105 protein-coding genes, 3 tRNA genes and 2 pseudogenes are annotated in these 93,573 nt (G+C 56.6%); 62 read left to right on the top strand and 48 right to left on the bottom strand.

The genetic code is table 11. The annotated features are described in order from the left end of the window. Positions 1 to 192: 192 nt before the first annotated feature. Positions 193 to 627, bottom strand: coding sequence for a DUF1841 family protein (locus tag RMS95_RS04315; protein ID WP_104798850.1), 435 nt, complete (start codon positions 625 to 627; stop codon positions 193 to 195). A gap of 93 nt (positions 628 to 720) precedes the next feature. On the opposite strand from RMS95_RS04315, the gene pcaF reads away from it, so the two are divergent. The 3 genes from pcaF to RMS95_RS04300 are packed head-to-tail and all read left to right on the top strand — an operon-like array spanning position 721 to position 3,301. Next, positions 721 to 1,923, top strand: a complete 1,203-nt coding sequence (pcaF, locus tag RMS95_RS04310) for a 3-oxoadipyl-CoA thiolase (RefSeq protein ID WP_310643891.1) — start codon at positions 721 to 723, stop codon at positions 1,921 to 1,923. A gap of 5 nt (positions 1,924 to 1,928) precedes the next feature. Continuing rightward, complete coding sequence (locus RMS95_RS04305) at positions 1,929 to 2,657, top strand: 3-oxoacid CoA-transferase subunit A (RefSeq protein WP_310643889.1); 729 nt, start codon at positions 1,929 to 1,931, stop codon at positions 2,655 to 2,657. Between the two features lie 2 nt (positions 2,658 to 2,659). Next, on the top strand, positions 2,660 to 3,301 hold the full coding sequence (locus RMS95_RS04300) for a 3-oxoacid CoA-transferase subunit B (protein ID WP_310643887.1): 642 nt from the start codon (positions 2,660 to 2,662) through the stop codon (positions 3,299 to 3,301). Between the two features lie 50 nt (positions 3,302 to 3,351). Here RMS95_RS04300 and RMS95_RS04295 read toward each other — a convergent pair whose 3' ends face one another. Further along, positions 3,352 to 4,128 (bottom strand): ferredoxin--NADP reductase, encoded by a 777-nt coding sequence (locus RMS95_RS04295; RefSeq protein ID WP_310643885.1) that lies wholly within the window; start codon positions 4,126 to 4,128, stop codon positions 3,352 to 3,354. A 162-nt stretch (positions 4,129 to 4,290) separates the two neighbouring features. Here RMS95_RS04295 and RMS95_RS04290 point away from each other — a divergent pair, with 162 nt between their 5' ends. Further along, positions 4,291 to 4,761, top strand: a complete 471-nt coding sequence (locus RMS95_RS04290) for a MarR family transcriptional regulator (protein WP_310643883.1) — start codon at positions 4,291 to 4,293, stop codon at positions 4,759 to 4,761. 78 nt (positions 4,762 to 4,839) lie between these two features. Continuing rightward, entirely contained in the window at positions 4,840 to 5,295 is a 456-nt protein-coding gene (locus RMS95_RS04285) for a MaoC family dehydratase (protein WP_310643882.1), read from the top strand. Here the strand turns inward: RMS95_RS04285 and trmL are convergent. Both trmL and RMS95_RS04275 read right to left on the bottom strand, forming a co-directional pair. Next, entirely contained in the window at positions 5,279 to 5,749 is a 471-nt protein-coding gene (gene trmL / locus RMS95_RS04280; protein ID WP_310643880.1) for a tRNA (uridine(34)/cytosine(34)/5-carboxymethylaminomethyluridine(34)-2'-O)-methyltransferase TrmL, read from the bottom strand. The two genes, RMS95_RS04285 and trmL, sit on opposite strands and share 17 nt — an antisense overlap. A gap of 21 nt (positions 5,750 to 5,770) precedes the next feature. Beyond that, positions 5,771 to 6,520, bottom strand: a complete 750-nt coding sequence (locus RMS95_RS04275) for a ComF family protein (RefSeq protein ID WP_310643878.1) — start codon at positions 6,518 to 6,520, stop codon at positions 5,771 to 5,773. A gap of 21 nt (positions 6,521 to 6,541) precedes the next feature. On the opposite strand from RMS95_RS04275, the gene RMS95_RS04270 reads away from it, so the two are divergent. From RMS95_RS04270 to RMS95_RS04240, 7 genes are all read left to right on the top strand, one after another. Continuing rightward, positions 6,542 to 7,444, top strand: a complete 903-nt coding sequence (locus RMS95_RS04270; protein ID WP_310643876.1) for a methyltransferase domain-containing protein — start codon at positions 6,542 to 6,544, stop codon at positions 7,442 to 7,444. 119 nt (positions 7,445 to 7,563) lie between these two features. Then, complete coding sequence (gene coxB / locus RMS95_RS04265) at positions 7,564 to 8,730, top strand: cytochrome c oxidase subunit II (protein WP_310643874.1); 1,167 nt, start codon at positions 7,564 to 7,566, stop codon at positions 8,728 to 8,730. 27 nt (positions 8,731 to 8,757) lie between these two features. Continuing rightward, positions 8,758 to 10,386, top strand: a complete 1,629-nt coding sequence (ctaD, locus tag RMS95_RS04260; RefSeq protein WP_310643872.1) for a cytochrome c oxidase subunit I — start codon at positions 8,758 to 8,760, stop codon at positions 10,384 to 10,386. A gap of 5 nt (positions 10,387 to 10,391) precedes the next feature. Next, complete coding sequence (locus RMS95_RS04255) at positions 10,392 to 10,502, top strand: cytochrome oxidase small assembly protein (protein ID WP_310643901.1); 111 nt, start codon at positions 10,392 to 10,394, stop codon at positions 10,500 to 10,502. 4 nt (positions 10,503 to 10,506) lie between these two features. Next, positions 10,507 to 11,112, top strand: coding sequence for a cytochrome c oxidase assembly protein (locus RMS95_RS04250; protein ID WP_310643870.1), 606 nt, complete (start codon positions 10,507 to 10,509; stop codon positions 11,110 to 11,112). Further along, positions 11,109 to 11,303, top strand: a complete 195-nt coding sequence (locus tag RMS95_RS04245) for a DUF2970 domain-containing protein (RefSeq protein WP_104798861.1) — start codon at positions 11,109 to 11,111, stop codon at positions 11,301 to 11,303. Before RMS95_RS04250 ends, RMS95_RS04245 begins: the two co-directional genes overlap by 4 nt. 17 nt (positions 11,304 to 11,320) lie before the next feature. Beyond that, entirely contained in the window at positions 11,321 to 12,202 is an 882-nt protein-coding gene (locus RMS95_RS04240) for a cytochrome c oxidase subunit 3 (RefSeq protein ID WP_310643868.1), read from the top strand. Between the two features lie 76 nt (positions 12,203 to 12,278). Here RMS95_RS04240 and RMS95_RS04235 read toward each other — a convergent pair whose 3' ends face one another. Next, a complete protein-coding gene (locus tag RMS95_RS04235) occupies positions 12,279 to 12,557 on the bottom strand; it encodes a twin transmembrane helix small protein (protein WP_405023356.1) in 279 nt (92 codons plus the stop codon). On the opposite strand from RMS95_RS04235, the gene RMS95_RS04230 reads away from it, so the two are divergent. The 5 genes from RMS95_RS04230 to RMS95_RS04210 are packed head-to-tail and all read left to right on the top strand — an operon-like array spanning position 12,556 to position 16,551. Continuing rightward, positions 12,556 to 13,263: an SURF1 family protein gene (locus RMS95_RS04230; protein WP_310643866.1), complete on the top strand. Its 708-nt coding sequence runs from the start codon at positions 12,556 to 12,558 to the stop codon at positions 13,261 to 13,263. The genes RMS95_RS04235 and RMS95_RS04230 overlap by 2 nt on opposite strands. Beyond that, on the top strand, positions 13,241 to 13,933 hold the full coding sequence (locus tag RMS95_RS04225; protein WP_310643864.1) for a hypothetical protein: 693 nt from the start codon (positions 13,241 to 13,243) through the stop codon (positions 13,931 to 13,933). Before RMS95_RS04230 ends, RMS95_RS04225 begins: the two co-directional genes overlap by 23 nt. Then, positions 13,933 to 15,042 carry a COX15/CtaA family protein gene (locus RMS95_RS04220; RefSeq protein WP_310643863.1) on the top strand — a complete coding sequence of 370 codons (1,110 nt, stop codon included), beginning with the start codon at positions 13,933 to 13,935 and terminating at the stop codon, positions 15,040 to 15,042. The genes RMS95_RS04225 and RMS95_RS04220 overlap by 1 nt, the downstream gene beginning before the upstream one ends. Positions 15,043 to 15,061: 19 nt before the next feature. Then, complete coding sequence (gene cyoE, locus RMS95_RS04215; RefSeq protein ID WP_310643861.1) at positions 15,062 to 15,949, top strand: heme o synthase; 888 nt, start codon at positions 15,062 to 15,064, stop codon at positions 15,947 to 15,949. Positions 15,950 to 15,999: 50 nt separating this feature from the next. Further along, on the top strand, positions 16,000 to 16,551 hold the full coding sequence (locus tag RMS95_RS04210; protein WP_405023358.1) for an SCO family protein: 552 nt from the start codon (positions 16,000 to 16,002) through the stop codon (positions 16,549 to 16,551). A gap of 76 nt (positions 16,552 to 16,627) precedes the next feature. Here the strand turns inward: RMS95_RS04210 and rpoH are convergent, their stop codons facing one another. Next, entirely contained in the window at positions 16,628 to 17,563 is a 936-nt protein-coding gene (gene rpoH, locus RMS95_RS04205) for an RNA polymerase sigma factor RpoH (protein WP_310643857.1), read from the bottom strand. Beyond that, a complete protein-coding gene (locus RMS95_RS04200; protein WP_310643855.1) occupies positions 17,560 to 18,660 on the bottom strand; it encodes a Stealth CR1 domain-containing protein in 1,101 nt (366 codons plus the stop codon). Before RMS95_RS04200 ends, rpoH begins: the two co-directional genes overlap by 4 nt. A gap of 45 nt (positions 18,661 to 18,705) precedes the next feature. On the opposite strand from RMS95_RS04200, the gene RMS95_RS04195 reads away from it, so the two are divergent. Next, positions 18,706 to 19,470, top strand: coding sequence for a 2OG-Fe dioxygenase family protein (locus tag RMS95_RS04195; RefSeq protein WP_310643853.1), 765 nt, complete (start codon positions 18,706 to 18,708; stop codon positions 19,468 to 19,470). Positions 19,471 to 19,484: 14 nt separating this feature from the next. Here the strand turns inward: RMS95_RS04195 and RMS95_RS04190 are convergent, their stop codons facing one another. Beyond that, positions 19,485 to 19,982, bottom strand: coding sequence for an Rrf2 family transcriptional regulator (locus RMS95_RS04190; RefSeq protein WP_310643851.1), 498 nt, complete (start codon positions 19,980 to 19,982; stop codon positions 19,485 to 19,487). A 262-nt stretch (positions 19,983 to 20,244) separates the two neighbouring features. On the opposite strand from RMS95_RS04190, the gene RMS95_RS04185 reads away from it, so the two are divergent. Then, on the top strand, positions 20,245 to 20,574 hold the full coding sequence (locus RMS95_RS04185) for a polymer-forming cytoskeletal protein (protein ID WP_104798874.1): 330 nt from the start codon (positions 20,245 to 20,247) through the stop codon (positions 20,572 to 20,574). 76 nt (positions 20,575 to 20,650) lie between these two features. Here RMS95_RS04185 and RMS95_RS04180 read toward each other — a convergent pair whose 3' ends face one another. After that, positions 20,651 to 21,124, bottom strand: a complete 474-nt coding sequence (locus RMS95_RS04180) for an Mpo1-like protein (RefSeq protein ID WP_310643849.1) — start codon at positions 21,122 to 21,124, stop codon at positions 20,651 to 20,653. 28 nt (positions 21,125 to 21,152) lie between these two features. Next, on the bottom strand, positions 21,153 to 22,190 hold the full coding sequence (gene ftsY, locus RMS95_RS04175) for a signal recognition particle-docking protein FtsY (RefSeq protein ID WP_310643847.1): 1,038 nt from the start codon (positions 22,188 to 22,190) through the stop codon (positions 21,153 to 21,155). 39 nt (positions 22,191 to 22,229) lie between these two features. Here ftsY and rsmD point away from each other — a divergent pair, with 39 nt between their 5' ends. The 4 genes from rsmD (at position 22,230) to RMS95_RS04155 (ending at position 24,391) form a co-directional block, all read left to right on the top strand. Then, complete coding sequence (gene rsmD / locus RMS95_RS04170) at positions 22,230 to 22,823, top strand: 16S rRNA (guanine(966)-N(2))-methyltransferase RsmD (RefSeq protein WP_310643845.1); 594 nt, start codon at positions 22,230 to 22,232, stop codon at positions 22,821 to 22,823. A 32-nt stretch (positions 22,824 to 22,855) separates the two neighbouring features. After that, a complete protein-coding gene (coaD, locus tag RMS95_RS04165; protein ID WP_310643843.1) occupies positions 22,856 to 23,356 on the top strand; it encodes a pantetheine-phosphate adenylyltransferase in 501 nt (166 codons plus the stop codon). A gap of 7 nt (positions 23,357 to 23,363) precedes the next feature. Further along, a complete protein-coding gene (locus RMS95_RS04160; protein ID WP_310643841.1) occupies positions 23,364 to 24,062 on the top strand; it encodes a histidine phosphatase family protein in 699 nt (232 codons plus the stop codon). A gap of 74 nt (positions 24,063 to 24,136) precedes the next feature. After that, positions 24,137 to 24,391, top strand: coding sequence for a YfhL family 4Fe-4S dicluster ferredoxin (locus RMS95_RS04155; protein WP_310643839.1), 255 nt, complete (start codon positions 24,137 to 24,139; stop codon positions 24,389 to 24,391). Between the two features lie 16 nt (positions 24,392 to 24,407). Here the strand turns inward: RMS95_RS04155 and RMS95_RS04150 are convergent, their stop codons facing one another. From RMS95_RS04150 to RMS95_RS04115, 8 genes are all read right to left on the bottom strand, one after another. Beyond that, positions 24,408 to 24,812: a hypothetical protein gene (locus tag RMS95_RS04150; protein ID WP_310643838.1), complete on the bottom strand. Its 405-nt coding sequence runs from the start codon at positions 24,810 to 24,812 to the stop codon at positions 24,408 to 24,410. 37 nt (positions 24,813 to 24,849) lie between these two features. Next, positions 24,850 to 25,533 carry an aminoacyl-tRNA hydrolase gene (gene pth / locus RMS95_RS04145; RefSeq protein WP_310643836.1) on the bottom strand — a complete coding sequence of 228 codons (684 nt, stop codon included), beginning with the start codon at positions 25,531 to 25,533 and terminating at the stop codon, positions 24,850 to 24,852. 102 nt (positions 25,534 to 25,635) lie between these two features. Continuing rightward, entirely contained in the window at positions 25,636 to 26,256 is a 621-nt protein-coding gene (locus tag RMS95_RS04140; RefSeq protein ID WP_104798883.1) for a 50S ribosomal protein L25/general stress protein Ctc, read from the bottom strand. A 100-nt stretch (positions 26,257 to 26,356) separates the two neighbouring features. Continuing rightward, positions 26,357 to 27,331 carry a ribose-phosphate pyrophosphokinase gene (locus RMS95_RS04135; protein ID WP_104798884.1) on the bottom strand — a complete coding sequence of 325 codons (975 nt, stop codon included), beginning with the start codon at positions 27,329 to 27,331 and terminating at the stop codon, positions 26,357 to 26,359. Between the two features lie 67 nt (positions 27,332 to 27,398). After that, positions 27,399 to 27,475 (bottom strand) — tRNA-Gln (locus tag RMS95_RS04130). Between the two features lie 32 nt (positions 27,476 to 27,507). Continuing rightward, positions 27,508 to 28,353: a 4-(cytidine 5'-diphospho)-2-C-methyl-D-erythritol kinase gene (ispE, locus tag RMS95_RS04125; protein ID WP_310643834.1), complete on the bottom strand. Its 846-nt coding sequence runs from the start codon at positions 28,351 to 28,353 to the stop codon at positions 27,508 to 27,510. Between the two features lie 13 nt (positions 28,354 to 28,366). Further along, a complete protein-coding gene (locus RMS95_RS04120) occupies positions 28,367 to 28,894 on the bottom strand; it encodes a lipoprotein insertase outer membrane protein LolB (protein WP_310643832.1) in 528 nt (175 codons plus the stop codon). A gap of 3 nt (positions 28,895 to 28,897) precedes the next feature. Further along, entirely contained in the window at positions 28,898 to 30,541 is a 1,644-nt protein-coding gene (locus RMS95_RS04115; protein WP_310643831.1) for a tetratricopeptide repeat protein, read from the bottom strand. 39 nt (positions 30,542 to 30,580) lie between these two features. Between RMS95_RS04115 and mutM the strand changes: the two genes are divergently transcribed. Both mutM and mutY read left to right on the top strand, forming a co-directional pair. Beyond that, entirely contained in the window at positions 30,581 to 31,396 is an 816-nt protein-coding gene (mutM, locus tag RMS95_RS04110) for a bifunctional DNA-formamidopyrimidine glycosylase/DNA-(apurinic or apyrimidinic site) lyase (RefSeq protein WP_310643829.1), read from the top strand. Then, complete coding sequence (mutY, locus tag RMS95_RS04105) at positions 31,381 to 32,481, top strand: A/G-specific adenine glycosylase (protein ID WP_310643827.1); 1,101 nt, start codon at positions 31,381 to 31,383, stop codon at positions 32,479 to 32,481. The genes mutM and mutY overlap by 16 nt, the downstream gene beginning before the upstream one ends. Here mutY and rapZ read toward each other — a convergent pair. The 3 genes from rapZ to RMS95_RS04090 are packed head-to-tail and all read right to left on the bottom strand — an operon-like array spanning position 32,471 to position 35,912. After that, a complete protein-coding gene (gene rapZ, locus RMS95_RS04100) occupies positions 32,471 to 33,346 on the bottom strand; it encodes an RNase adapter RapZ (protein WP_310643825.1) in 876 nt (291 codons plus the stop codon). The genes mutY and rapZ overlap by 11 nt on opposite strands. Then, complete coding sequence (gene recN / locus RMS95_RS04095) at positions 33,343 to 35,019, bottom strand: DNA repair protein RecN (RefSeq protein ID WP_310643822.1); 1,677 nt, start codon at positions 35,017 to 35,019, stop codon at positions 33,343 to 33,345. Before recN ends, rapZ begins: the two co-directional genes overlap by 4 nt. Beyond that, a complete protein-coding gene (locus tag RMS95_RS04090; protein WP_310643821.1) occupies positions 35,016 to 35,912 on the bottom strand; it encodes an NAD kinase in 897 nt (298 codons plus the stop codon). The genes recN and RMS95_RS04090 overlap by 4 nt, the downstream gene beginning before the upstream one ends. A 38-nt stretch (positions 35,913 to 35,950) precedes the next feature. Here RMS95_RS04090 and hrcA point away from each other — a divergent pair, with 38 nt between their 5' ends. After that, positions 35,951 to 36,952: a heat-inducible transcriptional repressor HrcA gene (hrcA, locus tag RMS95_RS04085; protein WP_310643897.1), complete on the top strand. Its 1,002-nt coding sequence runs from the start codon at positions 35,951 to 35,953 to the stop codon at positions 36,950 to 36,952. A gap of 148 nt (positions 36,953 to 37,100) precedes the next feature. Further along, positions 37,101 to 37,958, top strand: coding sequence for a metal-dependent hydrolase (locus RMS95_RS04080; protein ID WP_310643819.1), 858 nt, complete (start codon positions 37,101 to 37,103; stop codon positions 37,956 to 37,958). Positions 37,959 to 37,966: 8 nt separating this feature from the next. Here the strand turns inward: RMS95_RS04080 and RMS95_RS04075 are convergent, their stop codons facing one another. Both RMS95_RS04075 and RMS95_RS04070 read right to left on the bottom strand, forming a co-directional pair. Beyond that, a complete protein-coding gene (locus tag RMS95_RS04075) occupies positions 37,967 to 38,902 on the bottom strand; it encodes a DMT family transporter (protein ID WP_310643818.1) in 936 nt (311 codons plus the stop codon). A gap of 31 nt (positions 38,903 to 38,933) precedes the next feature. Further along, on the bottom strand, positions 38,934 to 39,125 hold the full coding sequence (locus RMS95_RS04070; RefSeq protein WP_310643816.1) for a hypothetical protein: 192 nt from the start codon (positions 39,123 to 39,125) through the stop codon (positions 38,934 to 38,936). A gap of 774 nt (positions 39,126 to 39,899) precedes the next feature. Between RMS95_RS04070 and katG the strand changes: the two genes are divergently transcribed. The 8 genes from katG (at position 39,900) to greB (ending at position 47,703) form a co-directional block, all read left to right on the top strand. After that, a complete protein-coding gene (gene katG, locus RMS95_RS04065) occupies positions 39,900 to 42,059 on the top strand; it encodes a catalase/peroxidase HPI (RefSeq protein ID WP_405023357.1) in 2,160 nt (719 codons plus the stop codon). A gap of 29 nt (positions 42,060 to 42,088) precedes the next feature. Continuing rightward, positions 42,089 to 42,165 (top strand) — tRNA-Arg (locus RMS95_RS04060). 153 nt (positions 42,166 to 42,318) lie between these two features. Further along, a complete protein-coding gene (locus RMS95_RS04055) occupies positions 42,319 to 43,284 on the top strand; it encodes a tripartite tricarboxylate transporter substrate binding protein (protein ID WP_310643812.1) in 966 nt (321 codons plus the stop codon). A gap of 5 nt (positions 43,285 to 43,289) precedes the next feature. Then, positions 43,290 to 43,760 carry a 2Fe-2S iron-sulfur cluster-binding protein gene (locus tag RMS95_RS04050; RefSeq protein ID WP_310643811.1) on the top strand — a complete coding sequence of 157 codons (471 nt, stop codon included), beginning with the start codon at positions 43,290 to 43,292 and terminating at the stop codon, positions 43,758 to 43,760. Then, the gene (locus tag RMS95_RS04045) at positions 43,757 to 45,973 is read left to right on the top strand and encodes a molybdopterin cofactor-binding domain-containing protein (protein WP_310643809.1); all 2,217 of its coding nucleotides are present in this window, start codon (positions 43,757 to 43,759) and stop codon (positions 45,971 to 45,973) included. Before RMS95_RS04050 ends, RMS95_RS04045 begins: the two co-directional genes overlap by 4 nt. A gap of 14 nt (positions 45,974 to 45,987) precedes the next feature. Further along, a complete protein-coding gene (locus tag RMS95_RS04040) occupies positions 45,988 to 46,689 on the top strand; it encodes a substrate-binding domain-containing protein (RefSeq protein WP_310643808.1) in 702 nt (233 codons plus the stop codon). A 10-nt stretch (positions 46,690 to 46,699) separates the two neighbouring features. Next, on the top strand, positions 46,700 to 47,146 hold the full coding sequence (locus RMS95_RS04035; protein WP_310643807.1) for a glycine zipper family protein: 447 nt from the start codon (positions 46,700 to 46,702) through the stop codon (positions 47,144 to 47,146). A 14-nt stretch (positions 47,147 to 47,160) separates the two neighbouring features. Continuing rightward, on the top strand, positions 47,161 to 47,703 hold the full coding sequence (gene greB / locus RMS95_RS04030; protein ID WP_310643805.1) for a transcription elongation factor GreB: 543 nt from the start codon (positions 47,161 to 47,163) through the stop codon (positions 47,701 to 47,703). Positions 47,704 to 47,710: 7 nt separating this feature from the next. Here the strand turns inward: greB and RMS95_RS04025 are convergent, their stop codons facing one another. The 4 genes from RMS95_RS04025 to RMS95_RS04010 form a co-directional block, all read right to left on the bottom strand. Further along, on the bottom strand, positions 47,711 to 49,987 hold the full coding sequence (locus tag RMS95_RS04025; RefSeq protein WP_310643803.1) for a bifunctional (p)ppGpp synthetase/guanosine-3',5'-bis(diphosphate) 3'-pyrophosphohydrolase: 2,277 nt from the start codon (positions 49,985 to 49,987) through the stop codon (positions 47,711 to 47,713). Between the two features lie 78 nt (positions 49,988 to 50,065). After that, positions 50,066 to 50,269, bottom strand: coding sequence for a DNA-directed RNA polymerase subunit omega (gene rpoZ, locus RMS95_RS04020; protein WP_104798901.1), 204 nt, complete (start codon positions 50,267 to 50,269; stop codon positions 50,066 to 50,068). A 16-nt stretch (positions 50,270 to 50,285) separates the two neighbouring features. Then, entirely contained in the window at positions 50,286 to 50,909 is a 624-nt protein-coding gene (gene gmk, locus RMS95_RS04015) for a guanylate kinase (protein WP_310643800.1), read from the bottom strand. After that, the gene (locus RMS95_RS04010) at positions 50,909 to 51,832 is read right to left on the bottom strand and encodes a YicC/YloC family endoribonuclease (protein WP_310643798.1); all 924 of its coding nucleotides are present in this window, start codon (positions 51,830 to 51,832) and stop codon (positions 50,909 to 50,911) included. Before RMS95_RS04010 ends, gmk begins: the two co-directional genes overlap by 1 nt. Before the next feature lie 114 nt (positions 51,833 to 51,946). Here RMS95_RS04010 and rph point away from each other — a divergent pair, with 114 nt between their 5' ends. The 4 genes from rph to RMS95_RS03990 all read left to right on the top strand — a co-directional run bounded on the left by rph (position 51,947) and on the right by RMS95_RS03990 (position 54,669). Continuing rightward, complete coding sequence (gene rph / locus RMS95_RS04005) at positions 51,947 to 52,681, top strand: ribonuclease PH (RefSeq protein WP_310643795.1); 735 nt, start codon at positions 51,947 to 51,949, stop codon at positions 52,679 to 52,681. Positions 52,682 to 52,697: 16 nt separating this feature from the next. Next, complete coding sequence (gene rdgB, locus RMS95_RS04000; protein ID WP_310643793.1) at positions 52,698 to 53,303, top strand: RdgB/HAM1 family non-canonical purine NTP pyrophosphatase; 606 nt, start codon at positions 52,698 to 52,700, stop codon at positions 53,301 to 53,303. Positions 53,304 to 53,313: 10 nt separating this feature from the next. Beyond that, positions 53,314 to 54,528: a radical SAM family heme chaperone HemW gene (hemW, locus tag RMS95_RS03995; RefSeq protein WP_310643791.1), complete on the top strand. Its 1,215-nt coding sequence runs from the start codon at positions 53,314 to 53,316 to the stop codon at positions 54,526 to 54,528. A 51-nt stretch (positions 54,529 to 54,579) separates the two neighbouring features. Then, positions 54,580 to 54,669, top strand: a tRNA-Ser gene (locus RMS95_RS03990). Between the two features lie 47 nt (positions 54,670 to 54,716). On the opposite strand, the gene RMS95_RS03985 is transcribed toward RMS95_RS03990, so the two are convergent. Genes RMS95_RS03985 through RMS95_RS03970 form a run of 4 tightly spaced genes read right to left on the bottom strand, consistent with a single transcriptional unit; the run spans position 54,717 to position 58,349 of the window. After that, positions 54,717 to 55,214, bottom strand: a complete 498-nt coding sequence (locus RMS95_RS03985; RefSeq protein ID WP_310643790.1) for a hypothetical protein — start codon at positions 55,212 to 55,214, stop codon at positions 54,717 to 54,719. A gap of 19 nt (positions 55,215 to 55,233) precedes the next feature. After that, complete coding sequence (locus tag RMS95_RS03980) at positions 55,234 to 56,409, bottom strand: alpha-hydroxy acid oxidase (protein WP_310643788.1); 1,176 nt, start codon at positions 56,407 to 56,409, stop codon at positions 55,234 to 55,236. Beyond that, positions 56,406 to 57,245: a DUF2520 domain-containing protein gene (locus RMS95_RS03975; RefSeq protein WP_310643786.1), complete on the bottom strand. Its 840-nt coding sequence runs from the start codon at positions 57,243 to 57,245 to the stop codon at positions 56,406 to 56,408. Before RMS95_RS03975 ends, RMS95_RS03980 begins: the two co-directional genes overlap by 4 nt. Positions 57,246 to 57,260: 15 nt before the next feature. Next, the gene (locus RMS95_RS03970) at positions 57,261 to 58,349 is read right to left on the bottom strand and encodes a TRAP transporter substrate-binding protein DctP (protein WP_310643784.1); all 1,089 of its coding nucleotides are present in this window, start codon (positions 58,347 to 58,349) and stop codon (positions 57,261 to 57,263) included. A 217-nt stretch (positions 58,350 to 58,566) separates the two neighbouring features. Here RMS95_RS03970 and RMS95_RS03965 point away from each other — a divergent pair, with 217 nt between their 5' ends. Both RMS95_RS03965 and RMS95_RS03960 read left to right on the top strand, forming a co-directional pair. Next, positions 58,567 to 59,463, top strand: a complete 897-nt coding sequence (locus tag RMS95_RS03965; protein ID WP_310643782.1) for a recombination-associated protein RdgC — start codon at positions 58,567 to 58,569, stop codon at positions 59,461 to 59,463. A gap of 18 nt (positions 59,464 to 59,481) precedes the next feature. Continuing rightward, positions 59,482 to 59,802: a DUF5710 domain-containing protein gene (locus RMS95_RS03960; RefSeq protein ID WP_310643781.1), complete on the top strand. Its 321-nt coding sequence runs from the start codon at positions 59,482 to 59,484 to the stop codon at positions 59,800 to 59,802. A gap of 24 nt (positions 59,803 to 59,826) precedes the next feature. On the opposite strand, the gene RMS95_RS03955 is transcribed toward RMS95_RS03960, so the two are convergent. From RMS95_RS03955 to RMS95_RS03920, 8 genes are all read right to left on the bottom strand, one after another. Continuing rightward, complete coding sequence (locus RMS95_RS03955; RefSeq protein WP_310643780.1) at positions 59,827 to 60,210, bottom strand: hypothetical protein; 384 nt, start codon at positions 60,208 to 60,210, stop codon at positions 59,827 to 59,829. Positions 60,211 to 60,343: 133 nt separating this feature from the next. After that, positions 60,344 to 61,657: a citrate synthase gene (gene gltA / locus RMS95_RS03950; protein WP_310643779.1), complete on the bottom strand. Its 1,314-nt coding sequence runs from the start codon at positions 61,655 to 61,657 to the stop codon at positions 60,344 to 60,346. Positions 61,658 to 61,707: 50 nt separating this feature from the next. Beyond that, positions 61,708 to 62,031, bottom strand: a complete 324-nt coding sequence (locus RMS95_RS03945) for a succinate dehydrogenase assembly factor 2 (protein ID WP_310643777.1) — start codon at positions 62,029 to 62,031, stop codon at positions 61,708 to 61,710. A 31-nt stretch (positions 62,032 to 62,062) separates the two neighbouring features. Beyond that, a complete protein-coding gene (locus tag RMS95_RS03940) occupies positions 62,063 to 62,767 on the bottom strand; it encodes a succinate dehydrogenase iron-sulfur subunit (RefSeq protein WP_310643776.1) in 705 nt (234 codons plus the stop codon). 13 nt (positions 62,768 to 62,780) lie between these two features. Further along, the gene (sdhA, locus tag RMS95_RS03935; protein ID WP_310643774.1) at positions 62,781 to 64,577 is read right to left on the bottom strand and encodes a succinate dehydrogenase flavoprotein subunit; all 1,797 of its coding nucleotides are present in this window, start codon (positions 64,575 to 64,577) and stop codon (positions 62,781 to 62,783) included. A gap of 3 nt (positions 64,578 to 64,580) precedes the next feature. Beyond that, positions 64,581 to 64,946 carry a succinate dehydrogenase, hydrophobic membrane anchor protein gene (gene sdhD, locus RMS95_RS03930; protein ID WP_310643772.1) on the bottom strand — a complete coding sequence of 122 codons (366 nt, stop codon included), beginning with the start codon at positions 64,944 to 64,946 and terminating at the stop codon, positions 64,581 to 64,583. A 17-nt stretch (positions 64,947 to 64,963) separates the two neighbouring features. Further along, a complete protein-coding gene (gene sdhC / locus RMS95_RS03925) occupies positions 64,964 to 65,395 on the bottom strand; it encodes a succinate dehydrogenase, cytochrome b556 subunit (protein WP_310643770.1) in 432 nt (143 codons plus the stop codon). 96 nt (positions 65,396 to 65,491) lie between these two features. Continuing rightward, positions 65,492 to 66,229, bottom strand: a complete 738-nt coding sequence (locus tag RMS95_RS03920) for a GntR family transcriptional regulator (protein WP_310643895.1) — start codon at positions 66,227 to 66,229, stop codon at positions 65,492 to 65,494. A gap of 219 nt (positions 66,230 to 66,448) precedes the next feature. On the opposite strand from RMS95_RS03920, the gene RMS95_RS03915 reads away from it, so the two are divergent. From RMS95_RS03915 to acnB, 4 genes are read left to right on the top strand one after another with little or no spacing between them, the layout of a single operon-like run. Continuing rightward, a complete protein-coding gene (locus tag RMS95_RS03915) occupies positions 66,449 to 67,435 on the top strand; it encodes a malate dehydrogenase (RefSeq protein ID WP_310643768.1) in 987 nt (328 codons plus the stop codon). Between the two features lie 19 nt (positions 67,436 to 67,454). Beyond that, positions 67,455 to 68,435, top strand: a complete 981-nt coding sequence (locus tag RMS95_RS03910) for an aldolase/citrate lyase family protein (protein WP_310643766.1) — start codon at positions 67,455 to 67,457, stop codon at positions 68,433 to 68,435. Positions 68,436 to 68,448: 13 nt separating this feature from the next. Further along, positions 68,449 to 69,168 (top strand): hypothetical protein, encoded by a 720-nt coding sequence (locus RMS95_RS03905; protein ID WP_310643764.1) that lies wholly within the window; start codon positions 68,449 to 68,451, stop codon positions 69,166 to 69,168. Between the two features lie 43 nt (positions 69,169 to 69,211). Further along, positions 69,212 to 71,803, top strand: a complete 2,592-nt coding sequence (gene acnB / locus RMS95_RS03900) for a bifunctional aconitate hydratase 2/2-methylisocitrate dehydratase (protein ID WP_310643763.1) — start codon at positions 69,212 to 69,214, stop codon at positions 71,801 to 71,803. Between the two features lie 99 nt (positions 71,804 to 71,902). Here acnB and yegQ read toward each other — a convergent pair whose 3' ends face one another. Together yegQ and RMS95_RS03890 are read right to left on the bottom strand one after the other, a co-directional pair. Next, positions 71,903 to 73,270 carry a tRNA 5-hydroxyuridine modification protein YegQ gene (yegQ, locus tag RMS95_RS03895; protein WP_310643761.1) on the bottom strand — a complete coding sequence of 456 codons (1,368 nt, stop codon included), beginning with the start codon at positions 73,268 to 73,270 and terminating at the stop codon, positions 71,903 to 71,905. Positions 73,271 to 73,302: 32 nt separating this feature from the next. Then, positions 73,303 to 74,283: a tripartite tricarboxylate transporter substrate binding protein gene (locus RMS95_RS03890; RefSeq protein ID WP_310643759.1), complete on the bottom strand. Its 981-nt coding sequence runs from the start codon at positions 74,281 to 74,283 to the stop codon at positions 73,303 to 73,305. A gap of 66 nt (positions 74,284 to 74,349) precedes the next feature. Between RMS95_RS03890 and RMS95_RS03885 the strand changes: the two genes are divergently transcribed. After that, positions 74,350 to 75,570, top strand: a complete 1,221-nt coding sequence (locus RMS95_RS03885; RefSeq protein WP_310643757.1) for an FAD-dependent monooxygenase — start codon at positions 74,350 to 74,352, stop codon at positions 75,568 to 75,570. 59 nt (positions 75,571 to 75,629) lie between these two features. Beyond that, complete coding sequence (acpA, locus tag RMS95_RS03880; protein ID WP_310643755.1) at positions 75,630 to 77,150, top strand: acid phosphatase; 1,521 nt, start codon at positions 75,630 to 75,632, stop codon at positions 77,148 to 77,150. On the opposite strand, the gene RMS95_RS03875 is transcribed toward acpA, so the two are convergent. From RMS95_RS03875 to RMS95_RS03865, 3 genes are read right to left on the bottom strand one after another with little or no spacing between them, the layout of a single operon-like run. Then, complete coding sequence (locus RMS95_RS03875; RefSeq protein WP_310643753.1) at positions 77,131 to 77,451, bottom strand: YkgJ family cysteine cluster protein; 321 nt, start codon at positions 77,449 to 77,451, stop codon at positions 77,131 to 77,133. The two genes, acpA and RMS95_RS03875, sit on opposite strands and share 20 nt — an antisense overlap. After that, complete coding sequence (argF, locus tag RMS95_RS03870; RefSeq protein WP_310643751.1) at positions 77,451 to 78,386, bottom strand: ornithine carbamoyltransferase; 936 nt, start codon at positions 78,384 to 78,386, stop codon at positions 77,451 to 77,453. Before argF ends, RMS95_RS03875 begins: the two co-directional genes overlap by 1 nt. After that, complete coding sequence (locus RMS95_RS03865; protein ID WP_310643750.1) at positions 78,383 to 79,591, bottom strand: aspartate aminotransferase family protein; 1,209 nt, start codon at positions 79,589 to 79,591, stop codon at positions 78,383 to 78,385. The genes argF and RMS95_RS03865 overlap by 4 nt, the downstream gene beginning before the upstream one ends. Positions 79,592 to 79,812: 221 nt before the next feature. Here RMS95_RS03865 and RMS95_RS03860 point away from each other — a divergent pair, with 221 nt between their 5' ends. Next, positions 79,813 to 80,130, top strand: coding sequence for a DUF3579 domain-containing protein (locus tag RMS95_RS03860; protein ID WP_310643749.1), 318 nt, complete (start codon positions 79,813 to 79,815; stop codon positions 80,128 to 80,130). Positions 80,131 to 80,272: 142 nt separating this feature from the next. Here RMS95_RS03860 and rpsT read toward each other — a convergent pair whose 3' ends face one another. Next, positions 80,273 to 80,572, bottom strand: a complete 300-nt coding sequence (rpsT, locus tag RMS95_RS03855) for a 30S ribosomal protein S20 (protein ID WP_104798932.1) — start codon at positions 80,570 to 80,572, stop codon at positions 80,273 to 80,275. Between the two features lie 84 nt (positions 80,573 to 80,656). On the opposite strand from rpsT, the gene murJ reads away from it, so the two are divergent. Both murJ and RMS95_RS03845 read left to right on the top strand, forming a co-directional pair. After that, on the top strand, positions 80,657 to 82,222 hold the full coding sequence (gene murJ, locus RMS95_RS03850) for a murein biosynthesis integral membrane protein MurJ (protein ID WP_310643746.1): 1,566 nt from the start codon (positions 80,657 to 80,659) through the stop codon (positions 82,220 to 82,222). A 12-nt stretch (positions 82,223 to 82,234) separates the two neighbouring features. Further along, positions 82,235 to 82,945 (top strand): annotated as a pseudogene (locus RMS95_RS03845) (SirB1 family protein); the annotation flags it as partial. Positions 82,946 to 82,987: 42 nt separating this feature from the next. Here RMS95_RS03845 and purM read toward each other — a convergent pair. Continuing rightward, positions 82,988 to 84,016, bottom strand: coding sequence for a phosphoribosylformylglycinamidine cyclo-ligase (gene purM, locus RMS95_RS03840; RefSeq protein WP_310643743.1), 1,029 nt, complete (start codon positions 84,014 to 84,016; stop codon positions 82,988 to 82,990). 82 nt (positions 84,017 to 84,098) lie between these two features. Between purM and RMS95_RS03835 the strand changes: the two genes are divergently transcribed. The 8 genes from RMS95_RS03835 to RMS95_RS03800 are packed head-to-tail and all read left to right on the top strand — an operon-like array spanning position 84,099 to position 90,663. After that, positions 84,099 to 85,172, top strand: a complete 1,074-nt coding sequence (locus RMS95_RS03835; protein ID WP_310643741.1) for an AI-2E family transporter — start codon at positions 84,099 to 84,101, stop codon at positions 85,170 to 85,172. A gap of 6 nt (positions 85,173 to 85,178) precedes the next feature. Further along, positions 85,179 to 85,865, top strand: coding sequence for a DnaA regulatory inactivator Hda (gene hda, locus RMS95_RS03830; protein WP_310643739.1), 687 nt, complete (start codon positions 85,179 to 85,181; stop codon positions 85,863 to 85,865). After that, positions 85,865 to 86,536 (top strand): HAD family hydrolase, encoded by a 672-nt coding sequence (locus RMS95_RS03825; protein ID WP_310643737.1) that lies wholly within the window; start codon positions 85,865 to 85,867, stop codon positions 86,534 to 86,536. The genes hda and RMS95_RS03825 overlap by 1 nt, the downstream gene beginning before the upstream one ends. Next, complete coding sequence (gene pcnB, locus RMS95_RS03820; RefSeq protein ID WP_310643735.1) at positions 86,533 to 88,077, top strand: polynucleotide adenylyltransferase PcnB; 1,545 nt, start codon at positions 86,533 to 86,535, stop codon at positions 88,075 to 88,077. Before RMS95_RS03825 ends, pcnB begins: the two co-directional genes overlap by 4 nt. Positions 88,078 to 88,086: 9 nt before the next feature. After that, positions 88,087 to 88,569 (top strand): 2-amino-4-hydroxy-6-hydroxymethyldihydropteridine diphosphokinase, encoded by a 483-nt coding sequence (gene folK, locus RMS95_RS03815; protein ID WP_310643733.1) that lies wholly within the window; start codon positions 88,087 to 88,089, stop codon positions 88,567 to 88,569. Then, complete coding sequence (locus tag RMS95_RS03810; RefSeq protein ID WP_310643732.1) at positions 88,566 to 88,928, top strand: DMT family protein; 363 nt, start codon at positions 88,566 to 88,568, stop codon at positions 88,926 to 88,928. The genes folK and RMS95_RS03810 overlap by 4 nt, the downstream gene beginning before the upstream one ends. A gap of 60 nt (positions 88,929 to 88,988) precedes the next feature. Beyond that, entirely contained in the window at positions 88,989 to 89,636 is a 648-nt protein-coding gene (locus RMS95_RS03805; protein ID WP_104798941.1) for a DUF47 domain-containing protein, read from the top strand. Positions 89,637 to 89,652: 16 nt separating this feature from the next. Continuing rightward, on the top strand, positions 89,653 to 90,663 hold the full coding sequence (locus tag RMS95_RS03800; RefSeq protein WP_310643730.1) for an anion permease: 1,011 nt from the start codon (positions 89,653 to 89,655) through the stop codon (positions 90,661 to 90,663). A gap of 1 nt (position 90,664) precedes the next feature. On the opposite strand, the gene RMS95_RS03795 is transcribed toward RMS95_RS03800, so the two are convergent. Beyond that, positions 90,665 to 91,111, bottom strand: coding sequence for a hypothetical protein (locus RMS95_RS03795; RefSeq protein WP_310643728.1), 447 nt, complete (start codon positions 91,109 to 91,111; stop codon positions 90,665 to 90,667). 111 nt (positions 91,112 to 91,222) lie between these two features. Here RMS95_RS03795 and rpsP point away from each other — a divergent pair, with 111 nt between their 5' ends. The 4 genes from rpsP (at position 91,223) to rplS (ending at position 93,336) form a co-directional block, all read left to right on the top strand. Then, positions 91,223 to 91,474: a 30S ribosomal protein S16 gene (gene rpsP / locus RMS95_RS03790; protein WP_100132542.1), complete on the top strand. Its 252-nt coding sequence runs from the start codon at positions 91,223 to 91,225 to the stop codon at positions 91,472 to 91,474. Positions 91,475 to 91,496: 22 nt separating this feature from the next. Continuing rightward, positions 91,497 to 92,060 (top strand): ribosome maturation factor RimM, encoded by a 564-nt coding sequence (rimM, locus tag RMS95_RS03785; RefSeq protein ID WP_310643893.1) that lies wholly within the window; start codon positions 91,497 to 91,499, stop codon positions 92,058 to 92,060. Between the two features lie 22 nt (positions 92,061 to 92,082). Beyond that, positions 92,083 to 92,844, top strand: coding sequence for a tRNA (guanosine(37)-N1)-methyltransferase TrmD (gene trmD / locus RMS95_RS03780; RefSeq protein ID WP_310643726.1), 762 nt, complete (start codon positions 92,083 to 92,085; stop codon positions 92,842 to 92,844). A 90-nt stretch (positions 92,845 to 92,934) separates the two neighbouring features. Further along, a complete protein-coding gene (gene rplS / locus RMS95_RS03775; RefSeq protein WP_104798947.1) occupies positions 92,935 to 93,336 on the top strand; it encodes a 50S ribosomal protein L19 in 402 nt (133 codons plus the stop codon). Positions 93,337 to 93,442: 106 nt separating this feature from the next. Here rplS and RMS95_RS03770 read toward each other — a convergent pair. Next, positions 93,443 to 93,573 (bottom strand): annotated as a pseudogene (locus RMS95_RS03770) (IS30 family transposase); the annotation flags it as partial.

Below are 93,573 nucleotides of genomic sequence, written 5' to 3'. Positions count from 1 at the left end.
TTTGGTATCGTTCTTCTCGGCTGAGGTGCTTGTACATTGGGCAATTTCGATTTGGCGGTTAAAGCGGCCATGATGCTCTCGCATCCTCAGCCACCTATAACCAGTTCATCTTTGTTGCACTTCGTCCTTGAATCCGCCTTATGAAAAAGCCCGCTTTTAGCGGGCTTTTTTACGTCTGTAGGGGCGGTGTTTTTAGTCGCGTGTGGCACGCCTCTGCACAGCGTCGATGTAGGCGTGACCGTCAGGCGGGCGACCGCTGCGTTGGCTTTCCCAAATCATTTGACCCAAGGCGTCCATGGTTTCATGGTGGGCCGTGTGCAAGCTGTCACGCCTCGCGGTCAGTAACTCAACGGCTTGGCGGATGCCGCGGGGTTGGTCAATCGAGCATTGCTCGCTCACCGACAGATGCATCGACAAATGGAGGAAGGGGTTCACTTGGCCGTCTTTGACCTCGTACATGCGCGCCAAGGCGGCATCGACATCGGCAAAGTCGGCGTGGTACTCGGGGTGCTCGGCCACCCATTGGCTGGCCAACGTTTCGAGCGCGTCCATAGGTTGTGCATCGCGCCATTTGGCATAGACCGAACAGAAAAAGCGCCGAACATCGGCTTGGCTAGGTTCAAACATGGCTGCATTGTCACTCAGGCGTCCTGATTAGAGCGCAGGAAGGTGTGATTGGCTATATTCAGCCATCGATATCCAAAATGAACGAGGAAGACCATGAACCAAGCTTTTATTTGTGACGCCATTCGCACGCCTTTTGGTCGTTACGGCGGCGCTTTGTCATCTGTGCGTGCCGATGATTTGGCGGCTGTGCCCCTGAAAGCGTTGATGGCGCGCAACCCGAATGTGGATTGGTTGGCCGTGACCGACTTGATTTATGGCTGCGTCAACCAAGCCGGTGAAGACAACCGCAACGTGGCTCACATGGCGAGTTTGTTGGCTGGTTTACCGATGGAGTTGCCCGGTGCCACCATCAACCGCTTGTGTGGCTCTGGCATGGACGCGATTGGCACGGCAGCACGCGCCATCAAAGCCGGTGAAGCCACGATGATGATTGCGGGCGGTGTGGAGAGCATGAGCCGTGCCCCCTTTGTGATGCCCAAGGCCGAAAGCGCCTTCAGCCGCAGCAACACCGTGTACGACACGACCATCGGCTGGCGCTTCATCAACAAATTGATGAAAGAAAAGTATGGCGTCGACTCCATGCCCGAGACCGCCGAGAACGTCGCCACTGACTTCAAGATCAACCGCGAAGACCAAGACAAGATGGCTTTGGCCAGCCAGATGAAAGCCGTGGCGGCACAGCAGTCGGGCTACTTCGATGCTGAAATTTGCCCCGTCACCATCCCCCAGAAAAAGGGCGATGCCGTGGTGGTCAGCCAAGACGAGCACCCACGCGCCACCAGCATGGAGTCGCTGGCCAAACTCAAACCGGTGGTTCGCCCCGACGGCACGGTGACGGCAGGCAATGCCAGCGGTGTCAACGACGGTGCCTGCGCTGTTTTGTTGGCCGATGAGAAAACGGCAGCCAAGCAAGGCTTAACGCCGCGCGCGCGCATTGTTGGCATGGCCACCGCAGGTGTGCCTCCTCGCATCATGGGCGTTGGTCCCGCACCCGCCACACAAAAAGTGTTGGCATTGACGGGCTTGACCTTGGCTGATTTGGATGTCATTGAACTCAATGAAGCCTTTGCTGCGCAAGGCTTGGCCGTGTTGCGTCAACTGGGTTTGCAAGACGACGATCCCCGCGTCAACCCCAACGGCGGTGCGATCGCGTTGGGCCATCCCTTGGGTGCCAGTGGCGCACGTTTGGTGACCACGGCCATCAACCAATTGCACCGCACCGCCGGCCGTTACGCCCTGTGCACCATGTGCATTGGCGTGGGTCAGGGCATCGCCATGATTGTTGAGCGCGTGTAAGCACCATGATCAACAAAGTGGCTGACTCCATCGCGCAAGCGCTGGCCAACATTCCCGACCAAGCCACCGTGATGATTGGTGGCTTTGGCACCGCAGGCATTCCCGACGAGCTGATTGAGGGGCTGATTGCCTCGCTGTCTGACAGCGCGGTGCAAGGCCTGACCTTGGTCAACAACAACGCCGGCAACGGTGATGCGAGCATTGCGGCCTTGTTGAAAACGGGGCGCGTACGCAAGATCATTTGCAGCTTTCCGCGCCAAGCCGACAGCTATGTGTTTGATGAACTTTACCGCTCGGGCAAGTTGGAGTTGGAGTTGGTCCCGCAAGGCAATTTGTCTGAGCGCATTCGCGCGGCAGGCGCAGGTGTGGGCGCATTTTTCTCGCCCACGGGCTATGGCACCGAATTGGCTAAAAACGCAGACGGTTCTCCCAAAGAAACCCGTGAAATTAACGGTCGCATGTATGTTTTGGAATACCCGATTCATGCCGATGTGGCCTTGATCAAGGCGGAAAAGGGCGATCGTTGGGGTAACCTGACGTACCGCAAGTCGGCCCGTAACTTTGGACCTTCCATGGCCATGGCCGCCCAACGCACCGTGGCCTCTGTGCATGAGGTGGTCGACTTGGGAGCTTTGGACCCCGAGGTCATCGTGACGCCTGGGATTTTTGTCACCCATGTGGTGAAAGTGCCGCGTGTCGCCACCCAAGGTGGTGGTTTTAAGAAGGAGGCTTGAGCATGGCCTACATCCGCAGAACCAAAGACCAGATGGCCGCCCGTGTGGCGCAAGACATGCCCGAAGGCGCGTATGTGAATTTGGGCATTGGCATGCCCACCTTGGTGGCCAACCACCTGCCAGTCGGCTTAGAAATTATTTTGCACAGCGAAAACGGCATCTTGGGCATGGGCCCTGCGCCTGCTGCGGGCGAAGAAGATTTTGACTTGATCAACGCGGGCAAACAGCCCGTGACCTTGATGCCGGGCGGGTCGTATTTTCACCACACCGACAGCTTTGCCATGATGCGTGGCGGGCATTTGGATATTTGTGTGCTGGGTGCCTTTCAGGTCAGCGAGCACGGTGATTTGGCCAATTGGCACACGGGTGAGCCCGGTGCGATTCCCGCCGTTGGCGGTGCCATGGATTTGGCGATTGGAGCCAAGCAAACTTGGGTGATGATGGATTTGCTCACCAAGCAAGGCCAAAGCAAAGTGGTGCGTGAATGCAGTTACCCGCTCACCGGCTTGGCCTGTGTGAAACGCATCTACACCGACTTGGCGACTTTGGCGGTAACGCCCCAAGGTTTGCAGTTGGTCGATTGCGTGGACGGCCTGTCGCACGCTGAGCTAGAGCAGTTGGTGGGACTGAAAATTCAGGCGTAAAAAAAGCACTCAGCGCGGACCGCTGAGTGCTTTTGGTGATGTCGCTTTGCTTATTGCTCGGCGAACGCGCGCTCAATCACGAAATCACCAGGCTTGGTGGTGTTGCCTTCTTGGAACTTGCGTTCTTCCAGCATGTGCTTCAAATCTTTGAGCATTTGTGGGCTACCGCAAATCATCACGCGGTCGTGGACTGGGTCGAGCGGAGGCAGGCCGAGGTCGCTGAACATCTTGCCGCTTTCCATGGCATCGGTCAGGCGACCTTGGTTGCGGAACGGCTCGCGGGTGACGGTGGGGTAGTACAGCAGTTGTTGGCTGACCATCTCGCCCAAGAACTCATGTTTGGGCAACTCTTGGGTGATGTAGTCGTGATAAGCCAGTTCTTTCACTTCACGCACGCCGTGCACCAAGATCACTTTTTCAAAGCGCTCGTAGGTGTCTGGGTCGCGGATGACGCTCAAAAACGGCGCCATGCCTGTGCCTGTGGAGAGCAAATACAGGTTTTTACCGGGCAGCAAATAGTCGATCAACAAAGTGCCGGTAGGCTTGCGGCCCACCACGATTTTGTCGCCGACTTTAATGTGTTGAAGCTTGGAGGTCAACGGGCCGTCTGGCACCTTGATGCTCAAAAACTCCAAATGTTCTTCGTAATTGGGGCTGACGATGCTGTACGCGCGCAGCAGCGGCTTGCCGTTTTCGCCACGCAGGCCAATCATGGTGAAGTGGCCGTTAGAGAAACGCAGCGCTTGATCACGGGTGGTGGTGAAGCTGAACAGGCGATCGGTCCAGTGGTGGACGGACAAAACTTCTTCTTCGAGAAATGCACTCATGGGTTGAATAAATCTATAGAAATCAAGCCTCTAGTGTAGGTCAGTGCTTCTAACGCTTGGCTATAAGGTGTTGCACGCTGTTGCATATGGTGAGCGGCCTCGCAGCAGGGGGGGTGATACATTCTTGACGTTCATTTCTTTATTTTTGTGCTTTTTCACCTGATGACAGACGTCACCCCTTCTTTGCCCTTGACTGATTTACCCGGTCACCACATCCGTCGTTTGCAACAAATTGCGGTGGGCTTGTTCATGGAAGAAACCCAAGCGTTTGGGCTCACGCCCGTGCAATTTGCGGCTTTGAATGCGGTGGTGGCCCAGCCCGGGATTGACCAGCGAACGCTGGCTGCCAGCATCGGGTTTGACACCTCCACCATCGGCGGGGTGGTCGATCGCCTGGAGGCACATGGTTGGGTGCGACGTCAGGTGTCGCCCGACGACCGGCGTGCTCGCCTGCTGCATGCCACCCCTGAGGGGGCGACGTTGCTCAGGCAAGTGAGTCCGTCGGTCTTACGGACGCAACAACGCATCTTGGCGCCCTTGCCGGAGGCGCAGCGGCAAGAGTTTGTTCGGATGTTGTCGGTTTTGGTCGAGGCCAACAACGACGCCAGCCGTGCGCCGCGTAGCGTCGAATAAACGGGCGCTTGGGCAGGCTGTCTCTTCGTCGACAGCACGGGCTTTGCAGCGGTTTCAATCTGCGTCAAAGTCGGTCACATGAAGTTATTCAACACACTCCAAGATGTACGGGCTTCGGTCGGTCAAGAGGGCGTCGTCAGCGATTGGCTCACGGTCACCCAAGATCAAATTAACCAATTTGCCCAAGCCACGGGCGACCATCAATGGATTCACATCGATCCTGAGCGCGCCAAAGAAGGCCCCTTCGGGACCCCTATTGCGCATGGGTTTTTGACCTTGTCGCTGTTGCCGCGTTTTTTCGCCACCGCTTTCAAAATCGACAACGTGCGCATGGGGGTGAATTACGGTTTGAACAAAGTCCGCTTCACAGCGCCTGTGCCGGTCGGCAGCCGCTTGCGTGCACACATGACGCTCCAAGCGTGTGAGCCGATTGACAACAACGGCATGCAGCTGACATGGCTCGTGTCGGTGCAGCGAGAGGGCGCTGACAAGCCCGTGTGCGTGGCTGAGTCGTTGACTAGGCTTTATGCGTGAACCCGTTTTGTCGCCAAGCTTCAAACACGATCACCGCCACGGCGTTTGACAGGTTGAGGCTGCGTTGACCCTCGCGCATGGGCAAGCGCAGACGTTGGTTCAGTGCAAAAGTTTCACGCACTTCAGCGGGTAAACCGCTGGTTTCTGAACCGAACACAAACCAGTCGCCAGGCTGAAATGTCATGTCGTGCGCTGTGTCCGAGCCCTTGGTGGTCAAGGCAAACATTCGGTCCGTTGCCGGTTGGGCGTCTTTCAAGAACGTGGCCCAATCGGCGTGACGCAAGACGGGCGCGTACTCGTGGTAGTCGAGCCCAGCACGTCGCATGTGCTTGTCGTCCATCGAAAACCCCAAGGGTTCCACCAAGTGCAAGGTACAACCGGTGTTGGCCGCCAAGCGAATGATGTTGCCCGTGTTGGGCGGAATTTCGGGGTGAACGAGGACGATATGAAACATGCCCCCATTGTCTCGCATGCGTTAGGGGTGGTCGTCCATGTCGGTGCGCGTTTCGGTGCGGGCGAGAACCACCGCCGTGATGTGTGTAGCGCCCGCAGCACGTAAGGTGCGGGCCGCCTCAAACAATGAGGCGCCCGTGGTCATCACGTCGTCCAGCAGCACCAAGCGTTGGTTTTTCACGTGTGCCATGCGCAATGGATCGACCCAAAAGGCATCGCGCACATTGTCAAATCGTGCATCGCGTTCGGCACCCACTTGATGGGCGCTGTCTGTGGCGCGTCGCAGGGTGTGTGCGTCGGCTTTGTGGGGCGCGAGATGGCGTGCCAGCTCGTAGCTTTGGTTGAAGCCGCGTTCACGCAACCGCTGGGCCGACAGTGGCATGGCGATCACAACAGACGCGGCTTCGAGCGCAGGTTCGACCCATGGCGCATGCCGCATCACGTCGGCCAAGCTGCGGCCCAAGCCTGGATCCGCCTGAAATTTGAAGCGTGCGATGCATTCAGACCACGGAAATGTGTAACTCACGGCGGCGACGCAAGCATCAAGCGGTGGCGGGCTTTGTGCGCAGTGCGGGCATGTGGCTTGGGTGAGTGTCAGCGCGCAGGTTGGGCAGCGTGTTTGCGGCTGCGCGAAGCGCGTCATGCAGTTGTCGCACACGGGGTGACTGGGCCACGCTTGGCAAATCTGGCACAAGCTAGGCCATTGGCGTACTGTGAGCCAAGGTTTCAACCCAAGTCCGAACAAGGCTTTGCTGCGTGATGCGAAAGTCATGCCTCAATATACTGCTGACCCATGTCTGATATTCCTGCTGAGCAACCCCCGACCCTTGACCCCATTGCATGCGCCCGTTGGGCGCAGTGGCTGCACGTGCAGTCGCCTTGGCTGAATGAAGAGGTGGGGCGGCGCATGGAAGACCGGCTGCAATGGATTCGCCTGGAACCCAAGCGTTGGGTGGACTGGGCGCCTGTCAGTGGCGGACTCCAAGCTCATAAGGCCGTTCGTGCGCGCTATCCCAAGGCCGTGAGTGACGTGGTGGAGCCCACACTTGCGCGTCAAACCGTGGCCAAACATGCGTTGCAAACCCCGTGGTGGCAACGTTTGGGCCGCGCGGACAGCGTGTCAATTGGCTCGCATGCGCCTGGCAATGCCGATATGGTGTGGGCCAACATGGCGCTTCATACGGCAGCAGACCCTCAGGCTTTGTTGCGTGAATGGCACCAAATGTTGGCGACCGACGGCTTTTTGATGTTCTCGTGTCTCGGACCGGACACCTTGCACGAGCTCAATGCGGTGTATGCCCAAGCGGGATGGCCCCCTGCCTGCCATGCCTTCACCGACATGCACGATTGGGGCGATATGCTGGTGCAAGCGGGCTTTGCCGAGCCCGTCATGGACATGGAACGCATCACCTTGACCTACGACAGTCCAGCCAGTCTGCTGGCTGAATGCCGTATTTTGGGGCGCAACTTGCACAAAGACCGATTTGCTGGTTTGCGAGGACGGGTTTGGCGGGCTGATCTTGAAAAAGCTTTGTTGAATTTGGCCCAGCCCCTTCAGGACGGTCGTTTGGCTGTGACGGTTGAAGTGATTTATGGCCATGCGCTGAAGCCTTTGCCACGGGCCAAAATGACCAGCCAAAGTACCGTGACACTGCAAGATATGCGGTCTCTGCTGGGTCAGTCGAAGCGAGATTGAGCCTTGCTAGAATGCTCGCTGGATATTTATAGGGCAAACACCAACCTTGGACATTGAGTTAAGTCAGTGTTTGTTGAGTTTGTAATGCTGAAAGCTATCAATTGAGGCAATCTAACGTGATGAAGAACAATCTTTTACAAAAGGTGGCTTCGGGTTTGCTGTTCGCCGCCGCCTGGGCGAGTACAGCAGCTTGGGCTGTGAATGACTTGCCCGGAGGCCCGGGCGTCAGGCAACTGAACCTGCAAGCCGGTGCAACAAAAATTGCGCAAGAGCAAGGCTGGTTGCATTGGTTCATGCTCATCATCTGTACGGTGATTTTTGTGGCCGTGTTTGGTGTGATGTTTTATTCCATCTGGAAACACCGCAAATCCGTGGGCCACAAGCCAGCCTCTTTCCATGAGTCTGTCAAAGTGGAAATCGCATGGACTGTCATTCCTTTTGTGATCGTGATCTTGATGGCGCTTCCCGCGACCAAGGCTGTGGTGGCACAAAAAGACACATCCAATGCTGACCTGACCATCAAAGCGACGGGTTACCAGTGGAAGTGGGGTTATGACTACCTCAAAGGCCAAGGTGAGGGCATTGCCTTCATCTCGACGTTGGACAACGCACAGCGCGAAATGTCTAACAACGGTGCCAAGGGCGTGGACCTGGATGACTACTTGCTCAAAGTTGACAATCCTTTGGTCGTGCCTGTGAACAAAAAGATTCGCATCATCACGACGGCCAATGACGTGATTCACGCGTTTGCCGTGCCTTCATTGGGTGTGAAGCAAGACGCGATCCCCGGCTTTGTGCGTGACACTTGGTTCCGCGCTGAAGCCGTCGGCAACTACTATGGTCAATGCCAAGAGTTGTGCGGTAAAGAGCACGCCTACATGCCCATTCACGTCAAAGTGTTGAGCGCAGAAGACTACAGCGCTTGGGTGGCCGATCAGCAAAAGAAAATGGCTGCGTTGCAAGACGACCCATCCAAAGTCTGGACCTTGGACGACATCACCAAGCGTGGTGAGAAAGTCTATGCAGCCAATTGCGCAGCATGTCACCAGCCCAACGGCAAAGGTGCAGGCCCGATCAAGCCACTCGACGGCGCAGCTGTCGTGTTGGACGCTGACAAGACCAAGCAAATCAAAGTGTTGTTGAATGGCCAAAACAATTTGGCGATGCCAAGCTGGAAGCAGCTGAGCGACACCGACATTGCGGCTGTCATCACCTACACAAAAAATAATTGGTCGAACAAGACCGGCCAGCTGGTTCAGCCCGCCGATGTCAAAGCCGCCCGTTAATTCACTAGCGTTTAGAAGGAAAACATCATGAGCGCAGTACTCGACTCTCACGGTCACGCAGTGGGCGACCACGGCCACGACCACCACGGTGCCCCACACGGCTGGCGCCGTTGGGTTTACGCGACCAACCACAAAGACATTGGTACTTTGTACATGTTGTTCGCATTCACCATGCTGATGATTGGTGGCGTCTTAGCGCTGCTGATTCGCGCCGAGCTGTTCCAGCCCGGCCTGCAGCTGGTCAATCCTGAGTTGTTCAATCAACTCACCACCATGCACGGTCTGATCATGGTGTTTGGCGCCATCATGCCGGCCTTCGTGGGTTTTGCGAACTGGATGATCCCGTTGCAAATCGGCGCGTCTGACATGGCTTTTGCCCGCATGAACAACTTCAGCTTCTGGTTGATGATTCCTGCTGCAGCCATGTTGGCCGGTTCGTTCTTCATGCCTGGCGGCGCTCCCGCTGCTGGTTGGACACTGTATGCACCTCTGACCCTGCAAATGGGTCCTTCGATGGATGCTGGTATTTTTGCCATGCACATCTTGGGTGCTTCGTCCATCATGGGTTCGATCAACATCATCGTCACCATCTTGAACATGCGCGCCCCTGGCATGACCTTGATGAAGATGCCCATGTTCGTTTGGACATGGTTGATCACGGCTTACTTGCTGATCGCTGTGATGCCTGTGTTGGCTGGCGCGATCACCATGACGTTGACGGACCGCCACTTCGGCACCACGTTCTTCAACCCCGCCGGTGGCGGTGACCCGATCATGTACCAGCACATTTTCTGGTTCTTCGGTCACCCTGAGGTGTACATCATGATCTTGCCAGCTTTCGGCATCATCAGCCACATCGTGCCTGCTTTCGCGCGCAAGAAATTGTTCGGTTACGCCTCGATGGTGTATGCCACTTCGTCGATTGCGATTTTGTCGTTCATCGTTTGGGCGCATCACATGTACGCCACAGGCATGCCTGTGACGGGTCAGTTGTTCTTCATGTACGCCACGATGTTGATTTCTGTGCCAACGGGCGTGAAAGTGTTCAACTGGATCGCGACCATGTGGAAAGGCTCGATGACTTTCGAGACCCCCATGTTGTTTGCCGTGGGCTTCATCTTCGTGTTCACGATGGGTGGCTTCACCGGTCTGATTTTGTCGATGGCACCCATTGACATTCAAGTTCAAGACACCTACTACGTGGTGGCTCATTTCCACTACGTGTTGGTGGCGGGTTCGTTGTTCGCCATGTTCGCTGGCTTCTACTACTGGTGCCCCAAGTGGACGGGTGTGATGTACAACGAAACACGCGGCAAGATTCACTTCTGGTGGACCCTGATCTCGTTCAACGTGACCTTCTTCCCCATGCACTTCTTGGGTTTGGCCGGCATGCCACGTCGCTACGCTGACTACCCCATGCAGTTTGCCGACTTCAATGCCTTGGCTTCGGTTGGTGCGTTCTTCTTCGGTTTTGCTCAGGTCTACTTCTTCCTGTTTGTCGTGGTGCCTGCCATGCGCGGCAACGGTGTGAAAGCATCTGCCAAGCCTTGGGAAGCTGCGGAAGGCTTGGAGTGGGAAGTTCCTTCTCCTGCACCTTTCCACACCTTTGAAAACCCACCCAAGCTGGATGCCACGGCAACCCGCGTGATTGGCTAATGATGATGACGCCCGAGCAGCGCAAAAAGAACCTCCGCATGGGCCTGATCTTGGCCTCTGTGGCCGTGGTTTTCTTCGTTGGCTTTTTCGCCAAAGTCATGCTGTTGAACCACTGAAGCCATGTCCACCACACGCAATAACTTGCTGATGTTTAAAAAGCTGCTCGTCGTGGCAGCTGGCATGTTTGCGTTTGGTTATGCCTTGGTGCCCATGTACAAAGCGATTTGCGAGTTCACGGGCATCAATATTTTGGCTTTGGGCGAGCGTGAATTGCCAGGGGTGGGCTCAGCCCGTGCCAAGGTGACGAACACGCAAATTGACACCAGCCGCACCATCACGGTGGAGTTTGATGCCAATGCCCGCGGTCCGTGGAAGTTCAAGCCTGCGCAAAGCTCGTTGCAAGTTCATCCGGGCGAGATGATGACGGTCATGTACGAATTTGAAAACGTGCAAGACCGTGTCATGTCGGCCCAAGCCATTCCAAGTTATGCGCCACGCCAAGCGGCGGCCCATTTCAACAAGTTGGAGTGTTTTTGTTTCAACCAATACACCTTGGCGCCCGGCGAGAAAAAGCAGTGGCCCGTGGTGTTTGTGATTGACCCTAAGCTGGGCAAAGACGTGACCACCATCACCTTGTCTTACACCTTCTTTGAAGTGGGTTCCAAAACCCCACCTGCACCGACAGCCGCTTTGGGTGTGCTGCCTAAAACAGGAGAAGGCGTGTGAGTAACAAAGGGTCTTTGTGGCGCTCTGTGCGCGCTGTGGCTTGGTCGTTCATCGGAATTCGCAAAGGTAGCGGGTTCCAAGAAGATGTTGCCAATATCAAACCTTTGCATGTGCTGGGTGTGGGTGTTGTGGCAGCGTTGTTGTTTGTGATTGGGTTGATCGTGTTGGTCAATCTGGTCGTTGCTAAATAAGAATTGAAGGAGTGAACATGAGTAGCACCGCACACGGTTCAACACCGTATTACTTTGTGCCCAGCGAGTCGCGCCATCCGGCGTTCGCCGCGTTAGGCTTGTTTTTTGTGATCTTGGGCGCAGGCCAATGGGTCAACGGTGCAGATTGGGGCAAATATTCTTTGTTCTTTGGTCTGGCACTTTGGCTGGGTGTGTTGTACCAATGGTTTGGTGATGCCATCTCTGAGAGCGAAGGCGGTCAATACGGTCACAAGATCGACTTGTCGTACCGCTGGAGCATGAGCTGGTTCATCTTTTCTGAAGTGATGTTCTTCGGCGCATTCTTCTCTGCATTGTGGTGGGCTCGTTCGCATTCGGTGCCCATGCTTGGCAGCTTGGACAATGCCTTGCTCTGGCCTGATTTCAAAGCGGTTTGGCCATCGATGGCAGCTGGCATGACAGCGTCACCTGCTGGCATCATTGAGCCGTTCCAAACCATGACACCTTTCTGGTTGCCCACCATCAACACCGCTTTGTTGTTGAGCTCTGGCGTGACTTTGACCGTGGCTCACCATGCGATTCGTGAAAACCATCGCTCGACAGCGATCAAGTTCATGTGGCTGACGGTGCTGTTGGGTGTGGTCTTCTTGTTTGTGCAAGGCTATGAGTACTACCATGCGTACCATGAAATGAACTTGAAGCTCACTTCGGGCATTTACGGTTCTACGTTCTTCATGTTGACCGGTTTCCACGGCTTCCACGTCTTTTTGGGCATGTTGATGTTGTTGGTCATCACCTTGCGTTTGCAAAAAGGCCACTTCACGGCAGACAAACACTTCGGTTTCGAAGGCGCTGCTTGGTACTGGCACTTTGTGGACGTGGTGTGGTTGGGCTTGTACATCCTGATCTACTGGCTGTAAGTCAAACCGATCACCCATGAGAAAAGGCCGCATGTGCGGCCTTTTTTGTTGAGATGACGAACTGTGGATGCTGTGTTTATTGACCTGCTGCGATGCCTGTCGGGTGGATATAACCCAGCTTCCAGCCGATCAAAATAAACAGAAAAATCAGGATTGAAAATCCGACGCGAAAAGCCAAAGCCTTCACCATATTGCTTGATTTTGCTTGCCCATTGCGACCGTCTCGCATCATGAACACAAGCGCGGAGCCCAAGCTCACCAAAATAGCCAAGAACGCAATTGCAACAATGAATTTCATAGGCACCATTATCTCTTTACCGCGCAGCCGTGCTTTCGCATGGGTGACGCTGGCCATGCTGGTTGGTGTGGCGGTGACGGTGCGTTTGGGGTTTTGGCAATTGTCTCGGGCGGATCAAAAGCAGGCACAACATGCGGCTATCGTGGCGCAACAGTCTGCGCCTGTATTGCATACCGATGCCTTGTTGGCTGAGCCAGCGTTGTTTACCCAGTTGCACCGTCGTGTGCAGTTGCAAGGGCGCTGGTTGCGTGAGCACACCGTTTATTTGGATAACCGCCCGATGCAAGGCCGTGCTGGGTTTTGGGTGGTGACGCCTTTGGCGTTGAATGAGCACATCACGGTGCTGGTCCAGCGCGGTTGGATACCACGCAACAGCCTTGATCGCACCCAGCTGGCGCCCATTGATACGCCTGAGGGCTTGGTGCAGTTGCAAGGCCGTTTGGCACCGTCACCCTCGGCTGTGTTGCGTCTGGGTGGTGCAGAGGCAGATGCCAGCGCTGATCCAAGGACTTCCAACATTCGGCAAAATCTAGACCTCGATCAAATGGCCGCTCAGATGGGCGTTCACTTTTCTGCGACTGTGCTGCAAACCGATCCGGCATCGGAAGGGCTGTTGCGTGAGTGGCCCGAAATTGCCTCCGGAATCGACAAAAACCTCGCCTACGCTTTTCAATGGTTTGCTTTGGCTGCTGTGCAGCTGATGCTTTATCTTTGGTTTCAATTCATCACACCTTATCGCCATGTCCGACGCTCCACGCCCTAAATCTGATCATCCCTTAGGGATGACGGTGTACGACTTGCCTTCGCCCGATGCCGTGGCACAAGCCGATGCCAAGCGCACAGCCATGGGCCGGTTGCGCATGCTCGCGGTCTTACTCATTTGTGCGGCGCCTGTGTTGGCGTCTTATTTCACGTACTACGTGGTGCGACCTGAAGGTCGTCGCAATTTTGGTGAGTTGATCCAGCCTACGCGCGCCTTGCCCGATGTGACGGTGCAGAACCTAGAGGGCCAAAAAATCCAGTTGCCTGAACTCAAAGGCCAATGGTTGCTGGTCAGCGTGGCCGATGCTGCCTGCGATGCCACTTGTTTGCGCAACTTGTATTTGCAGCGTCAAATTTTGATGGGTCTTGGCAAAGACCGCGACCGCACGGAATGGGTGTGGTTGGTCACCGACGCAGCCAATGTGCCAACTGAGATCACGCCTGGCTTGAAAGAGGCCAATGTGTTGCGCATCGATCCAAAAGCCTTGCAGCAGTGGCTGGTGCCTGCAGAGGGCAAAGCCTTGTCGGAGCACTTGTTTGTGGTGGACCCGCACGGCGAGTGGATGATGCGCTTTCCTGCGCAACTGAGCGACGAAGGTGCGCTCAAGGCCAAGAAAGATTTAGAGCGTTTGCTGCGTGCGGCAGCCGCTTGGGACGAAGCAGGCCGCTGATGCAAAACTTTGACCTCGGCCCCGTGATTCACCTGTTGGTGATGGGGGCGCTCGTTGCCATGGTCCCACTGTGTTGGGTTTGGCTGCGTAACCCGCGCGCTTCGACAGCCCGGCGCGTGCAATTGCTCACCTTAGTGACCCTTTTTCTGACCTTTGATTTGGTCTTGTTTGGCGCATTCACGCGTTTGACCGACTCTGGGTTGGGCTGCCCTGACTGGCCTGGTTGCTATGGCCACGCGAGTCCGGTGGGCGCGCACGCCAGCATTGCGGTCGAGCAAAGTCAAATGCCCACAGGGCCTGTCACACACACCAAGGCTTGGATCGAGATGGTTCACCGCTACATGGCGATGGCTGTGGGTGGTTTGATCCTGACCTTGGCTGCGTTTGCGTGGGCGCGTCGCTGGCGCGGGGGTAGCTACAGTGGCGTGGCTTGGCCCACATTCACGTTGATATGGGTGTGTGTGCAAGGTGCGTTTGGTGCCTTGACTGTCACCATGAAGTTGTTTCCGCTGATCGTCACATTGCATTTGTTGGGTGCCTTGGTGTTGCTCGCTTTGTTGACTTTGCAGGTGCAGCGTGATCGTCTGCAAAGTGGTGCTGGAGCGGCCTCGAACATGTCTTCTGGCCTGTTCATCGCGACGTTCCTAGGGTTGATGGCCTTGACCGCGCAAGTGCTGCTGGGCGGTTGGGTGAGTACCAACTACGCGGTGTTGGCTTGCAACACTTTTCCACAGTGTCAGGGCACTTGGTGGCCGTTGATGGACTTTGAGCAGGGTTTCACCCTGTGGCGTCACTTGGGGCAAAACGCACAAGGTGAGCCGTTGACATTTGAGGCGCTCACGGCCATTCACTACGTACACCGACTTGCGGCGTACGCGGTGTTGGTGTATTTGGCATGGCTGGCTTTGTGTTTGCGTCGTGTGGCTGAAACGCCTGCCAAGTTGTTGCTGGGTTTGTTGTTGTTGCAGTTGCTAACGGGTTTGTCCAACGTGGTGTTGGATTGGCCATTGGTCGCTGCTGTCTTGCACACCGGTGGTGCCGCTGCGATGGTGGTGGTGTTGGTGTGGTTGTTAACAGGCGCGCGCACGTCGCGCACCACTTTGAATTGATTGTTACGAGACCCGTTTTATGAGCCTCGCTGTTCCTTTTTTCATTCGTTTGCGTCAGTTCAACGCGTTGACCAAACCACGCGTGATTCAACTCATCGTGTTTTGTGCCTTGATAGGCATGGTGTTGGCTGTGCCTGGTGTTCCTTCGTGGGATGAAGTCAAGCTCGGTGCTTGGGCTTGTTTGGGCATTTGGTTTGTCGCAGGGGCAGCCGCGGCATTCAACTGCTTGGTCGAAAAAGGCATCGATGCGCGCATGAACCGAACGGCTTGGCGTCCCACGGCGAAGGGCGAGTTGAGTGATGCCGAGACTTTGTTGTTCTCTACGCTGATGTGCGTGGTGGGGTCGTGGATTTTGTATGCCTTGGTCAACCCGCTCACCATGTGGCTTACCTTTGCCACGTTTGTGGGTTACGCCGTGATTTACACGGTCATTCTGAAACCGCTGACACCCCAAAATATCGTGATTGGTGGTGCTTCGGGGGCCATGCCACCGGTGCTGGGTTGGGCTGCGATGACGGGCGATGTGGGCCCTGAAGCCTTGATTTTGTTTTTGATCATTTTCTTGTGGACACCGCCGCACTTCTGGGCCTTGGCTTTGTACCGTGTTGAGGATTACCGCAAGTCTGGCTTGCCCATGTTGCCGGTGACCCACGGCAATGCGTTCACGCGCTTGCAGGTGTTGCTCTATACCTTCGTGTTGTTTGCCGCTTGTTTGATGCCATTCATTTATCGCATGAGTGGCTGGTTTTACTTGGCCAGTGCGATCATTCTGAGTCTGGGTTTTTGCGGTTACGCATTTGCCCTTTGGCGCAACTATTCGGATGCGCTGGCGCGCAAAACCTTCCGGTTTTCACTCATCCACTTGAGCTTGTTGTTTGCAGCGCTCTTAATTGACCATTACCTGTGATGACCCCATTTCGACGTTTCTTTGGCGCGTGCATTTTGGCTATCTTGGCAATGGCCTTGATCGCTTGCACGCCTGACAAGCCCAAATTCAATGCCATTGATGTCACGGGGGCCGACTACGCCAAAGGGTTCACGTTGACCGATCATCTGGGTCAGACCCGCAGCTTGAGCGATTTCAAGGGCAAAGTGGTGGTGCTGTTTTTTGGCTACACCCAATGCCCTGATGTGTGCCCCACATCGATGGCCGAATTGGCCGAGGTCAAACATTTGTTGGGGGCTGATGGCGAGAAGTTGCAGGGGGCCTTCATCACGGTGGATCCTGCGCGAGACACCGCGGAGCTGCTCAAGGCGTACATGGAGAATTTTGATCCCAGCTTTGTGGCCTTCATTCCGACGCCTGAACAACTGGCCACAGTCGCCAAAGATTACAAGGTGTATTACAAAAGGTCAGAGGGCAAGACGCCCACGAGCTACACCATGGACCATTCCGCAGGCAGCTATGTGTATGACACACAGGGCAATTTGCGTTTGTACAGTCGTTACGGCAGCGGCGCACAAGCTTTGGCACAAGACATCCAATTGCTTTTGAAAACACAACCCTAAGCCTCTCGCGACGTCTGAAGGGGTAACAAAAAAGGGCCGCAATTGCGGCCCTTGTCACGTCTGCGCAAGCCGCCGCTTAGGCGTATTCAGCCAAAGCCGTTTTCATTTTTTTCATGGCCGCGACTTCGATTTGGCGAATGCGTTCAGCGCTGACGCCATATTCGGCCGCCAAGTCGTGCAGAGTCATACCGCCTGAACCGTTGTCTTGCACCTTGAGCCAGCGCTCTTCCACGATGCGGCGGCTGCGTGCGTCCAGCACATTGAGTGCCGCTGTCAGCCCGTCCGAGGCCAAGACGTCGCGTTGGTGCGCAGCAATCATGGCGGTGGGTTCGTGGTTGGTATCGGTCAAGTACGCGATGGGACCATAGGCGTCTTCGTTGTCGTCGCCGGGTGTGGGGTCCAGCAACACGTCGCCACCGGACATGCGCATTTCCATCTCGATCACTTCTTCGGGCTTGACGTTGAGCTTGTGTGCGACGGTGTCGATTTCAACCGCATTCAGTGTGTTGCGGTGCGTGGAGGCATCGCCTTCGCCTGCGTCGGCTTTGAAGCCTTGCTTCATGGAGCGCAAGTTGAAAAACAGCTTGCGTTGGGCTTTGGTCGTGGCGACCTTGACCATGCGCCAGTTTTTCAGAATGTATTCGTGAATTTCGGCCTTGATCCAGTGCATGGCGTAGCTGACCAAGCGTACGCCTTGGTCAGGGTCGAAACGTTTGACGGCTTTCATCAAACCCACGTTGCCTTCTTGAATCAAGTCAGCGTGGGGCAGGCCGTAGCCCAAATATTGGCGCGAAACGGACACCACCAAGCGCAGGTGCGAGAGCACCAGTTTTCCGGCGGCTTCGAGGTCGTTGTTGTCGCGCAGCTTGCGGGCAAACTCTTGCTCTTGCTCCAGCGTCAGCATGGGCAAGCGGTTCGCTGCCGTGATGTACGCATCGATGTTGCCCAGTGGGGGCACCATCGACCACGGGTTCACGACGGAGAGGGGAGCAGCATGTGTCAAGTTTGTCATTTTGTAGTCCTTTCGGATACCAATGACCCAATATTAGCACTTGAAGGGTGAGAGTGCCAAAACCTAGAAAAACTAGGGTTTACCCGTTCATGCGCAGAAGGGGTTGGCAACAGTTGCGCCAAGGTGTGGCGAACTTGCGTTAAGCGTGGATCGTCGGGCATCGCATCGTCCGTCGTGTCGTTGATGCAAAAGAAATCGAGTTGGCCAAACTGTGCTGTCAACTGCGCCAGCGCAGTACTGACGAGTGCATCGCCGGTGGCCACATAAAGGTGCGAGTGGTCCTTGATTTGTGCGACACCGTGGGCCAAGGACCAGCGCAGCACAAAGTCAGAGACGATGGTGGGCTTGTCCCAGCTGCGAAAGACAGTGGAGCGCACACGCGCAAACAAATCAGCAGCTTCGTCTTCAAGCGCCATCAAGATCGATTTGAGCATCGGGCGTGGCGAGTGTGCAAAAGTTCGCGCCGTGTGGGTGTAGGCCGCGTCGAGTTGATGCACTGGTTGGTGTTGAGCCAATGTGCTGGACTGAGCCTCTGCCTTGGTGTCGAGCCATTTTTTTGACAAGCGGCTGGCGTTTTCCAGCGACGTGGCATCGGTTTGCATGGCGTGGCCCATCACCTCGGGGTCGTCGGACCATGCGACGTAGAAGCCGCCATCGAAAAACCAATCGTTCACTTGGACGGGGGCGCCAAAGAACACGTCATCGTTGAAATAGAAATAACGCTCAGCTAACCCAGGGATGCGGTGGATGTAAGACTCGATGTTGCCCGAGTCAAACGTGGGCAAGGAGGCTTCGGGAATCAAATCGCGGTGATCGATCACGGTTAGTCGGTCTGACGTTTGGAGCCATGCGGGTACTTGGCCATCGGTCACGATGTAGACGTGGCCATGATCGGGGAAAAATTGCGCCAGCGCTCGCAAGCTGTAACGCAGCTCGTCGTTGTCTCGAAAACGGCCTTCAACATTACCGAAGCGGGCGATGGTTTGGTTGCCTTGTGGACTCAGCAGAGCCGAGGCATTTTGACGCTTGGCGCGCCATCCGTCGTCGTTGCCATCCACCCAAAGGTAAACGATGTCGATGGGTGAAGAGATTTGCATGCGGCATTTTAGAAGTGGGGGCTAAGCCTGGGTTAAATTGGGCCTATGTCTGAATCTCAATTTTTACCCCCTGTTGTCGTGCTGGAACAGATGCTGCCTGAGTTGCAAGCCAAAGGCTATGCCGTGTTGGGGGCGCAAGACGTGGCGCGTTGGGTGCATTGCAGCTTGGCTGAGTTGAACGCGTTGTGCAGTGACTGGAATGACATGCCACCTGATCTTTACTTGAAAGACGGCGGTCATTACCGTCGCCGCCGTCATTCATGCTTTGAGTACGAGGGCGGCGTTGTGACGCAGGTGCCGCATCGGGCACATTGGCAATCGTTGGATTACAACGCTTTGCACGGGGGTATGCAGCGTTGGTTCGAACCCATGCGGGCCGACATCGTCGCTCGGCCTGTGTGGCAGCAGCTGTTGTGTGCTTTCGGGCAAACGGCGCAAGCCCTGCGGGGGTTTAAACATCCCGACGCAAGCCCTGCCAAGGGTTGCATCGAAGCGCATCAATTCCGGATTGACACGACCGATGGCATTGGGCGTCCCACGCCAGAGGGCGCGCATCGCGATGGGGTGGATTTGGTGGGCGTGTTCATGGTCAACCGCACGGGGATCAAAGGTGGTGAGACGCGTGTGTTTGAAGCCAATGGCCCAGGTGGGCAGCGCTTCACGTTGACGGAGCCTTGGTCTTTGCTCTTGTTAGATGACGCACGCGTGATTCATGAAACCACGCCTATCCAACCCTTGGCGCCGAGTGGCCATCGGGATACGTTGGTGTTGACGTGTCTGGCCGGTGCGTTTCAAAGGGAAGACGCTTAGCCGGCAGGCCATGTTCAGCAGCGCATGGACAGCTGAAACACGGAGTTAGGGGCGCGGGGAATGAACATCTCTGGCAAGGGCTTGAATTTGAAGCGATTGTTCGAGGTGCTGTTTGTCGGTACGTCCCAATCACGCACATCGACCAACTCGGCCAAGGTGGTGGCAGTCAGGTGCTGCTCAATGACCTGTTGCAATCCCAGTTCAAAGTCAGTGCTGACCAATGCGCCTTCGTGTGGGTTGGCCGTGCTGGGGGTCAGGGGCGTTTCAAAAATCTTGGCAATGTCCCACACCGTGACAAAGGACGGATCGGCATTCATTTGATAGCCGCCACCTGGGCCTTTGCCTGAACGAATCAGATCATGGGCTTTGAGTGCTTTCAAAATGCTTTCTAAGTAAGAGACCGACAGGTTGAGTCGCTCCGACATGGCCTTGGTCGTCAGAGGCCGGCCTGCGGGTTGGCTGGCGATGGCCAGTACGGTTTTCAATGCGAAATCTGTTTTGTTGGAAATCATGGCTGTTTTCTCATGTGTTGCGTAGGATTATCCGTTTTGAATGGTTATTTGTCTATGTTTTAACTATTAATTTGAAATTAACCTATTCAATATCTATGCAAATGAGGTGGGGTCGTGATGGCATACGCATGCCATGTCTCGTGGTTTTGCTGATACCCGTGCCATTTGTTATCTTGTGGACATCTTTGGATCGATCTGGGGTGTGTGGCTCTAGAATTCATCCATCTTTATTGAAGATCAACTCAGAATCCAAAGGACACGCATGGCTGATATCAACCCCAACAACAACAACCTCGTGATTGGTGAGGGCGTCACATTCAAGGGCTCTATCGCCGCCCCAGGCAAGGCTGTGATCAACGGCAATGTGACCGGCGAACTCATCGCGGATGACTTGTTGATCGGTAACAAGGGCCAAGTGACCGGCACCGTGCGCGCACGCGAGATCGATGTGCATGGCGAGCTCAACGAAGACATCATTTGCAAAGAGCATTTGTTGATTCACAGCACAGGCAAAGTGTCGGGCACCTTGGAGTACCACGAGTTGGAAATCCAACGCGGTGGCCAATTCCGAGGCAACATGACGCAAAAATAAGTCATGCCTTGAATGACAAAGCCCGCTGTTGCAGTGCAACAGCGGGCTTTTTTTATGGGCCCAGGTGCGGTGGCTTTTACCAGTGCCAACCCAAGCGGCGCAACAGCACTTGCGCCACAAACAACGGACCCACCCAGAGGTATTGCAGGTCTTCAAAGAAAGACGGCTTTTTGCCTTCTAACTTGTGTCCGATGAATTGCCCAATCCACGCCACAACAAAGATCGTGGTGTAAATCGCCAATTGGTGTGCCTGCAAAGACGTGATGAGCATCCACAGCAGCGAACTCCAAACTGACATCAGCACAGCAGCTCGTGCAGATAAGCGCAGGTAGTACACCATGCTGGCGCTGAGAAATGCCAAGGCCGCCAGAGGATGCAAGGTATAAATCAAGCCTACCAAGCTGAACATGATCAATGGCACGCAGATGCAATGCAGCGCTTCGTTCGTGGCGTTTTGATGGCTTTGGGCGTAGTGCGCGATCAAGGTGTCAATGCGTCGCTCGGGGGCATCGCCTGTCGCGGGGTCTTGGAGGGGATCGGTGACGTTCATGCGCAGGCTCCTTGCATTGTGGGTGGGTCTAATCGAGCAAAGCCTCGGCAAATTCTTGGGCACTGAAGGTTTCTAAGTCTTCCACAGATTCACCGACGCCGATGAAATAGACCGGCACGACTGAGCCACCGTTGGCAGCGCGACTTTGGCCCCACAAGGCAATGGCTGCCAACACGCCACCCTTGGCTGTACCGTCGAGTTTGGTGACGATCAGACCGGTGAGGCCCAAGGTGTCGTCAAACGCTTTGACTTGTGTCAAGGCGTTTTGTCCGGTGTTGCCGTCAATCACCAACAACACCTCGTGGGGGGCACTGGCTTCTGCCTTTTGGACCACGCGTTTGATTTTTTTCAATTCTTCCATCAAATGCAGTTGGGTAGGCAAGCGGCCCGCAGTGTCGACCAACACCACGTCTTTGCCGCGTGCACGTCCAGCGGTGACGGCATCAAAACTGACAGCGGCAGGGTCGCCGCCTTCTTGGCTGACGATTTCGACCGTGTTGCGGTTGGCCCATACCGCGAGCTGCTCTTTGGCAGCCGCTCGGAAGGTGTCAGCAGCGGCCAGCAGCACCGAGGCACCGCTGTCACTGAGGTGGCGGGTCAGTTTGCCGATGGATGTGGTTTTGCCCGCGCCGTTGACGCCCGCGACCATGATCACGGTGGGCTTGTGCGCACCAATGGTGAGTTGCTTTTCCAGTGGTTTGAGCAGCTGCGCAATGCTGGCCGCCAACAGCGCCTTGACGGCAGAGGGCTCCGTGGTGTGCGTGTCTTTGACGCGTTGTTTCAAATCGGCCAGCAGGTATTCGGTGGCTTGCACGCCCGTATCGGCCATGAGCAGCGCTGTTTCTAGCTCTTCGTACAGTGCATCGTCAATTTGGGTGCCCGTGAACACCGTGCTGATGCTCTGGCCCGTGCGACGCAGTCCCGCCCCAAGACGCTTGAGCCAACTTTGACGTGGCCGCTCTGCGGGTTCTGCGATGGCCGCGCTCGGGGCGGGCGCCTCGGGGATTGACGCTGTTGGCGTTGTCTCAACAGGGGGGGAGATTTTTTTCTTGAAAAAGCTAAACATGTGCGGAGGTTTCTAGAATCAAGCCATTCTATGAAACCCATGACACCTCCCCCCCAAAAACCTGCCAAGCCCCACAAAGGCGCAGGCGAAGTTCGCATCATTGGCGGCCAATGGCGCCGTACCAAATTGCCCGTTGCCTTGAAACCGGGTTTGCGTCCCACACCCGATCGGGTGCGGGAAACCTTGTTCAACTGGCTGGGGCAGTCCTTGTTCGGTTGGCGTTGTGTGGATCCGTTTGCGGGCACGGGCGCATTGGGCCTAGAGGCAGCCTCCCGCGATGCGGCGCATGTGTTGCTGTGCGAGGTTGACCCAGCCTTGGTCGAGCAATTGAACAAACAGGTGGCGCGCCTGAAAGCCACGACTGTGCATGTGCAGCGCACCGATGGCGTGGCGTGCCTTAAACAACTCATGCCGTCTAGCGTGGACTTGGTCTTTTTAGACCCCCCGTTTGACAGTGCCTTGTTTGAGCCCGCTTTGCAGGCGGCAGCCAAAGCCGTCAAAACCGAGGGCTGGGTGTATCTGGAAGCCCCTGTTGTGTGGACCGACGAGGCATTGGCACCCTTTGGGTTGATGCAGCATCGCCATTTGAAGGCCGGTGCAGTTCATGCGCACTTGTTGCGTCGCGTTGCCTAACTTTTTACCGTTCTAGATTGACAGGAGCATCCATGTCCAAGTCCGTGATTGCCATTTATCCAGGTACGTTTGACCCAATCAGCTTGGGTCATGAAGACATTTTGTTGCGTGCTGCTGCTATGTTTGACAAGGTGATCTTGGCCGTGGCCACGGCGCATCACAAGAAAACCTTGTTCACTTTGGATGAACGCATGGACATGGCGCGTCAAGCCATGGCGGCGCACCCACAAATCGAAGTGGTGCCCTTCACAGGCTTGGTGCGCGACTTTGCCCGCTTGCATCACGCCAAAGTCATGGTGCGCGGTGTGCGCGCGGTGACGGACTTCGATTACGAGTTCCAACTCGCGGGCATGAACCGCCAGCTCATGCCTGATGTGGAAACCGTGTTTCTCACACCGAGCGCGGAGTACCAATTCATTTCCAGCACGTTTGTGCGTGAAATTTCGATGTTGGGCGGTGAGGGCGATGGTCGTAATTTGGTGTCGCCAGGCGTTTATGAGCGCTTGATGGCCAAAAAAGCAGCCGCGGCTTGATGCCCACATGGCCGAGTTTTTGCTCATCCGCCATGGCGAGACGGATTGGAACCGTGAACTGCGCTTCCAAGGTCAAATTGATGTGCCGTTGAACGACATCGGCTTGTTGCAAGCACAGCGCTTGCAGCAACGTTTTGATGAGGCGTTGGCCGGTTGGCGTATGGAAGGCCGTGTGCCTACGCGTTTGATCAGCAGCGACTTGGTGCGCGCCCAGCAAACGGCCCAAGCGGTGGCCCAAGCTTTGGGGCAACCGTGTGCGACCGAGACGGGCTTGCGGGAGCAATGTTTTGGCGTGTTTGAGGGCTTGCGTGCTGCGGATATTCAGGCTCAGCATCCTGATGCGTGGCAGCACTGGTTGAAATTTGATGCGCACTACGCCGTGGAAGGCGCCGAGAGCACCCAAGTGTTCTACGACCGTGTGATGGCAGCCATGGCGCAATTGGCAAAGCAGCACGCTGGCGAGCGTTTGGTGGTGGTTACCCACGGTGGCGTGCTGGACATGATTTGGCGCCATGCGCAAGCCTTGTCGTTGCATGGCCCCCGTGCTTGCGAGATCCCCAATGCTGGCTTGAGTCAGGTGGCTTGGCGTGACGCCACTTTGCATATTTTGGATTGGGCCGATACATCGCATTTGGCGGACATGCCGCCTCAACCGCACTACCGCCAAACAGCCGCGGCCTCCCGACCCGCAGACGCCAAGTCATGAAAGCAACCGCACGGCGTGTGCGGGTGTTGCTGGCAGGGATAATCGTTCTTTATCTTTGAATTTGCGGATTTTTTATGGCCTTGATGATCACCGATGAATGCATCAACTGCGATGTGTGTGAGCCCGAGTGTCCCAATGAAGCGATCTTCTTAGGCCCCGAAATTTACGAAATTAACCCCGACAAATGCACCGAGTGCGTGGGGCATTTTGACGAGCCGCAATGCGTGCAAGTTTGTCCTGTGGCGTGTATCCCTGTGAATCCACAACGCTTAGAAGGGCGCGATGCCTTGATGGCGAAATTTCGCCTGTTACAGCAACAGAGTTCATGAACGCTTGACGCCAAAGCTAGGGCGCAGCTTTCGGGCTAGCGCCATTTTTTTCGGCTTTTTTCTGAGGCGACTTCGGCGTGCTGTCTTTGGCCGTGAAGTAAGGGCTGGCAACTTTTCGGTGTTTCCCATGAGACGGCGGCATGGGGGGCGCACTGTCGACGGTGCTGCTGAACATGGCATCACGGTTGTAGGTGGGCATGACGGCCGCATTGCGTTGGGTTTGTTGCTCTGCCTTGAGTCGATTTTTCTCTAAGGCATCGGCTTGTTGTTGCGCTTGCACGGTCTGCATTGTTTGGGTTTGAGCTTGTCGTGCATTGCGGGCATCCGAAATCGAGGGGATGGCCGCACCGTTGCATGAGGGGTTGGCGCTGTATTGGTCGCCGCAGCGGTACACCGTTTGGGCTGCCGCCGCTGACGCCATCAGGACGAAGACCCATGCGCAAGACGCCAGCCTGTGCTCAACGCATGTCTGGTTTTGTCTCGCCGTCGTGCGTGGGTACGGTTGTTGTGGCATGGCCAGACTCCTCTTTGGCGGCTAAGTTCGCCGGCCTAGGGGGTTTGGGCCGAGGAGGCTTCGCGGTGTGAATCATTTGTGTGGCTTTGACCATATCGCCCGAGAGCAAATGAGGCAAAGCCAAGCTGGTACGTGACACACAGTCTTCAATGGCACTGCGTTGGTCTGGCGCTGGTTTTTTCAAAACCCAATTCGCGACTTCAGACTTATGGCCTGGGTGGCCAATTCCGATACGCAGTCGCCAGTATTGGTCGGTGCCGAGTTGTGCATGAATGTCGCGCAGGCCATTGTGTCCGGCGTGGCTGCCCCCGAGTTTGAGTTTGGCTTCGCCAGGTGGAATGTCCAACTCATCATGGATGACCAAAATTTCATCGGGTTGAATTTTGAAAAACCGAGCTAAAGCGGCAACGGATTTGCCTGACAAGTTCATGAAGGTTTGTGGCTGCAACAACCACACGTTTTGCCCTTTGACAGTCGTGCGTGCCACCAAGCCGTGGTATGCACGGTCAGGCTGCAATTGAACTTTGAGGTCCCGAGCGATGGTGTCGATCCACCAAAAGCCAGCGTTGTGGCGTGTCGATTCATAGTCTGAGCCTGGATTTCCAAGGCCAACAAGCAGCTTAATCATGTGCGAATTATCCGTGAGTGGGTGTGGCAAGCCTTGTTCAGGAGCCCACAAGCAAAACGGCCCACCGAAGTGGGCCGTTCAAAGCAAACGCTCAAAGAGAGATTACTTCTTCTTTTTGTTGTCGCCAGCAGCAGCGGCGGCTTCTTGAGGTGTAGGTGCCTCGGCCTTTGTTGCCACCACAGCCACCAACACGGGGTTGGAGCTGCCAGGCGCCACAACTGTCACGCCTGCGGGCAGGGTGATGTCTTTGGCGTGCAAAGAGTGACCTTTGGTCAAGTTGCTCAAGTCCACAGCGATGAACTCTGGCAAATCTTTTGGCATGCAAGAGATTTCCAATTCAGTGGCGATGTGGTTGATCAAGCACTGGTCAGCTTTCACAGCTGGCGAGTTCTCTTCACCTGAGTAGTGCAAAGGCACTTTTTTCTTCATCTTGGTGTTGGCATCGATGCGTTGGAAGTCGATGTGCAAGACGAGTTGTTTGAAGGGGTGGTATTGCACGTCGCGCAACAACACTTCAGTGCTCTTGCCGTCGATTTCCATTTGCAACACAGAAGCGTGGAAAGCTTCTTTTTTCAGGGCATGCCACAAAGCGTTGTGATCGATTTCGATCAACGAAGCTTCAGTAGCGCCACCATAGACGATGCCTGGTGTACGACCTGTTATACGCAGACGGCGGCTCGCACCCGTTCCCTGCTTAGCGCGCTCAAAAGCGACAAATTTCATAATTAACTCCTGTAGGAACCCACCGCGACCAGTGTGGCTCTCGTTTAAAAAAAGGCTGCCGAAGCAGCCCAGGTTGATGTTCGACGATGAAACGAGCTGTTTAGAACAGCTGGTCTTGATCGGAGAACAAGCTCATGACCGACTCACCTTTGGCGATGCGCTGAATCGTCTCAGCGATCAGCGGAGCCACGGTGAGTTGGCGAATTTTTTTGCAAGCCTTCCCAGCTTCGCTGAGCGGGATGGTGTTGGTCACAACCACTTCGTCAAGTGCATCGCCTTGGGCAATACGTTCGATGGCAGGACCTGAAAAAATAGGGTGTGTGCAGTAGGCGTAAACTTTTTTTGCGCCACGTGCTTTGAGGACTTCGGCGGCTTTCACCAAGGTGCCCGCAGTGTCGATCATGTCGTCCATGATGACGCAATTGCGGCCATCGATGTCACCAATCACGTTCATGACTTCAGACACGTTCGCTTTGGGGCGGCGCTTGTCGATGATGGCCAGATCGCAACCGAGTTGTTTGGCCAAGGCGCGAGCACGGACCACACCACCCACGTCGGGGGACACCACGATCAGGTCTTCGTAATTCTTTTGACGCAAGTCGCCCAGCAACACAGGCGAGGCGTAAATATTGTCGACCGGAATGTCGAAGAAGCCTTGAATTTGATCAGCGTGCAAATCCATGGTCAATACGCGTGCCACGCCAGCGGTTTGCAGCAGGTCAGCCACCAGTTTGGCAGAGATTGGCACACGGCTTGAACGTGGGCGGCGATCTTGGCGGGCATAACCGAAGTAAGGAATCACGGCACTGATGCGTTCTGCCGAGGCGCGCTTCAATGCGTCAACCATGATCAGCAGTTCCATCAAGCTTTCGTTGGTGGGGGCGCAAGTACTTTGCACCACGAACACGTCACGAGCGCGAACGTTTTGGTTGATTTCGACCGTCACTTCACCGTCAGAGAAGCGTCCAACGTGGGCCGCACCCACTTCAATGCCAAGATGCGTGGCAATTTCGGCAGCCATCGCAGGATTGGCGTTGCCGGTAAAAATCATGAAGTCTGGGGTAGGGGTGGACATGATGACGGAGTGACTTTCGCTTCAGGACCAATGACGCCAACATGCCGTCGAATAGAAACATAAATTTTGGCAGGGGAAGAAGGACTCGAACCTTCGCATGCTGGAATCAAAATCCAGTGCCTTAACCAACTTGGCGACTCCCCTACACAGGTCAACAGCTTTGCAGCTGCTAACCGTTAACTTTCTCTGATAACCCATCCAGCCAAGGGATGAACCATCATATTGCTGCACACCCGCATTTGCCAATTGTGCGGTGCTGATTCTATCAACACATCACTGGGCATTTGCGCAAAAACTGCACTGCCAGATCCTGTCATGCGTGGACTTAAACCGAAGGAGGCGAGCCATTGAATGGCTTCATCAATTTCGGGACACAGCGCCTGAGCAACTGGCTGCAAATCGTTTCTACCGAAGTCGAAAGGATGAACAGCGAAGACCGGCAGTATAGCAGTTTCTGAGTCCCTTTTCAAATTTGGATCGCGAAAAATTCTTTCGGTGTTCAATCCAGCATGCGGTTTGATCACAACAAATTGAGCCGATGGCAGTTCAATGGCCGTGATTTTTTCACCAATGCCTTCTACCCAAGCGTTGTGACCTTGCAAAAAGAAAGGTACATCGGCGCCCAAGCGTAAACCAATGGGCATTAGCTGCGACAGCGGCCAATTCAAGTTCCAGAGGCGATTGAGTGCAAGTAACGTGCTGGCCGCATCTGATGACCCGCCGCCCATCCCCGCTTGCGCAGGAATGCTTTTTTCAATGGCGATGTGCGCGCCTAATCGCGTACCGCTGGCGATTTGTAACGCTTTGGCTGCTCGAATGATCAAGTCGTCCGCAGGTAGTTGGGTCGTCAAGTCTTCACGGCTAATTTGTCCGTTGTCTCTCAGATCAAAGTGCAGGGTGTCGCACCAGTCGATCAGCATGAACACCGATTGCAGCAAGTGGTAGCCATCCGGGCGCTGGCCCGTGATGTGTAAAAACAAATTCAATTTGGCAGGAGCCAAAACATGGGTCAGCGCGCGCATGGTGTGTGAGTGCTTAATCGAGTTTGATGCGCAGATGCACGGTGGGGTTGGGCGTGATGCGCTGTGCGATGAGCAGGCCTTGGGGCAATTGCGAGAGGTCTGCTTGCCAACCTGGTGCGAGACTGGGCACGCCATGGAGCCAGTCAAACAGGGCACTCACGGGAAGTGCGGCCCCAGTCGCTTGTTCGGTCAGTTCGTCCAATGACTCAAACCGTTGCAGTTGGCCACCTTGTTGCAATTGCACGTTGTCGGGTGACCAACGCAGTGCCGCCAAGGTGGTGCCTAAGGGTGAGTACAAATCTAAGCGTCCGTGGGTGGCCTCACCGCATAGCAAAAAACCAGCGCTTATGGATGTGGCAGGTTCACTCTGGATGCGCAAGCTCAGCCGTCCTTGCCATTCAGGTGCATTGGCTTGAATCTCGCTCAAAACGGTGTTGGCTTGCATGGCTGGCATGTTGGGAGAGGCGCAACCAGCCAGTGCCAATGTTGCCCCGATCACCACAGGCCCAAGTCGCCAGACATCACAGCCGCCAAACTGCATGGCTTAAAGCGCGGGTTTGAGGCGTTGCAAAGTTTCTTGCAAAGTCTCGTTGTTGGGCGCAACGTCAAGTGCTTCGCGCCACACTTTGCGGGCATCGTCGGTGCGTTGAAGGTGCCACAGTACTTCGCCCAAATGTGCGGCAATTTCTGGGTCTGTGCGGTCTTTGTAGGCTTTTTGCAAATAGGTCAGCGCGGCGGAGGTGTTGCCCAATCGAAACTCTACCCAGCCCAAGCTGTCTGTGATGAACGGGTCATCGGGCACAAATGTCAGGGCTTTGATGATGAGTTGCTTGGCTTCATCTAAGCGCAAATTGCGATCGGCCAATGAAAAGCCCAGCGCGTTGTAAGCGTTGTGGTACGACGGATCGAGTTGCATCACGTTGCGAAGCAGCTTTTCCATGTCGTCGAGACGGTTGAGCTTTTCAGCCAACATGGCTTGTTCGTACAACAAATCGACATCGTTGGCGCTGGCGTCAGCTAACAAATCGTAGGCGATTTGCCATTGACGGTGCTCGCGCAGCAACTGAACTTCTGCCAGTAATCGGCTGCGTTGTTCGTCGGCATTGCGCGCTGGCAATTGCGCCAACAACTGACGCGCTTCGCCGAGTTTGCCTTGACGTGCGAGTAAGCTGGCACGACGCGTTTGTGCTTGCGCAATGCCGCGCGCCGTGTTGTCGTTGTTGACTGTGGCTGCTAGCTCCACATAACGTGACAGCGAACGCTCTGCCAATGCGTCTTGCCCTTGTTCGAATTGAAGTGAACCCAGCACTAGCCAAGCATCGGCGTGTTGAGGAAACTTTTGTGTGATGGTTTGCAGTTGTTCGTTGGCGCTGTCGTAGCGCTGCATTTCAATCAGCACGCGCACGTAGCTCATGGCCAACTCAGGCGTGTTTTGGCGGCGCAAGGCTTGCATCACCAGAGGCTCGGCTTCTTTGATTTGACGCCCCATCAGCTCTAAGGCCAACAGGGCAGGGCTCAATGCGTTGCCGTCTGCTGCGCTGCCTTGACGCGCAGCGTCGAGGGCGGCAGCGGTGTTGTCTTGGGCGAGGCGCATGCGACCTACGCTGGTCCAAGCTTCGCTTGCGGTGGCACTGTTACGCAAGTACGGTTCGAGGGCTTGCTGAACGATGTCGGCCGCTTGCTTTTTGTCGCTGACGCGTGCGTATTGCCGCGGAATCTGGCTGATCACGGCGTTGCGCTCTGATTCAGGTGTGAAGCTCAGTTCTTTTTTCAGCGGTCCCAAACTGTCCGTCACCTGATTCAGGGCGATCAAAATTTGTAACAAATGGCCGTTGGCCTTTCGGTCTTGCGGGGCCGCTTGACTCCAAGCGCGCGCCGCCATCAGAGCGCCGTCGCCTGAGCGGGCTTGCAGTGCGACATCCACCGCACGTGCGTACAGCTGAACATCGTTGGTCTTGCGTGCTGCGTCCAGCAGCAGAGCAAAGCCCGCTGCGGGTTCGCCTTGACGCAGATTCAGCTCTCCCAGCAAAATTTCATACAGCAGCTCGCCTGACATGGCCGAGTTGTTGATTTTTTCTACCTCGGGCGTGGTTTGTGCCTGGCTGGTTGTGGCCAACGCAGCATAAGCACTTGCACACAGAGCAACACGCAAAGCCCAAAGACGGGCTGCAGACAAGGGGAATTTCATAGGCGCATCATAATCGCGGCAGTTTTTTTGAGTCTGTCCATGCCTGAATTACCTGAGGTTGAAGTTACCCGTTTGAGCTTTGCGGATCGCATTGCCGGTGCCCGCATCACCGGCGTGCGCGTTGGCAAACCGTTGCGCTGGTCGTTGGGCTGTGGTCCGCAGTCTTTGCGTGGCCGCGTGGTGTTGGGCGTGCGTCGTCGCGGCAAGTATTTGTTGGTTGATTTGGACCAAGGTTTGCTGCTGTGGCATTTGGGCATGTCGGGCAGTTTGCGCTTCAGCGACGACCGAAGCCCGCCTCAAGCGCATGACCATTTCGACTTAGACACCAGCCAAGGTTTGTTGCGATTGAATGACCCGCGCCGATTTGGTGCGGTGGTCTATGCCTCAGATGAGCACAGCCCCGAGGCCGTCAAGCTGTTGGGACATTTGGGGGTTGAGCCTTTGAACGGTGATTTTGGTCTGGATGCCTTTCATGCAGGTTTGAAAAAGCGCAAAACCGCCATCAAACAAGTTCTGTTAGGTGGTGAGTTGGTGGTCGGGGTGGGCAATATTTATGCGTCTGAGGCCCTGTTCTTGGCGGGCATTCGCCCGACCGTGCGTGCAGAGCGTGTCAGTCGCCCACGGGCAGAAAAGCTGCGCTTGGCCATCATTGATGTGCTGGCGCGTGCCGTGCAAAAGGGCGGTAGCACCTTACGCGACTTTTCAAGCGCTGACGGTCAGCAGGGGTACTTTCAGTTAGAAGCCCATGTGTATGACCGAGCTGGCGCACCCTGCCGCGTCTGCGGAACCCCCATTCGTCGTATCCAGCAAGGTCAGCGCTCCACCTATTTTTGCCCTGTATGCCAAAAACCTTGATGCAACCCAAGACGTTTGCCCAAGCGGTGGTGGCTTGGCAATTGGCACATGGTCGCCACGATCTACCTTGGCAAAACACCCAAGACCCCTATGCCGTGTGGCTGTCAGAAATCATGCTGCAGCAAACGCAAGTGGTGACGGTACGGGATTACTTTGCGCGTTTTATGACGCGCTTTCCTACGGTGGCCGATTTGGCAGCCGCCCATCCAGACGAGGTGATGGGGTTGTGGAGCGGCTTGGGCTACTACAGTCGCGCGCGCAATATGCATCGGGCCGCGCAAGACGTGGTGGCCTTGCATGGGGGTGTTTTTCCTCGCAGCTCGGAAACGCTGCAAACGCTGCCAGGCATTGGTCGATCCACCGCCGCTGCGGTGGCTTCGTTGTGCTTTAGCGAGCCGATTGCGATTTTGGATGGCAACGTCAAACGCGTGCTGACGCGATTTTTGGGGTTCAAAGAAGACTTGGCGTCTTCGCGCCATGAAAAAGCGTTGTGGGAAATTGCCCAATCCATGCTGCCTCAGCGCGACTTGACCCAGACCATGCCGCGCTACACCCAAGGCGTGATGGATTTAGGCGCCACGGTGTGCACGCCTAAAAAACCACAATGTGACCGTTGTCCGGTGCAGGCCCAATGCGTTGCTGCTTTGGAGGGGACGCCCGAGCGGTATCCCGTTAAAACTCGCAAACTTAAGCGCAGTTCCGAGCAACTGTGGCTGCTGCATGCGCAGACAGCGCAGGGCGATGCGTGGCTGATGCAGCGCCCGCAAACGGGGGTGTGGGCGGGCTTGTATTGCTTGCCTGTGTTTGACAGTTTTGAAGTGTTGCAAGCGGCCGTTCCCGCTTCACACCGGTCGCAGCTGGTCGATGGCCCCGTGTTCAAGCACGTGTTGACGCACAAAGATTTGCACTTGCACCCTGTCCGATTGGCGTTGCCCAAACCGGTCTCTATCTCCGTGACCTCTCGCGTCGTGGCGGCTGACGCTGCCACTGTTTCAGCCGAAGCCAAAGGCGCTGCTTGGGTGGCTGCTGCTGATTGGCCAGCTTTGGGCTTGCCCGCGCCCATACGTAAATTGCTTACGGGGTGATATCCAATTCGCGGTGGCGCTTGAGCGTGATCCAACTTTTGGCAAACCGCTGACTCAACAACTCCACCAAATATACCGAGCGGTGTTGCCCACCTGTGCAACCAATGGCGACTGTGACGTAGCTGCGGTGGTCGTGATTCAAGTCAGGCAACCACGTCTCTAGAAAATGGCTGATTTGCTCGGCCATTTTCTCGACCGAAGCTTGTGCCGCCAGCCACTCGGCCACGGGCTCATCACGACCCGTCAACGGTTTCAGTGCCGCTTCGTAATGGGGGTTGGGCAGCATGCGCACATCAAACACATAGTCGGCATGCACAGGAATGCCACGCTTGAAGGCAAACGACTCAAACATCAAAGTGAGCTGCGTGGCAGGTGCTGAAATCAGCGATTTGATGTAGCTCTGAAGTTTGGTGCTGCGCAGCAAGCTGGTGTCGATGATGTGCGACTCTTCGCGTAACTCAGACAGCAACTCGCGTTCCAACTCAATCGCTTCAACCAAATCGCGTTGCTGGTCGCGTACGAACTCGTCGTCTTTGCGTGACAAGGGGTGACGGCGACGAGTTTCCGAAAAGCGGTGAACCAAAATCTCTGTGGTGGCATCTAAAAACAGCATGCGCACATCGACGTCTAAAGCGCGCAAATGTGCCAGTTGTGCAGGCACCAACGGCAACGATTGGGCGCTGCGAACGTCCATCGCGATGGCAATTTTGCTGGCGCTGTGCTGCTGTTCAAGTTGTACAAAAGGCAGCAGCAATTCAGGGGGCAGGTTGTCCACACAGTAATAGCCTGCATCTTCGAGGGCATGCAGCGCAACCGATTTGCCGGAGCCCGACATGCCGGTGATCAGGACCAATTCTTGTTTCATACGTGGGCTTTCGGGGGCGCGGTGTGGCTGAGCATTTCGCGGGCATGGGCCAAGGTGGTGTCTGATACTTTTTCACCGCCCAACATGCGGGCAATTTCGCCCACACGATCCGAGGGGTTCAGCGCGGTGACTTGGCTGGCCGTGCCTTGTGCGTCGCTGTGTTTGGAGACAACCCAGTGGTGATCGGCGCAGGCCGCGACTTGTGGCAAGTGGGTGACGGCCATGACTTGGCGGTCACGCCCCAGCTGTTGCATCAAGCGGCCCACGGTTTCGGCCACGGCACCACCCACGCCGGAGTCAACTTCGTCAAAGATCAAGGTTTGGGCGGTGCCCAGCTGACTGGTGGTGACGGCGATGGCCAAGGCAATGCGCGACAGTTCGCCGCCTGAAGCGACTTTGCCCACAGGGCGAGGTGTGCTGCCGTGGTGACCTGCCACCAAAAAGCTGACGTTTTCTAAACCGCTGGCGGTGGCTTGTTCGGTGGGCTCGAGTTGCACTTCAAATCGGCCGCCCTGCATGCCCAAACCTTGCATGGCTTGGCTGATGGCGGTGGCAAGTTTGGGGGCCGCTTGGGTGCGTGCTTTCGAAATCAGGCGGGCTTGTGTTTGGTAGGCCGCTGCGGCTTTGGCCTCTGCGGCCTCAAGGGCGGCCAAATCGGTGGCCGCATCAAGTTGCAACAGACGTGCTTTCCACTCTTGGTACAGAGCGGGCAATTCTTGGGGCGTGCGCTTAAAACGGCGAGCCAGCGACATCCATAGCGCCATGCGATCGTCCAGTGTTTGCAGGCGCTCGGGGTCCAGTTCGGTGTGACTCAGGTAGGCGTGTAGCGAGTGGGCCACGTCACCGGCTTGCGCCAAGCTAGACGCCAGCACATCGACCCAATTCGCAAATTCAGGCGCCACATCGGCTTGGTTTTGCAGGGCGTCTTGGGCTTTGCTGAGCAAACGCAAGGCGCCTTGGTCGTCATCTTCGAGGGCGGCAATGGCGCTTTGTGCGGCATCCATCAGGGCTTGTGCATGCGACAGACGGGTGTGTTGGCTGTTGAGCTCTGCCCATTCGTCCGTGGCTGGGGCGAGTTTGTCGACCTCTGCCATTTGCCACAACAAGCGCTCACGTTCTTCTTGGAGTGTGGCCTGAGCGGTGCGCGCTTCTTGGAGCGTTTGGGTGGCGCGACGCCATGTGGTCCATTCTGTGTTCAAGGCTTGCAGGCTCACGCCGGCGTAGGCATCGAGCAGGCCGCGCACGGCGTCGGGGCGGGTCAAGCTTTGCCATGCGTGTTGCCCATGGATGTCGAGCACGCGGTCACTCAAAGCCCGCAGTTGCGTGGCCGTTGCGGGGCTGCCATTGATCCATGCGCGGCTTTTGCCTTGTGTGTCAATGGTGCGTTTGAGCAGCAAGCTGCCTTGTTCGGCAGCATCTGCAAAACCTTCTTCTTCGAGCCAAGCCTGCAGATCGGCTGTGGCATCAAATTCAGCACAAATTTCTGCCCGCGTGGCCCCTTCGCGCACCACCCCCGCATCGGCGCGCGCGCCCATGACCAGTTGCAAGGCATCAATCAAGATCGATTTGCCAGCACCGGTTTCGCCAGTGAGTGCGGTAAAGCCGAGCGAGAGGTTCAGATCGAGCTCGCGCACGATCACAAAATCACGCAAGACGATGTGCTGCAAACTCATGCCACGCCCTCGTTCCAGTGGAGTTTTTTACGCAAGGTGTCAAAGTAGTTCCAGCCACGTGGATGCAAGAAGCGCGCGTAGTGCTTAGAGCGCGTGACCGTGATGCGGTCGCCCAGCAGCAACGAGGCGAGTGACTGCATGTCAAAGTTGGCACTGGCGTCGCGGCCAGCCACCAAATCAATCACCACCTCACCGGTGTCGGGCAGCACGATGGGGCGGTTTGACAAGGTGTGTGGCGCGATGGGCACCATGACCCAGGCGGGTAAAGACGGGTGCATCAGGGGGCCGCCCGCCGACAACGCGTACGCTGTGGACCCTGTGGGGGTGGCGATGATCAAGCCGTCTGCGCGCTGGTTGGCCACGAAATGCCCGTCGACTTCGACGCGCATTTCCACCATGCCAGTGGTGGCGCCACGGTTGACCACCACGTCGTTCAAGGCCAAGGCGTCAAACACGCAATGGCCATCGCGCCAGACTTTGGCATGCATCATGACGCGCTTGTCTTCCTCATATTCGCCATGGATCATGGCTTTGAGGGTGGTTTGAAAATCTTCTAGGGGAATATCGGTGATGAAACCCAATCGGCCTTGGTTGATGCCAATCAAAGGCACGTTGTATTGCGCCAGTTGACGGCCATAACCCAACATCGTGCCGTCGCCACCGACCACCAGTGCCAAATCGCAGCTTCGGCCAATGCCTTCTACGTCCATCACGGGGTAACCCGTCAGGCCGGTGTTGGCGGCGGTGTCATGCTCCAAAATGACTTCACAGCCTTGGGTGTGTAAAAACTGAGCCACCTTCTCCAAGATCAAGCGAGACGATGGCTTGGTGCCGCCCGCGGTTGGGAGTTGGTATTTTCCAAGTAAGGCAATGTGACGAAACTTTGATTTCATAGGCAAATTACATCACTAAAATTCGACAACAAATGACCATGCTAGACGATCGCGCCAAGTTGTTGCTCAAAGCGCTGGTAGAGCGCTACATCGCCGACGGGCAACCCGTCGGCTCGCGCACGCTTTCTCGTGCCACAGGCATCGAGTTGTCTCCCGCCACCGTTCGTAATGTGATGTCTGATTTAGAAGCGCTGGGTCTGATCGTCAGTCCGCACACATCGGCGGGGCGCATCCCAACCGCACGGGGCTACCGTTTGTTTGTGGACACCATGTTGACGGCTGATCGCGGTCATTTACATGCCCCTAGTTTGGCGCCCGATCAGCCGCAAAAGGTGATCGCCAATGCGGCCCATTTGTTGTCCGATTTGTCGCAGTTTGTGGGGGTGGTGATTGCACCGCGTCGCAGCTCGGTGTTTCGCCACATTGAGTTTTTGCGCTTGTCTGACCGGCGCTTGTTGGTGATCATCGTGTCGCCTGAAGGCGATGTGCAAAACCGAGTCATCTTTACCGAGGCGGACTACACCGCGTCCCAACTCATCGAAGCGTCCAATTATTTGAATCATCATTTCGCAGGCATGGCCATTGAGCAAGTGCGCGAGAAGTTGTTGGCCGAGGTGGAGTCTTTGCGTGGCGAAATCGCCACCCTGATGCAAGCTGCCGTGCAAGTCAGCACCGAGGCGTTGGCGCAAGAACAAGATGACGTGGTAATCAGTGGCGAGCGCAACTTGCTGTCGGTGAGCGATTTTTCCAGCGACATGGGCAATCTGCGCCGAGCCTTTGATTTGTTTGAGCAAAAAGCCCAATTGGTGCGGCTGCTGGACATTTCAGCCCAAGCTGAGGGGGTGCGTATCTACATCGGCGGCGAAAGCAAAATTGTGCCGATGGAGGAGTTGTCGGTCGTGAGCGCGCCCTACGAGGTCGATGGCCAAGTGGTCGGCACTTTGGGTGTGATTGGCCCGACCCGCATGGCTTACGACCGCATGATTCATATCGTGGACATCACCTCTAAGCTGGTCAGCAATGCGCTGAGTCACAAGTAACGCTTCTTGGTTAAGGCCATTTCTTGGGCCACTTCCGCCCTGTCACTTGCTTTACTGCCAAAGGCGTTGCATGTGGCAAACCCTCTTTTCATCGCTTCCTTTTTGACCAACCATAGTCAGGTGTGATTTTTTAAACGCAAGGAAACTTATGAAATTAGCTGCTTGGTTGAAACTTAACTGCGCTGTCGCGCTCACGGCTGTGGCGCTGTGTGGCGGTCATGCCCACGCCCAGACGGCGGCTACGGCCACTGCTGCCAATGGCAAGACTGAAATGCTGTGGCTGGGGCAGGCGGGTTACCGCATCAAGACACCCGGTGGCAAAACCATCGTGATCGACCCTTGGCTCACTGGCGGTCCCAAAGCGCCCGCGCCCTACAAAACAGATTTTGCCGCGCTCGGCAAGATCGACTTGCTGCTGGTGACACACGCCCACGTTGACCATTTGGGTGACGCACCCGCTTTGGCCAAGCTCAACAACACTGTGTTGTATGGTCCTGCCGACATGGTCACGCCTTTGATTACCTTGGGCATGCTGCCAGCCAATTTGGGTCACCGTTTCAACAAGACGGGTCATGTCAAGCCTTTGCCCGGCATCAAAGTGACGGCTGTGGCGGCTGAGCACTCATCGCTTATTGTGTGGAACAACCCCGCCACCGGTAAAAACGAGTCACACCCAGCAGGCGAAGCGGTGGGTTACATCATTGAGCTGGAAAACGGGTTCAAGATTTGGCACATGGGCGATACCGGTTTGTTTGGTGACATGAAATTCATCAGCGAGCGTTACAAGCCCGATTTGGTTTTGATGCCCATTGGCGGTAACTTCACCATGGACCCAGAAGATGCGGCATACGCTGCCCGCAACTGGATTCAGCCCAAGATGGTCATGCCCATGCACTACAACTCCAACCCTTTGACCAAAGGCACCTTGGCTGAATTCCAAGACGCCATGAAAGGCAGCCCCATCAAAGTGGTGCCTATGACTGAAGGTCAAACCATCGAGTTCTGAGTCGGGGTTTAAGACTTACGCACGCCGAACAAAATGCCGCAGGTCACCAGCGCGAGGCCTGCGAGCAAGTTCAGGTGCATGGGCTCACCCAGCACCGCCACCGCGCCCAAGGCCGAGAGACCCGGCACGAGGGCGGTGATCATGGTGGAGCGCACGGGGCCGTAGTGGCGAATCATCACATTGAAGGTGATGCCCGAAATGACCACTGAGCCCACGCCTTGGTAAATCGCTTGAAACAACATTTCCGACGCTGGAGCTGCGTTTAAATGGCTCGCGATCAGGCCACTTGAAACGGCCAATGCATAGATCGGCACAAACGTGACGCACGAGAACGCTGTGATGGCGATGGTGGCGCGCACGGGGTCTAGCGAGTGGCGACGTACTGTCACGCTGTAGCAAGACCAGCAGAACGCGGCGCTCATGAACAGCAAGTCGCCTTTCCACACCTCGCCACCCTCAAAGGCTTTGAGCAAACTGGCACCACCCACCAGCAAATCGCCCAAGACGATGCAGGCTAGACCGATGGCGCGTGTTTGAGAAATACGCTCTTGCAACACCACGATGGCCAGCAGCGAGGTCCACAGAGGCAGGCTACCTGGCATCAGCACGGAGGCGTGTGCTGCGGGTGCGAAGAAAAAACCTGAGTAAGCCAACATGGCGTAAAGCATGCTGCCAAATACGCCTGCAATCGCCGTGATACGCAGGGGCAGGGGAGACAGCCCACACAACGACCCCACTTTGTCGCCTGTTGAACGTTGCTTGCGAAGCAGCCACCAACCCCAAGGCAGCAACACACTGCCAGCGCCCAAAATGCGTAAAAACGCAATATCGAGCGGCAATAAGCTGTGTGATGCGGAGGCGCGGGCGATGACGATGAAGGATGTCCAAATCAACACCGTGACTACGGCCGAGACAAGTCCAGCCGATCGAGGGGAGAGTTTCATCCGCATGATGATACGACCCCCCACTTTTACGTTAGCTCAATAAGACGTAGCCCTTGTTGATCAAGCAGTGACGCACATCGATGATGGCGTTGTTGGAGATGTATTTGTCCCCGTATTTTTGGATGATTTGATGCTGGCAGGCGGCGACGTCCGCGTAATAGGCGGTCAGCGCATCCCCTTTTAAATTCACATCGGGGATGTAACCACCGTGGTTGATCGGCATGTTTGTTGAGTAAGGGCTTGCACAAGCTGAAAGAGCAACAAGAATGCACGTTGTAAGTAGATAAGTTGATTTAAACTGAATTTTCATAAGTCTAAATATTATCACTAATATAACCAATACTTAAGTGTGTCATCGTTTGGTGCCTGCAACCACAATGGATACGTATGTTTAAAACGGTTGTATCTGCCTAGGCTGCATCTTCAACGGTGCCACTACAATAAAGTTTGTATTTGGGGCGTTAGCTCAGTTGGTTAGAGCAGAGGACTCATAAAAATTGTGCACCGAGATAGGAAACTGCTCGCGTGAATGACGTCAAATTCGGTGAAACCTACGTGCAGTGATGCATATGGCAATGCCGAGCGAAGCTAGGTGCGCAAGCACCCTGAACGTGTAGAGACTAGACGGCGTCCACCTAAAGCGTAAGCCACGGTGAAGGCATAGTCCAGGGAGTAGTGAAAGCTACACAAACCAGAATCCTTTGGTCGACAGTTCAAGTCTGTCACGCCCTACCAGCATGTAAGGGGACTGCCTAAAAGCAGTCCCCTTATTTGTTTCTGGAAATTAAATGGCCGCTTCAGTGGGCCAAATATCAAGCCATCCCTAAGTTGTCCGAATGTGCCTTAGCCACTTCATGGACTGTGACGCGCCGTACAGACAAAGTAACTTGCGCGTTTAAAAATGCGAGCGTAAATTTCGTCAGACGCGCACGCAATGCATGCCGAAAACGCAAATGACCAACACATCTGAAAGGAAAGCAAGATGAGTGGAAATCATGTGAATTCTGCGGGCAAATGTCCTGTCATACACGGCGCTGTCACGACGGCGGATGCGTCAAACACCGCGTGGTGGCCTAAGGCGCTCAACCTTGACATCTTGCATCAGCATGGCACCCAAACCAATCCGATGGGTCCAACCTTCAATTACCGTGACGAGGTCAAGAAATTGAATGTGACGGCCCTCAAAACGGATCTCAAAGCCCTGATGACAGATAGCCAAGATTGGTGGCCTGCAGACTGGGGGCACTACGGTGGTTTGATGATTCGCATGGCTTGGCACTCTGCGGGGTCCTATCGCATTGCCGACGGTCGTGGCGGCGGCGGGACAGGCAATCAACGCTTTGCGCCGCTGAACTCTTGGCCTGACAACGTCAATTTGGACAAGGCGCGCCGTCTGCTTTGGCCAATTAAAAAGAAATATGGCAACCAACTCAGTTGGGCAGACTTGATCATCCTTGCGGGCAACATGGCTTACGAGTCGATGGGGCTCAAAACTTTCGGCTACGGCTTTGGTCGAGAAGACATTTGGCATCCTGAAAAAGATATTTATTGGGGCGCAGAGAAGGAGTGGCTGGCCCCGACAGACAACCCCAACAGCCGTTACTCCGGTGATCGAGTGCTGGAAAACCCACTTGCTGCCGTGATGATGGGCCTCATTTATGTCAACCCTGAGGGGGTGGATGGCAAGCCCGATCCGCTCAAAACTGCGCGTGATGTGCGTGAGACCTTTGCGCGCATGGCCATGAACGATGAAGAAACGGTGGCTTTGACGGCGGGCGGCCACACGGTGGGTAAGGCGCATGGCAATGGCAGCCCTGCCAATCTGGGGCCCGCCCCTGAGGCTGCAAATCTTGAGGAACAAGGTTTGGGTTGGAACAATCACACCAGCCGAGGTGTCGGCCGCAACACCGTGACCAGTGGCATTGAAGGTGCTTGGACCACCCATCCCACCCAATGGGACAACGGCTATTTTTCGATGTTGCTCAACCACGAGTGGGTGCAGAAGAAGAGCCCTGCAGGCGCTTGGCAGTGGGAGCCGATGGACATCCAAGAAGAGGACAAGCCCGTTGATGTCGAGAACCCCTCTGTTCGCTGTAATCCGATCATGACGGATGCCGACATGGCGATGAAGATGGACCCCGAGTATCGGAAGATCTCGGAGCGCTTCTACAAAGATCCCGACTACTTCTCCCAAGTGTTTACGCGAGCTTGGTTCAAATTGACGCATCGGGATCTGGGACCCAAGGCCCGCTATATCGGTCCAGACGTTCCGCGAGAAGACTTGATCTGGCAGGACCCTGTGCCCCAAGGGCCTAAGGACTATGACGTTGCTGCCGTTAAGACCAAAATCGCAGCCAGTGGCTTGACGGTCAGTGAGATGGTGTCAACAGCGTGGGACAGTGCCCGCACCTTCCGCGGCTCAGACAAGCGCGGTGGTGCCAACGGCGCACGCATCCGTCTTGTCCCACAAAAAGATTGGCCAGGCAATGAGCCAAAGCGGTTGGCCAAGGTGCTTGCTGTGCTCGAACGCATCGCCTCTCAGATGGGGGCGAGTCTGGCCGATGTGATTGTGTTGGCGGGTAACGTGGGTGTGGAACAGGCCGCAAAGGCCGCAGGCTTTCATGTGACCGTTCCGTTCACGCCTGGTCGTGGCGATGCGACGCAGGACATGACGGATGTTGCGTCGTTTGATGTGTTGGAGCCCGTAGCCGATGGTTTCCGTAACTGGATGAAGAAAGACTATGTGGTCAGCGCAGAGGAGCTGATGTTGGACCGTGCGCAATTGATGCGGTTAACCGCCCACGAGATGACCGTCCTTGTGGGGGGCATGCGTGTTTTAGGTGCCAATCACGGTGCAAGCAAACATGGTGTGCTCACAGATCGTGAAGGGGTGTTGACGAATGATTTTTTCGTTCATCTGACGGACATGGCTTACACGTGGAACCCGGTAGGTCATCACCTGTACGAAATTCGTGATCGCAAGACGGGCGCTGTGAAGTGGACTGCGACACGTGTTGATTTGGTATTCGGTTCTAACTCGGTGCTTCGTGCCTATGCGGAGGTTTATGCACAAGATGACAACCAAGAAAAGTTCGTCCAAGATTTTGTGACGGCTTGGACGAAGGTCATGAACGCCGACCGCTTCGATCTGCTCTGAAATTCTGTGCTATACTTCGATTTATCCAAGCGGCTGTAGCTCAGCTGGATAGAGTACTTGGCTACGAACCAAGGGGTCGTGGGTTCGATTCCTGCCAGCCGCACCAAATTGAACAAGGGTTTACATCTTCGGATGTAAGCCCTTTTTCTTTGGCATCATCCAAACAGGGTGATTGCTTTAGGTGACCGTTTGTTTTTGTGTTTTCTTCTCTAATGTGCTCAAAAGCCTTGGGCTGCATTAAAAAAACGGAGACAAACACATGAGATTCACGCGCGCTATTTCTACTTTCCTTTTGTTGATCGCGGCTGTATCGGTTCAGGCTCAGCAGAGCTATCCCAATCGCCCCGTCAAAATCATCGTGCCTTTTGCTGCGAGTGGTCCCGCTGACAACTACGCGCGGTTCATGGCGCAACGTTTGCAAGATGCGTTGGGGCAGCCCTTTGTGGTGGATAACCGTCCTGGCGCGGGCTCCATCATTGGGACCGATGCCGTCGCCAAGTCGCCAGCCGATGGCTACACCTTGTTGATGATGTCCAACACGCAAACGGTCAATGAATCGTTGATTCCTAACAAGCCGTTCAATTTGCTCAAAGACTTTGCGCCGATTGCCCCTGTCAACTATTCCGACTTGGTGCTGGTCGTCAATCCCAAATTGCAAGTCAACACCTTGCCGGAGTTGATCAAGCTCGCGCGCGCGAATCCGGGCAAGCTCAACTACGCTTCTTCGGGCAACGGCACGCCGTACCACATGGCTGGCGAGTTGTTCAAATACATGGCCAGCATCGACATGACGCACATTCCCTACAAAGGCAGTGCTGCTGCTCGCACGGACGTGTTGTCAGGTCAAGTCGACATGATGTTTGATGCGGTCACGACCATGGCTGAAAACATCAAAGCAGGTAAGGTACGCGGTTTGGCGACGACTGGCAAAGCTCGCTCCTCGGTGATGCCCGAGCTGCCCACGGCCAACGATGAAGGCTTGCCCAAATACGAAGCCGTCATTTGGTTGGGCTTCATGGCGCCTGCAGGTACGCCTGAGGCCATCGTCACGCGCTTGAACAACGAGATCAACAAAATTGTGAATGCGCCCGATGTCAAGGCCACATGGGCCAAGCAAGGCGCTGTGCCCATGTCGATGACGGTGCCCGCTTTCACCAAGTACGTGGCGGAAGACGTGGCCAAATGGGCCACCATTGTCAAAATCTCGGGCGCTAAGGCTGACTGATCGTCATGGCCGAATTGTGTTTTGAGTTGAACGGCCAGCCCCAAGCGGTGCAGGCCGATGACAACGATTCATTGCTAGACGTTCTCCGACACACATGCCATCAAAAAGCCACCCGTTTTGGTTGTGGCTTGTCGCAATGCGGCGCCTGCCATGTACTGGTTGATCAGCATGCGGTCCCCGCGTGCAGCACGCCCATGTGGGCCGTGACAGGCAAACGCGTGGTCACGGTCGAGGGCTTGGGGACGGCTGAGCAACCGCACGCCTTGCAAACGGCCTTTGCCCAAGTGCAAGCTGCGCAATGCGGCTATTGCAGCAGCGGTATGTTGATCACGGCCGCAGCCTTGTTGCACACCACACCTCGTCCCACGCCTGAGCAAGTGCGTGCGGCTTTGCAAGGCAATTTGTGTCGGTGTGGCGCGCACAACCGCATCGTGCGTGCGGTGTGTCAAGCAGCTGAGGCAATGGGTGTGTCATGACCGGTCAAGCGGCATCACCCCCTCCATTGCCTGGCAGCTTGCAGACCAACCGCCGTTTGTCGCAGTGGTTGGCGTTCTTGCCCGATGGCCGAGTTCGGCTCTATTCGGGCAAGGTCGAAATTGGCCAAGGTATCTTGCATGCCTTGGCGCAAATTGCGGCCCAAGAGTTGTCCATACCCACGCATGCCATTGAGGCCGTGCCTGCCAGCACGGCCATGAGTCCCAACGAGGCCGTGACGTCGGGCAGTTTGTCTATCCAAGATTCAGGCAGCGCCGTGCGCCACGCATGTCGCCAAGCGCGGGCTTTGTTTGTGGCGTGTGCTGCAGAGACATTTGGCGTGTTGGTGTCAGACATTCACATCTTGAACGGTCGCTTCATGCACGGTTCACGCACGCTGTGCGGTTATGGCGACCTGTGTGAGCGCGTCAGCCTTGATACACAGGCGCTGCCCGTGAGCGATGCGGCACGTGGGCCTGCCTATTTGCCAACCCCACATGCGCCGCCACGTCCTGATTTGTGGCGTAAATTTTTAGGGCATGCCGATTTCATTCAAGACCTTGAGTTGCCCCATGTGCTGCACGGTCGCATGGTGCGCCCGCCTAATTTGCAGGCTACGTTGAATGAGGTGGCATGGCAGCACGCGGCCGAGCGCGCCCAATCTATGCCCAGCGTGCAGGGCGTTTACCGTGACGGTTTGCAAATTGGCGTGCTGGCGCACAACGAAGCGGCAGCAACCCGAGCTGCCGATCAGTTGATGGCTGATTTGTCTGAGGCGCAGGCTTGGACCGTCCCACCTGTGTTGCCCGATGCCGAGCAGTTGCAAGCATGGTTGCGTCAAAGCCCGTTGCAAACCAGCACGGTGCACGCGGCCGATGAGGGATGGGCTAATGCCCAAGCGCAGACTGTTCAAACCCTGCAAGCGGATTACAACCGTGGCTACCTGCAACACGCATCCATGTCGCCGTCCTGTGCGCTCGCGCATTGGCAAGGTGAGGCTTTGAGGGTGTGGAGCCACTCACAAGGCATTTTCAATTTGCGTCGCGATTTGGCGCTGGCTTTGGCATGTGCCCCTGACCAAGTGACGGTGCAGCACGTTCAAGGTGCTGGCTGTTATGGGCACAACGGCGCCGACGACGTGGCGTTTGATGCGGCATGGCTGGCGCGTTGGGCTGAGGGGCAGCCCGTGCGCGTGCTCTGGTCGCGCCATGACGAAATGGCTTGGTCACCTTTAGGGCCTGCCATGAGCGTGCGTTTGCAGGCAGGGCTTGATGCACAACAACGCATCAGCTTTTGGCAACACACGGTGTGGAGCCCAGGCCACGGCACGCGGCCTGGGCGTAACGCCACCCCCGCGCTGCTGGGCAGTTGGCTGACGGCGCAACCCTTTCCCATTTTGTTGGCCGAAAACGCAACCATGGCTGTCGGCGGTGGTTCGGAGCGCAATGCGGTGCCGCCTTACGCCTTGCCTGCGCTGGAAGTGGTGAACCACCGTGTGATGGACATGCCCATGCGTGTATCTGCCTTGCGCGCCTTGGGCGCGCATGTGAACGTGTTTGCTGCGGAGTCGTTCATGGACGAAGTTGCATTCGCCGCAGGTCAAGACCCACTGGCGCTGCGCTTGGCGTATTTGCAAGACCCACGCGCACACGCCGTGCTACAGCATGCCGCGGCGGTGTCGAACTGGTCGCAACGCGATGCTGCTAAAAACGCATCTACTTTGACGGAGGGCGAATGGGGCCTCGGTCTGGCATTTGCCCGTTACAAAAACACGGGGGCCTATTGCGCCGTCGTGGCCGAGGTGGTGGTGGCCGAGCGCGTGCACCTGAAACATGTGTGGGTGGTTGCCGACATCGGTCATGTGGTTGACACGGACGGCGCCATCAACCAACTCGAGGGTGGCGCCATTCAGGCGGCGAGCTGGACTTTGCTCGAAGCCGCAAAATTTGACCGCCATCGCCTGCTCAGCGTCGATTGGGAGGCCTATCCCATTCTTCGCTTTGACGAGGTGCCCGACGTGTCGGTCTCCCTCATCGATACAGGTGAGCATGCATCGTTGGGCGCTGGCGAGGCTTCGCTGGGGCCGTGTGCCGCAGCGATTGGCAATGCCGTTTTTCATGCGTTGGGCGTGCGCGTGCGCGACATGCCCATGACACCCGAACAAATTGTCAAAGCCATCGATGCGGTCGATGGCGCGACAGCCCCTGTGATTTGAACCAAGGAACTGAGATGGAACTTTGTATTTTGAGCGGCGGTGCCGCCGCCGGTTTGGTCAACCCTTTGAAGGCTGACTTTGAAGCTGCCCACGCGTGCCAGATTCGCAGCACCTTCAGTGCCGTGGGGGCCATGAAAGAAAAACTGTTGGCCGGCGAGCCCTGTGATTTGCTGATCTTGACGCAGGCCTTGATCGAGGGATTGATGGCCTCGGGTCATGTGCGTGCAGGCAGCTTGGCGGCTTTGGGTGTGGTGAAAACAGGCATTGCGGTCAAGGCAGGTTCGGCGCGTCCGGCGATTCAAACCCGTGCCGATTTGCAAGCGGCATTTCGCGCAGCAGAGGGCATTTATTTTCCTGATCCTAAGCTGGCCACTGCGGGCATCCATTTTTTCAAAGTGCTGCAAACTTTGGGCCTGGATGTGGAATTGGTCGACCGCTTTCGTACCTTTCCCAATGGCGCGACAGCCATGGCCGCCATGGCAAAAGACACGGGCGCCCACTTGATCGGTTGCACCCAAGTGACCGAAATCAAATACACCGCCGGCATTGATTTGATCGGTTTGTTGCCCCAAGAGTTTGAATTGGCGACGGTTTATGCCTTGGGAATTCCGACAACGGCTCAGCAACCTGAGTTGGCACGGCAGTTGGCACAGCTGTTGACGGGCTCCTCGACGCGTGAGTTGCGCATCGCGGGTGGTTTTGAGTTGCAGGACTAAAATTCGCGGCATGAAACACCATGCCTCTTCCTCCTCCGTTGTCGCCGCTTTGGGCCTCTGTGCCGCGCTGTTGTCGGGCTGTGCCACACCTGTGGCCAAACCTGCGTTTTATCCCAACGCGCATTACCAACAGATGGGGCCCGCCCAAGCGCAGGCCGATGCGCAAGCTTGTTCAGAATTGGCGCGTCAATCGGAAGTGGGCGCTGTCAACAAGATTGATGCCGGTCGTGCAGCTGCGGCGGGCGCTGCAGGCGTCGGTACAGCGGGTGTGGTGGGCTCGTTGCTCAGCGGTCACAAACCCGATTTGAAAAACATTGCAGCAGGTGCAGCAGCCATTGGTGCAGGCGGTGCAGCGGCCACAGCGGCTGGGCAATCGATCGGGGGCAGCGGCATGTACCGCCAATTTGTGCAGCAATGCTTGGGTGAGCGCGGCTACCAAGTCATCGGTTGGCATTGAGCGATTGACACCGCATGAGTTCGCAGGACGCTGACGACGAAGACAGCACGCTCCCACCCATTCCCCCAGGCAGTAAAAACTACATCACGCCCGAAGGTTATGCCGTGTTGCGTGCGGAGCTGTTTGAGTTGATGGACAACGAACGCCCCCGCATGGTGGAGATCGTGCACTGGGCGGCGAGCAACGGTGACCGCTCTGAAAACGGCGACTACCACTACGGCAAAAAACGGCTGCGTGAGATTGACCGACGCATTCGTTTCTTGACCAAACGTTTAGAGATCGCCGAGGTGACCGACCCGAGCGTGCATCACGGGCGTGACCAAGTCTTTTTTGGTGCCACTGTCACCTACGTCGACGAGGTGGGCACCGAGCGCACGGTGACGATTTTGGGTATTGACGAAGCGGACAGCCTGAAAGGGCAGGTCACGTGGGTGTCACCCATTGCCCGAGCTCTGCTCAAAGCACGTGAAGGCGATGTGGTGAAGTTGGTGACCCCCTTGGGCGTGCAAGAGGTGGAAGTCTTAGACGTTCACTACCCAGCCCCAAAGGTGGCTTAATACCGCGTTATTGCTCGCGCTCGACGCCCGAGACCACGCGTTGCGCTTGCAGCACCGAGGGCACGCGGCGCAAATTGCGCAGCACCAGTTCTAAATGCTGCACATCGCGTACCGCGAAGACAAAGCGCAAATCAGTGGCCTCTTGGCCGCTCACCTCATCGGCCATGTTGACCATGGTGATATCGGCTTCGGCATGGGTGATGGTGGAGGCCACGCGTGCCAAGACGCCTTTGCCATTGCTCACGGTCACGACCACGCCCACTTCAAAGGCGCGCGTGGGCTCTTCTGCCCACTCCACGGCAATGAAGCGTTCGCTGTCTTTGTGTTTCAGTCTTTGGGCCACGCCGCATTGGTCGGTGTGAACCACCAAACCTTCACCACGGCCTAGGTAACCCAAAATGTGGTCGCCCGGAATAGGTCGGCAACACGGTGCGTATTGCACAGAGGCGTTTTCGCTGCCATCAACGATGACGCTGCCTTGCGAGACGTTTTCGTGCGCGGTGAACCGTTCACGGCTCATCAACAACGCGTCTGGTTTGAGGCCAATTTCAGACAGCAACAATGCCAAACGCTTGGCCACAATGCTCGCAACACGCTTGCCCAAGCCAATGTCGATCAGCAATTCGGCTTGCGTTTTGCTGCCTGTGAAGCGCAGGAGTTTGTCCCACAAGGTGGCATGCGTGTCGTCCAGCGCAGGCATTTGGTCAATGCCTTCGGCGCGCAAGGCTTGGGCCAAGAGCTTTTCACCCAAGTGTTGTGACTCCGCATGCGCCATGGTTTTCAAATGGTGGCGAATTTTGGAGCGTGCACGTCCTGTGCGCACAAAGCCTAGCCATGCGGGGTTGGGGGCCGCCACGCTGGAGGTGACGACTTCCACCACATCGCCATTGCGTAACTCGGTGCGCAGCGGCACTTGTTCGCCGTTGACTTTGGCGGCCATCGTGCGGTCACCCACATCGCTGTGGACGGCGTAGGCAAAGTCGACCACGGTTGCGCCGCGTGGCATCGCCATGATGCGGCTCTTGGGGGTGAACACATACACAGCATCGGGGAACAAGTCGACCTTGACGTGGTCCCAAAACTCCGTGGCATCACGCGTTTCGTCTTGGATGTCTAACAGCGATTGCAGCCACTTGTTGCCCAAGTTTTGGCCAGGCTCGTTGCTCGAACCTTTGTCTTTGTAGAGCCAATGTGCGGCGACGCCCGTTTCAGCTACCAAGTGCATGGCTTCGGTGCGCATTTGAAACTCAACGTTCAAACCTGAGGGGCCCACCAGCGTGGTGTGCAGCGACTGGTAGCCGTTGAGTTTGGCAATCGCAATGTGGTCTTTGAACTTGCCGGGGACCGGCTTGTACATCTGGTGCAGCACGCCCAAGGCGGTGTAACAGTCAACCACTTGCGGCAAGATGAGTCGAAAGCCGTAAATGTCGGTCACTTGGGCAAAGCTCAGGTGCTTGCTGTCCATTTTTTTGTAAATGGAATAGAGCGTTTTTTCGCGCCCCGAGATGCGCACATTCAATCCAGCTTTGGCAAATTCGGCCTCGACTTCTTGTTGCACCTTTTGCATCAAGTCGCGGCGGCGATGGCGGGCCTTATGCACCGCTTTGCTGAGCACTTTGTGGCGCCAAGGCCAGAGGTGTTCAAACGACAGTTCTTGCAGTTCGCGGTAGGTTTGGTTCAAACCTAAGCGATGGGCAATGGGCGCATAAATCTCTAGGGTTTCGTTGGAGATGCGGCCCCATTTGGAGCGTGGCATGTCGCCCATCGTGCGCATGTTGTGGCTGCGATCTGCCAGCTTGATCAGGATGACGCGCACATCGCGCGCCATGGCCAACAGCATTTTGCGAAATGACTCGGCTTGGTTCTCCTCGCGGGTGTTGAACTCCAGCTTGTCCAGCTTGGTTAAGCCATCCACCAAATCAGCGACTTGGATACCAAAGCGTTCAATCAAATCTGACTTGGTGATGCCGCAGTCTTCCATCGCGTCGTGCAGCAGGGCGGCAGACAGGGCTTGCGCATCGAGTTTCCACTCGGCGCATTGGGCCGCGACGGCAATGGGGTGGGTGATGTAGGGCTCACCGCTGTTGCGCATTTGCCCCAAATGGGCCTCGTCGGCGTAGCGGTAAGCGCGACGCACCATGTCTAAGCCTTCAGCATTCAAATAGCTGAGTTTCTCGGTCAACGCGGCAAAACTGGCCGCTGCTGCGTTGGCCGCGGCAGGGCTCACCACCGGTTTTGTGGAAGGCTTGGTCAAAGGCTTAGAAGAGGGCTTGGCAGCAGACATGAACAACACTTTACCCGCAATGAAAAAAGCACCGAAAAATCGGTGCTTTTTTTGATGTTAAGTGATGGGTTTGATCAATTAACCTGGAACTTTTTTCAGCATTTCGATGCCGATTTGGCCTGCTGCAATTTCACGCAAAGCCGTCACGCCTGGCTTGTTTTTGCTTTCGACCTTGGGGGTGTGGCCTTGGCTGAGCATGCGAGCGCGGTAAGTGGCGCAAAGCACCAACTGAAAGCGGTTAGGGATCTGTTCGAGACAGTCTTCGACAGTGATGCGGGCCATGTGGATACTCCAGAATTCAGGTGATGTTCAGGGCTTGAAAGATATCAGCCCGAGCCCGGCGCTGTGCCAGGTATTTGAGGCGCTGGGCATGCACGATCGCTTTCAGGTCGAACAAGGCAGTCTCAAATAATTCGTTGATTATAACGTAGTCAAATTCTTTGGCCTGCGCCATCTCATCGGCCGCATTTTGCAGGCGCAGCTCGATGATCTCAGGCGCATCTTCGCCACGGTTGTGCAGGCGCGATTTGAGCTCTTCCCAGCTGGGTGGCAAGATAAAAATCAGCACTGCGTTGGCAAACAGCTTTTTGACTTGGATGGCGCCTTGAAAGTCGATTTCCAAAATCACGTCCGCACCTTGGGCGATGCGGTCTTCAATGGCTTTGCGCGAGGTGCCGTAGCGTTGGCCGTGCACATTGGCCCACTCTAAAAAAGAGTTGGTCGCCACCATTTGGTCAAACTCGGGGGCTGACACGAAGAAGTATTCGCGTCCGTGCTTTTCTTGTCCGCGTGGCTGGCGGGTGGTGTGGGACACCGAGGGGCGCACTTTGGCATCGAGCTCCATCAGCGCTTTGACGAGGCTTGATTTACCAGCCCCGCTGGGGGCTGCGACCACAAAAAGGTTGCCTGGAAAGTTGTCCATTATTCGAGGTTCTGTACTTGTTCGCGGAGTTGTTCGATCAACACTTTCATGTCCACCGAAATACGGGTCATTTCCATCGTGGCCGACTTGGAGCCCAAGGTGTTGGCTTCGCGGTGGAGTTCTTGGATCAAAAAGTCGAGGCGTTTGCCCACGCCTTCGGCTTTGCCGCCTTTGGCGAGCAAGTCGTCCATTTCGTCAAAGTGAGACACCAAGCGGGTCAGCTCTTCGGCGACATCAATGCGAATGGCAAAGGCGGTGGCTTCGGTCAGCGCACGGTCTTGGGCTGCTTCGGGCAGTGTGGTGCCTTCGGCTAACGCCATGGCGTCGCGCCAGCGCTCTAAAAATTTCAAACGCTGCTGTTCAACCAATTGCGGCACCAGAGGCGCCGCTTGTTGGGCCAGCACGCGCAATTGACCCAAGCGGTCACGCAGGGTTTGTGCCAGACGGGCACCTTCACGCTCGCGGCCCTCGCTGAGTTGCTTCAAGGTGGTTTTGGCCAGTTTGAGCAGGCTGGGGCCAATGTCAGCAGGGGCCGATTGTTGGGCGGTCGTCAATCGCAACACATCGGCCACTGACAGTGGGTTGGCTTTGGGCAACCAAGCATGCACGGTGTCTTGCAAGGCAGAGAGTCGTTGCAGCAGCGCAGGTGTGGGGGCTGCAAACTCTGTGCTGGCGGTGCTTTCGAGGTTGGCACGCACTTCGACTTTGCCGCGTTTGAGGTGCTGAGTGATCAACTCACGCACGGCAGCTTCATGGGGGCGAAGCTCCTCGGGCATTTTGAAAGTCAGGTCAAGGAAGCGGCTGTTGACTGAGCGAATTTCCAGTCCCAAGCGCAGGGCCGGGCCCGTGGGGGCGGTGTCGACCGTTTCGCGAGGCAGCTCGGTTTGCGCGCTGGCATAACCTGTCATGCTGTAAATGGGCATGTGTGTTGTTCTTTTTGCAAAGACTGCATTATCTCAGGGCCAAAGCACCGTGCTGAATAAGTCCGCCGATTGGTCGACAATTGACGTTTTACCGAATCGCTAGAAGCCCTAAATATGACCACCACCTTGCCCGACTCTCGCCACACCCGTGCCGCCGACCAACTGCGCCCCGTGCGCATCACCCGCAACTACACCATGCACGCCGAAGGCTCGGTGCTCATTGAGTTTGGCCACACCAAAGTGCTGTGCACCGCGTCGGTGGAAGAAAAAGTGCCGGGCCACAAAAAAGGCTCGGGTGAAGGCTGGGTCACCGCCGAATACGGCATGCTGCCCCGCGCCACCCACACCCGCAGCGACCGCGAAGCTGCACGTGGCAAGCAATCGGGCCGCACCCAAGAAATTCAGCGCCTCATCGGCCGCTCTATGCGCGCTGTGTTTGATCTGAAGAAGCTGGGCGAACGCACCATCCATTTGGACTGCGACGTGTTGCAAGCCGACGGCGGCACACGCACTGCCAGCATCACTGGCGCGTTTGTGGCTGCGCAAGACGCGGTGAACAAGCTCATCACCGCAGGCAAGCTGACCGAGAGCCCCATCATCCAAGGCGTGGCTGCGATTTCGGTGGGCATGTTGGGCGACTTGCCTTTGCTCGATTTGGAATACACCGAAGACTCCGCCTGCGACACCGACATGAACGTGGTCATGACCAGTGCCGGCCACTACGTGGAAGTGCAGGGCACCGCCGAAGGCCTGCCTTTCACCCGTGACCAAATGAACGCCTTGTTGGCCTTGGCCGAAAAAGGCGTGCGCGAACTCATCGCCATGCAGCAAGAAGCTTTGACTGCCTAACCGCATGACTGCACCGATGAAGCAAATCGTTTTGGCATCCAACAACAAAGGCAAGCTCGCCGAGTTGCAAGCCATGTTTGCGCCGCTGGGTGTCGAACTGGTGCGTCAAGGCGATTTGCACATTGGCGAAGCTGAAGAGCCGTTTCACACCTTTGTAGAAAACGCCTTGGCCAAAGCTCGCCACGCCGCGCGTGAAAGCGGCTTGCCCGCTGTGGCCGACGATGCGGGCCTGTGTGTGGACGCCTTTGGGGGCCTGCCCGGCGTGCAAACCGCGTACTACGCCACCCAGTTTGGCTACGAGAAAAGCGACGACAACAACGTGCGCGCTTTGCTTGAGCAAATGGCCAACATCGACAACCGCCGCGCTGCTTTGGTCAGCACCTTGGTGGCCGTGCGCCACCCCGATGACCCCGAGCCACTCATTGCTGTGGGCCGTGCGGTGGGCGAAATCACCCGTGCGCCTGTGGGCGCAAATGGCTTTGGGTTTGACCCCATCATGTTCATCCCGCGCTTTGGCAAAACCTTTGCCGAGCTGCCCATCGAGGTGAAAAACGCCAACAGCCACCGTGGCCAAGCCGCGCAGCAAATGCTCGCGCTCATGCGTGAACGTTGGTTTGCTTGAAACACTGTCAATGACCCAAGACATCCAACACCTCATGCGCCCCGGCACGCTGTCGCTGAGCAGCTTGCCGCCGCTCTCGCTGTACGTGCATTTGCCTTGGTGCCTCAAGAAGTGCCCGTATTGCGACTTCAACTCGCACGAAGCACAAAGCAGCGTGGGTGGCGAGCTGCCCGAGCAGCGCTACCTCGACGCCCTGTGCGCCGACCTAGAGCACAGCCTGCCCCTCATTTGGGGCCGCAGCGTGCACAGCATCTTCATTGGTGGCGGCACGCCCAGCTTGTTCTCGCCTGCTGCGATTGAGCGGTTGATCAGCGACATGCGGGCGCGTTTGCGCCTAGAGGCCGATTGCGAAATTACGCTAGAGGCGAACCCCGGCACGTTTGAAAAAGACCGCTTTCGCGCCTTCCGCGCCGCAGGCGTGACCCGCTTGTCGGTGGGCGTGCAAAGCTTCAACGACCAACACTTGCAAGCCTTGGGCCGCGTGCACAACCGCGACCAAGCCATTGCCGCGGTCGAAGAAGCACGCGAAGCCTTTGACACCTTCAACCTCGACCTGATGTACGCCTTGCCCGGCCAAACGCTGGCGCAGTTGGACGAAGACCTCGACATGGCTTTGTCCTTGCAGCCCCCGCATTTGTCGGTGTACCACCTCACCATCGAGCCCAACACCGTGTTTGCCAAATTCCCGCCCCAAGTGCCGGAAGACGACGACGCCTACGTCATGCTCGATCGCATCACCGAGCGCACCGCCGCTGTAGGCTTGCACCGCTACGAAGTGTCGGCCTACGCCAAAGACAACCACCGCTGCTGGCACAACACCAACTACTGGCAGTTTGGCGACTACCTAGGCATTGGCGCTGGTGCGCACAGCAAACTCAGTTTTGCCCACCGCGTGCTGCGCCAAGTGCGCAACCGCGATCCACGCTTGTTCATGGACCACGCGCTAGACAGCAACCGCGCAGATCGCGCCGTGGCTCAAAGCACCGAAGTGGCGCGCGCCGAACTGCCGTTTGAGTTCATGCTTAACGCCCTGCGCCTGCGGCATGGCTTTTCGTTGGCCGACTTCACCGACCGCACGGGCTTGCCCGTGACTGCCATTCAGTCAGCCTTGGCAGAGGCCGAAGCCAAAGGCCTGATCACGCGTGACTTTCAGCGCGTGGTGCCCACCGAGCGCGGCTTTGATTTCTTGAGCGATTTGCAATCTTTGTTTTTGCCAGAGGCCTGAAAGCTCAAAACAGGGCAAAGAGCCATTACAATCTCGCCTGAAATTCAACTAGGAAGCGTGGCAGAGCGGTTGAATGCACCGGTCTTGAAAACCGGCGAGGGTGTGAGCCCTCCGTGAGTTCGAATCTCACCGCTTCCGCCAAATACAAAAACGCGCCTCTCAAGGCGCGTTTTTTTTGGTGTGTGTCTTTATCGACCCTTAGCTCGGCAAGCCGCCTGCATATCGCGGTCACTAATAAAACCGCATTGCCCGCTGCCGCCGCCCGTTTCGGCGCGGCACATGGCTTGAAGGTCGCTGTCACGGATAAACCCACACTGGCCGCTTCCTCCACCTGAAGTCGCGCGGCAATAGGCTTGCTGGTCTGGGTTTTGAATAAACCCACATTGCCCAGAGCTGCCAGATGATGCGTTTGATCGGCCTAGGTTGGCGCGACACGCAGCTTGCATGTCGTGGTCACGGATAAAGCTGCATTGGCTGCTGCTACCTCCTGTTTCGGCACGGCAACGTGCTTGCAGGTCGGTGTCTCGAATAAATCCACAGTGGCTAGAGCCGCCTCCGCTGATGGCGCGGCAATAGGCTTGGCGATCTGAGCTTTGGATGAAGCCGCAATTGGAGGGTTGGCCATGGCTGGATAGGGTCCAAAACAAGCAGCTGAGCCATAACAACGATTGCAGCAGCGAAGTCATATACAAAAAAACACAGGCCTCACGCTGAAGCCCGTTCAAATGCGTTACTACGGCTAGAACTCAATTCAACCTGCGCTGTAGAAAAATCCGTCACGCCGCTGAGTTGCATCGCCCGGCGCAACTCATCGATCAAAATTTCAATGGCGCGGTACGCGCCTTGTTCGCCACCCACGCACGCGCCGAGCAGCGCGGCGCGGCCAATGCCCACGGCATCGGCCCCGAGGGCTTTCGCCGTGAGCGCATCGATGCCGCGTCGCACGCCAGAGTCCATGATCAAGATGGTGCGTCCTTGGATGGCGGCGTGAATGGCGGGCACGGCGTCCGCAGCGGCAATGGCGCCGTCAAGTTGACGCCCGCCGTGGTTGGACACCCAAATGCCGTCGATGCCCATCTCGGCCATGCGTGCCGCGTCAGCGGGGTGCTGTACGCCTTTGACCAACAGCTTGCCCCTCCATTGGTCGCGTAAGCGAGCCAAGTCCGACCACTGGTAGCTGGCGTTCAGGCTTTGGCCTACGCGTGCGGCAATGGTCAGACCGGCACCTTCTTCGCCCATGAGACCACGCACGTTTTCAAACTCAGGCAATCCGGCACGTAGCATTTGTAATGCCCAAGCTGGGTGGGTGATGCCTTCCCAAAGGTGCTTGCCTTTGAAACGCAGCGGAATAGAAATGCCGTTGCGCAGATCGCGTTCACGTTTGCCGCCCACGGGCAAGTCAACCGTGACGACCAAGGCTTCATAGCCCGCTGCTTGTGCACGTGCCACTAGCGTGTCGTTGACGCTGGGGTCTTTGAGCACATAGAGTTGAAACCACAAGCGCCCTTGCACGGCATCTGCCATGCGCTCAATGCTGGTGGTCGACATGGTGGATAAAGTGTACGCAATGCCGTGCGCCGAGGCTGCGCGCGCAATCGCAATGTCGGCCTCGGGCCAGCCAAGCACGCAAGAGCCCATAGGACTCACCACAAATGGGGCTGCCCAAGGATGACCAAAGATAGGGGTGGTCAGTTGGGGGTTAGCCACATCGACCAACACACGCGGCACGATGCGGTGGCGGGTGAGCGCGTAGCGGTTGTCTGCCAGCGTGCGTTCGTCTTCGGCTCCGCCGTCGATGAATTCAAACACCGAGGCCGGTAGGCGTCGGCGTGCCAATTCACGCAGGTCGGCGATGGAGAGGGCGCGTTGTAGTCGTGTCATGGTGGCGGCAAGGTGGTGCCAGTTTGTTTGAGCGCGACGGCCAACTCACTCAAGGCGCGGTAGGCTTGCGCCGCGACAGGGTTCCATTGCTCGACCACCGCAGATTGTGCATTCACCACGGCCGTGTCCCCGCGCGCAGCGGGGCCCGTTAAGGCGTGTGTCGGGCCCAAGGCGAGCAGGTTTTCGGTGGTGCTGGTGAGCAGGGCACGATTCAAGGTTTGCATCATTTCGGGCGACACGCCCGCGCTGAGCCAAGCGTCTTGTGCGATGCCTTGCAGCACACCCGTGAAGTTGCTCGAAAACACGGCCGCCGCGTGGTACAGCGCTTTGTGGTCACTGTCGATGTCAAAGCATAGGCCGCCAATGGATGACAAATGCGTGCGCAACCATTCGACCGCCAGCGCCGATCCTTCCAAGGCGCAGGGTGTGCCTGCAAATTGGCGAATGCCAGTTTCAGGGGCTGCAAAGTTCAAGACAGGATGCACGCTGGCGACGTGCCAACCTTGGGCATGCAAAGGCTTCAAGGCTTCGGCACTCAAAAAACCACTGCAATGGAACGCGATGGCTGGTGGTGTGTCGGGCGCCAAAGTGTCGGCCAATTGATGGGCCACGTTGGCAATTTGCGAATCGGGTACAGACAGCATCCACACCTCGGCTGTGCGCATGTTCGCCACATTGGGGGTGGGGTTGCCAGTGCCGAGAAAGCTGGCGGCTTTCTCGGCGCTGGACAGGTTGCGGGAATGGAGGTCTTGAAGCGTGACCTGCTTTTTTTCAAACAACAGGCGCGCGATGGTTTGTCCCACGCGGCCACAGCCAATCACGTTCAAGCGCTTCATGTCTGCGTTCCGTCTTTAGGCTTTGCGCGATGCCATGTAGTTGTCGAATGGCATTTCGCAGAATTGCGACCACATCACTTGCTCGTCGCGGAACTTTGACCACGGGGTGTAAATTTTTTTGAACGCAGGGCTCTTCTCCGACAATTCGGCGTACAGCTCGGTGGCTGCTGTGCTGCACATGTTCAACACGGGCGTTGGGAAACGACGCAATTGCGCACCCCCTGCCACCAAGCGCCGCAAGGCTTGTGGGTTGGTCACGTCGTACTTGGCGGTGGACCACTGGTTGGCCTCTGCTGCAGCCACGCGCAAAGCCGCAGCGTAATCGGGAGGCAAGGCGGCCATGGCTTTGGGGTTGATGAACAACGACAACGTTGCCGCGCCTTCCCACCAGCCGGGGTAGTAGTAATACTTGGCCACTTTGTGCAGCCCCAAGTGTTCGTCGTCTGCTGGGCCCACAAACTCGGCGGCGTCAATCACGCCTTTTTCCAAGGCAGGGTACAAGTCGCCTGCAGCCAATTGCTGGGGCACCACGCCCAGTTTGGACAAGACCATGCCAGCCAAGCCACCCACGCGAAACTTCAAGCCTTTGAGGTCTTCCACGGTTTTGATTTCTTTGCGGTACCAGCCGGCCATTTGTGCGCCAGTGTTGCCGACGGGCAGGTGTTGCACGCCGTAGTTGGAGAAAAATTCGTTCATCAACTCTTGGCCACCGCCCAAATACATCCATGCGTTTTGGCCCCGTGCGTTCAGGCCAAACGGAAGCGCGGTTGCAAACCCAAAAGCGGGGTCTTTGCCGATGTAGAAGTAGCTCGCGCTATGGCCGGCTTCGACCGAGCCACCTTGCACGGCATCAAACACTTGCAGCGCTGGCATCAACTCTCCCGCAGGGTGCATGCTGATTTTGAAGCGGTTGTCCGTCAACTCGGCCACACGTTTGCACATGTTGTCGACAGCACCGTAAATCGTGTCTAACGACTTGGGGTAGCTTGATGCTAAGCGCCAACGGATCTCAGGGCGGCTCGATTGCGCGATGGCCGGTGCGGCCAGCGTGGAGGCTATGCCGCCGACAAGGCCTGCATGGGTGACAAATTTTCTGCGTTGCATGAGGTCGTCTCCTTCTTGTGTGGGTGCGATGTTGAGATGCGCTTAGAAATACTAGCGGTATTGCTTTTGCGTGTTAGTCACCTAAAGCGCAAAAGAACTTTTGAGTGAGATCAACTCTGAGCCTCGATCGGGCTGGTTAAAATGAAATCAACTTCCAAAGCCAACTCTTGCGGTTGGCTTTTTTATTTCGGCAGCTGCCGAAAAGCAAAGGCGACCCGTGTTCAAAAATGTGATGGTGTATCGAATCGGTGAGGGCTGGAACCCCACCCTAGAACAAATCGAACAAGCGCTAGATGCCGAGCGTTTTGTGCCTTGTGGCGCGAGCCAAGAAAAGGCTGTGGGTTGGATCGAACCGCGTGGCGAAGCACACGGACCGCTGGTCGAGGCGGTGAGCGGTCAGCGCATTCTCAAGCTGAAAGTGGAAACCAAGAGCGTGCCAGGCTCGGTGGTCACACGCAAGGCCAAAGAGCGCAGCGCTCACATCGAGGCCACGACGGGCCGTAAGCCGGGCAAGAAGGAGATGAAGGAGATCAAAGACGACGTCAAGATGTCTTTAATGCCGATGGCCTTCACCAAAGAGTCGTCCGTGCTGGTGTGGATTGACCCAGCCACCAATTTGATGGTGATGGACGCAGGCAGCCAAGGCAAGGCCGATGAAGTCGTCACGATGTTGGTGAAGTCTTTGGCGGGGTTGAGTGTGACTTTGCTCAATACCGAGATGTCACCGCAGGCTGCCATGTCACAGTGGCTCATCACGCAAGAGCCACCCGCTGGCTTCACGGTGGACCGTGAGTGCGAATTGAAGGCGGCGGACGAGTCGAAGTCGGTGGTCCGTTACGTACGCCACCCGCTCGACACGGAAGAGGTGAAGCAATACGTGGAAGGCGGCAAATTGCCCACACGCTTGGCGTTGACGTGGGACAGCCGCGTGTCCTTTGTGTTGACCGAAGCGTTGCAGCTCAAGAAGCTGGCCTTTTTGGAGGTGGTGTTTGAAGCCACGTCGACAGAAAAAGACGAAGGCTTTGACGCCGATGTGGCCATCGCCACGGGCGAGTTGCGCAAGTTGCTGCCCGAGCTGTTGGACGCCTTAAGCGGTGAAGTGGTGCTGGGCTAAAGCTTGGGGCATTCACATATGAGAATTAACTTAGTCACTCCCTTTGCTGAAAAAGACGCCGTGAAGGCGTTGGGCGCTCGCTGGGATGCCACGAAAAAAGTTTGGTACATCGTGAACGTGGAAGACCTGTCGCCTTTCATGCGCTGGATTCCCGATTTGGCGTCGGCACAAGATGTATCCGGCTTAGCGCCTACGCAGCCCGCAGCGAAGGCGCGAAGCGCCTCAACACAGAAGGCCAAGCCTGTGGCTGCATCCTCGCCTGCCGTTCAGATCCCGCATTGCGGCTGTGCCGTACTGCCTTGGGAGCATTGCGCGCATTCGCTGGCCAAGGCGCCATAAGGCGCTCAAGCCCTTCCGCCTTGCTTAGTCGGTGATGCGTTCGGCGGCCAAGCGGCGTGCGCGTGGGTCCACGTAGTACCCCCCAAACTCGGTGTAGCGCAGCGCGTGTTGCTGACATTTGCCGCAGACATGGACATCGCATCGGTTGTACGGAAAAAACTTCAAGGCCACAGGCGCATCGGCTGAGTCGTAGCGGGTGCCATTCGGATGCTGCTCTTCAAAGGTCGGCTCGTACACATCGGGGTCACGCAGGGTGGCCACGCGTTGCATCTGTTGTGCAGGCCATACGGCCTCGCTGACACTCTCCCAGCCTGCACAGTGTTGCAGGCTGCATTGGCAGGGGGTGTGGGGTTGGTTGGCCAGTTGGCGCAGGGCCTCGGGGGTATTTAGAAACGGTACAGAACTCATAGCGCGAGAGCCTACCACTGCCCAAGGTTTGACTGTGCACCGACGTGAAAAAGCCCCGATATTCAGCGTGAACAGCGGGGCCTTGGATACCGTCAATATGTCGCGCACATGTCGCGACACCGGATGGTTGCAATTACTTGCGTGTGGCCAATGGCTCGACGTTGCGGTGAGCAGAGCCTGTGAACAACTGACGTGGACGGCCGATTTTGTACTCGGGGTCGCTGATCATTTCGTTCAACTGAGCGATCCAGCCCACGGTACGAGCCAAGGCAAAGATGCCGGTGAACAAGTTCACGGGAATGCCGATGGCGCGCTGCACGATGCCAGAGTAGAAGTCGACGTTGGGGTAGAGCTTGCGGCTGACGAAGTATTCGTCTTCCAAAGCGATCTTTTCCAAGGCCTTGGCCAGCTTGAACAAGGGGTCGTTCTCGAGGCCGAGTTCTTTCAACACTTCATCGCACGTTTCTTGCATCAACTTGGCGCGTGGGTCGTAGTTTTTGTAAACGCGGTGACCAAAGCCCATGAGCTTGACGCCAGAGTTCTTGTCTTTGACCTTTTCCATGAACTCGCCCACTTTAGAGACGCCGCCCATGGCTTGGATTTCTTCCAACATGTTCAAGCAAGCTTCGTTGGCGCCGCCGTGTGCGGGGCCCCACAAGCAGGCCACGCCCGCAGCGATGGCTGCGAAGGGGTTGGTGCCTGACGAGCCGCACAAACGCACAGTCGATGTCGACGCGTTTTGCTCGTGGTCTGCGTGCAAAGTGAAGATGCGGTCCATGGCGCGCTCGAGCACGGGGTTGACCACGTATTCTTCGCAAGGTGTGCCGAACATCATGCGCAAGAAGTTACCTGCATAGCTCAGGTTGTTCTGTGGGTACATGTAAGGCTGGCCTACGCCGTATTTGTAGGCCATGGCCACGAGCGTTGGCATCTTGGCGATCAAGCGGATCGCGGCGATTTCGCGGTGCTCTGGATTGTTGATGTCGGTGCTGTCATGGTAGAAGGCCGACAAAGCGCCCACCAAGCCTGTCAACACAGCCATAGGGTGTGCATCACGGCGGAAGCCACGCAAGAAGAATTGCATTTGCTCGTTGACCATGGTGTGGTTGGTCACGGTGTTTTCGAACTCAGCTTTTTGGGCGGCGTTGGGCAATTCGCCCTTCAACAACAAGTAGCAAGTTTCGAGGTAGTCGCAGTTGGTGGCGAGTTGTTCGATGGGGTAGCCGCGGTACAGCAACTCACCTTTGTCGCCGTCGATGTAGGTGATGCCCGATTGGCAAGACGCTGTAGACAAGAAGCCTGGGTCGTAAGTGAACATGCCAGTTTGGCCGTACAACTTACGGATGTCGATCACGTCAGGACCGACGCTGCCGCTGTACACGGGCATGTCGATGCTGGGGCTGCCGTTGCTGAACGACAGGGTTGCTTTGTTATCTGCAAGTTTCATGGTGTTTTCCTAAATTTCTTTTGAAAGCGTGACTTCGTTTCAGGGATCGGTCAGTGACGCAACATCTGAAGCACGTTGACGGCATCTGCTGACAGTGGTGCATCGGGCAACTCTTTGCGTTTCAACAAAATGTCGAGCAAGTCGTTGTCAGACAGGTCCATCAGTTCGTACATGCCGCGTGCGTGTCCCACAGTTAAGCGAGATTCGTGCCGTTGAAAGAAGCGTTGGATGAACAAGTCGTTCTCCAGCAAACCGCGTCGGCTGCGCCAATGCAGTTTGCTGAGGGCGCGTTCACCCAAGGGCAGCTGGCCATCAAGGCCATTGAGCTGCTCATCGCCGACTGACGTGTCACGAAATGGTGCGCTAGCGTCCATCCTGGTGCTCTGTGTGATGCGTTGCCTCGCCTTAGACGGCGCGGCGAACCATCATTTCTTTGATCTTGCCGATGGCCTTGGTGGGGTTCAAACCCTTGGGGCACACATCGACGCAGTTCATGATGGTGTGGCAACGGAACAGACGGTAGGGGTCTTCCAAGTTGTCCAAACGGCCAGCGGTGTCTTGGTCGCGGCTATCGGCAATGAAGCGATAGGCTTGCAACAAACCAGCGGGGCCCACGAACTTGTCGGGGTTCCACCAAAACGATGGGCAGCTGGTGGAGCAGCTGGCGCACAAGATGCACTCGTACAAGCCGTTCAACTCATCGCGCTCTTCGGGCGACTGCAGGCGCTCTTTTTCGGGCACTTGTGTGTCGTTGACCAAGTAGGGCTTGATGGAGTGGTATTGCTTGAAGAACTGAGTCATGTCCACGATCAAATCGCGGATGACAGGCAGGCCTGGCAGCGGCTTCAACACGATCACGCCGGGGAGGGTGCGCATGTTGGTCAAGCAGGCCAGACCGTTTTTGCCGTTGATGTTCATCGCGTCTGAACCGCACACGCCTTCACGGCATGAGCGACGGAACGAAATGGTGGGGTCGACGGCTTTGAGTTTCATCAAAGCATCCAAGAGCATGCGCTCGTTGCCATCCAATTCGACCTCGATGGTCTGCATGTACGGCTTGGCGTCGGTGTCTGGGTCGTAGCGATAAATTTGGAACGTGCGTTTTGTCATGGTGTTTGCCTGATCAGAAAGTACGGGTCTGGAGCTTGACGCTCTCGACGGTCAATGGCTTCATTTGCACGGGCTTGTAAGTCAGCTGGTTGCCTTCTTTGTGCCACAGCGTGTGCTTGTGCCAATCTTGGTCGTTACGACCGTTGGGGTGCTCAGGCGTGTCACCGTAATCGTTCACGGTGTGTGCGCCACGGCTTTCGTGACGTGCGGCAGCCGACACGATGGTGGCTTGGGCCGCTTCGATCAAGTTTTCAACTTCCAACGCTTCGATGCGCGCGGTGTTGAACACCTTGGAGTTGTCTTTCAAGCCGATGTTGGCCACGCGCTCGCGCAGGGCCGCGATTTGCTTGACGCCTTCGTCCATCAACGCCTGTGTGCGGAACACGCTGGCGTGTTGCTGCATGGTGTCGCGGATGTCGTTGGCCACGTCTTGTGCGTATTCGCCTGTGGTGTTGGCGTCCAAACGGGCCAAGCGAGCCAAGGTCACGTCCGCTGCATTTTCAGGTAGTGGCTTGTGTGTTTTGACTTTGTTGTTGAATTCAACAATGTGGTTGCCCGCAGCGCGGCCAAACACCAACAAGTCGAGCAAGGAGTTGGTGCCCAAGCGGTTGGCGCCGTGCACCGACACGCAAGAGCATTCGCCCACAGCGTACAAACCGTTCACCACCACGCTTTCGTTGTTGGCGTTTTGCGTCACAACTTGGCCGTTGATGTTGGTCGGGATGCCGCCCATTTGGTAATGGATGGTGGGAATCACGGGGATCGGCTCTTTGGTGATGTCGACGTTGGCAAAGTTGTGGCCAATTTCGAACACCGAAGGCAAACGCTTCATGATGGTGTCAGCGCCCAAGTGGGTCATGTCGAGGTTGATGTAATCCTTGTTTGGACCGCAGCCGCGACCTTCTTTGATTTCTTGGTCCATACAACGTGACACGTAGTCGCGTGGGGCCAAGTCTTTGTAGGCGGGGGCATAACGCTCCATGAAGCGCTCGCCATTGCAGTTACGCAAGATAGCGCCTTCGCCACGGCAACCTTCGGTCAACAACACGCCAGCACCGGCCACGCCAGTGGGGTGGAATTGCCAGAATTCCATGTCTTCGAGCGGGATGCCAGCGCGTGCTGCCATGCCCAAGCCGTCGCCGGTGTTGATGAACGCGTTGGTCGAGGCTGCAAAGATGCGGCCAGCGCCACCGGTGGCGAGCATCGTGGTTTTGGCTTCCAAGATGTACAACTCACCCGTTTCCATTTCGAGGGCTGTCACGCCAACGACATCACCCGCGTCGTCGCGGATCAAGTCGAGCGCCATCCATTCCACGAAGAACGTGGTTTTGGCCGCGACGTTTTGTTGGTACAGAGTGTGCAACATGGCGTGACCGGTACGGTCAGCCGCGGCACAAGCACGTTCCACAGCCTTTTCGCCGTAGTTGGCGGTGTGGCCGCCGAAGGGGCGTTGGTAAATGGTGCCGTCTGGGTTACGGTCGAAAGGCATGCCCATGTGCTCCAAGTCGTACACGACTTTGGGGGCTTCACGGCACATGTATTCGATCGCGTCTTGGTCGCCCAGCCAGTCGGAGCCTTTGACGGTGTCGTAGAAGTGGTAGTGCCAGTTGTCTTCGTTCATGTTGCCCAAAGAGGCACCAATGCCGCCCTGTGCGGCGACCGTGTGTGAACGTGTAGGGAACACTTTAGAGAGCACAGCCACGTTGAGACCCGCACGGGCGAGTTGCAACGAGGCGCGCATGCCAGAGCCACCGGCACCGACGATGACCACATCAAATTTACGACGGGGAATTGAACTTTTTGCTGTCATGACTTAGAGCCTCCAGAGAACCTGAATGGCCCAGCCGAGACACGACACCAGCCAAACCATAGTGAAAACTTGCAGGAACAAACGCACAGCCACAGGCTTGACGTAGTCCATCCAAATATCGCGAACGCCGACCCACACATGGAGGGTCAAGGCGATGAACACGGAGAAGGTCAGTGCCTTCATCCATTGGGTGCTGAAAATGCCAGCCCACTTGTCATAACCAATCTCACCACTGGTGAGCAGCACTTGGGCCAGCACCACCACGGTGAACAACACAATCAGCGCAGCGGTCACGCGTTGGGCCAACCAATCGCGTAAACCGTAATGCGCGCCCACGACGACGCGCTTTGAACCGTAATTGACGGACATCTTTTAGCTCCTAGAAATCAGTAAAGGCCAAACAGCTTGGCGCCCAGAGCGGCGGTCAGGCCCAAGCTCAGCACCAAGGTGACGACGGCGGATGACTTGCCGAACTCTTTGCTCACAGCGTGGCAAGCGTCCATGTACAAGTGGCGCAAGCCAGCGATCAAGTGGTGCAGGTAAGCCCAAATGATGGCCAAGGCAACCAATTTCACGAGGAAACCGGGCACAAAGCCCAAGCCCACGTTGAAGGCGGCGGTGAACTTGGCAAACGAAATCTCGGAGGACACAGAGCTGTCAAACATCCAAACGATGAATGGCAACAACAGGAACATGATCAGGCCGCTGATGCGGTGCAAGATCGAGACAATTCCCGCCGCAGGAAGGCGGTAGGTGGGCAGGTCAGTGAACGCATTGATGTTGCGGAACTCTGGCCGCTTTTTGGCAAGCTCGGTCATGGGTGAGGGTCTTTCTTCGGGTTTATCAGCGGGTGAAAACAACTTTTCATTCTATTTCTATTTCATCGCATCAAGCTGACATGAGGGTTTCATGGGTCAGCTCAGGGCGTTTCGGTAGTGATGGGTGTCTGTGCGGTAAAGGCCGCGGCGTAGCTCCATGGGGGTGTCGTTGTAGGTGTAGGCCACGCGTTCCACGCTCAACAAGGGCGCGGTGACGGGCACGTGAAGCAGTTGGGCTTGTTCGGCATCAGGGTTGACGGCTCGGATGGTTTCGTCGGCACGCACCATGCGCACGCCAAATTCGGTCTCAAACAGCGCATACATGGGGCCGTGGTAGTCGCTCAGGCGCTCAGCGGTGAGGCCTTTGAAGGGCGTGCCTGGCAACCAGAGGTCTTCCAAAATCGTGGGGACGCCTGAAAACGCGAGCACACGACGCACCTGCAAAACAGGATCGCCACTGCGCAAGCTCAGCGCACGGGCTACTTCTGCACTGGCGCGCAGCCGTTTGCAGTCAATGATGGTGCGTTCGGCAGGGCCTTCGCTTTGCACGTTGCCACTGTCGGGTTGCAGCTTCAAGAACCGATATTGCACCTGTTGCTCAGCATGGGTGGCCACAAACGTGCCTTTGCCTTGGCGACGCACCACCAAGTTTTCGGCGGAAAGTTCGTCAATCGCTTTGCGCACGGTGCCTTGGCTGACTCGGAAACGGGCTGCCAAGTCCATTTCGCTGGGAATGGCTTCCCCAGGTTTCCACTCGCCAGACTGCAAACTTTGCAGAATGAGTCCTTTGATTTGTTGGTAAAGCGGACTGAAAGCTGGCGTCAAACCGCCCATGCCAGACGCGTCGGCACCCAACAGGGGCGCCGAAGTGGCGTTGGTAAATAGGGAGGAGGGAAGCGTAGCCATCAAGGTCGAGTCAAAAAGGGAAGGGGCGTCAGGTCGTTGTCAACCTCTGATCATATCTTCTATAAGACATAAGACAGGTGCTTTCGAGGGTTTTCGAGGGTAAACTTGGTCGACATTCTTTTTTAATCACTACTTGGAGTTTTTCTCATGAGCAAGAAGCCTGTTCGCGTTGCCGTCACTGGCGCAGCTGGTCAAATTGGTTACGCCCTGTTGTTCCGCATCGCCTCGGGCGAAATGCTGGGTAAAGACCAGCCCGTGATCTTGCAACTGTTGGAAATCCCTGACGAGCGCGCTCAAAAAGCCCTCAAGGGCGTGATGATGGAATTGGAAGACTGCGCATTCCCATTGCTCGCCGGCATGGAAGCGCACGCTGACCCCATGACTGCATTCAAAGACACCGACTACGCTTTGTTGGTCGGTTCACGTCCACGTGGCCCAGGCATGGAGCGCGCTGAGTTGCTCGCCATCAACGGCGCCATCTTCACAGCACAAGGTAAAGCTTTGAACGCTGTGGCTTCACGCGACGTGAAAGTTTTGGTCGTCGGCAACCCCGCTAACACCAACGCTTACATCGCCATGAAGTCGGCTCCTGACTTGAAGCCAGGCAACTTCACCGCCATGTTGCGTTTGGACCACAACCGCGCTGCTTCGCAAATCGCTGCGAAAACAGGCAAGGCCGTGGCCGACATCGAGAAATTGACCGTTTGGGGCAACCACTCACCCACCATGTACGCTGACTACCGTTTCGCCACCATCAAGGGCGAGTCTGTCAAGGACATGATCAATGACCAAGAGTGGAACGCCAACGTGTTCTTGCCAACCGTGGGCAAGCGCGGCGCTGCCATCATCGAAGCCCGTGGCCTGTCTTCGGCTGCTTCGGCTGCCAACGCTGCCATCGACCACATGCGCGACTGGGCCTTGGGCACCAACGGCAAGTGGGTCACCATGGGTATCCCATCGCAAGGCTGGTACGGCATTCCTAAAGACGTCATGTTCGGCTTCCCCGTCACTTGCGAAAACGGCGAATACAAAGTCGTCGAAGGCTTGGCCATCGACGCGTTCAGCCAAGCTTGCATCGACAAGACGTTGAAAGAGTTGACCGACGAGCAAGCTGGCGTGGCCCACTTGGTCTAATTCTCAACAGAGAAACGTGATGAGCCATCCGCGCGACGTTCTGCTGGGAGCACAGGCTTCGGGAGCTTTGCTTCCTGTCTGTGACCATTACAGCGGTGTCGACGTGCGGATGCGCAAAAGCTTGCAATTGCAAGCCGAGATGACGCAAGAGTTTGGAACCTGCGTCTTCGATGTCACCTTAGATTGTGAAGACGGCGCCCCTGTGGGTGGCGAGGCAGAGCATGCCGCGCTGGTCACAGAGTTGGCGCTGGCTGCCGCGCCCCAAGCCCGTGTGGCTGTGCGTGTGCACCCCGTTGATCACCCCAGTTTTGATGCAGACATTGCCGCCATTGCAGGCAAAGCTGCCCATCGCTTGACGCACATCATGGTGCCTAAGGTGGAATCGGTCGCCGACGTTGTGCGCGCCGAGCAAGCCTTGAACCAAGCCGGTGCCCCTGATCTACCGCTGCATGTGCTGATTGAATCGCCAGCAGCTGTTCACCGTGCCTTTGACATTGCTGCGCACAACCGCGTGCAATCGCTCAGTTTCGGTTTGATGGATTTTGTGTCGGCCCATGGCGGCGCAATTCCTGCCGGCGGCATGTCTTCTGCCGGACAGTTCACCCATCCTTTGGTGCTGCGTGCCAAACTCGAGATCGCCAGCGCTTGTCACGCGCATGGCAAAGTGCCTTCACATTGTGTGGTCACTGAGTTCAACGACACCCAGGCCATGCGTGCCGCCGCCGAGCGTGCGGCCCATGAGTTGGGTTACACCCGCATGTGGAGCATTCACCCCGCGCAAATTCGCCCAATTTTGGAGGCGATGTCTCCTAAAGCGGCAGACATCGAAGCGGCCAGCGAGATCGTGTTGGCGGCCCAGGACGCTGATTGGGCGCCGATCAGCCACCGTGGTCAGTTGCATGACCGCGCCAGTTACCGTTTCTTTTGGCAAGTGTTGGAACGTGCGCACCGCACAGGCCGTCATTTACCCGCTGAAATCCAACGATTTTTTGAAAACTAATTCGGAGGTGTTCATGCGTTATTTGTATGCAGGAATATTGGGTTGTTTGTGTTCGAGCTTGGCGTGGGCTGCCGTTGACGATGCGCCCGCCAAAAACAAAACACAGCAACACGCCCATGTCCAAAAAATGGCCAAAGCGAACGCCAAAGCAGCCCCTAAGCTGTCGCCTGCTGAATTGGCAAACTTAGCCACCCAAAACGAAATTGCACAAAGACGTGCCGCGCTCGCCGCATCAGCGGCCGCTGCCACGACCATGCCCACTGTTGCGGCGCCACAAGCCATGGCGCCTTCTTTGGCTGCGGTCGTGCCCGCTGCCAAGCCTGCCCCTGCTGCGCCCATGCCCGCCACGGCGTCAGCTGAACCCGCAGCCATGCCCGTTTCGCAAGCGGCGGTGACGAACGATGTTCACGTGGGTCGCATGGTGTGCGAGTTGGGCAACGCGGTGTCTGTCACGCCTGACGCCAGCCAGCCAGGTAGCTACTGGGTGCAAATGCGCCAACACCGCTTTCACATGACGCCTGTCACCACCACCACGGGCGCTGTGCGTTTGGAAGATACCCATGCGGGCGCCATGTGGCTGCAGTTGCCTCATAAATCGATGCTGATGAACAGCAAGCTGGGTCAACGCATGGCCGATGAGTGCCAAAGCGCCCACCAGCTCGACGTGGCCACACGCATGAAGTCTGGCCCACCTTCGACCTTGTTGGATGGCCCCAGCTTCGCCAAAAAATAAGCCCCCCCATTTCCTTTTTGATTTGATAGACCGGAGAAAAACCATGTTGAAAGCCTACCGTGACCACGTAGCCGAGCGCGCAGCGCTGGGTATTCCCCCGCTGCCTTTGGATGCCAAGCAAACAGCTGAATTGATCGAGTTGATCAAAGCGCCTGCTGCGGGTGAAGAAGCGTTTTTGATGGACTTGTTGACGCACCGTGTGCCACCAGGCGTGGACGATGCCGCCAAAGTCAAAGCTTCTTTCTTGGCCGCTGTGGCTCACGGTGAGTTGAAAGTCGCGTTGATCTCCAAAGCCAAAGCCACCGAGTTGCTGGGCACCATGGTGGGTGGCTACAACGTGCACCCTCTGATCGAATTGCTCGACGACGCTGAAGTGGCCGCTGTGGCCGCTGAAGCCTTGAAGAAAACTCTGTTGATGTTCGACTTTTTCAACGACGTCGCTGAAAAAGCCAAGGCTGGCAATGCCAAGGCCAAAGAAGTCATGCAAAGCTGGGCCGACGCCGAGTGGTTCACCACACGTCCTGAAGTCGAGAAAAAAATCACCATCACCGTGTTCAAGGTGCCTGGCGAAACCAACACCGACGACTTGTCGCCAGCGCCTGACGCATGGAGCCGTCCAGACATCCCATTGCACTACTTGGCGATGTTGAAAAACACCCGCGAAGGCGCAGCGTTCAAGCCTGAAGAAGACGGCAAGCGCGGCCCCATGGCCATGATCGAAGAGCTGAAGAAAAAAGGCCATTTGGTCTCTTACGTTGGCGACGTGGTCGGCACAGGCTCTTCACGCAAGTCAGCCACCAACAGCATCATTTGGGGCTTTGGTGAAGACATTCCGTTTGTGCCTAACAAGCGTTTCGGCGGCGTGACGTTGGGCGGCAAGATTGCCCCCATCTTCTTCAACACCCAAGAAGACTCTGGCGCTTTGCCGATCGAAGTGGACGTGACCCAACTCGAAATGGGTGACGTGGTTGACGTGTTGCCCTATGACGGCAAGATCGTGAAGAACGGCGAAACCATCACCACCTTCCAGCTCAAGAGCGATGTGCTGTTTGACGAAGTGCGCGCCGGTGGCCGTATCAACTTGATCATCGGTCGCAGCTTGACCGCCAAGGCTCGCGAGTTCTTGGGCCTGCCAGCCTCGACCGTGTTCCGTTTGCCTACTGCCCCTATCAGCACCAAAGCTGGCTTCACGCTGGCTCAAAAAATGGTCGGTCGTGCAGTTGGTTTGCCAGAAGGCCAAGGCGTTCGCCCTGGCACTTACTGCGAACCCAAGATGACCACCGTGGGTTCACAAGACACCACAGGCCCCATGACACGCGACGAGTTGAAAGACTTGGCTTGCTTGGGCTTCTCGGCTGACATGGTCATGCAATCGTTCTGCCACACCGCCGCTTACCCCAAGTCGGTGGACGTGAAGACACACCGCGAATTGCCAGCCTTCATCAGCAACCGTGGCGGCGTGGCATTGCGCCCAGGCGATGGTGTGATTCACTCTTGGTTGAACCGTTTGTTGTTGCCTGACACTGTTGGTACAGGCGGCGACTCACACACACGTTTCCCCATTGGTATCAGTTTCCCAGCTGGTTCTGGCTTGGTGGCGTTCGGCGCTGCGACTGGCGTGATGCCTTTGGACATGCCTGAGTCTATTCTTGTGCGCTTCAAAGGCGACATGCAACCTGGCGTGACCTTGCGCGACTTGGTGCACGCCATTCCGCTGTACGCGATCAAGCAAGGTTTGTTGACTGTGGCTAAGGCCGGCAAGATCAACGAATTCTCTGGCCGCATCTTAGAAATCGAAGGCTTGCCCAACCTCAAAGTGGAACAAGCGTTTGAATTGTCTGATGCGTCTGCCGAGCGTTCTGCGGCCGGTTGCACGATCAAGCTCAACAAAGAGCCCGTGCAGGAATACCTGAAGTCCAACGTGGTTCTGATGAAGAACATGATTGCCGATGGCTATGCCGACGCACGCACCTTGGCTCGCCGCATCGAGAAGGTGGAGCAATGGTTGGCCGCGCCTAACCTGCTTGAAGCCGACAAAGACGCCGAGTACGCACACGTCATCGACATCGATTTGGCCGACATCAAAGAGCCCATCGTGTGCTGCCCGAACGATCCTGATGACGCCAAGTTCTTGTCCGAAGTGTCTGGCACCAAGATCGATGAAGCCTTCATCGGTTCTTGCATGACCAACATCGGTCACTTCCGCGCAGCTGCCAAGCTGCTCGGTGGCCAGCGCGACATTCCCGTCAAGCTGTGGGTGGCACCTCCAACGAAGATGGACGAGAGCGAGCTGATCAAAGAAGGCCACTACGCTGCCTTCGGCACAGCTGGTGCGCGCACTGAAATGCCAGGCTGCTCGTTGTGCATGGGTAACCAAGCACAAGTGCGTGAAGGCGCGACGGTGGTGTCTACCTCCACACGTAACTTCCCCAACCGTTTGGGCAAGAACACCAACGTGTACTTGGCTTCTGCCGAGTTGGCTGCCATCACCTCGAAGATGGGCAAGTTCCCCACCGTGGCCGAATACCACGAAGCCATGGGTGTGGTGAACAGCGACGGCGAAGCCATCTACAAGTACTTGAACTTCAACCAGATCGACGAGTACGTTGAAACTGCCAAAGGCGTGACCGCATAAGCTGTCTGCGTCTTGACCCAGCACCTCGGTGCTGGGTGATCAAACAAAACCCCGCAAAGTGCGAACCTTGCGGGGTTTTTGTTTGGTGCGTTGTGTGGCTTAGAACATGCGCGCCAACAAGCCGCCTTCAGCCGGTCCGTCCACCGGAATCCACACATGCGTGGGACTGCCTGCGGCCACGTCGATGGACGCGCCGTTTTTGTCTTTCATTTGCTCAAGCTTCACCTTGCGGTTGCCGCTGGGGTGAATGATTTCAATCGTGTCGCCCACTGAGAATTTGTTTTTGGTTTCAATCTCAGCCCAGCCGTCATTCACGCCGCGCACTTCACCCACAAACTGGCTGCGGTGGGCGATGGAGTGTCCGGTTTCGTAGTTTTGGTAGTCGTTGGCAGGGCGGCGATCCATCAGGCCCGCGGTGTAGCCACGGTTGGCCAAGCCTTCGAGTTCGGTGATCAGCTCGGGGTTGAACGGGCTGCCCGCCACAGCATCGTCAATCGCGCGGCGATACACCTGCGCGGTGCGGCTCACGTAATACAAGCTCTTGGTGCGGCCTTCGATTTTGAGTGAGTCCACGCCAATTTTGGTGAGGCGCTCCACATATTCCACAGCGCGCAAGTCTTTGCTGTTCATGATGTAGGTGCCGTGCTCGTCTTCCATGATGGGCATGAGTTGGCCAGGGCGGCCTTTTTCTTCGAGCAAGTAAATGTGGTCGGCCGCAGGGTGGCGCTCGCCGTTGCCGCACGACGAGAAGCTGGCTTCGGCTTCTTGTTGCGACTTGGCAAAGTCAAAGTCGCCTTCCATGGGAATGGCCATGGCTTCGCCGGTGTTGGGGTCGGTGGCGCTGGCTTGTGTGCCATAGCTCCAGCGGCAGGCGTTGGTACAAGTGCCTTGGTTGGGGTCGCGGCGGTTGAAGTAGCCCGACAACAAACAACGGCCTGAGTAGGCAATGCACAACGCGCCGTGCACGAATACTTCAAGTTCCATGTCGGGACACTCTTGGCGAATTTTTTCAATCTCGTCAAAGCTAAGCTCGCGCGACAAGATGATGCGCTTCACGCCCACGTTTTGCCAAAACTTCACCGCCGCCCAGTTGACCGTGTTGGCTTGTACCGAGAGGTGAATGTCCACCTCGGGCCACTTCTCACGCACCATCATGATGAGGCCGGGGTCGGCCATGATGAGGGCGTCGGGCTTCATCGCGATGATGGGCTCGATGTCACGCAAATACGTGCGCACCTTGTCGTTGTGCGGCAGCAAGTTGCTGGTCAAAAAGAATTTTTTACCGCGGGCATGGGCTTCGGCAATGCCGATGCCAATTTGCTCAAGACGGAACTCGTTGTTGCGCGCGCGCAAGCTGTAGCGGGGTTGGCCGGCATACACGGCGTCAGCGCCGAAGTCGTAAGCGGCGCGCATTTTGTCGAGCGAGCCGGCAGGCAAAAGAAGTTCAGGTGCTTTGAGAGTGGTCATGGGATGTGATGCTGACAGGGCATCTGGAAAAATCATTCAGGATCGATTTTCGCATCCCGCACCACCTTGGCCCAGCGGGGCGCTTCTGCTTTGATCAGTGCCGCAAATTGTTCGGGTGTGCCGCCGCCCACTTCGTTGCCTTGGCTCAAGATTTTTTCTTTCACCTCAGCCGTTTGCAGCGCTTGGTTGCACACGGCGTTGAGCTGTTTGACCAACTCAGGAGACATACCCTTGGGGCCAATCAGACCTTGCCAGTTGAGCACTTCGACCTCTGGAAAACCTTGCTCGGCCATGGTGGGGATGTTGGGCAAAAGGGGCGAGCGCTTTTTGCTGGTGATGGCCAAGGCGCGCATGCGGCCGCCTTGAATGGACGGCATGGCGGCATACATCTGCTCAAACATCATGTGCACTTGGCCACCCATCAAATCGGTGGCGGCGGCTGAGCCACTTTTGTAGGGGGCGTGAATCATGTCAATGCCAGCCGAGTGTTCAAACAATGCGCCGCTCAAATGGTGTGAGCCACCGATGCCACCCGAACCGTAGCTGAGTTTGCCGGGTGAGGCTTTGGCGGCTGCCACGAGGTCTTTGACGGTTTTGTAGGGCGAGTCGTTGCGCACCATCAAGATGAGTGGGCCGCGTTCAATCAAGCAAATGGGGGTGAGGTCGTTGATCGGGTCGAAATTGAGTTTTTTGAACAACGCTTGATTGACGGCCAGGGGCGCAAAGTTGCCCATGCCTAAGGTGTAGCCATCGGGCTTGGCACGCGCAATGGCTTCGGTGCCAATGTTGCCGCCAGCGCCCGCTTTGTTGTCGATGATGATGGGTTGACCCAGAATCGTTCCCATGGCTTTGGCCACTTGGCGCGAGCGGCTGTCGGCATTGCCGCCTGCGGCGTAGGGGCAAATCCACATGATCGTTTTGCTGGGGTTGGGGTATTTGTCTTGGGCTTGTGCGAACAGGGGCAGCAAGCTGGTGCTGGCGGCGGCTTGAATGAGGGTGCGGCGTTTCATCATGGAAGATTTCCTTAAACGGTGGCTTGCATCATAAAAGCAGGGACGGTCGGCAGGCACAATTCAGCCATGGCAGAACGTCTTTTAATTGCAGGTGGGGGTATCGGCGGTTTGGCTGCGGGTTTTGCTGCCGCCCAAGCGGGTTGGGACGTGCAACTCTTTGAGCGTGCACCCGCCTTTACCGAAGTGGGGGCTGGCGTGCAGTTAGGTCCCAATGTGACGCGAATTTTGAACGAATGGGGCCTGTCGGATGCTTTGAAAGAGGTGGCCGCATTTCCCGAGGCGCTACACGCACGCAGCGTGACGTCCGGTGCGGTGTTGTCGACCTTACCTTTGGGCGCGGCAATGCAGGCCCGTTACGGTGCGCCTTACGTCAGCGTGCACCGAGCCGATCTGCACGCCCTGCTGCTGCAGGCTGCCCAGAATCAGGGGGTGGTTTTGCAAACAAACACCACCGTGTTGAAAGCAGAGCAAGCCTTGGAGGGGGTGACTGTTCATGCGCAGTGCGGGGCAATGCACCCACGCTATTCAGGCCAAGCCTTGGTGGTGGCCGATGGGGTTTGGAGCCCCTTGCGCCAACAGCTGTTGCAAGACGGTCCACCCACCTACAGTGGGCATCTGGCCTACCGTGCCTTGGTGCCTCAAGCTCAGTTGCCGCAGCATTTGCGCACGCAAGATGCCACAGTCTGGATGGGGGCGCTGGCGCATGTCGTGGTGTATCCCGTTCGGGGTGGCGACTTTTTGAATGTGGTGTATTTGGTCGAGGCGCACGCGGATGGCGTGGATGCTGAAGCGATCAAATCTTGGACCGCTCACAAAACGGCTGCACAAACACAACAAGATTTACACACCGCCTTGCGCGATGCATGCACCCCTTTGCGTGCGTTGATCGATGCGTGTCATGGCTTGGGAGCTTGGCACTTGTGGCCGCTGTGTGCCCGCCCGCCCATGCAAGGTGCATTTCAGCAAGCCCAAGGTCGCATGGCTTTGTTGGGCGATGCTGCGCACCCCATGCTGCCGTATTTGGCCCAAGGGGCGGGCATGGCCATCGAAGACGCTGCCGAGCTCGGGGCGCAATTGACCCAATGCACCTCAACCCAAGTGCCCCAACGTTTGGCCGCCTACGCGCAGGCCCGTTGGCAACGCAACGCGCGTGTGCAAGCACGTGCCATGCGCAATGGTCGTATTTTTCATGCCACGGGGCCATTGCGTTGGGGGCGTGATCTCGGCTTGCGCCTGGCCGGTGCGCGTTTGATGGACACGCCTTGGTTGTATGGGGATAACTGCTAGGTTCATGGGCGTCGGGCTTGTGTTGCAATGGTTCGCACGGATATTTCAGGAGCGACCTTGTGAACCCCAACCCTATTTTTCGTTGGCGCCCAGTGGCTGGACTGGTTTGGCTGACCGCCTTGTCTGGATGCGTCAGCACGATTGAAAGCACCACCCCAGCCGCACAAAAAATTCAAAACGTCGTGGTGATCTACGCGGAGAACCACAGTTTTGACAACATGTACGGGCTCTTTCCTGGTGCCAATGGCATCGCGAATGCGACGGCTGCACAAAAAACACAGCTCGACCACGATGGCACGCCCTTGAAAGAGTTGATCGTGTTTGGTCACGATGGCAAGCCCGACGCTAATTTTCCCCGTATGCCCAATGCCCCTTTTCGCATTGACGCGCCTCCGGTGAACCGTCCGCCAACGCAAATTGTGCCCAGCCCCATCCATGCTTTTTTCCATAACCAAGAGCAAATCAACGGTGGGCAAAACAACCTGTTTGCAGCCATGTCGACGGTGGGCGGTTGGACCATGGGCCATTACGACGGTAGCCAGTTCAAGATGTGGAAATGGGCACAAGACTACACCTTGGCTGACAACTTTTTCATGGGCGCCTACGGGGGCTCTTATCTGAACCACCAATGGTTGATTTGTGCCTGCACACCGCAGCATGCGAATGCACCTGAATCCATGCGCGTACGCTTGGATGCCCAGGGGAAATTGCTCAAAAAAGACACATCACCGTCCGCCAATGTGGGTGCAGTTCAGGTGTTCAGTGCGGGGGGCGGTCAAGTCACCCCCGATGGGTGGTCGGTGAACACGTCACAGCCGCCGTTTCAACCGAGTGGCATCGCGCCAGCGCCGGGCGGTGATGCCCGCATGGCCAATCCGCAAGGGGCGGCAGGGCATGGTCAGCCTGTGCCGCCACAAACGACGCTCACCATTGGAGACACGTTGTCACGTCGGGGCGTGGATTGGGCTTGGTATGCGGGCGGTTACGCCCAAGCCTTGGCCGATGGCATGCAAGCGCCGGATGTCAAGCGGCGCATCATTTACCAGCGTGACCCTGGCAGTCCGATGTTTCAACCGCACCATCAACCGTTCAACTATTACGCACGGTTTTCGCCTGGCACCGCAGATCGGGCTCGGCATTTGAAAGACGGGGATGACTTTTTAGCGGACATGGCCGCTGGACGCTTGCCTGCGGTGAGTTTTTACAAACCTGCTGGGCGAGATACCCAGCACCCGTCTTACACCGACATCATGACGGGGGACACCCATTTGGCGGGCGTGCTGGACAAACTCAAGGCGAGTCCGCAATGGAAAGACATGCTGATCATCGTCACCTACGATGAAAACGGCGGGTATTGGGACCATGTGCCGCCGCCCCAAGGCGCGGGTTGGAGCGACCGTTGGGGACCCGGCACGCGTATTCCTGCGTTGTTGATTGGCCCTTCCGTCAAGCGCGGGTTTGTGGACTCCACGCCCTATGACACCACGTCTATTTTGAAGTTCATCACGCAGCGCTATGGGCTTGAACCCCTACCCGGTGTGCGCAGTCAAGTGGGGGCGTTCAAGGCTGCGTTGGAGTAGCCAAGGAGGGCAGGCCGTGACGCATGCGGGCGCGTTCGCAGGCGGGGCTGCCTTCTTCAAACTCTCGGCAAGGGGAGGGCCGCCATTCGTAAATGCCGCAGGTGGCTTTTTCGCCCACTTTGCCGCTGAGCGCTGCGCAGCGTGGCGGGGAATAGTCGGTGCCTCGCATGCGGCACAGGGTGGCGGTGAGTTCTTGGCCCAAACCTGAGGGCACAGACCCGCCGTGCGTGTCCATCTCTTCCACGCTGAAATCGACCCGAAAGCTGGCGCAGCAAGCGCCGCAGCTGGTGCAGGCCGACATCACTGACGTCCGAGCAGCAGGTACTCCATGAGCGCTTTTTGCACATGCATGCGGTTTTCGGCTTCGTCCCAGACGACCGATTGAGGGCCATCGATCACGTCGGCCGACACTTCTTCGCCGCGGTGGGCGGGCAAGCAGTGCATGAACAGCGCATCGGATTTGGCTGCCGCCATCATGTCGGCGTCCACGCACCAGTCGTTGAAGGCTTGTTTGCGGGCTTCGTTTTCAGCCTCATAGCCCATGCTGGTCCACACGTCGGTGGTGACCAAATCTGCACCTTGGCAGGCTTGCATGGGGTCTGCAAAAACTTTGTAGCAATGGCTGTTGGAGAGGCCTGCGATGGCGGGGTCGACCTCATAGCCGCTGGGCGTACTGACGTGGACGGTAAAGCCCAGCATGTCGGCCGCTTGCAACCATGTGTTGGCCATGTTGTTGCCGTCGCCGACCCAAGCCACCACTTTGCCTTTGAGGCATTCCAGTGGATGTGCAGTCAAGCCTCGGTGTTCGATGAAGGTGAACAAGTCCGCCATGATTTGGCAGGGATGAAACTCATTGGTCAAGCCGTTGATGACGGGCACACGCGAATTGCTGGCAAAGCTGTTGATTTTGTCTTGGCCGTAGGTGCGAATCATCACCAAGTCGACCATGCGGCTGATGACTTTGGCGCTGTCTTCGATGGGCTCTGAGCGTCCGAGTTGGCTGTCGCCGGTGGTCAAGTGCACCACCGAACCCCCCAGCTGATACATGCCGGCTTCAAAGCTCACGCGGGTGCGTGTGGAGGCCTTTTCGAAAATCATGGCCAACGTGCGGTCGGCCAAGGAGTGGTGCTTTTCGTAGGCTTTGAATTTCTTTTTGATCAGCGCAGCGCGTGTGAACAGGTAAGCGTATTCGTCGGCCGTGAGGTCGGTGAATTGCAGGTAATGTTTGATCGTCATGCTTTTTCTGCCAAGAAGGTTTTGATCAATGGCACCAAGATTGAAATCAGTTCATCGCACTCGGCTTGGGTGATGATGAGCGGCGGCAGCAAGCGCACCACGGTGTCGGCGGTGACGCTGAGCATGAGGCCCGCATCCAAAGCGCGTTGCATGATGGCGCCGCAGGCGCGGTCGAGCTCAATGCCAATCATCAAGCCTTGACCGCGAATGTCTTTCACACCGGGTTCGTTTGCAAACTCGCGCTTGAACGCGTCGGTGAGGTATTGGCCCATGCGAGCCGCATTGCCCATCAGGTCATCTTTTTCCATGATGCGGATGGTTTCTAAGCCCGCGCGCACGGCCAGCGGGTTGCCACCAAAAGTGGAGCCGTGGGTGCCAGCGGTCAACACCCCCGCCGCTTTGGGGCCTGCGACCACCGCGCCAATCGGCACGCCAGAAGCCAAACCTTTGGCCAAGGGCATCACGTCAGGTACAACGCCTGCCCATTGGTGGGCAAACCATTTGCCTGTGCGGCCCATGCCGCTTTGCACTTCATCGACCATCATCAGCCAATCGCGTTGGTTGCACAGCTCGCGCACGTCACGCAGGTAGTCCATGTGCATGGGGTTGATGCCGCCTTCGCCTTGGATGGTTTCAAAGAATACGGCCACCACATTGGGATTGCCTTCTGTTGCTTGTTTCAGGGCATCGATGTCATTCAAGGGCACGCGGATGAAGCCTTCGAGCAAAGGCTCAAAACCTTTTTGAATCTTGGGATTGCCCGTGGCGCTGAGTGTGGCAATGCTGCGGCCGTGGAAGGCTTTTTCGTACACCACGATTTGCGGGTTGCTGATGCCTTTGTCATGGCCGTATTTACGCGCCAGCTTGAGCGCTGCCTCGTTGGCTTCTAAACCGCTGTTGCAGTAAAACACATTGGTCATGCCCGAAAACTCGGTCAGCTTGGCTGCTAACTTTTCGGCATTGGGCGTGTAGTAGTAGTTGCAGCAGTGAATGACCTCGGTCATTTGTTGCTGCAAAGCCGCCACAAACTCGGGGTGGTTGTGGCCCAAGGTGTTGACGGCAATGCCAGCCAGCCCGTCTAAATAAGAGCGACCTTCCGTATCCCACACGCGGCAACCTTGACCGCGTGCAATGGCGATGGGCAAGCGCCCAAAAGTCGGCATGACATGAGGTTCGGTCGGCACTTTGCGTGTAGCGGTTGACATGTAGGTACTCCAAAAAAGAAAACGACCCAACGAAGGTTGAGCCGTTGAAGCGTGATTTTAGAGGCAGCTTTTGACGGTTCGATGAAAGAATGCTGACATGAGCTTTGTGGTAACTTCCCGACCTCAAAGTGGCACAAGTCTTATATAAGATAGAATACTTGACACACTAGCGACAGAGGGAGATCCCCCTTCGCTCAAGCCCAACATTCAGCATCTACCCGATGGTCTCACCCTCAGCCAAAGAAGTATTTATTCTGGGACTCACCCAAGACGGACGCACATTCCGCCCCAGCGATTGGGCCGAGCGTTTGGCGGGTGTGATGAGCCAGTTTCGTCCAGGCGGCGCAACGCCGGGTAGCCATTTGAGCTATTCGCCTTGGTGTGTGCCCAACACCTTGGATGGCAACAAGTGCGTCATTGTTCACACCGACTTGCGCGATGAAGAGCCCATGGCTTGGAGCTTCGTGATGAACTTTGCCAAAGACAACGGCTTGCAAGTCGTCGAAGCCTGCTTGTTGCCTGAGCATCCACCGAAATAACGTTTGACCCTAACGCTAGACTTGAAAAAGTCTAGGCAACAAAAAAGCCGCTTGACAGCGGCTTTTTGCTTTTTCTTTGCTGGCAGCGCACCCGTTACAAACGGCGGCTTGACGAATCAAGCCGGGCTGTTTGCCTGAATGATCAGGCGGCGAGGACCAAGGCCTTGACTTTGGTGGAGAGGCGGCTCTTATCGCGAGCAGCTTTGTTCTTGTGGAAGATGCCTTTGTCGGCAACCGTGTCCACCACAGCTTGCATCTTGGCAAACAGTTCGGTGGCTTTGGTTTTGTCGCCAGCCAAAACGGCTTTCTCGACGTTCTTCACCGCAGTGCGGTACTTCGAGCGCAACGAGGTGTTGGCGGCATTGATTTTGATGTCCTGGCGGACGCGTTTACGGCCTGATGCCAGGCGTGGGTTTTTTTTCTTGGGTTTAGCTGATGCCATGATAAATTTCCTAGAGGTTTGTGGATGATGCCAGCAAGGCCCATGATTGTAGCTTCAAACGCCGCGGTCGCTACACTGTGAGCCGTGTCACTGTTCAAATCTGCCTCCATCGTCTCGGGCTTGACCCTCATTTCCCGCATCACAGGCTTGATGCGCGAACTCCTCATTGCCTCCACCTTTGGTGCCAGCGCCTTGACCGATGCCTTCAATGTGGCGTTTCGGATTCCCAATTTGTTTCGTCGCTTGTTTGCCGAAGGCGCATTCAGCCAGGCGTTTGTGCCTGTTTTGGCGGCGAGTCGTCAGCAGCAGGGCGATGAGGCCACCCATGAATTGATCAGTCAAGTGGCCACCTTATTGGCTTGGGCGCTCTTTTTAACCTCTGTTTTAGGCGTTTTGGCCGCACCTTGGTTGGTCTGGGTCATGGCCAGTGGGTTACAGCAGTCCTCGCAGGGCTTCGAGGTGGCTGTGGTGTTGACGCGCTGGATGTTTCCCTACATTGCCTTCATGTCGCTGGTCGCGTTGGCCGCGGGGGTGCTCAATACATGGAAGCGCTTTGCAGTGCCTGCCGCCACGCCAGTTTTGCTGAATGTGTCCATGATCGTGGCGGCTTGGTGGGGCGGACCGTGGTTTGCCAGTTGGGGCATCGCACCCATTTATGCCTTGGCCGCTGGTGTGATGTTGGGTGGCGTGGCACAACTCAGCGTTCAAATGCTGGCGCTGCGCCGTTTGGGGTTGCTGCCACGCGTCGGTTTGCGCTGGGGCGACATTCGTCAGGCATGGTCTGGCCCTGGGCCTAAACGCATTCTTCAACTCATGGTGCCCGCCTTGTTGGGCGTGAGCGTGGCGCAAATTTCGTTGCTGATCAACACCCAAATTGCCTCGCATTTGGTGCCCGGCAGCGTGAGTTGGCTCAGTTACGCCGATCGTTTGATGGAGTTTCCGACGGCTTTGTTGGGCGTGGCGTTGGGCGTGGTGCTCATGCCGCAACTCTCGGCGGCCAAAGCGGCCAATGACACGGCCAAATATTCAGACATGCTGGACTGGGGGTTGCGTCTGGTGGTCGTGCTGGCGCTGCCGTGTGGGGTGGCTTTGTTGGTATTTCCGCAAGCGTTGGTGGCTGTGCTCTACAACTACGGTGCGTTCAGCGCACAAGATGTGCAGCAAACCACGCTTGCGCTGATGGGGTACGGCGTCGGTTTGTTGGGCTTGGTGGCGATCAAGGTGTTGGCGCCTGGTTACTACGCCAGCCAAGACATACGCACACCCGTGCGCATTGCGGTGGTGGTGTTGATCATCACGCAATTGTTTAATTTGATCTTGGTTCCGTTTTTGGCCCATGCGGGTTTGGCACTGTCCATTGGCCTTGGTGCTTTGGTCAATGCGGTTTGGTTGCTGTGGGGGCTGCGCCGTTTGGGGACGTATGTTCCTAGCCCAGGCTGGGGGCGGTTTGTGGCGCAAGTGCTGGTGGCTTGTGTTGTTTTAGGCGCTTGGCTCATGTGGGCCGTGCGCTACTGGCATTGGACCGATTTGCACGCGACACCTCTGCTGCGTGTGGCATTGATGGCGGGTGTTTTGGCCGTCAGCGCGGTTTTGTATTTGGGTATGCTGACAATCACGGGGCTGAAACTGCGTGTTTTGTTGCGTCGATGAAAGGCTAGTTGCATGAATTTCAAACTAGACGTGCCCACCGCACTTGAATACTTTGAGTCTTTGGTGCAGAGCGATGCGCACTTTCCTTTGCTTGAAGCGGCCAGCAGCTTGGCCCAAGATGAATACCCAGAACTCGACATTCAACAGGTGCTCGACCAAGTCGATCAACTCGGCAGTCGCCTCAAGCAACGCTTGCCTGCCGACGCAGGAGCGTTGCAAAAACTGCGTTTGCTGAACCAGTTTTTCTTTGATGAGTTGGGTTTTGGCGGCAACCTCAACGACTATTACGACCCTGACAACAGCTTTTTACATGTGGTGCTGCGCACGCGCCGTGGCATTCCCATCAGTCTGGCGGTTTTGTGGCTCGAGTTGGCGGCTGGCATCGGTTTGGAAGCGCAGGGGGTGGGCTTTCCGGGGCACTTTTTGGTGAAAGTCCGCTTGCCTCACCCACACGATGGCATGGCTGTGATTGACCCTTTTTCGGGCCGTTCCTTGGGCAAAGAGGATCTGATGGAGCGGCTCATGCCCCTCCATCACGAGTCGGGCTTGGTGCGCGATGGTGAGGTGTCAGATGACTTGCTCAAGCAGTGCTTACGCACAGCCACGCCACGCGAAATTGTGGCCCGCATGCTGCGCAATTTGGAAGAGGTGTACGTCAGCCACAACGATGCGCCGCGTCTCGCATTCGTGAAAAAGCGCCTGCAGGTGTTGATCCCTGAGGCGCCCGAAGTCGATTGAGAGCCCCGAAGGGCGGCAACCTTCGTTTTATTGAACCAAGACAGCTGCGGTGTCGCCGCGCTCAGCAATCACGCCAATGGTGTGCACTTGCTCGCCGTGCGCGCGCAGCACCTCGGCACAAGCGGCGGCGTGCGCGGCGTCAATGACCACCACCATGCCAATGCCGTTGTTGAACGTGCGGTTCATCTCGATGTCGTCAATGCCTGCTGTGTTTTGCAACCAAGCGAACAGTTCGGTTTGTGGCCAGCTGCCCTTGGTCAGGTGTGCGGCCATACCTTCGGGCAAGACGCGTGGGATGTTTTCGAGCAAACCACCACCGGTGATGTGCGCCAGCGCTTTGATGGGTTGCGTCGCCAATGCGGCCAACACGCTTTTCACATACAAGCGGGTGGGTGCCATGATGGCTTCTTTGAAGGGCTTGCTGTCCAAAGTAGCAGGGGCGTTTTCACCTGCGCGGTCAATGACTTTGCGTACCAGTGAAAAACCGTTGGAATGCACGCCAGCAGAGGCCAAGCCCAGCACCACATCGCCGGGTTTGACGTCTTGACCGGTCAAGATTTTGGATTTTTCAACGGCACCGACGGCAAAGCCTGCCAAGTCGTATTCGCCGTCGGGGTACATGCCGGGCATTTCAGCTGTTTCACCGCCAATCAGGGCGCAGCCTGACAGTTCGCACCCTTTGGCAATGCCGCCAACGACCGCAGCGGCGGTGTCTACGTTGAGCTTGCCGCACGCAAAGTAATCCAAGAAAAACAGGGGCTCAGCGCCTTGCACCAGCACGTCGTTGACGCTCATGGCCACCAAGTCGATGCCCACGGTGTCGTGCATGTTCCATTCAAACGCCAGCTTGAGCTTGGTGCCCACGCCGTCGGTGCCACTGACCAGCACGGGTTCTTTGTAGCGTTTGGGTACTTCAAACAAAGCGCCAAAACCGCCAATGCCTGCTAAGACGCCCTCGCGCATGGTTTTTTTGGCCAGAGGTTTGATGCGTTCGACCAAGGCGTCGCCTGCGTCAATGTCGACACCGGCGTCTTTGTAGGAAAGGGGTTTGTTCATAGTGAGGAGGTGCTGAGGCGTGCAGAAGGTGCGCGCCGATAGAATCAAGGCTTAATTTTAAAGCCATCACCCGTCCCGCTGTATGCAATTCACCCTCGCGCAACGACACGCCCTCGCATGGACTGGCCTCATCGCCGTGGCCGTGCTGATTTTGTGGCTGTTGGGGCCCGTGTTGATGCCGTTTGTGGTGGCAGCCGTGTTGGCTTATGCACTCAGCCCTTTGGTGCGCGGTTTGTCGCGTTTGTCGGGGGGGCGTTTTCCGCGCGTCTTGGCGGTGGTGTTGGTTGAGTTTTTTTTCGTGCTGGTGTTGATCGCGCTGCTGACCCTCTTGGTGCCGATTTTGGTGAGCGAATTGCCGCGTATGCGCGAACAGCTGCCGATCTTGTTGATGCGCGGTCAAGCCGTGTTGAAACCTTGGTTGCAATCGATGGGTATTTCTGCCGCCTTGGACCCCGAAAGCCTCAAAGCATGGCTGTTACAAGTCTTTGGTACCTCGTTGGACGAGGTGTTCAAGCAAGCGCTGACGTCGTTGCGCATTGGCGGCAGTGTGGCCTTGGCGGTGGTGGGTAACTTGGTGTTGGTGCCCGTGGTGCTGTTTTATTTGTTACTCGACTGGCGCCGTGTGGTGCGTCATGTCGAAGCCTTGGTGCCTTTGCCCATGCGCAGTCTTTACGATCAATTCATCGACGAGTGCGACCAAGTGTTGGGCCAGTACTTGCGGGGGCAGTTGTCGGTCATGGCGCTGCTGGCGGTGTACTACAGCTTGGCTTTGTGGGCTTTTGGCTTGGAGTTGGCGTTCCCCATTGGCGTGTTCACGGGCTTGGCGGTGTTTGTGCCGTACTTAGGGTTTGGCGTGGGCTTGGTCTTGGCGGCGCTGGCTGGTTTTTTGCAGTTCACACCGGCCGAAGCGCTGCTCATGGTCGGCGTGGTGTACGGCTTGGGACAACTCATTGAGAGTTTTGTGCTGACGCCGCGTTTGGTGGGCGAGCGCATTGGTTTGCATCCCTTGCATGTCATTTTTGCGTTGATGGCGTTTGGCGAGCTGTTTGGTTTTGTGGGGGTGCTGGTGGCCTTGCCTGTCAGTGCCGTGTTGCTGGTGGCCATTCGTCGACTGCGAGCGCAATACCAAGCCAGTCGCTTGTACCGAGGGGCCTGAGCTCGCATGCAACAAATCGCGCTCGACATTGGCTTGGCCTCTGGCCCCAGCCTGGCCAACTTTTTGGCGGGTCCCAATTTGGCGGCCTGGCAGCATATTCAGCTGTGGGTGGCCAGTGACACCCGTTCTCCCGTGCCCACGTATGTGTGGGGCGAGGGCGGCTCTGGCAAAACCCATTTGTTGCGCGCTGCCCAAGCTGCGCTGCGCGACCAAGGCTGTGCGGTGGGCTGGATGGATGCGTCGGTGTTTGAACCCACGGCGTTTGACGACGCGTGGCGCGTGGTCATCTTGGACGACGTGCACCTTTACACCGCTGTGCAACAACATGCGGCGTTCAATTGGTTTGTCAACGCCATGACGCCAGAGGATGGTCAGCAGCGCTGGGTGTTGTCCGCGGGCGATGTCCCCCCGAGCGCCTTGATGCTGCGTGAAGATTTGCGCACCCGCTTAGGCTGGGGCCATATTTTTCAATTGCAGGTGCTGAGCGAACCCGAACGCCGCGCCGTGCTGCGTCAACAGGCGGATGAACGAGGTGTGTTTTTGAGCGATGACGTGATGGACTTCATGCTCAAGCGCTTCAGCCGCGACCTCAGCAGCCTCATTCAATTACTGGACCAACTGGATGGCTATGCCTTGCAAACGCAACGTGCCATCACCATCCCGTTGCTCAAATCAATGCTGGAAAACATGTGATGAAACTCGCTTTATTTGACCTCGACCACACCTTGTTGCCCATTGACTCTGACCAATCGTGGGGCGAGTTCACTGTGCGTTTGGGTTGGCATGCGCGGGATACGTTCATTCAGAGAAATGACGAGTTTTATGCCCATTACCAAGCGGGTACCTTGGATATTCATGAATACGTGCGTTTTGCTGCCGAGGCGTTTTGCCAGCGTAGCCCCGAAGTTGCCGCTCAAGCCCATGCGCAATTCATGCAAGAGGTGATTCAGCCGGCCATCCGCTCAGAAGCGCAGGCGTTGGTGCAAAAGCACCGTGACGCGGGCGATCGCATCATCATCATCACCGCCACCAACGAGTTTGTGACCCGTCCCATTGCCAAAGCATTTGGTGTGGAAGACTTGATCGCGGTGGAGCTGGTGCGTGATGCACAAGGCTGGTTCACCAACGAAATCAGCGGCGTGCCGACCCTGCGCGAAGGCAAAGTGCAACGTCTGCAACAATGGCTGCAACGCGAAGGCTTGGACTGGGCCGATGTAGACGCCACGTTCTACAGCGATTCCCGCAACGATTTGCCCCTGTTGGAGCGCGTCAACCACCCCGTGGCGACCAATCCCGACAACACACTGCGTGCCGTGGCTATAGAAAAAGGCTGGCCGATTTTGGAACTCTTCCCAAAACAATGATCAAACAATTCATCAACAAGCTGATGGGCAAATCGCCAGACAGCACCAAGCCCAATTTGGGCAAACGCCAAGTGGTGCCTGCTAAGGTGCACGGCATCAACGTCGATTGGGTCGATGAACGCGCCCTCAATGTGGTGCGCACTTTGCAAGACCGTGGTTTTGAGGCCTACATCGTGGGCGGTGCTGTGCGCGATTTGTTGCTCGGGTTGAAGCCCAAAGACTTCGATGTGGCCACCAACGCCACGCCTGAGCAAGTCAAAGCCGCGTTTCGTCGCGCCTTCATCATTGGTCGACGCTTTCGCATCGTGCACGTGGTGTACGGCCGTGGTCGCGAGCATGAGGTGATTGAGGTGTCGACCTTCCGTGCGCACTTGGACAACGCCGATGCCGAGCAAGTCAAAGGCAATGAGCGCAGCAGCAAGCAAGAGCTGGCCAATATGAAGCATGCGGTGGACGCTAGCGGCCGTGTGCTGCGCGACAACGTGTGGGGACCGCAAGACCAAGACGCGGCACGCCGCGACTTCACCATCAACGCCATGTATTACGACCCTGAAACGGGCAACGTGATCGACTACCACGGCGGCATTGCTGACGCGAAGAAAAAAGTCATTCGCATGATTGGCGATCCTGCGTTGCGTTACCGTGAAGACCCCGTACGCATCATTCGTGCTGTGCGTTTTGCAGCGAAATTGGCGGCTTCTGGCTTCAAGCTGGAAGCCAAAACGGCGGCACCTTTAAAACGTGCGGTCAAGTTGCTGGCTGATGTGCCACAAAGCCGCTTGTTTGATGAAATGCTCAAGCTTTTGCAGACTGGCCATGCGTTGGCCAGTCTTGAGCAGCTCAAGTTGCAAGGCTTGCACAAAGGTATTTATCCCTTGCTCGATATTGTGGTCGAGCGTGCCGATGATCCGTTTGTCAAAGCCGCGTTGAGCGACACCGATCGCCGCGTGGGCGAGGGCAAGCCCGTGGCGCCTAGCTTCCTGTTGGCGTGTGTGTTGTGGTCGGATGTGCGCGATATTTGGGCGCAGCGTCGTGCCAAACAACCCTCGTTCCCTGCGCTGCAAGACGCGATTGATGAGGTGTTTGAGTCTCGCATTGGTGATGTGTCGGGCCGAGGCAAGCTTGGTGCCGATATGCGCGAGATTTGGACCATGCAGCCCCGCTTTGACAAGCGTGTTGGCAGCGGCCCTTGGACGATGGTCGAGCAAGTGCGTTTTCGCGCAGGCTTTGATTTCATGCGTTTGCGCGCCGATGTTGGCGAGATCGATGTGGTCTTGGCCGACTGGTGGCAAGAGTTCAGCATGGCCGACGACGCCACCCGCGAAGACTTGTTGCAACAAGTGCGTTTGGAGCAGCAAAAGGCCCAGCGCGCGCCGCGTGTCCATTCGGTGCGTCGTGCCGAAAAACCTGCCGTTGATCCCCGTTTTCGTGAGGTCGAGCCTGAAGGTGAGGCCGAGGCTTCTGACGCGCCCGCTAAAAAGCGTCGTCGTCGCCGTCGTAAACCCACAGGCGGTGGCGAGAGCGCACCCGCCGCAGAGTGAGTCGCGACGGTGGCTGCTTGGATTGAGCCATCCGTGTTGGCGTGTGTGGCGCTTGGCGCCAATTTGGGCGATGCAGCTGCAGAGGTCCGGCAGGCTTTGCGCGATCTGGCGACGCTTGACGGTACCCGTGTGGTGCGCGCCTCGTCGCTGTATCGAACAGCGCCTTACGAGGCCGTGGGTCCTGACTTCATCAATGCAGTGGCCTTGCTCGATACGCATTTATCGCCTTTGGCGCTGTTGCACGCCCTGCAACGCATCGAACAGGCCCATGGACGCGAACGGCCTTATCACAACGCACCGCGTACCCTCGATTTAGACCTCATCTTTCATGGCGATACGCAACTTGCCATGCCAGAATTGACGTTGCCGCACCCGCGTTGGCAAGAGCGTGCCTTTGTGTTGGTGCCTTTGGCCGACATATGTCCCGAGCGCGTGAATGCCGAATTATTGGCAGCCGTGCGCGATCAACCGATTGAAAAATTCACGGTATGACTTTCCCTGCCATCCCTTTTGCTCTGCAAACCGTGCTGATGCTGGTGGTTGCCAACGTTTTCATGACCTTCGCTTGGTATGGGCATTTGAAAAGTTTGGCCAATTCACCTTGGTATACGGCCGCGGTGGTGAGCTGGGGCATTGCGTTGATGGAGTATTTGTTGCAGGTGCCCGCCAACCGCATTGGGTTTCAGCATGCTGGACTACAGGTGGGGCAGTTGAAAATCATGCAAGAAGTGATTACTTTGGCCGTCTTCATTCCTTTTTCTGTTTTCTTCTTGAATGAGCCGCTGAAATTGAATTACTTGTGGGCTGGTTTATGCATGGTCGGAGCGGTCTATTTCATGTTTCGCGCCTGAGCTAGCGTTTACACTTCGCCGTCATCAAGTCGTTATATCGTTCATCTCATAGGAGAACCCATGCTATTTGGGAAGTTGTTGCCTACAGAAGGCAATTTTTTCGTCATGTTCAACCAGCATGCTGATCGCATCGTTGAGGCAGCACATGCTTTTTCAAATCTGGTCGCCAACTACAACGACCCCATCTTGCGCGATAAGTACAACCAAGATGTCGACAACGCAGAGCGTGCCGCAGACCGCGTGACACACGATGTCAATCGCGCCATTCACAAAACCTTCATCACGCCTATTGATCGCGAGCAAATTCACTCGCTGATCAACACCATGGACGACGTGGCCGACTTGATTCAAGACTCCGCCGAAACCATGGCGTTGTACGACGTGCGTCATATGACCGAAGAAATCGTGCGTTTGACCGATTTGAGCGTCAAGTGCTGCGAGCGTTTGCGCGATGCGGTGTATTTGCTCGAGAAGATCTCGGACCAAGCCACGGCTGAAGCTGCGCTCAAGACCTGTGAAGAGATCGACAAGTTAGAGTCAGATGCTGACCGTGTCATGCGCAGCGCCATGAGCAAACTGTTTCGCGAAGAGCCCGATGTGCGTGAAGTCATCAAACTCAAAGCGATCTATGAATTGTTGGAAACCATCACCGACAAGTGCGAAGACGTGGCCAATTTGATCGAGGGCGTGGTCCTCGAGAATTCTTGAGCTAGGCGGGTTACTCATGGAAACCGCACAAACCGCCTTTTGGGTGGTCGCTTTGTTGGTGGCGTTGGCGTTGCTGTTTGACTTCATGAACGGCTTTCACGATGCCGCGAATTCGATCGCCACCGTGGTCTCTACCGGCGTTCTGAAACCTGGCCAAGCCGTCTTGTTTGCTGCATTCTTTAACTTTGTGGCGATCTTTATCTTCCACCTGAGTGTGGCGGCGACGGTGGGTAAGGGCATTGTTCAGCCCGGCATCGTCGACACCCATGTGGTGTTCGGCGCCTTGGTCGGTGCCGTGACGTGGAACATCATCACTTGGTATTACGGCATCCCCAGCAGCTCGTCTCACGCGCTGATTGGTGGTATTTCAGGCGCCGTGATTGCGAAGGCGGGGACCAGTGCGTTGGTGTCTGCGGGCATTTTGAAAACTGTGGCGTTCATTTTTGTCTCACCTTTGCTGGGTTTTATGCTCGGCTCGTTGATGATGGTGGCAGTGGCTTGGATTTTCCGAAGCTTTCGTCCCTCACGCGTGGACAAATGGTTCCGACGTTTGCAGCTGATTTCTGCTGGCGCCTACAGCTTGGGTCACGGTGGTAACGATGCTCAAAAAACCATCGGCATCATTTGGATGCTGTTGGTGGCAACGGGTTACGTGTCGACGACCGATACGTCGCCGCCCACTTGGACGATTGTTTGCTGTTACATGGCCATTGGTTTGGGCACCATGTTTGGTGGCTGGCGCATTGTGAAAACAATGGGTCAAAAGATCACCAAGCTGAAGCCTGTTGGCGGTTTTTGCGCTGAAACAGGTGGGGCGATGACCTTGTTCTTGGCCACAGCCTTGGGTATTCCTGTTTCCACGACGCACACCATCACCGGTGCCATTGTGGGGGTGGGGTCTACGCAGCGCGCCAGTGCAGTACGCTGGGGCGTGGCAGGCGGCATCGTGTGGGCTTGGATTTTGACGATTCCCGCCAGCGCATTTGTGGCTGGCGTGGCCTACTGGATCAGCATGGCCTTGTATTGATTTACTGGGAAATCTTTTGCGCTTCTTCGATTTGATATTCGAAGTAGCGTTGAAAGCTGAACACGATGCTTGACATCAGCACCGTGGCACCAATCAGCAACGAACAAACGATAGCGCCGATGGTCAACCAACTGGTTTGACCAGCCGGCGCTTCTTCGTTGGCGCTTGGATTAAAGCGGCGATTCCAGACTTCAGGCGTCATCAACGCATACACGATGGCATTGAGTGCGCACGCGGCGAACGTGAAACCCGCTAAAGGAATGAGCCACCAACTGGCCATGTCGTCAAGACCGTACTGTTGCACCCGTTCGATGCCATAAAAGCCGAGCGCAGTGGGGATGGGCAGCAGCCAGCCCAAGGTGTCCCACATGCCGAAAAGATAGAAGCGATGCAGCCCCAAAGGGCCCCCAGCGAAAGCCAGCCAAGCGGCGACGGTTTTGTTTTTCATAGGTGGTGAGTGTAAGGCGCTATACTTGTGGGCTTTTCAGCGTGTCGCAGGCCGGGTGGCCTTAGCGCGTGTCTCAAACGTTGAAAACACCCACCACCCGAAGGATTCATCATGGTCGTCATCCGACTTTCCCGCGGCGGCTCTAAAGCCCGTCCATTTTTCAACATTGTTGTGGCAGACAAGCGCGTCCGTCGCGATGGTCGCTTCATCGAGCGTATTGGTTTTTACAACCCGATCGCCCGCGGCGGCGAAGAGGGCTTGCGCATTGCACAAGACCGTCTGACCCACTGGACAGGCGTTGGCGCTCAGTGCTCACCCACGGTTGAGCGTTTGATCAAGCAAGCTGCCAAAGCAGCCGCTTAATTTGACAGTCCCTGCATCTGCGATGACGCTGAGCCTTGAGTCTGCGGAACTTCCTGCAGACGCCATTGAGGTTGGTCGAATTGCAGACGCTTGGGGTGTCAAGGGCTGGTTCAAAGTCTTGCCCTACAGCGCTTCTCCGGAGGCGCTTTTTTCTTCTAAACGTTGGTTTTTACAACCCGCGACGCAAGGTGCCAAGACATTTTCTGGCACGCTGCTTTTCAAAGTCATTGAAGCCAAAGATCACTCGGGTTCTGTGGTCGCCCACGGACAAGATGTGGCAGACCGCAACCAAGCGGAGCTTCTCAAAGGTGCGCGCATTTTTGTTGCACGGTCTAGCTTTCCAACGCCAGAAGCGGACGAGTATTACTGGGTCGATTTGCTCGGCTTAGAGGTCGTCAACCGCGAAGGTGAGGCCATGGGCCAAGTGCGTGAGTTGTTGCACACCGGACCTCAAACTGTGTTGGTGCTGGAGTTCGTCGCAGACGACAAAACCCAAGAACGCATGATTCCCTTTGTCAGCGCTTACATCGACAACGTCGATTTGGCGGGTCGCCGGATCACGGTGGACTGGCACACCGATTACTGACGCCAACGCTGAAAGACGCCTTGTGCGCTTTGACGTCATTACCCTTTTTCCTGAGCTGTTTGAGCCTTTTCTCAAAATTGGCGTGACCCGTCGCGCTTACGAATCGCAGCTGGTGGATGTCCGTTTGTGGAACCCGCGTGATTTTGCTTTGGGCAATTACCGACGTGTGGATGACCGTCCTTTTGGTGGCGGCCCAGGCATGGTCATGATGGCGGAGCCTTTGGCGGCTTGTTTGGCCGCCATTCGCGCCGATCGTCAGCAGGCACGCGACGTCGCGCCCTTGGTGTTGTTTTCGCCCATTGGGCAGCCACTGCGTCATGCCGCCGTGCAGCATTGGTCTGACAGCCAAGGTGCGGTGCTGTTGTGTGGACGTTATGAAGGCGTGGACCAGCGCTTCATTGACATGCACGTGGATGTCCAAATCAGCTTGGGCGATTTTGTGTTGTCCGGTGGTGAATTGGCCGCGATGGCCTTGTTGGATGCTGTGGCACGTCTGCAGCCAGGTGTCTTGAATGATGAAGGCAGCCACCAACTTGACAGTTTCAACCCTGCTTTAGATGGCTTGCTGGATTGCCCAAATTACACGCGCCCCGAAGTTTGGGAGGCTCAGAGCGTCCCAGCTGAGCTGCTGTCAGGTCATCATGCGCAGATTGAGCGCTGGCGCCGTGATCAGCGGTTGCTGTTGACCGCTAAGTTACGCCCTGAGCTTTTGGAGGCGGCGCGTGCCGCCCATAAATTGACGCGACAAGACGAGCAGGTTTTACGGGTCAATAAGACGCTATAATTGTGGGCTTTTCGATCCTCTGATCGGCCGCTTCGGGCAATATGACCTGAAGCCTTTTGTGTAGCGCGATCAAGATCTTTAGAGGAAACCATGAACCTGATCCAAACTCTCGAGGCAGAAGAAATTGCTCGTCTCGGCAAAACAATCCCCGAATTCGCACCTGGCGACACAGTCATTGTGAGCGTCAACGTGGTTGAAGGCACACGCAAGCGTGTCCAGGCCTACGAAGGTGTGGTGATTGCTAAGCGCAACCGTGGCCTCAACAGCGGCTTCATCGTGCGCAAGATCTCTAGCGGCGAAGGCGTGGAGCGTACGTTCCAAACTTACAGCCCTTTGATCGCCAGCATCGAAGTCAAGCGTCGTGGTGACGTGCGTCGTGCCAAGTTGTACTACTTGCGTGACCGTAGCGGCAAGTCTGCGCGTATCAAGGAAAAGCTGGTCAGCAAGTCTGCCGCTGCTTCCAAAGCTGCAGCAGCCGCAGCAGCTCAATAAGCAGGTTTTTAACCGCTTGCGACTTGCTTGCCAAGAAGCCGCCTCAAGTGACAAGCTTGAGGCGGTTTTTTTATGAGCCAACTTCCTCTCTTTGATCCTGGCGGATTCAAGGACGAAGTGCAACACGCTTTAACGAGGCATGGAATACCTCGTGAGGTGTCTTGAATCCTAGTCGCTTTCTGGGGCGATGATTCAATCGGTTTTCAATCATAGTCAATTCCTCATCCGTCACGGTTT

This window comes from Limnohabitans sp. (assembly GCF_031539175.1).
GTDB lineage: Bacteria > Pseudomonadota > Gammaproteobacteria > Burkholderiales > Burkholderiaceae_C > Limnohabitans.
The sequence above is the reverse complement of the archived record's forward strand: the minus strand, read 5'-3'. Positions and strand labels throughout refer to the sequence as shown.

Excerpts from the sequence above, each read along its gene's own strand:
- RMS95_RS04315 (WP_104798850.1), bottom strand. The coding sequence starts at position 627 with ATGTTTGAACCTAGCCAAGCCGATGTTCGGCGCTTTTTCTGTTCGGTC.
- pcaF (WP_310643891.1), top strand. The coding sequence starts at position 721 with ATGAACCAAGCTTTTATTTGTGACGCCATTCGCACGCCTTTTGGTCGT.
- RMS95_RS04305 (WP_310643889.1), top strand. The coding sequence starts at position 1,929 with ATGATCAACAAAGTGGCTGACTCCATCGCGCAAGCGCTGGCCAACATT.
- RMS95_RS04300 (WP_310643887.1), top strand. The coding sequence starts at position 2,660 with ATGGCCTACATCCGCAGAACCAAAGACCAGATGGCCGCCCGTGTGGCG.
- RMS95_RS04295 (WP_310643885.1), bottom strand. The coding sequence starts at position 4,128 with ATGAGTGCATTTCTCGAAGAAGAAGTTTTGTCCGTCCACCACTGGACC.
- RMS95_RS04290 (WP_310643883.1), top strand. The coding sequence starts at position 4,291 with ATGACAGACGTCACCCCTTCTTTGCCCTTGACTGATTTACCCGGTCAC.
- RMS95_RS04285 (WP_310643882.1), top strand. The coding sequence starts at position 4,840 with ATGAAGTTATTCAACACACTCCAAGATGTACGGGCTTCGGTCGGTCAA.
- trmL (WP_310643880.1), bottom strand. The coding sequence starts at position 5,749 with ATGTTTCATATCGTCCTCGTTCACCCCGAAATTCCGCCCAACACGGGC.
- RMS95_RS04275 (WP_310643878.1), bottom strand. The coding sequence starts at position 6,520 with ATGACTTTCGCATCACGCAGCAAAGCCTTGTTCGGACTTGGGTTGAAA.
- RMS95_RS04270 (WP_310643876.1), top strand. The coding sequence starts at position 6,542 with ATGTCTGATATTCCTGCTGAGCAACCCCCGACCCTTGACCCCATTGCA.
- coxB (WP_310643874.1), top strand. The coding sequence starts at position 7,564 with ATGAAGAACAATCTTTTACAAAAGGTGGCTTCGGGTTTGCTGTTCGCC.
- ctaD (WP_310643872.1), top strand. The coding sequence starts at position 8,758 with ATGAGCGCAGTACTCGACTCTCACGGTCACGCAGTGGGCGACCACGGC.
- RMS95_RS04255 (WP_310643901.1), top strand. The coding sequence starts at position 10,392 with ATGACGCCCGAGCAGCGCAAAAAGAACCTCCGCATGGGCCTGATCTTG.
- RMS95_RS04250 (WP_310643870.1), top strand. The coding sequence starts at position 10,507 with ATGTCCACCACACGCAATAACTTGCTGATGTTTAAAAAGCTGCTCGTC.
- RMS95_RS04240 (WP_310643868.1), top strand. The coding sequence starts at position 11,321 with ATGAGTAGCACCGCACACGGTTCAACACCGTATTACTTTGTGCCCAGC.
- RMS95_RS04230 (WP_310643866.1), top strand. The coding sequence starts at position 12,556 with ATGCTGGTTGGTGTGGCGGTGACGGTGCGTTTGGGGTTTTGGCAATTG.
- RMS95_RS04235 (WP_405023356.1), bottom strand. The coding sequence starts at position 12,557 with ATGGCCAGCGTCACCCATGCGAAAGCACGGCTGCGCGGTAAAGAGATA.
- RMS95_RS04225 (WP_310643864.1), top strand. The coding sequence starts at position 13,241 with ATGTCCGACGCTCCACGCCCTAAATCTGATCATCCCTTAGGGATGACG.
- RMS95_RS04220 (WP_310643863.1), top strand. The coding sequence starts at position 13,933 with ATGCAAAACTTTGACCTCGGCCCCGTGATTCACCTGTTGGTGATGGGG.
- cyoE (WP_310643861.1), top strand. The coding sequence starts at position 15,062 with ATGAGCCTCGCTGTTCCTTTTTTCATTCGTTTGCGTCAGTTCAACGCG.
- RMS95_RS04210 (WP_405023358.1), top strand. The coding sequence starts at position 16,000 with ATGGCCTTGATCGCTTGCACGCCTGACAAGCCCAAATTCAATGCCATT.
- rpoH (WP_310643857.1), bottom strand. The coding sequence starts at position 17,563 with ATGACAAACTTGACACATGCTGCTCCCCTCTCCGTCGTGAACCCGTGG.
- RMS95_RS04200 (WP_310643855.1), bottom strand. The coding sequence starts at position 18,660 with ATGCAAATCTCTTCACCCATCGACATCGTTTACCTTTGGGTGGATGGC.
- RMS95_RS04195 (WP_310643853.1), top strand. The coding sequence starts at position 18,706 with ATGTCTGAATCTCAATTTTTACCCCCTGTTGTCGTGCTGGAACAGATG.
- RMS95_RS04190 (WP_310643851.1), bottom strand. The coding sequence starts at position 19,982 with ATGATTTCCAACAAAACAGATTTCGCATTGAAAACCGTACTGGCCATC.
- RMS95_RS04185 (WP_104798874.1), top strand. The coding sequence starts at position 20,245 with ATGGCTGATATCAACCCCAACAACAACAACCTCGTGATTGGTGAGGGC.
- RMS95_RS04180 (WP_310643849.1), bottom strand. The coding sequence starts at position 21,124 with ATGAACGTCACCGATCCCCTCCAAGACCCCGCGACAGGCGATGCCCCC.
- ftsY (WP_310643847.1), bottom strand. The coding sequence starts at position 22,190 with ATGTTTAGCTTTTTCAAGAAAAAAATCTCCCCCCCTGTTGAGACAACG.
- rsmD (WP_310643845.1), top strand. The coding sequence starts at position 22,230 with ATGACACCTCCCCCCCAAAAACCTGCCAAGCCCCACAAAGGCGCAGGC.
- coaD (WP_310643843.1), top strand. The coding sequence starts at position 22,856 with ATGTCCAAGTCCGTGATTGCCATTTATCCAGGTACGTTTGACCCAATC.
- RMS95_RS04160 (WP_310643841.1), top strand. The coding sequence starts at position 23,364 with ATGGCCGAGTTTTTGCTCATCCGCCATGGCGAGACGGATTGGAACCGT.
- RMS95_RS04155 (WP_310643839.1), top strand. The coding sequence starts at position 24,137 with ATGGCCTTGATGATCACCGATGAATGCATCAACTGCGATGTGTGTGAG.
- RMS95_RS04150 (WP_310643838.1), bottom strand. The coding sequence starts at position 24,812 with ATGGCGTCAGCGGCGGCAGCCCAAACGGTGTACCGCTGCGGCGACCAA.
- pth (WP_310643836.1), bottom strand. The coding sequence starts at position 25,533 with ATGATTAAGCTGCTTGTTGGCCTTGGAAATCCAGGCTCAGACTATGAA.
- RMS95_RS04140 (WP_104798883.1), bottom strand. The coding sequence starts at position 26,256 with ATGAAATTTGTCGCTTTTGAGCGCGCTAAGCAGGGAACGGGTGCGAGC.
- RMS95_RS04135 (WP_104798884.1), bottom strand. The coding sequence starts at position 27,331 with ATGTCCACCCCTACCCCAGACTTCATGATTTTTACCGGCAACGCCAAT.
- ispE (WP_310643834.1), bottom strand. The coding sequence starts at position 28,353 with ATGCGCGCGCTGACCCATGTTTTGGCTCCTGCCAAATTGAATTTGTTT.
- RMS95_RS04120 (WP_310643832.1), bottom strand. The coding sequence starts at position 28,894 with ATGCAGTTTGGCGGCTGTGATGTCTGGCGACTTGGGCCTGTGGTGATC.
- RMS95_RS04115 (WP_310643831.1), bottom strand. The coding sequence starts at position 30,541 with ATGAAATTCCCCTTGTCTGCAGCCCGTCTTTGGGCTTTGCGTGTTGCT.
- mutM (WP_310643829.1), top strand. The coding sequence starts at position 30,581 with ATGCCTGAATTACCTGAGGTTGAAGTTACCCGTTTGAGCTTTGCGGAT.
- mutY (WP_310643827.1), top strand. The coding sequence starts at position 31,381 with ATGCCAAAAACCTTGATGCAACCCAAGACGTTTGCCCAAGCGGTGGTG.
- rapZ (WP_310643825.1), bottom strand. The coding sequence starts at position 33,346 with ATGAAACAAGAATTGGTCCTGATCACCGGCATGTCGGGCTCCGGCAAA.
- recN (WP_310643822.1), bottom strand. The coding sequence starts at position 35,019 with ATGAGTTTGCAGCACATCGTCTTGCGTGATTTTGTGATCGTGCGCGAG.
- RMS95_RS04090 (WP_310643821.1), bottom strand. The coding sequence starts at position 35,912 with ATGAAATCAAAGTTTCGTCACATTGCCTTACTTGGAAAATACCAACTC.
- hrcA (WP_310643897.1), top strand. The coding sequence starts at position 35,951 with ATGCTAGACGATCGCGCCAAGTTGTTGCTCAAAGCGCTGGTAGAGCGC.
- RMS95_RS04080 (WP_310643819.1), top strand. The coding sequence starts at position 37,101 with ATGAAATTAGCTGCTTGGTTGAAACTTAACTGCGCTGTCGCGCTCACG.
- RMS95_RS04075 (WP_310643818.1), bottom strand. The coding sequence starts at position 38,902 with ATGAAACTCTCCCCTCGATCGGCTGGACTTGTCTCGGCCGTAGTCACG.
- RMS95_RS04070 (WP_310643816.1), bottom strand. The coding sequence starts at position 39,125 with ATGCCGATCAACCACGGTGGTTACATCCCCGATGTGAATTTAAAAGGG.
- RMS95_RS04055 (WP_310643812.1), top strand. The coding sequence starts at position 42,319 with ATGAGATTCACGCGCGCTATTTCTACTTTCCTTTTGTTGATCGCGGCT.
- RMS95_RS04050 (WP_310643811.1), top strand. The coding sequence starts at position 43,290 with ATGGCCGAATTGTGTTTTGAGTTGAACGGCCAGCCCCAAGCGGTGCAG.
- RMS95_RS04045 (WP_310643809.1), top strand. The coding sequence starts at position 43,757 with ATGACCGGTCAAGCGGCATCACCCCCTCCATTGCCTGGCAGCTTGCAG.
- RMS95_RS04040 (WP_310643808.1), top strand. The coding sequence starts at position 45,988 with ATGGAACTTTGTATTTTGAGCGGCGGTGCCGCCGCCGGTTTGGTCAAC.
- RMS95_RS04035 (WP_310643807.1), top strand. The coding sequence starts at position 46,700 with ATGAAACACCATGCCTCTTCCTCCTCCGTTGTCGCCGCTTTGGGCCTC.
- greB (WP_310643805.1), top strand. The coding sequence starts at position 47,161 with ATGAGTTCGCAGGACGCTGACGACGAAGACAGCACGCTCCCACCCATT.
- RMS95_RS04025 (WP_310643803.1), bottom strand. The coding sequence starts at position 49,987 with ATGTCTGCTGCCAAGCCCTCTTCTAAGCCTTTGACCAAGCCTTCCACA.
- rpoZ (WP_104798901.1), bottom strand. The coding sequence starts at position 50,269 with ATGGCCCGCATCACTGTCGAAGACTGTCTCGAACAGATCCCTAACCGC.
- gmk (WP_310643800.1), bottom strand. The coding sequence starts at position 50,909 with ATGGACAACTTTCCAGGCAACCTTTTTGTGGTCGCAGCCCCCAGCGGG.
- RMS95_RS04010 (WP_310643798.1), bottom strand. The coding sequence starts at position 51,832 with ATGCCCATTTACAGCATGACAGGTTATGCCAGCGCGCAAACCGAGCTG.
- rph (WP_310643795.1), top strand. The coding sequence starts at position 51,947 with ATGACCACCACCTTGCCCGACTCTCGCCACACCCGTGCCGCCGACCAA.
- rdgB (WP_310643793.1), top strand. The coding sequence starts at position 52,698 with ATGAAGCAAATCGTTTTGGCATCCAACAACAAAGGCAAGCTCGCCGAG.
- hemW (WP_310643791.1), top strand. The coding sequence starts at position 53,314 with ATGACCCAAGACATCCAACACCTCATGCGCCCCGGCACGCTGTCGCTG.
- RMS95_RS03985 (WP_310643790.1), bottom strand. The coding sequence starts at position 55,214 with ATGACTTCGCTGCTGCAATCGTTGTTATGGCTCAGCTGCTTGTTTTGG.
- RMS95_RS03980 (WP_310643788.1), bottom strand. The coding sequence starts at position 56,409 with ATGACACGACTACAACGCGCCCTCTCCATCGCCGACCTGCGTGAATTG.
- RMS95_RS03975 (WP_310643786.1), bottom strand. The coding sequence starts at position 57,245 with ATGAAGCGCTTGAACGTGATTGGCTGTGGCCGCGTGGGACAAACCATC.
- RMS95_RS03970 (WP_310643784.1), bottom strand. The coding sequence starts at position 58,349 with ATGCAACGCAGAAAATTTGTCACCCATGCAGGCCTTGTCGGCGGCATA.
- RMS95_RS03960 (WP_310643781.1), top strand. The coding sequence starts at position 59,482 with ATGAGAATTAACTTAGTCACTCCCTTTGCTGAAAAAGACGCCGTGAAG.
- RMS95_RS03955 (WP_310643780.1), bottom strand. The coding sequence starts at position 60,210 with ATGAGTTCTGTACCGTTTCTAAATACCCCCGAGGCCCTGCGCCAACTG.
- gltA (WP_310643779.1), bottom strand. The coding sequence starts at position 61,657 with ATGAAACTTGCAGATAACAAAGCAACCCTGTCGTTCAGCAACGGCAGC.
- RMS95_RS03945 (WP_310643777.1), bottom strand. The coding sequence starts at position 62,031 with ATGGACGCTAGCGCACCATTTCGTGACACGTCAGTCGGCGATGAGCAG.
- RMS95_RS03940 (WP_310643776.1), bottom strand. The coding sequence starts at position 62,767 with ATGACAAAACGCACGTTCCAAATTTATCGCTACGACCCAGACACCGAC.
- sdhA (WP_310643774.1), bottom strand. The coding sequence starts at position 64,577 with ATGACAGCAAAAAGTTCAATTCCCCGTCGTAAATTTGATGTGGTCATC.
- sdhD (WP_310643772.1), bottom strand. The coding sequence starts at position 64,946 with ATGTCCGTCAATTACGGTTCAAAGCGCGTCGTCGTGGGCGCGCATTAC.
- sdhC (WP_310643770.1), bottom strand. The coding sequence starts at position 65,395 with ATGACCGAGCTTGCCAAAAAGCGGCCAGAGTTCCGCAACATCAATGCG.
- RMS95_RS03920 (WP_310643895.1), bottom strand. The coding sequence starts at position 66,229 with ATGGGCGGTTTGACGCCAGCTTTCAGTCCGCTTTACCAACAAATCAAA.
- RMS95_RS03915 (WP_310643768.1), top strand. The coding sequence starts at position 66,449 with ATGAGCAAGAAGCCTGTTCGCGTTGCCGTCACTGGCGCAGCTGGTCAA.
- RMS95_RS03910 (WP_310643766.1), top strand. The coding sequence starts at position 67,455 with ATGAGCCATCCGCGCGACGTTCTGCTGGGAGCACAGGCTTCGGGAGCT.
- RMS95_RS03905 (WP_310643764.1), top strand. The coding sequence starts at position 68,449 with ATGCGTTATTTGTATGCAGGAATATTGGGTTGTTTGTGTTCGAGCTTG.
- acnB (WP_310643763.1), top strand. The coding sequence starts at position 69,212 with ATGTTGAAAGCCTACCGTGACCACGTAGCCGAGCGCGCAGCGCTGGGT.
- yegQ (WP_310643761.1), bottom strand. The coding sequence starts at position 73,270 with ATGACCACTCTCAAAGCACCTGAACTTCTTTTGCCTGCCGGCTCGCTC.
- RMS95_RS03890 (WP_310643759.1), bottom strand. The coding sequence starts at position 74,283 with ATGATGAAACGCCGCACCCTCATTCAAGCCGCCGCCAGCACCAGCTTG.
- RMS95_RS03885 (WP_310643757.1), top strand. The coding sequence starts at position 74,350 with ATGGCAGAACGTCTTTTAATTGCAGGTGGGGGTATCGGCGGTTTGGCT.
- RMS95_RS03875 (WP_310643753.1), bottom strand. The coding sequence starts at position 77,451 with ATGTCGGCCTGCACCAGCTGCGGCGCTTGCTGCGCCAGCTTTCGGGTC.
- argF (WP_310643751.1), bottom strand. The coding sequence starts at position 78,386 with ATGACGATCAAACATTACCTGCAATTCACCGACCTCACGGCCGACGAA.
- RMS95_RS03865 (WP_310643750.1), bottom strand. The coding sequence starts at position 79,591 with ATGTCAACCGCTACACGCAAAGTGCCGACCGAACCTCATGTCATGCCG.
- RMS95_RS03860 (WP_310643749.1), top strand. The coding sequence starts at position 79,813 with ATGGTCTCACCCTCAGCCAAAGAAGTATTTATTCTGGGACTCACCCAA.
- rpsT (WP_104798932.1), bottom strand. The coding sequence starts at position 80,572 with ATGGCATCAGCTAAACCCAAGAAAAAAAACCCACGCCTGGCATCAGGC.
- purM (WP_310643743.1), bottom strand. The coding sequence starts at position 84,016 with ATGAACAAACCCCTTTCCTACAAAGACGCCGGTGTCGACATTGACGCA.
- RMS95_RS03835 (WP_310643741.1), top strand. The coding sequence starts at position 84,099 with ATGCAATTCACCCTCGCGCAACGACACGCCCTCGCATGGACTGGCCTC.
- hda (WP_310643739.1), top strand. The coding sequence starts at position 85,179 with ATGCAACAAATCGCGCTCGACATTGGCTTGGCCTCTGGCCCCAGCCTG.
- RMS95_RS03825 (WP_310643737.1), top strand. The coding sequence starts at position 85,865 with ATGAAACTCGCTTTATTTGACCTCGACCACACCTTGTTGCCCATTGAC.
- pcnB (WP_310643735.1), top strand. The coding sequence starts at position 86,533 with ATGATCAAACAATTCATCAACAAGCTGATGGGCAAATCGCCAGACAGC.
- RMS95_RS03810 (WP_310643732.1), top strand. The coding sequence starts at position 88,566 with ATGACTTTCCCTGCCATCCCTTTTGCTCTGCAAACCGTGCTGATGCTG.
- RMS95_RS03805 (WP_104798941.1), top strand. The coding sequence starts at position 88,989 with ATGCTATTTGGGAAGTTGTTGCCTACAGAAGGCAATTTTTTCGTCATG.
- RMS95_RS03800 (WP_310643730.1), top strand. The coding sequence starts at position 89,653 with ATGGAAACCGCACAAACCGCCTTTTGGGTGGTCGCTTTGTTGGTGGCG.
- RMS95_RS03795 (WP_310643728.1), bottom strand. The coding sequence starts at position 91,111 with ATGAAAAACAAAACCGTCGCCGCTTGGCTGGCTTTCGCTGGGGGCCCT.
- rpsP (WP_100132542.1), top strand. The coding sequence starts at position 91,223 with ATGGTCGTCATCCGACTTTCCCGCGGCGGCTCTAAAGCCCGTCCATTT.
- rimM (WP_310643893.1), top strand. The coding sequence starts at position 91,497 with ATGACGCTGAGCCTTGAGTCTGCGGAACTTCCTGCAGACGCCATTGAG.
- rplS (WP_104798947.1), top strand. The coding sequence starts at position 92,935 with ATGAACCTGATCCAAACTCTCGAGGCAGAAGAAATTGCTCGTCTCGGC.